Below are 115,343 nucleotides of genomic sequence, written 5' to 3' on the forward strand. Positions count from 1 at the left end.
GAACCAGGCCTCTAGCTGCGGCCGGACTGCCGCCAACCAGTTTGTATTTCTGCGCGAATTGTTTCGCACAGCGGAACCTGTCTCCGGTTCAGCTCATAGACCACCATATTGACCGCAGACGCCAGGTTCAGACATTCAATCGCGGCGTCGGCGGGATACGGTCACTGTAATCAATGTTTAGAAAGTGACGGTCTCAAGGTCGGATCATCGCTCACCCTTACCAGTAACTTGCCACGATTTGCACCTTGCAGAAGTCCCTGAAAGGCACTGATAGCATTGTCGAAACCGTCGATGATGTCTTCCTGGTAGCGGATCTTGCCTTGCTGAATCCACCGGCTCATGTCTCTCCGGAAATCCGGCAGCCGATCATGATGATCTGACTGTATAAAGCCGCGTAGCATCAGGCGTTTGACCAGCACCTTGCCCATAAACGGAATGAGCCGGTCCCGCCCTTCGGGTAGCGATGTCATGTTGTAATGGGCGATGCGGCCACAAACCGGGATGCGGGCGAAGTCGTTGACCAGTTCCATGACCGCATCAAACACCCGACCACCCACGTTTTCGAAATAAACATCGATGCCCTTCGGACAAGCCGCCATCAGCTGGGCCTCGAAGTCGTCGTCTTTATAATTTATACAGGCATCAAAGCCGTATTCTTTGACCACGTACTCGCATTTGTCAGGTGCTCCTGCAACACCAACCACATAGCAGCCTTTCATCTTCGCCAACTGGCCCACCACCTGGCCGACTGCGCCGGCTGCGGCGGAGACCACGACGGTTTCACCCGCTTTCGGCTGGGCCAGATCCAGCAAGCCGACATACGCAGTAAAACCAGGCATTCCCATAATTCCGACGGCAGTGCTGATCGGCATCTCTTCGGGATTGAGCTTGACCAGCCCCTCGGCCGGCGCCACGGCGTAGCGCTGCCAGCCGTTATCGCTGAGGACAATGTCGCCGGGTGCCAATGAGGAACTGTTGCTGGTCATGACCTCGCTGACGGTACGCCCGGTCATCACGTCGCCCAGATTCACGCTGCGGGCATAGGAGGCGCCCGCATTCATCCGGCCCCGCATGTAAGGATCCAACGACAGATAAATGGTTTTCAGCAGTACTTCTCCATAACCCGGGGTCGGTAGAGGCGCTTCAGTAAACACCAGGTGGGTGTCGTCAGGCATACCTTTGGGCCGTTCGGTCAAAATGTACTGTTGGTTCTTATCCATTGTTCGATCCTCTGTGTTTGGTCTTGAGATTAGAGCCAAATAAACTTTTGGGGGCAGATTGTTCCCGTATTGTCTGTCAGGATCTTTATGCCCGATTCAGCTCATACACCGCCATGTTAACGGCCGACGCCAGGTTCAGGGATTCAACCGTCGCAGCGCCTGGGATAGTGAATCGGTGGGCGTTGAGCCTGGCCAGCGCTTCGCCAGGTATGCCACGGGCTTCATTGCCAAACAGGTAGCAGTCGTGGGCCATGAAACCAGGGCTGGTGATCGCTTCACCGCCAATGTCCAGGGAGGCGACCCGAGGGTAGCGTCTGGCTAGTGTTTCAGGACTGATTTCAAATTCCACCGGCACATGGAAAATGCCCCCCATGCTCGCACGCACGACTTTCGGGTTGTAGGGGTCGACACTGCCGGGGCTGAGCAGGCAGCGAAAGCCACCAAACCAGGCTAGCGTGCGCAGGATGGTCCCAAGGTTGCCCGGGTCCTGAACCTCATGCAGGTAGACGGCCTTTTCGACCTCCGCCGGGGCGTTACTGGCCAGAGGCGGAAGGCGCGCGACCGCTAACAGGCCCTGGGGAGTTTTGGTGTCTGTCAGTTGCGCCATTTGCCGTTCGGTAACCAGGTGCCGGGGCCAGGGGCTGGGCCAGTTCTCATAAGTACTGGTGACAAACAGTTCGGCCTGCTGCCAGTGGGCATTGGCCCCTGCCGCTTTCTCCAGTTCCAGCACCAGATGCTCGCCTTCTACCAGGAAGTGTCCGAGAGCCTGACGATATTTCTTCTGGTGCAGTTTCCTGACGTCCCCTAGTTTCACGGTCTGGTTTCCGCCTGGGTTGCTGTTCGGTTTTCTGAGCCGGCTCCAAGGTCCGCCATCATCGCTTTGGCGACGGCTTCCGCCACCTTTATGCCATCCACACCGGCTGAGAGTATGCCGCCTGCGTAGCCCGCGCCCTCACCGGCAGGGTAAAGCCCTCTGGTGTTCAGGCTTTGCAGGCTCTCCCGGTCACGGGTAATACGAACCGGCGACGAGGTGCGGGTTTCAACGCCGGTCAGCAGTGCATCTGCCCGGTCAAAGCCCCGGATCTGCCGGCCGAACGCGGGCAGGGCTTCACGGATGGCTTCGATGGCGTAATGGGGCAGGGAAGGTGCAAGATCACCCAGTCGGATGCCGGGCTTGTAGGAAGGTTCCACTTCGCCCAGTTGCTCTGACGGTCTGCCCGCAATAAAGTCCCCCACCAGCTGGGCGGGGGCGCAATAGTCGCGGCCCCCGAGATCATAGGCCGTGGCTTCCAGCTGTTCCTGAAGCTCTACCCCTGCCAGCGGGTCGCCGGGAAAGTCCTTGGCCGGCTCAATGTTCACCACGATGCCGGAGTTGGCATTACGTTCGTTACGGGAGTACTGGCTCATGCCGTTGGTGACCACCCGCCCGGGCTCGGAGGTCGCAGCCACCACGGTACCGCCCGGGCACATGCAGAAGCTGTACACCGCGCGACCGTTCTTTGCGTGGTACACCAGCTTGTAGTCAGCGGCGCCCAGGGCCGGGTGGCCGGCGTACTTGCCCAGCCGGGCATGGTCGATCAGGCCCTGGGGGTGTTCGATGCGGAAACCGATGGCAAACGGCTTGGCTTCCAGGAAGACATCGCGCCTGTGCAACATGCGAAAGGTTTCCCGGGCGCTGTGGCCCAGCGCCATCACCACATGGCGGCTCTTGATCTGTTCGCCGCTGGCCAGCGCTATGCCCTGGACCTCTCCATTTTCCACCAGCAGGTCGGTGACCTTGTGTTCGAAGCGGATGTCGCCTCCAAGGCTGATGATCTCCTCCCGCATCCGGGACACCACGCCGGTCAGCCGAAAGGTGCCGATATGGGGTTTGCTGACAAACAGGATTTCCTCCGGGGCCCCCGCCTTGACGAACTCGGCCATAACCTTGCGGCCATAGAACTTCGGGTCCTTGATCTGACTGTAGAGCTTGCCGTCCGAGAACAGCCCGGCACCGCCCTCGCCAAACTGGACGTTGGACTCCGGCGACAGCTGTTTTTTGCGCCATAGGGCCCAGGTGTCCTTGGTGCGACGGCGCACATCCTTGCCCCGCTCCAGCACGATTGGCCGGAAGCCCATCTGGGCCAGCAGCAGGGCGGCGAACAGCCCGCAAGGCCCCAGCCCCACCACGACCGGCCGCTCCGTTAATCCGGCAGGAGCCTGAGCGACAGGATAGTAGGCGGTATCCGGCGCCAGGCGAACGTGGGCGTCTTCCGAAAAACGTGCCAGCACCGCCGCTTCGTCCCGCACAGCCAGATCAACGATGTAAACGAACTTGATCTCGCTGTTTTTTTTGCGGGCGTCGTAGCTCCGCTTGAAGACGGTAAAGTGCATCAGATCAGCATCACGAAGCTGCAGGCGCTGCAGAACAGCCGCACGCAGTGCTTCGTCCGGGTGATCAAGGGGTAAAGCCAGTTCGGTAACGCGAATCATGGTATTTCCTGGCCGCCGGCGTGTTGCCGACAGGTTGCGGTTGGAAAAGTGGGCCCATTGTACTGCCGGCCAAGGGGCTTGTCAGGCGCCGGGCCACTTTTGCGGTAGGTGTCGCGGCGGCGTACACTAGCGGCTTTCCCGCAGTGAACAGAAGACACCCCATGGCCCGTTCCAAAAGCAGTAACCGCTGGCTCGAAGAGCACGTCAACGATCCCTTTGTGAAGCAGGCTCAGGTGGACGGCTACCGCTCCCGTGCCAGCTACAAACTCCTTGAGATCAATGACAAGGACCGCCTGATTCAGCCCAACGCGCTGGTGGTGGATCTGGGTTCTGCTCCCGGTGGCTGGTCCCAGGTGGCTGCCACGCTGGTCGGACACAAGGGCCGGGTGGTGGCGTCGGACATCCTGGCCATGGAGGCCATTGCCGGAGTTGAATTCATCCAGGGGGACTTCACCGAACAGGAGGTGTTCGACCAGATCATGGCCACCCTGGAGGGCGCTCTCGCGGATGTGGTTATTTCCGATATGTCGCCCAACATCAGCGGCGTCAATGTAGCCGACCAGGCTGCTTCCATGTATCTGGTGGAGCTTGCGCTGGACATGGCCTGCCAGGTGCTCAAGCCCAAAGGCAGCTTTGTCGCCAAGGTATTCCATGGCGAGGGCTACGATGAGTTTGTCAAAGCCGTGCGTGAGGTCTTTGACAAGGTGTCCATTCGCAAGCCGGATTCCTCAAGGTCGCGCTCTCGGGAAGTGTATCTGGTGGCCAAGGGGTTCAGGAGCAGGTGAGATTACGGAGTTCCTTTCGGTTCTGACAGGCGTTGAGATTACCCGCGATAAAACACTAACGACCTGCCCGGCCCAGAGCCCTTTGTAAACCTGGGCTTATGGAACACCTATGGGTGAGTGCATGTCCTATGCCGAACCTTTATATATTAGCTGTAGCTCGCGCTCATCCTGTGACTCAATGGTATTCACTCGTCAGCAAGCAGATTGAGAGGCTTGTTGGACGTACTGATTTCTTTCGGGTCGAACAACAGTTTGCCCTTCCAGGTTCCCGCACCTACCTGCTCCGCCACCTGCTGCATGATGATCTCTGCCAGTTTCAGTGTAGCCACTGAAGAGGGCAGGTCTGTGGGGGTGACGATGGAAAGTGTTCTTTTCAGTTCAGGGGAAGTGATGGGGATGGCAATGACCTCCTTGCGGGTGGTCATTTCGTGCACCGCAGCGGATGACAAAATGGTGTAGCCCAGCCCCCTGCGAACCATGTCCGTCAGCATCGGCCAGGCACTGACTTCAAGCGCCAGGTTCAGTGATACGTTGCGCTCCGCCGCTTCTTTTTCCATGGCCACCCGAAGCCCATGCTTTTCTTCCGGCATGACCAGGGGAAGTTCAAGCACCTCATCCAGCGTTATCTCTGACCGGTTGGACACTTTCGTATTGGTCGGAGAAATCAGGTAAAGACGCTCCTCGAGCAAGGGGCGGTAGCGCAGATTCTTGTGATTACTCTGGCTGTAGGAAATGGCGAGGTTCAGCCGATGCTGCATAACCATTTGCTGAAGCGTGCCGCTCATGGCTGATTTGACCGCCAGGTTTACCTGCGGAAATCGTTTGCGGTACTCCTCGATGATGGCCCCTGAGAAGGTGTGCGCGACCGTGGGCAGCAGTCCGAGTACCACTTGCCCGGTCACTTCCCCTGCCACTGCGGTGACATCGGCCTGGGTTCGCTCAAGGCTTTGCAGCAGGCTTCGCGCGCGCTCGTATAACAGCTCGCCGGCGGCCGTCAGCACCACTCCCCGACCGTGGCGTACAAACACATCAACGTTCAATGCTTCTTCCAGCATTCTGATCTGACGGCTCAGTGCCGGCTGAGCTACAAAGAGCTTCTCGGAAGCGCGGCTGAAACTGCCGGTGTCTGCGACCGTCAGGAAAGTGTTCAGCTGGCGCAAGTCGACGTTAAGATTGAAGGGCATGGGTTCTCACCTATAACTTCGAAGTATGCAATTTTTTCACTATATACCATTTACGTTATTGGCAAACGGCCGCTTGCTTGCACTTGAGGTATGCCATAAAAAGATGGTTGATATAAAAACTATATAATTGTTGTAGATTTTTCTTGCTGCTACGGTTGGCCCATAACCGGGAGCCAACCGATCCCTCACTCTTCTTCAACGATGTCCTCCAGTGTCAGGAACGACAAGGGTAAACAGCATGCAGAGCAGAGCCATCTATAGCAGCGAACACGAACTCTTCCGCGAGAATGTCCGTCGTTTTTTTCGTACCGAGCTGGAGCCCAAAATAGAGCAGTGGGAAGAGGAAAGTGTGGTGCCTCGGTCATTCTGGAAAAAGGCCGCGGAAAACGGTTTTCTGTGTTGCGGCGTGCCTGAAGAATACGGCGGCCCGGGCGCAGACTTTCTTTACAACATGGTGCTGTCTGAGGAAACCGGCTATGCCATAGGTGGTGCCAGCGTCGGCTTTTCCGTTCAGGCGGACATCGTAGCGTACTACCTGATGAACGCGGGCACTGAGGAACAGAAGCAGTACTGGCTGCCGAAGATGGTGACTGCCGAGAAAATTGCTGCCATAGGCATGACCGAGCCAGGTGCCGGTAGCGACCTCAAGGCCATCCGTACCTCCGCCGTCCGAGATGGAGATGAGTACGTTATTAACGGGCAGAAGACCTACATCACCAACGGCCAGAATGCCGACTTTGTGTTGCTAGCCTGTGTGACGGGACCTGGAAAGGGCGCCCATGGCATCAGCATGATCATAGTGGAAGCGGAGCGTGCCGGTTTCGAGCGCGGCCGAAACCTGGCCAAGATCGGCCAGAAAGCGGCCGATACCTCCGAAATGTTCTTCCAGGACGTGCGCGTGCCAGTTACCAACCTGGTGGGTCAGGAAGGTGAGGGCTTTGCCATGATGATGCGGGAACTTCCGCGCGAACGCATCACCATCGCCTGCCGTGCCCAGGCGGAAGCCCAGCGTGCTTTTGACCTGACCGTGGCGTACACCAAGGAGCGTAAAGCATTTGGCAAGGCGGTGGCTGACTTTCAGAACACCCAGTTTGCGCTGGCCGATATGAAAACCAGTCTGGAAGTCGGCTGGGCCTATCTGGACCAGTGCATCAAGAAATGTGATGCGGGCACCCTGACCGCCGAAGAGGGCGCCATGGCCAAACTCTGGACTACGGAGAACGAGGGCAGGGTCGTAGACCAGTGTCTGCAGCTCTTTGGCGGTTATGGTTACATGTGCGAATACCCCATTTCCCGTATCTATGTTGACGCACGGGTACGCCGGATCTACGGCGGCACATCGGAAATCATGAAGCTGGTGATCAGTCGCTCCCTCTAAGTAACACCGATAAGCAATACAAAAGGAAGGAGTTCACATGTTTGGTATTACCGCATACGGCGCCTACATACCGAGAAGCAGGCTCTCCAGAACCGCCATAGCCGACGCCAACGACTGGTTTGATGCCAGTCTCCGCGGCCTCGCGAAAGGCGAGCGCAGCACCTGCAACTGGGACGAAGATACCATCACCATGGCGGTGGAAGCCGGACAGGACTGTCTCTCCGTTCTCGACGCCGATTCCGTGGATACGCTGTATCTGGCTTCTACCACGCTGCCGTTTCTTGATCGCCAGAATTCAGTCGTGGTCAGCCAGGCGCTGAACCTGGGTGATCGTCTGCGCACCATGGACGTCAGCGCTTCCCAGCGGGCAGCGACCTCGGCCCTGATTGCAATGCTTGAGGCGGGCCACTCCGATAAAAGGACCGCCATGCTGGTGGCATCCGAACACCGGCGCACCAGGTGTGGGTCTCGGGCGGAAATGCTCTGGGGCGACGGGGCAGCCGCCCTGGGTGTCGGCAACGAGAATGTGATTGCGGAATACCTGGGCAGCGAGACCTATGTGAACGACTTTGTCGATCACTACAGGGGTGAGGATTCCACCCTGGATTACGAGTGGGAAGAACGCTGGATCCGTGATGAGGGTTACCTCAAGAGTGTGCCGCAGGCCGCCTCACGGCTGCTGGAGAAGGTCGGCGTGAAAGCTGGTGATATTGCCCACTTCGTGTTGGCGTCTGACCAGGCCAAGACACCTCTGGCCGTTGCGAAGAAGCTGGAAATTCCGGCACAGGCCGTGGTGGACAACCGCATCGCTTCAATGGGTGTCGCCGGGGCTGCCCATCCGATTGTCTTGCTGACCGCAGCGCTCGAAACCGCAAGACCCGGTGAGCTGATCCTGCTGGCGGGTTTTGGCCAGGGCACGGATGTGGTGCTGTTCAAAGCCACTGACCAGATCGGCAAGCGGCGTCCGAAAACCGGGTTTGCCGGAGCGCTCGAGCGCCGGCGGCCGGATGACAACTACAACCGCTTCCTCAGCTTCAACAACCTGGTTGAGCGCGAAACCGGCAAGCGCGGCGAACTGGACAAGCAGAGTTACCTGGCCGCGATGTATCGCAGAAAGGATCTTTTGACCGCTTTTATAGGCGGCAAATGCCGCGAATGCGGCACGGTGCAGATCCCGCGGGACAACTACTGCGTGAATCCGGAGTGCGGCGCCCTCGACAGTCAGGACGATTACCCCATGTCCACCATACCCGGCCGGGTAAAAACCTGGACTGCCGACCGACTGACCTTTGACTGGAACCCACCGGCCTATTTCGGACTCGTGGAGTTTGAAGGGGGTGGTCGACTGATGATGGATTTCACGGAAGTCGAGGAAGGCAGTATTGAAGCCGGTGTCGCCGTCAGTCTGCATTTTCGCATCCGGCAGTTCGATAACCAGCGGGGCTTCCGCAAGTATTTCTGGAAAGCCACGCCCTCCGGGCAATAAATCGCGCAGCTGACAACACAGGTGATTGAATATGGCTAGTGGAATCAAGGACAAGGTAGTGATCCTGGGCATGGGTTGCAGCAAGTTCGGTGAGCGCTGGGATGCAAGCCCTGCCGACCTTATGGTGGAAGCGTTCGAGGAGTGTATTGCTGATGCCGGTATCGAGAAGAAAGACATTGAAATGGGTTGGTTTGGTGCCGGTATTGATGCCTACAACGTAGGCGCCAGCGCGCTGCCTCTTTCCCTTGCCCTGCGGTTGTCGAATATTCCGGTTACCAAAGTCGAGAACATGTGTGCTACCGGTACCGAAGCGTTTCGCGGTGCGGTTTATGCTGTTGCCTCAGGGGCCTGTGACATTGCCCTGGCGCTGGGTGTGGAAAAGCTGAAAGACGTCGGTTACGGCGGCCTGCCCCAGCGTACCCGTGGCGTGGAAAACGATATGTTCTGGCCCAACCTGTCGGCGCCCGGCTCCTTTGCCCAGCTGGCCAGTGGCTATCGGGCCAAGCATGGTCTGGACAAGGCCGAGCTCAAACGTGCCATGGCCCATGTGTCAGTAAAAAGCCACGCCAATGGCGCCAAGAATCCAAAGGCCCATCTTCGCCGGGAAATCACCGAAGAACAGGCCATCAACGCCCCTTATATTGCAGAACCGATTGGTCTGTACGATTGTTGCGGTGTCAGCGATGGCTCTGCCTGCGCCATTGTCACTACGCCTGAAATCGCCCGGCGCCTGGGCAAAACCGATCTGGTGTCGGTCAAGGCCTTGCAACTGGCGGTTTCCAATGGTGATGAGGCCAGCTTCAGTGACTGGGACGGCTCCTACCTGAAGACCACCCGGATTGCTGCCCAACGCGCCTATAACGAAGCGGGTATCAGGAAGCCCCGGGAAGAGATCAGCATGACGGAAGTGCATGACTGTTTCTCCATTACCGAACTGGTGACCATGGAAGACCTGCAGCTCTCTGATGAAGGCCAGGCCGTCCGAGACGTTCTCAACGGCGATTTCGATGCCGATGGCCGGATCCCCTGCCAGATTGATGGCGGACTGAAATGCTTTGGCCATCCCATCGGCGCCTCGGGTCTGCGCATGATCTATGAAAACTATCTGCAGTTTCAGGGGCGCGCGGGCGACCGACAGCTTTCAGACCCCCGCCTGGCGCTGAATCACAACCTGGGGGGCTTCCCGCACCAGAACATCTGTAGCATCTCGATTATCGGACGCTACGAGTGAATGTCGAAGGAACAGGTGACCTGATGAGCCAGACACAGAAAGCTACTGCTATGTCCCCGGCGTCCCCGGCCAGCAACGACGAATCACTGGCCGTGGCCCGGCGCAGTCTCGATAAGGTCCGGCAGCAACTGGACCTGGCCCTTAGGAACCTCAAGAACTTTTGCACCATCGACGGTCGCCTAAATTCGGATTTACTTGATCGTCACCAGCTGAGCTGTTACGAGGTGGCCTTCTGCGCAGCAGAACTGTCGGCGTGTGATGCCGTCTGTCATTACGCAGCAGAGACCTGCGCGCAGGATGAACTTGCCCGGGAGGTGGCGCTGGCGTTCTGCGCGGAAGCGGTGCCCTCGGCCATTCAGCGCATATTGGCCCGGGCTGGAGATACCGGCCTTGATCGTGCCTCGGTCGTGGGTTTGTATAACGACAGGGATATCCAGAAGCTGATTGAAGCGTTTGGATCCAGCGACTTCCTGGCGGCTATCGGAGCAACCGTGGCGGAGCGTGGCAGCACCCGTCTGCCTTCCACTCTTGGTGAAGAGAAGGAAATGGTGCGGGACATGTTTGCCCGCTTCGCGGCCGATGTCGTGGTGCCGCTCGCCGGGGAAATCCACCGCCACGACCTGGATATTCCTGACGAGATTCTGAAGCCTGCTGCGGAGCTGGGCTGTTTCGGTATCAGCATTCCCGAACGTTTTGGCGGCCTGCTACCCGATGATAAACCCGACAGCCTTGGCATGATTGTGGTGACCGAAGAGCTCTCCCGGGCTTCACTGGGGGCAGCGGGCAGTCTGATTACCCGCCCGGAAATAGCTGCCAAGGCCCTGCTGCAAGGTGGCACCGAGCAACAGCAGCAGGAATGGCTACCGCGGATTGCCTCAGGTGAAACCCTGTGTGCCATCGCCATCACCGAGCCCGATTACGGGTCTGACGTGGCCTCGCTCGGTTTGAAGGCGACGCAGGTCGAAGGCGGCTGGCTACTCAATGGCAGCAAGACCTGGTGCACCTTCGCGGGCAAGGCCGGGATGTTGCTGGCCATGGCCCGCAGTGAACCGGACCCGTCCCTGGGCCATCGCGGGCTGAGTCTGTTCCTGGTCGAAAAACCCCCCGCTCCGGGCCATGAGTTCCACCATCAGCAGCCTGGCGGTGGCGTTATTTCCGGCAAGGCGATAGCCACCCTGGGCTACCGGGGCATGCACTCCTACGACGTTTTCTTCGAGGACTATTTTGTTCCTGCCGAGGGTCTGATTGGCGGTGAGAAAGGCAGAGGCCAAGGGTTTTATTTCACCATGGCTGGCTTTGCCGGCGGACGAATCCAGACCGCCGCCCGGGCAACCGGTGTGATGCAGGCAGCCTTCGAAAAGGCACTCAGTTACGCCAAAGACCGCAAAGTTTTCGGTAAGGCGGTGGGTGATTACCAGCTTACCCAGGTAAAGCTGGGCCGGATGATGTCCACCCTGACTGCCTCCCGCCAGTTCAGCTACGCGGTCGCCCGCCTGATGGACGAAGGCGGCGGTCAGGTTGAGGCCAGCCTGGTGAAGCTGTTTACCTGCCGTGCCGCAGAGTGGGTCACCCGGGAGGCCATGCAGATACACGGGGGCATGGGCTATGCCGAAGAAACCGACGTCAGCCGCTACTTTGTTGATGCGCGGGTGCTGCCTATTTTTGAGGGCGCGGAAGAAACCCTCGCTCTGAAAGTCATTGCCAGGAATCTGGTTGCCCAGGCTTGAGACAGGAAACTACACGAGAACTTCTAAGGAGAACGCTGTGAGCGACAAGAAAATGCTTGATGGAAAAGTCATCGTTGTGACCGGTGGTGGTCGTGGTATCGGGCGCGCAACCTGCCTGATGCTCGCGGAGCACGGCGCCAGAGTGGTGGTTAACGATATTGGTGGCGGAGCGGATGGCGCAGGTAACGACCAGGCCCCTGCTGACGAAGTTGTATCCGCGGTCAAGGAAGCCGGCGGCGAGGCGGTGGCGAGCTTTGACAGCGTAACGGAGTGGGAAGGAGGTCAGGCCATCATCCAGACGGCTATTGATACCTTCGGTCAGATTGACTGCGTGGTGAACAATGCCGGTAACCTTCGGGATGGCATTTTCCACAAGATGTCGGAGCAGGACTTCGAGTCTGTTCTGTCCGTGCACCTCAAGGGGACCTTTAATGTATCCCGGGCGGCGGCGCCGCACTTCCGGCAGCAGGGCAGTGGCACTTTTGTAAATATGACGTCCACCTCCGGCCTGATCGGTAACTTTGGCCAGGCTAACTACTCGGCCGCCAAGATGGGCATCGTGGGCCTGTCCAAATCCATGGCGCTGGACATGGAGCGGTTCGGAGTTACCTCGAACTGTATTGCGCCGTTCGCCTGGAGCCGTCTGATCGGCAGTATTCCGACCGATGATGAGGCCCAGAGAGAGCGTGTCGCGAAGATCCAGAAGATGACACCGGACAAGATTTCCAGCCTGGTGGTCTCCCTTTGCAGTGACCAGGCTAAACATGTGACGGGGCAGATCTTTGGCGTACGCAACAACGAGATTTTCCTGTTCAGCCAGCCGCGCCCGATCCGTTCTGCTCACACATCCGATGGCTGGACCCCGGAAACCATTCTGAGCCGGGTCATGCCCGCCTTTGAAGCGGACTTCTACCCGCTGAGCCGTTCCGCTGACATCTTCAGCTGGGACCCGTTCTGATCGATCTGGGCAGCCGCTATCCGGAGTCTCCCGGATAGCGCCATCTGGCACAGGAGGATGCAAGTGGCCATCAGCTACGAGAAGCTGCTGAACCGCAGGTTCGAGCGTATCGACCATCAGTTCACCGAGAAAGACACCATTCTCCACGCACTCGGCGTAGGGATGGGAATCGACCCCCTGGACAGGGACTGCCTGCCCTTCGTTTACGAGAAAGGCCTGAAGGCGCTGCCCAGCATGGCCGTAGTGATGGCCTACCCGGGGTTTTGGACGAAGGAGCCGGACACCGGGATCGATTGGGTGAAGGTGCTCCATGCCGGTCAGGAAGTGATCATGCACAAGCCATTGCCAGCCTCGGGTCACGTGTACGCCACCACCCGGGTCACAGACGTGATCGACAAGGGCGAAGGCAAGGGTGCCCTGATTCTTTCCGAACGTACCGTGAGGGATGCCGCGACCGATGAAGCCCTGTGCACCCTGTCCATGACCACCATGGCCCGGGGCGATGGTGGTTTTGGCGGGGCCGGTACCCAACCTCCAAAGCCGGACCCACTCCCTGAAAGGGCGCCGGACCTGGCGTGCGAGCTGCCTACGCTGCCCCAGCAGGCTCTGATTTACCGGCTTTCCGGGGATTACAATCCGCTTCACGCCGACCCGGACGTAGCAAAAGACGCCGGCTTTGAAGCCCCGATCCTGCACGGTCTGTGTACCTTCGGGGTCGCCTGCCATGCGCTTCTGAAAACCCTGTGTGACTACGACCCGGCCCGCTTCCACCGGATGCGTGTGCGTTTCTCGGCACCGGTCTATCCTGGTGAAACCATCCGTACCGAAATCTGGCGTGAGGGCGATTCGGTGGCTTTTCGTTGTCGCTCGGTGGAACGGGACCTGGTCGTCATCAACAACGGCTATGCCGAGGTGAGCTGAAATGCAGAATATTCTTTCCGGACTCCGGGTGATTGAAGGCAGTGCCTTCGTGGCGGCCCCCTCGGGGGGCATGACTCTGGCACAGTTGGGGGCCGATGTGATCCGGTTCGACCCCATCGGCGGCGGTATCGACTATCGCCGGTGGCCGGTCAACAGTGATAACCAGAGTCTGTACTGGCACAGCCTCAACAAGGGCAAGCGATCCATTGCGGTGGACATACGCCGGCCCGAAGGCCAGGAGATTCTTTCCCGGTTGATCACCTTGCCGGGGGACGACTGCGGTATGTTTCTGACCAATTTTCCGGCCAAAGGCTGGTTGTCCTATGAGCGCCTGAAAGAGCTCCGGGAAGACCTGATCTATATGAACCTCACCGGTGATCGTCACGGTAAAAGTGCGCTGGACTACACCGTCAACTGCAAGGTCGGCTTTCCTTCCATCACCGGTGTCGGCAAGGCAGATGAAATCCCGCCATTGAACAATCCGATGCCCGCCTGGGATGTCATCACCGGACAGCAGATTGCTCTGGGCCTGCTGGCTGCCGAGCGTCATCGCTCCCGTACCGGGGAAGGCCAGCTGGTGAAAATCGCCCTGGCCGACGTAGCCCTCGCCACCCTGGGAAATCTGGGCTACATCGCGGAAGCCATGATCAACGACGCTGACCGGGAGGCCATAGGCAACGATATTTTTGGTACCTATGGTCATGATTTCGAATGCAGCGACGGCGAGCGGGTCATGGTTGTCGGGGTCAGTCCGAACCAGTGGCAGGCCCTGGTGTCGGTAACCGGTACTGAAAGCCAGATCCACGAACTCCAGGAGCGAATGGGCCTGGACTTCCGTAAGGAAGGGGACCGTTACAAGGGGCGTGCGGAAATCAGCGCCATTTTCCAGCCCTGGTTCAATCAGCGCCCTTACAGCCAGGTCAGTGCTGAACTTGATAAAACCGGGGTCTGCTGGGGCAAGTACCAGACCATAAGGGAAACGGTGACGTCAGACATTGACTGCTCCACTGACAACCCCCTGTTCCAGATGGTGGAACAACCGGGCATTGGGGAATACCTGATGCCGGATCACCCCCTTCGGTTCACCGCCATGAACCGTGAACCGGTTCTGCGTGCCCCGAAACTTGGCGAGCACACCGAGGAAATCCTGGCCCAGACACTGGGCTTGTCCAGCGGGGAGATTGGCAAACTGTTTGACGACAAGGTGGTAGCCAGCAGCGAGCAATAAAGCGGCGGGGACCTGTGCAACGAATCCCCGCAGGGCGCCTGAACAACAAATACAAGACGCCGGACCATGGCACCGGTAACAGGAGAGCAGGATGGGACCGTTGAAAGGCATACGGATTATTGAGCTCGCCGGCATTGGCCCGGGGCCATTCTGCGGAATGGTTCTGGCTGACCTTGGAGCCGAAGTGATCAGCGTAGAGCGGGTCGGAGCGCGGGCCCCCAAGCCGAAGCTGGATTGCAGTCGCCGGGGCAAGCGCTCCATTGCCCTGAACCTGAAAAGTGAGGACGGAGTCGAGGCCCTGCTTAAACTGGTGGAAACGGCGGATGCCCTGTTTGAAGGCTTTCGCCCCGGGGTCACGGAAAAACTTGGCATCGGGCCAGAGCCGTGCATGCAGCGCAATCCCCGTCTCGTTTACGGCCGGATGACCGGCTGGGGCCAGCACGGCCCCCTGTCCAGAGTCGCTGGTCACGACATCAACTATATCTCGCTGACCGGGGTCCTCAGCGCCATTGGCCGCGCTGGCGAAAAGCCGGTGCCTCCCCTTAATCTGGTGGGTGATTTCGGTGGCGGTGGCATGTTCCTGGCGCTGGGCATCGTTTCAGCGTTGCTGGAAACCGCAAAGTCCGGGCAGGGACAGGTTATTGATGCCGCCATGACCGACGGCTCCGCCGTGCTCATGTCGATGTTCCATTCGGCCTATGAAATGGGCCTGAACTCTCTGGAACGGGGCACCAATCGCCTGGACACCGGGGCCCACTTTTATAACTGCTACGAGACGAGTGATGGCAAATACGTTTCCATCGGTTCGATAGAGCCTCAGTTCTATGACCAGCTGATGAGCGTGGCAGGCCTTTCCCGGGATGAATTCGGTGATCAGCTGGACAAGAGCCGCTGGCCGGAGCTGAAACAGTCCCTCGAGCAGGTGTTCAGACAGAAAACCCGGGACCAGTGGTGTGAATTAATGGAAGGCACGGATATCTGCTTCGCACCGGTACTGGATATCAAGGAGGCCCAGTCCCACCCCCACAACCAGGCCCGGCACACCTATATAGATGTTGAGGGCATGCAGCAGCCGGCCCCGGCCCCCCGCTTCAGTCGTACCGAGCTTGGTATCCGCTTCGCTGCCCGTCAATACGGTGCGGATACCGACGAGGTTCTGGGTGAGTTGGGTTTCAGGCCGGAACAACTCGCCGCCATGCGCTCCGCAAAAGCCTGCGGCTAAAGACCGCCCGCTATTCAACAGACAGGATCAGACGCCATGAGTGAGTTGAATTTTGAAATTGATGGCCGGGTCGCCTACCTGACCATGAACCGCCCGGAAGCCCGCAATGCGCTGTCACTGGACATGCGCGCCGAGATCCGCGACAGGCTGCAGGAGGCCGAGCTCAACGATGACATCCGGTGCATCGTCTTGCGGGGTGCTGGTGAGCACTTTCTGGCGGGGGGTGACGTCAAGTCCTTCATGGCATTTACCAAGCTGCCACCGGAAGAGCGCCGCCTCACGTTTATCAACCGCATTCACGGTCTCAATACCATCATGTTCGCCATGCGGCGGTTGAACAAACCGGTCATTGCCAGTGTCCGTGGTGCCGCGGCCGGTGCCGGCGTGAGCCTTGCGCTGTGCTGCGACATGGTGGTGGCATCCGAGGATGCCTTCTTTACCCTGGCCTATTCCAAAATTGCCAGCAGTCCGGATGGTGGAGCCTCCTATTATCTACCGCGACTGGTGGGCACCAAGCGGGCCATGGAAATTGCCCTTCTGGGGGATCGTTTCACTGCGCAGGAAGCCCTGGGAATGGGCCTGATCAACCGCGTGGTACCGACAGAAGAGCTTGAGGCCAGCACCAAGGAGTTGGCCGACCGCCTCGCGGCCGGCCCCACCCGGGCCTATGGCAACATCAAGAAACTGATACTGGCCGCTTCCGATAATTCCCTGGAAGAGCAACTGCAGGCCGAGGCTGAAACCTTTGGGGATACCGTCATGGCCGATGACTGGATCGAGGGTGTGGTGGCGTTCAACGAGAAACGCAAGCCGGACTTTAAAGGGCACTGAGTGCTTCAGACCGTGCCCGGTTTCAAGGAGAGGTTGCAGTGACAGAGACCACAATCGACAAGACAACGTTCAAAGGCATTGCTTGCGGTACCCGGCATCTCACCCATGAAGAGTTCCAGCATGATGTAAAACGCGCGGCCAGCGCGTTCAGCAACCTGGGGATAGGCGCCGGCGAGTGTGTGGGCATCTTCATGCGGAATGATATCCACTTCATGACCGCCAATCATGCTGCCAACTATGTCGGAGCCTATGCGGTACCCATCAACTGGCACCTGGCTGGTGAAGAGCTGACCTACATACTGAACGATTCCGGGGCGCAAGTTCTGGTCATTCATGCGGATCTGTTCCGGAAAATAAGAGATGCCATTCCGGCAGGCGTCAGATGTCTTGTGGTGGCAACCCATGAAGACATTCGCAAGCCCTTCGGTGTGCCCGTGGACCAGTGCTCGGTACCGGAAGGGGAAACTGACTGGCAGCAGTTGCTGGACTCGGAACAGCCAATTCAGAACCCGCCCGTGCAGGGTCCGTCTTCCATGCTCTATACCTCAGGCACCACCGGACATCCGAAAGGCGTTCGCCGCATCCCCCTGGATGCCGAAGGCGCCGCCAGTATTCGCGACTTCCGTACCCGGGTATATGGCTGTGGACCGGGGGCTCGCTGTGCCGTGCCGGGGCCGATTTATCACAGCGCCCCCAACGGCTATGCCATGCAGGCGTCGAAAATCAGCGACCTGCTGCTGATCATTCCCAAGTTCGATTCGGAAGAGTTTCTTGCCTTGATTGATGAATACCGACTGACGGCCGCAATCATGGTGCCCATCATGTTTATCCGGCTGCTCAAGTTACCGGAAGACGTCCGCAATAAATTCGATCTGTCGAGCCTGGAATTCATTATTCATGCAGCCGCACCGTGCCCGGCGGATGTCAAACGCCGGATGATCGAATGGTTCGGTCCGGTGATCAACGAGTTCTATGGCTCGACCGAATCCAGCGCCGTCAGTGCCTGCAATTCCGAACAGGCACTGGCCAAGCCCGGCAGCGTTGGCAAAGCGGTGCCGGAGGCTGATATCCGCATACTCGATGAAAACGGGAATATTCTGCCCCCGGGCCAGATCGGCGAAATCTATTCCCGATTTCCGCTGATGGATTTCACCTACAACCGCAAACCGGAAGCCCGTGCTGCCATGGAGAAGGACGGCTACGTCACCTCCGGAGACATGGGTTACCTGGATGAAGACGGCTTTCTCTTTATTGCCGACCGGGTAAAGGACATGGTGATCTCCGGTGGTGTGAACATTTATCCCGCCGAGATCGAAGCGGTGCTGCACAACTATCCCGGCCTCAAGGACTGCGTCATCTTCGGTATCCCGGATGACGAGTTCGGCGAATCGCTGATGGCTGTGGTGGAAGCACAGGACAACGTCGAGCTGGATACCAACCACATAAAAAGCTACCTGCGGGAGCATCTCGCTGGCTTCAAGGTTCCCAGGCAGATAGAGATCGGCATGGACCTGCCCAGGGAGGATTCGGGCAAGATCTTCAAGCGCAAGCTGCGGGACAAATACTGGCAGCAGGCGGGTCGGGCGATCTGACTGTCTGGGTGCCAGCGAACTTCTGACAGATAGGTCTGATGAGCATGGTTCAGGATAGATATATAACGCCTCTATCATACCAACCACGGCTGGTGGACAGCCTGGTCAATTCATTCGGGAAGGCAGGACGATGCCGCAAAACGACAGAAATCTAGACGAGAGCAGCGCCGACAGCGGTAACTTCGAGGCCGAGTCCGGCAACATGGAAGGTTTCCGGGCTGCGCTTGGGTTTACTGTGGCGGAATGGCGAAAGGACGTCTGTGTGCTGACGGTCCCCCTGAGCAAACAGCACCTGAACCGCAATGGTTTTGTCCATGGCGGGGTTTTCATGTCGCTGCTGGATTCCGCCGGTGGCCTCTGCGGCACCTGGTGCCCGGTCCCAGGCCATGTCCGTCGCTGTATTACAGTGTCCATGAATACCCACTTCATGAACCCGGCCCGGGACGGGTTGATACGGGTAGAAGCTCACCTCATCAGCCGGGGCCGCAAGATGTTCTTTGTGGAAGCGCGCGTTACCCGGGAGGATCAGCTGATCGCCACGGGTGCGGGCACCTTCCGGTACGTACTGGGCGGGGAGAATGAAGACGGCGCCCCTCCGGTTTAGGCCAGCGCCCGAGCTTTCCCCGATCATTTCGCCATTACTGCCCATGCCATGTCTTGGCCATGGGAAACACTATTAAATGACGTATAGAAAAGAAGGACGGGGGGCCGAATGTCAGTAACAGGTGGAAGAGCACAGACACCGGAAATATCCGCAATGGCCTGGCTGGAAAAGGCGGCCGATTGCTGGCCTAACAAGCCCTCGGTTTCCTGGCAGGGAACGACCTATTGCTGGCGTGAGACATTTACCCGCTGCAAGGCCGTAGCAGGCGCTCTGGAACACCAGGGCGTTAGCCGTGGCGACCGTGTGGCCTACCTTGGTTATAACACCCACTGGGGGTTTGAGCTGTTTTTTGCAGTGCCCTGGCTGGCGGCCATTATCGTTCCGGTGAATTTCCGCCTGTCGGTGAGAGAAATGGTGGAGTGCATAGAAGATGCAGAGCCGAAAATCCTGGTGGTGGATGAGCATCACATCGATCAGGCCCGCGCCATCCGGCAGGCATGTCCCTGGCTGGAAGCGCTGGTCTACGCCGGCTCCGACGAAGCACCGGAAGGCATGGTTTCCTACGACAGTCTGCTGCAGCAGGAGGCAGTGCCCGAGGCGATTGCCGGGGGCAATGACGATACGCTGATCCTGTTCTACACCGGAGGTACCACTGGCCGGGCCAAGGGCGTGATGCTCTCCCATATCAATCAGTTTGCCAATGCCATGGGCGGCATATCCCTGTACCGGCTGCAGGAAGGGGAGACCCATCTGCTGGCAGGGCCGATGTTTCATACGGCCGCCGGTTCCCGCGTTTATACAGCCACGCTGATGGGCATCCATACCGTAATTCTGTCCCGCTTTGATGTGGTTTCGGTAATGGAGCTGGTGCATAGCTACCGCATCAATACCACTCAGATAGTGCCCACCATGCTGCAGATGCTTCTCGATCACCCCCGCTTTGCGGAGTTCGACCTGTCCAGTCTGCGCCTGATCACTTACGGTGGCGCCCCAATGCCCGTCGCCCTGATGGAACGGGCTTTGCGGGTCTTGCCGGGCACCAGCTTTGGCCAGTCCTATGGCATGACGGAGGCGTCTCCCGTGGTGTCGGTGCTGAATTCCGATGACCACTCCCTGGCGCCTGAGCGCAGGGCACGCCTGGTCTCTGCCGGACGCGCCGCGCCACACGTTAATGTCCGGGTAGTCGGACCGGACCGGCAGCGCCTGGGGCATGGTGAGGTCGGGGAGATCGCCGTTCGTGGTGCCAACATCATGAAGGGTTACTGGCGGGCGCCGGAGTTAACCCGGGCGGTGTTAGTGAATGGCTGGTACTACACTGGAGACAGCGGATTTCTGGATAACGACGGCTATCTGTTTCTGGTGGGCCGGATGAAGGACATGATCGTCAGCGGCGGTGAAAACATCTATCCCATCGAGATCGAGAACGTACTGTCGCGCCATCCGGATATAAAGGAATGCGCCGTCATTGGCGTACCCCATGAAAAGTGGGGTGAGGCGGTGCACGCTGTGGTGAGGGTAGCCGACGATTCCTGCGTGTCGGAACAGGGCATTATTGACTACTGCCGGGAGCGGATCGCCCACTATAAATGCCCGGCGGCTGTCACCTTTATGGATCAGCCGTTGCCGGTATCCACCGTCAACAAAATACTCAAGACAGAACTCAGGAAAATGGTAATCGGGGAGAACGCCTGATGTCGGAAACCATCCGTTTTAACTTTCCTGCGCCGGTAATTGATGACAGCGTAAACCGGCTGCGCCGGGAGGTCAGGGCCTTTCTGCACGAGGAAATCCGCAGGGGTAGCTTCCGCCCTGTCACTGACTGCTGGTGCTCGGGCATTGATCCGGACTTCAGCCGAAAACTGGGCCAGCGGGGCTGGCTGGGAGTGACCTGGCCCAAACAGTATGGCGGTCAGGAACTGAGCGCCTTGCACCGCTATGTGATCACCGAGGAATTGCTGGTGGCCGGGGCACCGGTGCACGCCCACTGGATTGCTGATCGCCAGAGTGGCCCCTTGATCCTGGCTACCGGCACTGAAGAGATGAAACGCACGCTCTTACCCCGCATCGCCGCGGGCGAATGCTTTGTGGCTCTGGGTCTGAGCGAGCCTGAATCGGGTTCGGATCTTGCCTCCGTGCGCACCCGGGCCCACAAGGTGCAGGGTGGCTGGCAGATTACCGGCACCAAGCTCTGGTCGTCCGGCGCCCAGATCTGCCAGTACATGACCGTGCTGGCCCGCACCAGCGAGCGGGATGACAAAAACCGCCATGAGGGCCTGACCCAGTTTCTGGTGCCGCTGGACTCCCCGGGGGTCAGCGTGCGGGGTATCCGGGACATGAGCGGGGTCGAACACTTCAATGAGAGCCACTTCGAAAAAGTCTTCGTGCCGGAGAATGCAGTGCTGGGTTCGGTGGGAGGCGGCTGGAAGCAGATTACCAGCGAACTGGCCCTGGAACGCTCCGGTCCGGAACGTCTGCTGAGCACCTTCGTCGTTCTGGAAAAAGCCTTCCTGCAGGCGGCCGGTTCCATGGCAGGGCATCAGGCGGCGGTGATGGGCGCAATGGTGGCCCGAATCCGGGCCTTGCGGGCCATGTCCCTGGGCGTGGCAGCGCTGCTGGAGCAAGGGCAATACCCGGAAGTGGAAGCTTCCCTGGTGAAGGACCTGGGCACCCGGTTCGAGCAGGATATTGTCGAGCGCCTGCGTGAATTCTGGCCGATTCAGCTCAAGCAGAGCTATGGTGACGAATTCCATTACCTGCTCGCCGACAGCCTGTTGCGGCAACCGTCATTTACCCTGCGCGGAGGCACCAACGAGGTGCTCAAGGGCATCATTGCCCGGGGCATGGGGCTGCGCTAACCAACCATGGGGTTTGAAATGGAACAGACAGATCAGCTCATTATGGACACCGCGCATCGGCTTTTTGCGGATCATTGTTCTGCCGGTGTGGTTAACTCCGCAGAGATGGGCACCGAACCGACGAAACTCATGCAGGCCATTCTTGAGGCGGGTCTGCCACTGGCCTGGGTGCCGGAAGAGGCCGGCGGCGTAGGCGGTTCCCTGGCGCTGGGTTTCAATCTGATTCGCCAGGCGGCGGGTTTTGCCCTGGCAGCGCCCCTGGCAGAAACCCTGGTGGCCAATCGGGTCTTGGCGGACAGTAAGCTTGCGGTCGATGAGTCCTGGGCGGTTCTGGTATCTGATGGAGGCGCCCTGCCTATGCTGACCGATGGCAAAGTCACGGGTCTGGTCGAAAATGCACCGATGCCCCCGGGCGTGGCACGCCTGGTGGCGCCAGTTTCCGATCAGGGGGCCGTACGGATTGCTGTTTTTGCCCCGGACTCCGCAGAGATAGAGCATCGCGAGAGCCTGGCGGGAGAACCGAGAGCGCGAGTTCACTGGAAAGAGGCTTTACCGCTGCAATTGTCATCAGCACTGGATGACATGAGCGAGGACGGGCTCAGGCAGTTCTGCGCCCTGGTGCGTGCCTGTCAGATCGCCGGTGCAATGGAGAAAATGAACGAATTGACAGTCACGTACGTGAAGGAGCGCCAGCAGTTCGGCCGGGCCCTGGGTAAATTCCAGGCCATTCAGCACATGGTGGCGGATATTGCCGGGGAAAGCGCACTGGCCAATGCGGCGGTAGAGCAGGCGGTGCGGGAGTTATCAGCGCACCCCCGGCCCTTCGGCGACAGTGCCGACAGCCTGCTTTCAATAGCCACGGCCAAGGTTGTAGCGTCGGAAGCAGCAGGCACGGTATCGCGACTCGCGCACCAGTGCCATGGCGCCATGGGCTTCAGTTATGAGTACCCTTTACAGCAATACAGCCGGCGGATATGGAGCTGGCGTGAAGAATACGGTTCGGAATTCTACTGGTCAGAGCGTATTGGTCTGGCCGTGGCTGAAGAGCTGCAATCCAGCGCGCCCGGGCAGACGGAAGGCCGTGTCTGGGACATTGTTTCCCGTTAGCAGAGAAGGACAACCGATGAAATCGTTTGATGATATTGGAGTGCAGTGGCACGGGTATGTGGCCGTAGTGGAGATTCGACGTCCGCCGCTCAACTTTTTCGATGTGGCTCTGATCGAGCATATAGCTGACACCTTTGAAGCGCTTGAACAGGATGACCAGTGCCGGGCCATTGTGCTGGCGGCCGAGGGCAAGGCCTTCTGTGCCGGTGCCGATTTTACCTCCAACGGCAGCGATCTGTTCAAGCCGGATTCAGCCAACAATGCCATCAGCCTCTACAAGGCGGCGGCGCGTCTGTATGCCTGTAAAAAACCGATTGTGGGTGCCATTCACGGGGCCGCCATTGGCGGTGGGTTCGGGCTGTCACTGGTGCCGGATTTCAGGGTAGTGAGTCCGGAAGCCCGTTTCGCGGCCAACTTTGTGCAGCTTGGTATTCACCCCGGTTTTGGCATCAGCCTGGTAGTACCAAGACTGATTGGCCAGCAAAAGGCCAATCTGATGCTGTTAACCGGTCGCCGGGTCAAAGGGGAGGAGGCCCTGGAATTCGGCCTGGCAGACAAACTGGTACCGGCGGAAAACGTGCGGGAAGAAGCCATCGCTTTGGCAACCGAAATCGCCCAATGCGCACCCTTCGCAGTGGAGTCCACCCGGGCCACGCTCCGGCAGGGGTTGGTGGCTGAGTTGAAGCAACGGTTGGATCATGAGTTTGCCGAGCAGGTGTGGCTGGCTAAAACCGCTGACCACAAGGAAGGCATGGCTGCCGTAGCTGAAAGACGCCCCGGCAAGTTCAACCGCTCTTGATAATCACCTGATCAGAGCAAACTGCCCGGCACGACTGCACGCAGAATCCTGTGATTGCGCATGCAGTCGCAATTTGCTAGTCGTTCATTTGCTGCCGGGCAGTTTCATACTCCTCCCGTAACTGGGCTACGGCTTTCGCAACCGGCACCAGCTCCGTAATGCCGCCCACACCCTGGCCAGCACCCCAGATATCCTTCCACGCTTTGGGTTTGCTGCCCCCGGCTGAGCCGAACTTCATCTTGCTCTTGTCGGACACCGGCAGGTTCTCAGGATCCAGGCCGACCTTTTCAATACTGCCGCGCAGGTAGTTGCCGTGAACCCCGGTGAACAGGTTGGTGTAGATGATATCGGATGCGGACGACGTCAGAATCATGTCCTTGTAGGCCTGCTCGGCATTGGCTTCCTCGGTGGCAATGAAGCGGGTGCCCATGTAGGCCAGATCGGCGCCCATGGCCCTGGCGGCGAGTACATGGTTCCCTTTGGTAATGGCGCCACCGAGGATAACCGGGCCATCAAAAAAGCTGCGTATTTCCGACAGCAGTGCAAACGGGCTCAACGTACCGGCGTGGCCGCCCGCGCCAGCGGTCACCAGTATCAAGCCGTCGACCCCCATACTCAGGGCCTTTTTGGCGTGGCGGATATTCGTCACGTCATGAAACACCAGCCCGCCATAGCTGTGGGCAGCTTCCACGATCATCGGATTGGCCTGCAGGCTGGTGATGATAATGGGCACCTTGTGCTCCACGCACACCTGCATGTCGTGTTCCAGCCGGTCGTTCGTCGAGTGCGCAATCTGGTTAACCGCGTAGGGTGCGACTACGGCCTCGGGGTTTTCCGTTTTGAAGGTAGCCAGAGCCTCTTCAATTTCGGTCAGCCACTCATCCAGCTTTTCCGCCGGGCGGGCGTTGAGGGCCGGGAAGGATCCGATAACCCCGGCTTTGCACTGTTCGATGACCATCTTCGGGTTGGAAATGATGAACATCGGAGAGCACAGCACCGGGAGTGTCAGTTGGTTCCTGAGGTTGTCTGGAAGGCTCATGGCAGTCTGCTCCTGCTCGAGGGGTGAATAAACCGGGTGTCAAAGCACCAGATAAAGAGTCACATACATAATCGCCAGAACACTGGCGCTGAACCACCCGTTCCACTGGATACCGAAGCGTAGGGGTGAGATGCCGGAAAAGCCGGAAATAAACCGTAGCGACGCGGTGAACGGCGAGGCGCCTGCAAAAACCGCCCAGGTAATCGCGATCACCGAGGCCTGGACCTGTGGCTGGATGTTGAGGTCGGGCAGCTGCTGCAGGGCTCCGAGAATCAGTGTCACGGTTATGATGGCGTTAATGCCGACGAACGCAAACGCCAGCATGACCAGAGAAATGAAAACCATCAGGGTGGCGTTGCTGATGTTGGCCTGAACCAGGAGTTCACTGGCCGCGACCGGGTCGATAAGGGGAATCAGAACCACGCCTATAAATCCTGATGAGGCGAACAACACCACTTCATTGCGCTGGTTGGTGAAGGTTTCCGGGAAAGAACGCCCCATGCGCCTGAGCAGCAGGCCTGTCTTAATCCGGGTGGGTTTGCCCTTGTACTGTACCCAGATCCAGACCAGGCCGATGACCGGGGCGCACATCAGCAGCGCTGAAAACAATGCCAGGCCTGTGATTTCTGAAATTATGAAAGCGAGGCTGGGAATCAGCGCTACCAGCGCCACCAACGGGATAAGATAAACCAGATTGCCACCAGTGACATATTGCACTTTGGGGCGCTTGTAGGCAAAGCGGTCCAATACCGCGCCCCAGGCAATGAACAGAACCGTCCAGAGCAGCCCGAGCGGCGCGTACTGCTCCCAGCTCAGTTCAGGAATGCCCGACAACACCAGTAGCATCGTGACCGACGTCGGGGCCCAGAGCGGAACCCCGCAAAACCCCCGTAGGGTGGCCGTTAACATTCGTTTGCGGCGGATGCCACCAATGCGCTGGGATTCCGGATCAGCGGCGGGTCGGATAGCACGGCGTACCATGGTGCCCAATACATTCAGTGCGCCAATGTTCAGCATCACACCGAATAGGTGTGAACCGAATGACATTAACAGGTAGCGCCGTCCCGGCGGCTGGTTCACCAGGACCTTGCCGCAGCGCTGCACCAGTGGCGAGGTTTTGGCCGACTCCCGAAGAACTGCCAGAGACGTCAGGAACAGGGTAAAAAAAGCGGCACGATCAACTGCGTCTGCCAGTACCTCCGTCGACACGGCGCTGTTCAGCCAGAGCGAAAGCCCGAGGGCAGGGGCAAGAATGGCAAAAATACGGTAGGTCAGGCTGATGCCGGCCCACTGCAGTACGGCAAACAGCACCAGCGCACCACCGGCCAGAGGGCTGAACAGGAGCCAGTCGCTGAACTCCCGGGCAACAGCACAGAAACAGGCAGTCAGCAGACAGAATGTCGACAGGGCACGGGCCACTAAAAGCCCCTACTGGTTCTTGAAGATTACCGTATCGGACAACGGCTCCCGGGTAGTGCGGGTCCGGTTAGCCGGCACCTCGGGGTCTTCATAGCCAAAGCTGATGCCCAGCAGTATCCCGGTCTGCTCATCGAGCCGGAAGGCTTCCCGGACCAGGTCCGGATAGGCGCGCATGCTGCCCATGGCGCACGTACTCACACCGTAGGCGGTCATCGCAAGCATCAGGGTCTGGGCATAGATACCCACGTCCAGGGCGATGGTGGAGCTGAATTTGCGGTCCATACCGAGAAACAGGATATAAGGGGCATCGAAGAACTCGAAATTCCGGCGTACAGCCCTAAGCCGCCCGGCCTTGTCATCCCGGGAAATGCCCATTTCATCGTACAGGGCAACGGCACATTCAACCTGGCGCTTGCGGTATTCTCCTTCAAACTTGGAAACGTAGCCGAAATCCGGAGTACCGGGAACGCCGTCTTCCTGGCGCTGCAGGAACTGATCACGCAGACGGTTTTTCAGATCGCCCGAGGCGACATAGCATGTCCAGGGTTGCGTATTGCAGTTCGACGGCGCTGTTCGGGCCAGCTCGAAAATCTCCTGGAGGACGTCGTCACTTACCGGATCGGGAAGAAAGCCTCGTACTGAGCGGCGTGTCGCTATGGCCTCGACCAGTGTCATTGTTGGCGTTGTCATGGTTTTCCCGAAGTTATCAGATGGTTGGTTGGAAGTTATCAGACATATGGTTGAGAGTGACACGGTAGCAAGTTTAAGGTCAGCGGAGAAAAGCATATTTTCTATAAAAGCCATGCCAATTGGGTATGGGCTTATCAGCTTTCATGACGCTTGTGCTTGAACTTGAACTCAGGTCCGACCCAAAGGCTCTCTTGTTCGCAGTTCTGCGTTGATCCTGTTGGCCGTATTACGCAACTCCTCCAACAAATACTCCAGCACACCCGGCTCTGCGGCCTTGCTCGGAGGCATGGTCAGATTGATTGCCGCAATCACCTTGTGGTGGCGATTGCGAATGGGCACGGAAATACCACACATACCTTCCTCGAGTTCACGGTCTACGATCGACCAGCCTTTGGCCCCGTCGGCCAGTATCACTCGTTTGAGCTCTTCCTTGTCGGTGACGGTAAACCTTGTGTAGCGGATAATCTCCTGGGTGTTCAGGAAGAGATCAAGATCCTCAGGCGGCAGGTCTGCCAGCTGTATGCGCCCCAGGGACACCACATGCGCCGGTAGGGAACTGCCCACGTTTAACGTGCTCTTGAGCAGTCTGCGAGTCGGCACCCGCATCACGTAGTAAATATCGTAACCCTGCAGTACCGCGATGGAGCAGGACTCGTGAACCTTCTGTACCAGCTCTTCCATGTGGCCCTGGGCGAAAGACCAGATCTCCATGGAGGACAGGTACGAAAAGCCCAGATCCAGGATTTTCGGGGTCAGCCAGAAATACTTGCCATCGCTGCTGGCATAGCCGAGTGCCGACAGGGTGTGAAGTAACCGGCGGGCGCTCGCTCGGGAAATGTCTGAACGTCTGGCGACATCTGAAAGAGTCAGTCGCGAAGCCCCTTCACCGAACGCCCTGATTACCTCCAGACCCCGCGCAAACGACGTGACGGTTGCGTTTTCCTCCTTCTCACCGCTGTTAGTCATTTTTTCTATACCTGACAAAGATGCTTTGACAATGGTTAAAAACTGATCTTATCTTAAGCGTGTTCTCAGAAAGAACATAATGTTCGCACAGCGAACAATAAGACATCGTAGCTCTGTGTGCAACCCAGCGATTCGGAGACTAAGACATGCCTAATAACAACAGATCCCTACTGATTCCTGCAGCTCTTGGTTGTGCACTTCTTGCCGGTCTGACTGTTTCATCCGCAGCCTCGGCCCGTGACCTTACCTTTGCAAGCTATCTTCCGCCCCAACATCCGACCAGTGAAGGTATCACCACGTTTATCGATGAAGCACGGGAGCGTTCTGATGGTGAAGTGGATTTCAAATTCTTCCCGTCTGGTGCGGCCGCTTCCGGTAAGGGGATGTTGTCCGCCGTGACCGACGGCATGATCGATGGCGGCTTTCTGGTCACTGTCTATTTCCCGACCTCGGTGCCTGCGAATACCACCATCAGCGACCTGTCATTCTGGGACCAGGATTCCCTGGTGGCCACCGCGGCTTCAGTGGACACCATCCTCAACGACTGCCCCCAGTGTCTGGCCGAATACGAGAGCCATAATGTGAGGTTTCTCGCCAGCTACGCAACTCCGCCCTACCAGGCCATGTGCAAGGACGAGTTTGCCTCCGGCTTTAAGCCTGAAGGCATGAGAATGCGGGTGGCCGGTGAAGAAATCGGCAAGTGGGTCTCCAGTATCGGGGGTGTTCCGGTCAATATCCCCAACAGTGAGTCTTATGAGGCGATGGAGCGCAGCCAGCTGGATTGTGTGATCGGTGCCACCAGCTGGCTCAAGTCCCTGTCCCTGATTGAAGTGGCCAACAGTGTGGTCGAGCTGCCCATGGGGGCCTTCCTGGGCGGTTCGTTGTTGAACGTCCGTGAGTCGGTCTGGCAGGAAATGAGTGAAAAGGAACAGCAAGCTCTGATCGAGGCCGCGCCCATTGGTCTGGCACGCACCATTTATGCCTATCAGGATGAGGAGAACGAGGTCAAGAAGCTGGCCAGTGACAAGGGCGTTAACTTCGTTGAGGTTTCCGATGAGATGAAGCAGGAGCGCGAGGAGTTCATGCAGGCCCAGCTTGAGCGGGCAGCTGAAACAGCCAGTGGTCGGGGTGTCGAGAATGCGGAGCAGATAGTTGAAAGCTTCACTAGGAACCTTGAAAAGTGGGACAAGCTACTGGCCGACAAGTCGTTGTCGGAAGCGCAATACGCCGAGTTACTGAAGACTGAAATTTATGACAAGGCGTTTTAACGTCCCGAAAATGCCGGCCCCTGTGGCCGGCATTTGTTCTATTTCAGGGTGGTGTAGGGATGAGTGAGAGCCTAAAGCAATTCAATCCCTTTCACGGGGTTCGTGTACTGGATATGAGCCAGGGCCTTGCCGGGCCTTACGCCGCGCAAATGCTGGTGATGATGGGCGCTTCGGTGCTGAAGGTGGAGCCGCCCCAGGGTGACTGGGGACGGGTAATGGGGGTGGCACGTGATGGCCACAGCTCCCTCAGCGTATCGGCGAACTGGGGCAAGCGGGCCATCTGTGTGGACGCCAGAAAACCCGAGGGCGTAGAGGTGCTCAGCCAGTTTGTACACAGTTCCGATATCGTGCTTGAGAGCTTTCGTCCAGGTGTGCTGGATAAGATAGGCCTGGGCTACGACGTTCTTGAGAGCCTGCGCCCGGGCATCATTCTGGGCTCTATCTCCGGTTTTGGTCGAACCGGCCCCCACGCCAGGAGACCGGGTTCCGACAGCATTCTGCAGGGAGCCACCGGCATGGCAGTGATGAACGAAACCGAAGACGGCACACCGAAACGGGTGGGCATGCTGGCGGTGGACATGATTGCCGGACTGTACGCGGGCTTTGCCCTGGCTGCGGCGATTCAGGAACAGCGTGTCACCGGGCGGGGACGCCACCTGGACCTGTCACTGTTGGGCTCGGCCTCGGCCTTTCAGGCGATGCCGTTGATAGAGTCGCATTTGCAGGGCGGGGTCAGGAACAAGCATGTCACTGTACCATCCGGCAACTTCGCCACCAGCGATGGAATGATTTCGGTGGTCTGTCTTCGCAATGAGATGTTCGTTGCTCTTGCGAAGGCCGTGGAGCATCCGGAATGGGCAGAGGATGCCCGCTTCGCCGATAACGAATCGCGTCAGATTCACGCCGAGGAAGTGCACCGGTTACTTGCCGGGGTATTCCTTGCTCGAACCCGGGCAGACTGGATCGAGCGCCTGAATGACGCTGGCGTTCTGTGCGGGCCCCTGAACAGTTATCAGGAGTTGCAGCAGGATCCCCAGGTCCGGTTTCTCGACCTGATGCCGATGGTGGGCCATGGCGCATTCGGTGATATCCCCATGCCCCGGTTCCCCGGTGCCGATCTTCAGGCGGCAGACCTCAGCCCCGCTCCGGGGCTGGGAGAGCATACCTGTGAATTGCTGCGGGAATGCGGTTACAGCCAGCGGGAAATCGACTCTTTCCTGGCGTCGGAAGTCTGCATCCAGGCCCGGCAAGCCGGTTAGTTGAACTGAGGAAGTCTTTGATATGCGTGCTGTGATCTGTGAAACCTTTTCGTCCTACCGGGATCTCCGGCTTACGGAGGTTGCCGCCCCTGCCATCAAGCCTGGCTGCGTGCGGATTGACGTCCACTTCGCCAGTGTCAGCTACGCCATCTCACTGATGGTCGCCGGTAAGTACCAGCGCAAGATGTCTTTGCCGTTCATTCCAGGCACTGAGGTGTCCGGATACGTTCGGGAGTGTGGTGAGGGCGTGTCGGAGTTTCAGCCGGGAGACCCGGTCGCGGCAATCGTCGACTCGGGCGCCTTTGGTGAGGAAGTCGTGGTGGACACAGCGACCGTTTACCCGGTTCCGGCAGGCTTTCCTCTGGTAAAAGCCGTCTCGATACCCCTGTCTTTTGGTACTGCCTCCACCGCTCTTGAACGGGGCGGGGTCGGGCCAGGAAAAACCGTGCTGATCACCGGCGCCGGCGGCGCACTCGGGTTGGCGGCCGTGCAGATAGCCCGGCTCGAGGGAGCAACGGTTATTGCGGCAGCCAGCTCTGGACCCAAGCTTGAAGCTGCTGTGGAGGCAGGAGCCTGCCACACCGTGGACTACTCCAGCGAGGATTTCATCAAAAGCATCAAATCGCTGACCGGGGGCAGGGGGGCAGAGCTGGTGTTCGACCCGGTGGGTGGCGACCTGTTTGAGCGACTGATCCGATGCACGGCTATTGAAGGCACCATGCTGTCCCTGGGTTTTGCCAGCGGCGACATCCCCCTCGTGCCGGTCAACCTGCTGCTGGTGAAGAACATCAGTCTGTTGGGGGTGAACTTCTCGGAGTATGTGGGTTGGGGGAAACAGGATCGTCGGCATGAGTTTGCAACCCGGACAAAGGCAATGATGGGTTGGCTGTTTGATGAGGCTGCAAAAGGCAACCTTGCGGTCAGGCAGCCGGAACTCTACGCCCTGCAGGATTTTGAGGCGGCCCTTGACTGTGTGGTTGGCCGCCGCTCGATCGGAAAGGTCGTTATAACAACAAGATGAGAGGTGTCCTGTGGGCAGGTATTTAAAGAAACTCAGCGATTGGACAGCCTTGGTGGTGGGAGGGCTGGTTGTCCTGATGATGCTGCATGTAACCGCAGAGGTACTGCTTCGGGTGGGCTTCGGCATGCACATTCCCGGCACCATGGAAGTGGTGACCTATTACTACATGGTCGCCGCGGTTTTTATGGGTATCTTCGCCTGCACCACAGAAGACGGTCATATCCGGGTTGACGTCCTTGTCCAATTTCTCAAGGGCAGGACGCGTCTGGTGGTCGATATTATCGGACTGATAGTCACCGCAGTGTACTTTGGCCTTTTTTCCTACGGCCTTTATCTGCAGGCGGTGAAGAGCTGGGCCCGGAGTGAGACTGTCGATGCCATTTTTCTTGAGCTGCCGGTCTGGCCGTCGCGGTGGATCGCGGTCTTGGGTATTGTGCTCTCGTTGCTGTCAGTGCTTTATCTGTTCAGCCTTTTGTGGAGCCGGCGCTCTGGTGCCGTCCGGGGGGCCGGACAATGAGTAATATTCAGATCGGACTGACGTGTATCGTCCTGCTGCTGGTGCTGCTTTCGTTGCGCATTCCCATTGGGGTCGCCCTGGGCATGACCGCCTTCACCGGCATTTTTGCCCTGCGGGGTATGGATGCAGCCTTTTCACTCATGGGGTCGACAACCTTCCAGTTCATCGCCCACTGGTCACTGACTGCCATACCTATGTTCATCCTTATGGGGGCAATCGCCTTCCATACCGGTCTGACCCGAACGCTGTTCGATGCCGGTAAAGCCTGGCTGAGCTTCCTGCCTGGCGGGTTGGCCATCGCAACCAACGTGTCCAGCGCGGGTTTTGCTGCAGCCAGCGGCTCCAGTGTGGCAATGGCCGGTGCAATGTCGCGGCTGGCAGTGCCAGAGATGCTCCGGGCAAAGTATGACCCCGGGCTTGCCACCGGCGTGGTGGCGGCCTCCGGTACGCTGGGCGCCTTTATTCCGCCTAGCATTCCATTTGTCCTTTATGCGGTCTTCATGGAGGCCTCAGTCGGACAGCTGCTGATGGCCGGAATCATTCCGGGGCTGTTGACCATGGTGGCCTATTCGTTACTGATTATTATCAGGGTGAAAAACAATCCCGCCCTGGCGCCGGTTACCACTGACACCTATACACGGTATGAGAAATGGATGCTGCTACTGAAGTCCTGGCCCCTGCCGGTCATTGTGGCAGGCGTGGTAGGCGGACTCTACACCGGAACCGTCACGGCGACTGAAGCGGGCGCCTTTGGTGCATTTATAGCCATACTTGCCGCGGTCATGCAAAGAACCTTCAGCTGGATGGCGCTCCAGCAGGCGGTATCAGAAACCGTAAAGAGCACCGCATCCATTTTCCTGATCGCTATTGGGGCTGTGCTGTTCAGCCGAATGCTGACTCTTAGCCAGATTCCGATGAACATTGGTATCTGGGTCGGAGACTATGCTGTGGCGCTATGGGTGTTCCTCATTATCGTTACAGTTTTTTATATAATTCTGGGCATGTTCCTGGATCCTATCGGCTTGATGCTGGTCACCTTGCCGGTGCTGGCACCGTTTGTCATCGCTTTCGATATCAATGTGATCTGGTTCGGTGTGCTGGTGGTCAAGTTCATTGAAATCGGACTCCTGACACCGCCGATAGGGCTCAATCTCTTTGTAGTGAGTGCTGGAGTGGGCGATGCAGTGCCCTTCAGCACCATTGTCAGGGGCACGGCCTGGTTTCTTGCAGCGGAATCCGTGGTGCTTGCCCTGCTGATGTTCTTTCCCCAGATCTCCCTCTTCCTTCCCTCGCTGATGTATTAGGCATTTGTAGCATCTGGCCTTGAGCGGCGTTCGCTAAAGGCCAGTATTTCTTCACTGCTACGGGGCTTATGTCACTGGCACTTCCGGCAGCACCCCTTTTGCCTTCAACTGTTGGATTTGTTGTTGAGTTAACCCTGCTTCAAGAAGGATTGCGTCGGTATGTTCAGCAAACCGAGGTGGCGGCGTATCATAGTGCGAGGGCGTGCGCGCCAGCTTGATGGGTGACCCCGTGCCCCTGTAATGGCCAATGTTGACAATCATATTGCGATGCCTGGTATGCGGATGCGCCAGCGCTTGCGAGGTATCAAGCACGGGGCCACAGGGAACGCCTATGTGCATCAACTGTTTGGCTAGCTTCTCGCCGTCCCAGTTGGCCATGGCGCTTTCCAGAACTGCACGTAAATCGTCGCGATGACCTAGTCGCGCGCCATTGCTCGCAAAGCGCTCATCCTGACTAACGGAGGGACATTCAAGCAACTCGCATAAGCGCGTAAATTGCACATTATTGCCAACTGCCAGAAAAATTGGCTGTGTTGCCGTACGATAAACCTCATAAGGCGCAATATTGGGATGCTCATTGCCCGTGCGGCGTGGCTGCGTCCCGCCATAAAACACATTAGGAAAATGGGGGTGCATCAAGGACAGCCCTGAATCGAATAGCGCCGCCTCAACAAACTGTCCCCGCCCACTGCGCGTGCGTTCATAGAGCGCTAACGTAATACCGATAACGGCGTTGAGACCGGTCACGATATCGACAATGGGCAGCCCCACCCGCAGGGGATCCCCCTCTTTTTCGCCATTGACACTCATAAGCCCGGCCATCGCCTGGATAATAGCGTCATAGCCCGGCAAACCACCCATAGGCCCGTCAGCACCAAAACCACTGATGCGACACTGGATCAGGCGGGGGAACCGTTCGCTTAAAACCTCATAGCTCAGCCCCCACTTTTCGAGCGTCCCCGGCTTGAAGTTTTCCACCAGGACATCCGCCTCTTCCAATAGCTGAAGCAGTAATGCCTTCCCATCGGGATGGCGAAGATCCACAGCCATGCCGCGCTTGCTTCGGTTCAAGCCGTGGAAATAGGACGCTGCATCGCCTTCAAAGGGAGGCCCCCATCCACGGGTTTCATCACCGCCGGGTGGTTCAATCTTAATCACATCTGCACCGTAATCGCCCAACACCTGCGTGCAGTACGGACCTCCCAGAACACGGCTGAGATCTATAATTCTGACGCCACTCAAAGCTCCACTGTGCTTATCCATGGTCGCCCTCCAGTCCCTGATTACGAGCCAGTTCTTCGGTATTGACCAGCGCCATTACCTGTTCGTGACTCATCGGGGTTTCGTCGAGCAGTTTCGCCAGCGTTTCCGGTGACTCTTTGCTGAGCGATAAAGGATCGGGAGGCAATAGTTTATGGCGCACGACCAGCCAGGCTAGTGCCTGTCGCCGCTTATCTCCCGGTATCCGGGAAGCTTCCCATGCCATCAGGATGGCCGAGGTGATGTGATACAGGCCGCTGGCGATCCGTCTGGCGTCGTGCTCGCAAGCAGAGTCCTGCGCCAGCGCTTCCGCACTTTCCACCGCCTTATCAAGCAATGCCTGCAGCAGTCTGGACTCATGAGCCTCAAGTGCTGACTCCTGCAGGCGCTGATGCAAATAGTCAGCAAGCACGGGTAACGTCTTTTCACGCCGGATCGATCGAAACACATCCAGAGCAACAATATTGCTGGTACCTTCCCATATTGAGCCAAGATGCGCATCGCGCAGTACCCGGGCGTCCGACCACTCTTCGATGTAGCCGCAACCACCGCGTACTTCCATGCCATCTCCCGTTACCTTGCGTGCATCCCGGGTGGTGCGGAACTTGATCATGGGGGTCAGGATCCGTAATAACTTGGCGGCCTTGTCGTCACCGGCATCGGCGCGCCGCAGACAGTCGGCAGTATGGAGAACCAGCGTGCGCCCCTGCTCGGCGGTGACCATCATTTTGCTGAGCTGGCGCTGCATAAGGGGCAATTCGATGAGTTGGCTACCGAAGGCATGGCGATGGCGAGCAATAAAGAGTGCTTCATTGACTGAGCGCCTCATGAGTCCCGCCGAACGCACTCCGTTCGAGAGTCGGGACATGTTGATCATGTCCGTCATCTGTTTGAAGCCCTGGCCGGGCTCTCCTACAACATAGGCTTCGGCACCTTCGAGAAGGATTTCACCACTGGCCATCGAGCGTGTACCTAGCTTGTCCTTCAAGCGCACGATGCGATAGTGGTTGAGTTCACCACTCTCTAAATGCCGTGGCAGAAGAAACAGCGTAAGGCCTCGTGTACCGCCTTCCCCTTGTTCGGGGCGCGCCAGCACCATAGCCAGCGAAGCATCAGGGTTTGAGCAGAACCATTTGTCGCCGTAAAGGCGCCAGGTGCCGTCCACCAGTCTGGCTTCAGTAGTAATCGCGCCAACATCGGAACCCGCATCCTGCTCGGTCATGAACATGGCACCCTGGTAAGCCTGGTCCATATCCTGAGAAGTCAGAGCCCCAAGGTAGCGACGAATCAGGGCCTCGTCACCGAACTTGCGAAGAGTGCGGGTCAGTGCATCCGTCATACTCAGTGGGCAGCACAGACCAAACTCTGCCTGCACGAACAGGTAGGTCAGGGCGTATTTGACCACAGGAGGCATGGGCTCCGGCCAGTCAAGCACCCCGCCGCGATGTGACATCGCCGCCAGGCCAAACTGGCCATAGGCATAAGCTTCCAGGCGTAGATAGGCGGGATGCTTCTGAACCTCCTGAAGCGCGGCACCGTTTCTGCTTCGCAAGGCAAGTTCAGGGGGGTTCTTGTCAGCGGCAAGCGCCAGCGTTTCGAGTTCCCCACCGGCCAGAGCCCCCATCTCGGCAAAGTAAGTTTCCAGATGGCGACGTAACGTTTCTGGCAAGTAGATGCCCAGGAGTTGGGAAAGACTCGGGTCATTATGGTAGCTGTTCAGGCCCCAGCCATCAGGAATGTTGCGGTAGATTTTTTTTTCACTCATGGCGGCGTACCTCTGGGCTTATTATAGGCTTTATCGTCACGTTAGGCGGGTAGGGCGCCGGTATCCAATACTGTTTTAGGATCCATTGATACAGTTTTCGGTATGGTTGAAGATTGGTAAAACGATAAGGGGTAACGTTTATGGCGCTTACACTTCGGCAGTTACGATACTTTTTGGTGCTCTCGGAGGAGTTGCACTTTGGTCGGGCATCTCAACGTCTGCATATTTCCCAACCCCCTCTGAGCGCCAGCCTCCGCCTCCTGGAGGCGGAGCTGGGCGTCAAGTTGCTGTTGCGTAATAGCAAGCGCGTGATACTCACGCCGGCAGGGGAAGCGTTTCAGCGCCAGGCGCGCCGGATACTTGAACAGTTGGAAGAGTCACAAAATCTGGTACAGCGGATTGCCTCCAGCGCAACCGGCCTGGTGCGCTTCGGCTTTACTCCGGCAATGCTCTTTCGCGGCCTGCCAGAGCTGTTCAAACTTCTGCAATCCCGCTACCCGGGTATTAAAATCCAGTTAATAGAACGCAACTCGGCAGATCAGGTTGAGGCCGTAATGCAAGAGCAGCTCGACATAGGTTTTATCCACTCTATGCCCTTACCTGAAGGTATCGACTCGGTTACTTTGACGGATGAGCCCTTTCTCTGCTGCGTACCGGCTCATCATCGCCTGGCCGCCCGGCGCAGGCTGGCCGTGAAGGAGCTTGCCAATGAGCCGGTTATCCTGTTTGGCCGCGATCTCGCTCCCCATTACTACGACAGGATTATCAGCCTTTTCCATCATGCCGGTGTCGAGCCACAGATCTGCCATGAAGTATCCCATTGGCTGACCATTCTTGCCTTGGTAGCTAATGGGATGGGCGTTGCCCTGGTGCCCCAGTCGCTGGCTAAATCCGGGTTCTCCAATGTCAGTTTTGTGACGCTGACCGACTCAACCACTCGTCACCAGTCGCACTGTATCTGGCGTCACGATACCGATTCACACAAGGAAATTCGTAACTTGTTGCTGGACTGCCTGAAAGAACAGCATCAAGAGCGAAACCGGGTTTTTGGTCAGGATGAAGCTCCGGATTAACTCGCTGCGATGCAGCCAGGGCAGGGTTTCACGGATATCGGCACAAGCTATACAAAAATAGCATTCCTTATATAAAATAGTTGTTTGTTCGATTATAGAAAACACGTTGACTGGCCGAGATGGCGGGTTTAGTTTGGAGGCGCTGGCGGTTCAGCCCGTTGCAATTTGTTTACAATGCCAGGCTAAAAACCGGCTGTGAGCTAGGCTTAAGTAGTTACTCAAAACAACAATTATCAGGAGAGTCCCTATGACATCCCTTACACCAAAATCATTTTCCCCTCTGGCCAGCTCCGTATGCGCCGCTGCAATGCTGCTGAGCCTCAGTGCACCGGCCGCTGCCGAAAATGAGCTGCCGGATAAGATGACATGGTCTGCCTACGATGTTGGGTCCGCAGGCTACGCCGAGGCCTCTGCCATTGCCGACGCCTTCGGCAAAGCGCATGGCACCCGAGTCCGTATACAGCCCTCCGGTTCCGCCATCGGTCGGCTGCAGCCCCTGATCAGCGGTCAGGCGGACTACGCCTTCCTTGCCACAGAAACTTTTTTTGCTGCTGAAGGTATTCACGATTTTGCCACCCGTCGCTGGGGCCCGCAGGATCTCCGGGCCGTCGCTGGTCGACCCTCTTCGTTCGGTATCTTCACCGCAGAGGACGCGAATATTGAATCACTGGATGATCTGGAGGGTGTCCGCTTTGCCTACGTTGCCGGCAATCCCTCCGTCAACGTGAAATGCGATGCCTTTCTGGCGTTTGCCGGTCTGACCAGGGATGACGTGGATGCCATCATTTTCCCGACTTATGCCAGCGCCATGAGCTCGCTGGCTCGTGGTGAGGCGGATGCCTCCTGCACCACCACAACGCCAAGCCATGTCTATGAACTGGCCGAATCGCCCCGTGACATTCGCTGGCTGGAAGTGCCGAAGGACGACGAGGAGGGCTGGAAACGGATTCGCGAAGTGGCGCCTTTCTTCCAGCCTTACACGGAAACCGTGGGTGCTGGCATCAGTGAAGAAAATCCGGTAGATATCCTGGCCTATCGCTATCCGGTGCTGACGGTCCGTGCCGATATGGACGAGGAAGCGGTCTACAACTACATCAAGGCGCTGGATGAGACCTTCGATATGTACAAGGACGCCACGGCGGTCATGCATCGCTGGGACCTTGAGGAAGCTGGCGTTCCTGCAATTGATGTCCCCTTCCACGCGGGGGCCATCCGCTACCTGGAAGAAAAGGGTATCTGGACCGAGGAGCACCAGTCCTGGAACGATGCACGTACCGAGCGCCTCAATGCGTTGATGGAAGCATGGCCGAAAGCTGTGGAAGAGGGCGAAGGAAAAAGCGATGACGAGTTTGCCGAGATCTGGGAAAAGCACCGTGCCGAGGCACTCAGCTCGCTCTAACCGTTTCTCAATGGCCTGAAGAAGGTGGTGCAGTTGATGCACCACTTTTTACTTCGTCTTCTCCCGGGGTGTGTTATGACTTCTTCTCAGGGTGCCGTTGCCCAGACTCCGCCACCAATTCCAGGTGAACCCGACCCGGGCCGTCTTCAAGGCGCCGGTTATTGGGGCGTTCTGATATTAGGCACCCTGGGTTTGTTGATGGCGATCAATCAGACCTTCAATCTCAAGCTGCTTGGATTTCAGCCGCTGGGAAATTCCTATCTGTACTACCTGATCGGTATTTTTCTGGCGGCGGCGTTTCTGTGCTTTCCCGCCTGGTCCGGCGCCAGACATAAAGTTCCCTGGTACGACTGGGTTTTGGGTCTGTTGGCGCTGGCTTCCTGCGGGTATCTGGGATTTCACGGATTAACCATGATTCAACTGGGCTGGGAGTTCGCGGCCCCGCTGGAAGCAACCATATCGTCAGCTGTTCTGCTGGTATTGATCCTGGAAGGTGTCCGCAGGTGCGGCGGCTGGCCGTTGCTGTTCGTCTCACTGTTCTTTGGCACCTACCCACTTTATGCCGATAGTATGCCGGGATTCCTCTGGGGCAATGAATACACCCTGCCGGAGATTATCCGCGCCCATGTTATTGGTGTTGAAAGCGTTATTGGCATCCCGATGCAGGTGGTGGCGCAACTGGTCATAGGGTTCGTGGTTTTCGGCGCTGCACTGACCATCACCGGTGGTGGTGAGTTCTTCATGAAATTTGCCACCGCTCTGATGGGCCGCAGTCGCGGTGGCCCGGCCAAAGTCTCGGTATTGTCCAGTGGTATTCTGGGCAGTCTGTCCGGCAGTGTGATTTCAAACATTCTCACGACCGGTCCGATCACCATCCCGACCATGAAGAAGTCAGGTTACCCTGCGCATTATGCGGCAGCAGTTGAGGCCTGCGCTTCCACCGGCGGCACCCTGATGCCCCCGGTCATGGGCGCGGTGGCTTTCATAATGGCGTCTTTTCTGGGGGTAGCGTACGCCGAGATCATGATTGCGGCGTTCCTGCCCGCACTGCTGTTTTACCTGGCGCTGCTTTTTCAGGTCGACAACTACGCCGCAAAACGAGGCCTGAAGGGATTACCGGACGACGAAATTCCCAGCCTTAAAGAAACCCTAAAAGAGGGTTGGCCCTACCTGTTCGCCCTGGCCATGTTGATCTACATGCTATTGGTGATGCGGCTTGAGGCCTATGCGCCCTATTACGCCTCTCTGGTATTGTTGGGTGTTTCATTGTTCAAGCGTAAGTACCGCATGAACCTTGCCCGGGCCCAGCTATTTATCCGGGACTTAACGACCAATGTGGCGAACCTGGTGGCAATTCTTGCGGGCATCGGACTGGTGGTGGGTGGACTTTCGTATACGGGTGTTGCCGGGGCGTTTTCCCGTGAGCTCCTGCTTTATGCCGGCGGCAGCATACCCCTCATGCTGGCAGCCGGTGCGGTGACCAGTTTTATTCTGGGCATGGGGATGACCGTCAGTGCCTGCTATATCTTCCTGTCTATCCTGCTTGCGCCTGCTCTGGTCAATGCCGGATTAAACCCGATAGCGAGTCATCTGTTTATCCTGTATTGGGGCATGCTGTCCTACATCACTCCGCCGGTTTCCCTGGCTGCAATAACAGCCGCCGGCGTTGCCGGTTCGAACGCCACAAAAACCGGCCTCTACTCAATGCGCCTGGGAGGCATTCTCTTTATCCTGCCGTTCCTGTTCGTGTTGAACCCCTCCCTCATCCTGCAAGGGGATATCGGTCGGATTCTGATGTCCACAGCGACGGCAATCACCGCTATCTGGCTGGTTGCTTCTGCAATGGAAGGTTATCTCTACCGGGTCGGGATTATTGCCTGGCCCCTGAGAGTGATGGCGTTGATTGCCGGCGGATTGTTGATTTATCCGAACCTGGTCAGTGAGGCCGCGGGCCTGGGGGTTATAGCATTGATGTACGCAGGAAAAGGAATCCTGAACCGGAGCGCCATGCCGGCACTCCCTCGTTGACCCCGGACCCTGACAAGAGGTGATTTCGCTGTGATTGATAAACGGGTTATATCGTTCAAAGAGGCCGTGGCGGACATTCCTGACGACGCAGTGGTCATGATAGGTGGCTTCGGCAGCTCAGGTATACCGCTGAAACTGATCGAAGCACTGCGCCAGCATGGCGCCACGGGGCTCACCATCATTTCCAATAATGCCGGCGTGGCAGAGGAAGGTATTGCTTCCCTGTTGAGGGATGGCCTGGTCCGAAAGATCGTCTGTTCTTTCCCGCGCTCAGCTGGTTCCATCTGGTTCGAGAAACGCTTTGAAGAAGGCTCGGTAGAGCTGGAGCTTGTGCCCCAGGGCACATTGAGTGAGCGTATCCGTATTGCCGGAGCCGGGATAGGCGGTTTCCTGACCCCGACCGGTTATGGCACCAAACTGGCTGAAGGAAAGGAAACCAGAGTGATTGATGGCAAGGGCTACGTACTGGAGTTGCCGCTGCCTGCGGATTTCGCGTTGATACGGGCAGAGAGCGGCGACCCCTGGGGGAATCTGATCTATAACACGGCCGGGCGCAATTTCAATCCGATGATGGCCAGCGCGGCGAGCATAACCATTGCCGAAGTAAATTCTATAGTGGCGGTCGGCGATCTGAACCCTGAGCACATCGTGACCCCCGGGATTTTCGTTGATCGGCTGGTAGCAGAGGAGATGCACCATGCTCAGGCTTAATCCCGAACAGATGGCCGAACGTGTGGCCAAGGATATACCCGACGGCGCCTATGTGAATCTTGGTATCGGTATGCCTACCAAGGTCGCAAACTACGTCTCCGGTGACAAACTGGTGATTTACCACAGTGAAAACGGCATTCTCGCCGTGGGTCCGGCCCCTGCGCCGGGGGAAGAAAATCCCAACCTGATCAATGCCGGCAAACAGTATGTAACCCTGCTTCCGGGAGGCTGCTACTTCGATAATGCGGAATCCTTCGCGATCATGCGCGGAGGGCATCTGGACATTGCCGTCCTGGGGGCCTTCCAGGTATCTGCCCGGGGTGATCTGGCGAACTGGGCGACAAACAACGACAAGTACCCCCCAGCTGTTGGGGGCGCGATGGATCTGGCAGTGGGCGCCCGCAAGCTCTTCGTGGTGATGAAGCACACGGACCGGGAGGGCGAGCCGAAAATTCTCGAACAGTGTACCTATCCCTTGACTGGCACCGGCGTGGTGCAGCGGATCTTTACCGACCTCGCCGTCATCGATGTCACACCGGACGGGCTCCAGGTCGTGGAGCTGTTTGGCAGTAATACATTTGATGAAGTGCAGGCGTTGACCGGCGCACGGTTGCTGCCCCCTGCCTGAGGCCATCGGCCATATCAGTCAGAGGATCAAACAGACGGCTCGGGGCGATACGGAATGTCGGTAGTATGAGAGCGTTATTGCGTCCGGATAACCTGACCGGGCCGAGGTCCCTTCTGACTTATCTTGCCATGGGCGCTGGCATCGCCACGTTTGTGCCAGGTCACACCGTGGCCGCCACCGTGTTTGCCTGCCTGGCCATTGTGCTGGGCTGGGGCAACCTGCGCCTGGTGGGCCGGGTGATATTTTCGCTGATCATCTTGCTGAGCGTGGCTGCACTTGCGTTCGAGCCCTCAGCCCTGCCCAGGGCCGCGGGCAATATGGCGCGTATTGGCGCTCTGATCATCACCGTGATGCTGCTATCTGCCGTGATGGCTCAATCCAGGGATCTCAAGATCATTGCCCGCAGCCTGTTTGCCGGCAAGTCTCTGGTCCGTTACATGGGCATGACCGTGGGCACGGCTCTGCTGTCGATCCCGCTGAACTTCGGGGCTGTAGGCGTGGTGGCTACCATGGTCGGCGTCCAGGTCAAGGAGAAAGGGGACAGTGCACTGGGCCGCAATGCCGCGCGGGCGGTGGTGCGTGGTTTCGGCGCTTCGCCCATGGCTTCCCCCCTGTCGATCGCCATTGTTATGACCGTGACGTTTCTGCCGGGGTTGTCGAGCTGGAAATTGATTGGCGTGGGTTTGCCCGTGGCTGTGCTCTTTCTGGTCGCCGGCGCGTATGCAAGAGAGCAGGAACCCGCCCGGGATGACGTGGCCGTGCTGCCAGAGGATCATCAACCCGCGCTTTTACCCTGGCTTCGCTTTGTTGCCATCATTGCCCTGATCTGTGCGTCTGCGTTTACCCTGAATTCCCAGGCCGGACTGGTTTATGCCCAGGCGGTCACCCTCAGCTGTCTGGCCGCGGTCATACTGGGTCTGGCCTACCGGCGTCTTGTTGACGGTATTGTTGCCCTGCCCACACTGGCGCCGGTAAACAATGAACTGGCCATCATGGGCGGCTCATCCTTTCTGGGCGGCATCATCGGCGTCTTCGCGCTGGCCTTGCTGGGGATGGATTTCAGCTTGCCGGCGTGGGCCTATCCTGTGATGGCCGCTGCGGTACCGTGGCTGTTTTTCGCCGGTGGCGCCGTGGGCGTGAACCCGATTATTTCGGGAACACTTGCCGGCAGTATCCTTGGGCCAATCTGGCCTGAGTATGGATTGCTGGGGCTGGGTCTTGGTATGACGACCGGCTGGGGCATTACCATCGCAGGCACGCCTTATTCCGCCAATTCGCTGCTGCTCGAGCGTTGCACCGGCTACAGCGCCCAACATGCGGCCTGGCAGTGGAATCTGAAGTATTCCCTGAGCGCCCTGGCTTTGAGTAGTCTGCTTTGTGCCGCACTCACTCTGCCGATCTGATTCAGCCAGGCAAACTAGCAGGTCGTATTAGCTGTGACCCGCAATCCGATGCGGCACATAGGCGCCTTCAAGGGCTGCCTTTTCCTCGTCTGAAAGTGCCAGTTCCAAGGCCGCAACAGCGTCGTCAATGTGACCAGGCTTGCTTGCCCCAATGATCGGTGCGGTCACCGCGGGGTTGGACATTACCCAGGCCAGAGCTACCTGGGCCATGCTCGTATCCCGATCCGCGGCAACCTTGCGCAGGGCGTCGATCACGGGCTGATCCATGTCACTGCCCAGGTGCCATTTGCGGGTATTCTCATCGGTCTTTGCCCGTGTACTCTCGCCGCCCTCACCCTGCACTGTCCTGCCTGCGAGTACGCCTCGAGCCAGCGGGCTCCAGGGAATAACCCCCACGCCCTGATCGATACATAGCGGGAGCATTTCGCGCTCTTCTTCCCGGTACACCAGGTTGTACATCGGCTGCATGGTGGCGAAGCGGGTCCACCCATGCATCTGCGCGGTATGCTGGGCTTTGGCAAACTGCCAGGCATACATGGACGAGGCGCCGATATAACGGGCTTTGCCAGCCTTCACGACATCGTGCAGGGCTTCCATGGTTTCTTCGATAGGCGTGTGATAGTCCCAGCGATGAATCTGGTAAAGGTCGACGTGGTCGGTACCGAGGCGCTGCAGCGAGCTATCGATGGCCGCCATGATGTGCTTTCTCGACAGACCCCGGTTGTTGGGTCCGTCCCCCATGGCATTGAAGACTTTGGTGGCAATGACCACATCCTCACGGGGCGCGTAATCCAGCAGTGCTTTGCCCACCACCCGCTCCGATTCGCCCAGTGAGTACATGTCAGCGGAATCGAAAAAGTTGATGCCGGCATCCAGTGCCTGCTTTATGAAGGGCCGGCTAGCCTGTTCGTCCAGTACCCATTCACGCCATTTCGGCGAGCCATAGGTCATGGTGCCGAGGCAGAGTGCGGACACCTTCATGCCAGTGGTTCCGAGGCGGCGGTAGTTCATGGTTCTGCTCCTTTATCTGGGGTTCAGACAAGCGTAGACGAAAGCGCTGTGACAAGGCTCCGATCCATATTCACATTGCCTTAACGGGCCCTTAATAAATGGCGAATTGTGCCCGACTGAATCAGTGCTAGGTTGAGATGGAACAATAACAATACCGAGGATAGCTTATGTTGCGTAAGACACTTTCTGCCATAGCCTTCGCCGCAGGGCTTGTCTCTGCCGCGTCAATCCAGGCGGATGACATCGAAATCGGTGCGGTGTTTCCCCTCAGCGGACCTAATGCCACCTACGGGGACATCTTCATGTCCGGTGCAGACCTGGCCGCCAGGCATATCAACGAAGACGAAATGCTGTCCGGAAACCTCAATATTCTGTATGAGGACAGTCAGGCCCTGCCCCAGCAAGGTGTGGTGGCGATGAACAAGCTGATCAATGTGGAAGGTGTTCCTTATGTGCTTTCTGCCTTTACCGGCGTTTCGAAGGCTATCTCCACGCTGGCTCAGCGCAGCGAAACGGTAGCGGTCAATGGCGGTGGTGTTGGCCCTGATCTGGCGGAACTGGGCGAATATTTCTGGAACGTCATCCCTCTGGCGAACAATGAGGTGGGCGCCCTGGCCCGATATGCCGTGGAAGACCTGGGGCATAAACGCTTCACCCTGGTCTATGTGGATGATCCCCTGGGTGAGTCGATACTTGGGGAACTGGAGAAAACGCTGCCTGAGCTCGGAGCGGAACTCGTGGAGTCTCACTCAATAGCAGCTTCCGCCCAGCAGTTCAGCAGTGTGGCAGCCAGAGTCCGCAGTGATAATCCGGATGTGGTCTACGTGGCTTCCTATGGCTCACAACAGTTGCAGATCGTTAAACAATTGCGGGACAACGGTGTAAAGGCGCAGATAGCCAGCTACTCGGCGTTCTCTGTACCAGAGCTGCAAGAGCAGGCAGAAGCCCAGGGCGCACTGTTCACAACCCAGAGCATCGATTGGGATTCGGATGACCCGGTAACCAAGCGTTTTGTCGACGATTACAAGGCCGAGCATGACAAGAACCCGACCTCTTACATTGCCAACTACTACAACGCCGTAAGAGTCTTCGGGCTGCTGGCCCAGGCTCTGGAAGAGCAGGACAAAGAACTGACCGGCGCCAATTTGCTGGCTCAGCGTAAAGCGACGGAAACCTTCGAACTTGTCGGTGGCGAAGTGTCCTTCCAGGAAAATGGCACTCTCCAGGCACCGATCCAGGTGCTCGAAGTGGACGGCTCCGGCAGCGGCAAGGTGGTCTCCGTCAAAGCAGCTGAGTAAGGGCTTGTCATGCTGTTTCTGCAACTCCTTGCCAATGGTTTGCAGGTGGGGGCGATCTACGCCCTCACCGCAGCCGGCTTCTCGCTGATCTTCGGCTCGACCAAGATATTCCACTTCGCCCACGGCGCGACGTTCGCGATTGCGGCTTACCTGTTTCACTTCGCGCTGGCCGGTCTCGGTCTGCACTGGACCTTTGCGGTCGCAGTGGCTGCTCTCAGTGCGGTGGTGTTCGGCGTGTTACTGGACAGACTCATGTACGCGCCGATCCAGCGTCACGAAGGCTCGTTCTTCACCGTATTCGTGGCGTCCTTCGGGATCGGGATCGTGGTACAGAATCTTCTCGGCAGTGTGTTTGGCAGGGGTTTCATGTCGGTGTCCACGCCCCTGAGCAACTCAATTGAGGTCATGCCCGGGCTTTACCTGTCGCCCCTGAACGGGCTCGCTGTGGTGGTTGCGATCGTCTGCTTTGTAGCCCTGCATTTCTTCATGACCCACACCTTTATTGGCAAGGGATTGAGGGCATTGAGCGAAAACCCGGAACTGGTGCGCACGTTCGGACTCAGCCCGCGTCGTCTGTCTACCTACGCTTTTGCCCTTGGGTCACTGCTGGTGGTGCCGGGTGCGATCTTTACTGCCGCAGGCACCGGTATTAATCCGGCGGTGGGTCATCACGTCATGCTGATCAGTCTGGCGGCAACCATAGTCGGCGGTATTGGCAGCCTCCGTGGCGCAGCCTGTGCCGGTTTGCTGATTGGTGTGGCGGAGAACCTGGCCATGTGGAAGTTGGGCACCCAGTGGAGCGAGGCCATTACTTTCGCGATCCTGTTCTTCTTCATCATCTTCAAACCGTCCGGATTCTTTGGCCGGGCGACGGTTTCGTGAGGCGCTGACATGACAGCTTATATATTGAACCTGCTGGTCCTGATCTCGGTGTACGCGATCCTCGCGACCACGCTGAATTTCATTATCGGCTATGCCGGCATTTTCTCTCTCGCACATGCCGTGTTTTTCGGCATCGGTGGCTACACGGCAGCCCTGGTGGCGATGAATGTGAGCCCGGAGTTCTTCGTGGCGGTGCCTGCCGCCATGGCGGCTGCCGCGGTAACCTCCCTGCTGCTGGCCTTACCTGCCTTGCGGGTTCGAGGAGAATACTTTGTGGCGGCCTCACTGGGCCTGCAGGTGTTGGCTGTCACCCTGTTCTCGGAGTGGAAGAGTTTTACCGGGGGTATAGGTGGGGTGATCGGGATTCCCGCTGTGGAGCTGTTCGGTTTTCCGGTTTACAAACCGTGGCAGTTCCTGGTGATGGCGCTGATTTGTCTGGCGATCATCATTGCGATTACCCGGACGCTGGTACACACCAGTTTCGGTCGCAGCCTGAAGGCAATCCGCGACAGTGAATCGGCCGCGCTGGCCTCAGGCAAGAACATAACGGTGATCAAGACGTTCTCCGTTGTACTTTCTTCTGCGCTGGCAGCCGTTGCCGGCGCGCTCTATGCCTTCTATATGAGCTTCATCAACGTCGAGAGCTTCATGCTCGACACTTCGGTGATGGTGATGGCGATGGTCATTATCGGAGGCACGGCGACGATTGTGGGGCCCCTGTTAGGGGCTGCACTGCTGATGCTGATGCCGAGTGCGCTGACGTATCTGACCTTTCTGCCTCAGACCGAAATTGGCTCCATTCAGCAGATCGTCTACGGCCTGGCCATGGTGTTGCTGATGATTTTCCGTCCCGGCGGCATCGTGAGTTCGCACCCGGGAGGTGGTAAATGAGCGCAGAACCAGTGACAGCCCGCGAAACCGCAAATCCGGCCCCCGGCTCTGGGTTTACCGGCTCTACCGACGACCAGGAAGTGTTGCTGGAGATCAACAGTCTCAGCAAGAACTTCGGGGGTCTTCAGGCAATCAGTGACGTGTCCCTGAATCTGCGGGCGGGCATCATTACGACTCTGGTCGGCCCCAATGGAGCCGGCAAAACCACCTTGTTCAATATGATTACCGGTCACATTCAGCCCTCTCAGGGCGACGTACGCTGGCAGGGTGAGTCACTGATTGGCAAGGCTCCGTGGCGCATTGCCAGGAAAGGGATAGCCAGAACCTTCCAGGATCTGCGGCTGTTTACCCATATGACGGTGGAAGAAAATATCCTGACCATGATGGAGCCCGGCTCCTGGCTCTGGCAGCCCGGCGGTAAATCCCGTAAGGCCAGGCGATACAGCAAGGTCAGCCAGATTATGGACAGAACAGGGCTTACGGCGAAGCGCCATACCCGTGCGCTTGATCTGGCCTACGCCGAGCGCAAGTTCCTGAGCCTGGCCCGCATCATGGCGACTGACTCGCGCCTGTGGCTGCTGGATGAACCGGCATCCGGGCTGGATCCCAATTCCTACAATCTCTTCCTGCAGCTGCTCCGGGAGGAAGTAAAAGAGGGGATTACCGTCTGCATCATTGAACACAATCTGGACATTGTGGTGAATATCTCTGACCGGATTGCGTTCCTCGACCAGGGCAGATTGCTGGCTGACGGCGAGCCGGAAACCATCCTGAACGACCCGGCGCTGGCCGCCATTTACTTCGGGGAGAGGTAGCCATGACAGACAGAACGGTCCAGGTTGAGAACCTGGTGGTCGGTTACGGCGGCCGGCCCGTGCTTACCGACATCAGTTTGCACATAAACAGCAACGAAGTGCTGTGCCTTATCGGCCATAACGGGGCGGGCAAATCCACCCTGCTCAAAGCCATTTTTGGCCTGGTGCCCCACGAGGGCGGCCGGATTCTGTTCAATGGCAAACCCGCCGTTACCGAGCCCCGGGCCATGACCATGGCCGGCATGTCCATGGTCCCGGAAGGCCGTGGCGTGTTCCCTGGTATGACGGTTGAGGAAACCATGAGCCTCGGCATGTGGGCAGCGGGTGTTCCGGAAAAAGCGCGGCCGGAACGCATCGAGTGGGTGATGTCGATTCTGCCGATGATGAAAAAGTTCTACCGGACCCGAGCCGGCGATCTGTCGGGCGGGCAGCAGCAGATGGTTTCCATTGGCCGGGCACTGCTCAGCCGGCCCCGCTGTTTGCTGATGGACGAGCCATCCATCGGGCTGGCGCCAAAACTGTTCCAGGATCTGTGTGGCCCGATACGTGAGCTGCAACAGAAAACCGGCATGTCGATCCTGCTGGTGGAGCAGAACGTCAAGGAAGCCCTGAAAATATCGGACCGGGTGGTGGTAATGAAATCGGGCCGGATGACGTGGGAAGGTCAGCCCTCCGAGCTGAGCGATAACAAGAAGCTGATGGAGCTTTACTGATGTCGAAGAAGCTGACCCTGGCTGCACTGGTGACACGGCATCTGGAACAGGCGCCGGAGTCGTGCGCCCTGATAGTGGGCGGGCGCCGTATCAGCTATGGCGAACTTGACCAGATGGGGCGCGCAGCCGCAGCCTGGCTCCATGAGCAGGGCATTGGCCACGGTGACAGGGCCGCTGTGTGGCTTGTGAACCGGCCCGAATGGCTGGCGCTGATGTTGGGTCTGTCCCGCCTGGGTGCGGTCCTGGTGGCGGTCAATACCCGCTATCGCACCGCAGAGCTGCAGCATATTCTGTCCGCTTCCAGTGCCCGTATGCTGATCATGCAGCCGGGCTTTCGCAAGATCGATTTCCAGCTTCTGCTGGAAGAACTTGAACCAGCTACAGTACCGGATCTCGAGAAGATCGCTGTGCTTGACGCAGCCCTTGACCATGACGCGCAAATGCCGCAGCTAGCCGGGTGTTCAACACGGCCGTTTCCGGATCTCGAAGCCTTCGATGCGCCGGACCTGGAGGACAACTCCAGCGAGCAGGATCTGGCGATGCTGTTCACGACCTCGGGCACCACCAAACTACCGAAGCTGGTCATGCACACCCAGCGATCACTCGCCACCCATGCGGACTCAGTGGCCCGAGCCTTCCGGTTCGATCAGCCCGGTGCCGGCCTGCTCGCGCCTTTGCCCTTCTGCGGAACTTTTGGGCTGGTGCCGGTGATGACGGCCCTGGCGGCAGGCATACCCATCGCGGTGATGGAAACCTTTGACGGCGAGCCTGCGGTAGAGCTTATTCAGAAGCATAGACTGACGCACATCTTTGGCAGTGATGAAATGTATTGGAAGATTCTTGCGGCCATGCCTGAAGAAGCCAGGTTCGACAGTCTCCGCATGTGTGGATTCGCCTCCTTCCAGACCGGCGCGGAAGAGCTTGCCAGGGCAGCAGACGCCAGAGGTATGCCACTGGCGGGTGTCTACGGATCCAGCGAGGTGCAGGCTCTTTTCTCGGTTCAGGCGGTAGACGGAGACAGACAGGAGCGATGCAAAGGGGGCGGCTTTCGGGCTGACCCGGAAGCACAACTCAGGGTCCGCGATGTCGAATCCGGCGAATTACTGGAGCCGGAGCAGAGCGGTGTTCTGGAAATCCAGGCGGCGGGTAACTTTGCGGGCTATTTCAATAATCCGGAAGCGACCGCCGAGGCAGTTGATAACGAGGGCTATTTCACCACCGGCGATATTGGATACCTGCGCCGGGATAGCTCTTTTGTGTATCAGACCCGTGCCGGCGATGCCATACGCCTCGGCGGCTTTCTGGTAAACCCCGCGGAAATTGAAGACATGCTGAGAGACTGCCCCGGCATTGCAGAAGCTCAGGTAATCGGCGCCGATGTGGATGGAAAATCTGCCTGTGTAGCCTTTGTCATTTCGGGACCGGGGATCGATATTGATGCCGAGGGCGTCCGTGCCTGGCTCAGGAACGTCATAGCGCCGTTCAAGGTACCGGCCCGGGTCTGGTTCCTGGACGCCTTCCCGGTGACAGAAAGCGCAAACGGCACCAAGATTCAGCGTGCAAAGCTGAGGGCCATGGCTCTGGAGCGCGACTCAAACACAAACCCCTGAGGTGACATCATGAAACAGCGACGAGCAGCCATAGTGACGCCTGTACGCACCGGAGTCGGCGCGTTTGGCAAAGCGTTAAGACCGGTAGCGGTTGAAGATCTGATTGCGACGGTGGTCAGGGAAACCATCAGGCGAGCCGGGATTGATCCGGCCCTGATTGAAGACGTGGTAGTGGCGCAGTCCTACGCCAACAGCGAAGTTCCCTGTGTGGGCCGCTGGGCCGCCTTGCAGGCGGGGTTACCGAACCATGTGCCGGGCATGCAGCTGGACCGTCGCTGCGGCGGTGGCCTACAGGCCGTTATTAACGCGGTGATGATGGTCGAGTCCGGAGCCTGCGATGTGGTCGTGGCAGGTGGCGTCGAGAGCATGAGCAACATTGAGTACTACTCCACCGACATGCGCTGGGGCAAGAAGGCTGGCTCTTCCACCCTGCATGACCGATTGGATCGTGGCCGCGAACGCTCCCAGCCCGAGGGCCGTTTCGGCTACATCTCCGGCATGATCGAGACAGCGGAGAATCTGGCAAAAAAATACAGCATTTCCCGCGACGAGGCGGATGCCTATGCCATGCGCAGTCATCAGCGGGCAGCGACAGCTTGGGATGAGGGGCGCTTTGATGACGAAGTCGTTCAGCTCGACATTCCCCAGCGCAAGGCGGAGCCACTCCCGTTCCTGCGGGATGAGGGTATCCGTCCCGAAACGACCATGGAATCACTCGCAAAACTGAACCCCATTATCAAAGGCGGCACCGTAACAGCGGGTAATGCCAGCCAGCAAAGCGATGCGGCGGCGGCCTGTCTGGTGGTTTCAGAAGACAAACTGGCGGAACTGAATCTTGATCCGATGGCCTTCATGGTGGGTTGGGCCTCGGTAGGCTGTCATCCCGGGATCATGGGTATTGGTCCGGTGCCGGCCGTCGAGAAGCTTTTCCGCAACACCGGGCTCGGTTTCAACGATATGGATCTGGTGGAGCTGAACGAAGCGTTTGCCTGCCAGGTGCTGTCAGTGCTCAAAGAGTGGGGCTGGGATGACCATGACCGCCTCAACGTTAACGGTTCGGGGATTTCTCTTGGCCATCCCATTGGCGCAACCGGTGTCCGCATCATGACCAGTCTTCTGCATGAGATGAAAAGAAGGGACTGCCGTTACGGGCTGGAAACCATGTGCGTCGGTGGCGGGCAGGGTGTCGCTGCAATTTTTGAACGCGCTTGATGCGCCGGGGACCTTATGGATAACTCGTTATATTTTGAAGACCTGAAAACAGGCGAAGTGTTCGAGAGCACCGGCAGAACCGTTACGGAAACGGACATGACCATGTTTTCCATGCTGTCCGGGGACTGGAACCCGGTTCACTGTGATCAGGAATTTGCCAGCAAAACCCGCTACGGGGAGCGTCTGGTCCACGGCGCGTACGGAATTGCCATTGCGACCGGCATGATGCATACCCTGGGGGTTTTCGAGAAGTCCGCGGTGGCTATGATGTCCATCAGCGACTGGAAGTTCGTCAAACCCATTACGATCGGCATGACCCTGCGGTTGAAGCTGTCGATCCTCGATTTCGAGGCGGGAACCAGCAAGCGCGTGGGGCGGGTCAACCGGCGGTTGCAGCTGGTCAACCAGCATGACGAGGTGGTTCAGGACGGTGTTTCGGACATGCTCATTCTCAAGCGAAGTGGAATCGTCGAGAGTTAGGCTGAGCCGGACAGGCCCAGACAGAACCCCAGGGTTCCGGCGTTAGCCAGCGCTCACTGGGGCTTTGGTCAGGCAGGCCTCGGCGCGGATTTCCTCCACCAGCTCCTTGCCACAGGTCGGTAAAGCGTCCAGTTCCCTGACGATCAGGCTACGTTCCCGTTCGGCCCAGCTATCTTCAAGCTCAATAATCGCAATATCCATGAACTTCGCGTAGCGGTGCGCGATGGAGCGGGGCAGAATGCCGATCCCCACGCCACGGCTCACCATCCGGCAGGCCGACTCAAACCCGAAAACCTGTATTCGCATCTGCAGTTGTGCATTGATTTCGCTAGCCTGCCCCCGCAGGAAATTGAACAGGGTACTGCCTTCGCGCAGGCCGATGTGTGGGTAACCAAGGGTTTCCTGGAAGCTGATGCTTTTACGCCCGGCCAGAACATGGTCGATCGGTGTGACAACCACCAGCCGGTCAACGTTGAACGGAATGATTTCCAGCTTCTTCGCCGTCACCGGCCCGGCGACCACGCCAAGGTCGGTGGAGCCGTCTATCACGCCCCGCACGATGTCGTTGGTGAGTCGCTCCTGAAGGTCAACGGTCACACCCGGTCGCGACACAAGAAACCGTGCCAACACATCCGGCATGAAATCGCTCACGGCGGTGGTGTTGGCGAAAATGCGGATGTGGCCGGATTGGCCCTGAGCGTATTGGGAGAACTCATCCTTGATGTAGTCCACCTGACGCATGATGGCCCGGGCATGCACCAATAGGTCGTGGCCTGCGGGCGTCAACTCGACTCCCTGGCTGTCCCGGTAGAACAGGCGGCTACCAAGCTGGCCTTCAAGAGCTTTGATGCGCATGCTGGCAGCAGCGGTTGACAGGCTGGCCCTACGGGCGCCGGCGGTCAGACTGCTGGCTTCAGCTACATGGATAAAAAGACGTAGATCGGGAAGATCAAAATGCATAGTGGGGTATCGGCAGCATGCTAACCAGGGGACTGTCAGTCTAAACCACGGGGGTGTTCATGGAAACCAAACGCACCCTTGAGGAAAATCGAATTCCCTCGTCTCTGATATACCTGCATTCTCATAAAAATTAAAAACCTAGAATACCTATTGATAGAGGCAGCGTCATGGCGAAACCAGCTGAGGACTGGATTGGCAAACAGGAGTCCTGCACGGACGCCCTTGATAGCGCTCTTGCCAACCGGATTGCCGCCATGCTGGCACGGCCTTTTGCTCATCATGGGGAGCCGCTGGCCCCGCTCTGGCACTGGGCCTTTTTCCAGATACCGGTGCCTCCCTCCGGAACCGGGCCGGATGGCCACATAGCACCCGGTGATTTCCTGCCGGAGTCTGACGGCAACACACGTATGTGGGCTGGTGGCCGGGTTGAGTTTCATAAGCCACTGGTAACCGGTCGGGACGCCGAGCGGCAGTCCCGGATCAAATCCGTTACTGAAAAAACCGGTCGTGCCGGCAAACTGCTGTTCGTGACCGTAGAGCACCTTTATCGCCAGGGCGGCGAGCTCTGCCTGAGTGAAGAGCAGGATATCGTCTATAAAACGCCGTCGGCCCCCAAACTGTCACTGGACAAGCCAGTGGAGGAAGCCCAATGGAGTGTCAGCATCACACCTTCGCCACTGCTCCTGTTCCGCTATTCCGCCGTAACCTTTAACGGCCACCGCATTCATTACGATCATCCCTATGCCACGGAGGTGGAAGGTTACCCGGACCTGGTAGTTCAGGGCCCGCTGATCGCGACGCTTATGGTGCAGGCCTTTATGGAGGCAAATCCGGACCGCACACTGGTGCGCCTGTCATATAGAGGCTTGAGGCCCCTGACGGTGAATAAGCTGTTCAGGGTGGAGGGACGGATCAGCGGCGAGGGCAAAGCCCTGCTCTGGGCTGCCAATGCAGGTGGCCCGGCCCATGAGGCAGAAATTGAATTCGAGGAGAACCGATAGATGACCAGTCCATCCATGAAGAAGTATGAGGACATCCGCGAGGGCGTACGTGGCCTCTGTGCAGAGTTTGATGCGGCCTATTGGCGGGGGGTGGACGAACGGAAAGCCTTTCCGGAAGAATTCGTTGAAGCCATGACCCGTGCAGGCTGGCTGGCCGCGATGATCCCCGAGGAATATGGCGGTTCGGGGCTGGGCGTCTCGGAAGCCTCGGTTATTCTGGAGGAGGTCAACCTTGCCGGCGGTAACTCGGGAACGGTGCATGGCCAGATGTACAACATGTTTACCCTGCTGCGACATGGCAGCGAAGAACAGAAGCAGAATTACCTGCCCCGAATTGCCGCCGGAGATCTGCGATTGCAGTCGATGGCAGTGACTGAACCGACAACCGGAACCGATACCACCAAGATAAAAACGACCGCTGAGCGCCGAGGCGACAAGTATGTGGTCAACGGTCAGAAAGTGTGGATCTCCCGGGTTCAGCACTCGGACCTGATGATCCTGCTGGCCCGAACCACGCCGCTGGCGGAGGTAAAGCGTAAAGCAGAGGGCATGTCGATTTTTATCGTTGACCTGCACCAGGCCATCGGTAACGGTCTAACGGTTCAGCCCATTGCCAACATGGTAAATCACGAAACCAACGAGCTGTTCTTCGACAACCTCGAAATTCCTGCCGACAGCCTGATCGGTGAGGAAGGTAAGGGTTTCCGTTACATTCTTGATGGTCTGAATGCCGAGCGTGCCCTGATTGCCGCTGAGTGCATTGGCGACGGCCGCTGGTTTATCGACAAGGCCCGCAAATACGCCTGCGATAGGGAAGTGTTTGGCCGACCGATCGGTAAGAACCAGGGCATCCAGTTCCCCATCGCCAAGGCGCACATCAACGTGGAAGCGGCCGATCTGATGCGCTGGCGTGCCTGCGAGGAATACGACAGCGGCCAGAACGCCGGTGCCAGCGCCAATATGGCGAAGTACCTGGCGGCGGAAGCTTCCTGGGAGGCCGCTAACGTCTGCCTGCAGACCCACGGTGGCTTCGGGTTTGCCACCGAATACGATGTCGAGCGCAAGTTTCGTGAAACCCGGTTGTATCAGGTGGCGCCGATATCCACCAACCTGATTCTGTCCTATGTGGCTGAGCATCTACTGGAATTGCCACGCTCGTTTTAAGCCTCTTATAGCCACACCAGAAAAGCTGAGGAACGTTCGTGAACCACAGCAAGAACAGCCCCCTGCCGCTGGCGGGCATAACGGTTATCGCCCTGGAGCAGGCCGTGGCCGCCCCCCTGTGTACCCGTAACCTCGCCGAGCAGGGCGCCCGCGTGATCAAGATTGAGCGGCCCGGGCAAGGCGATTTTGCGCGCCTGTACGATGAGCGTGTGAATGGTCTGTCTTCGCATTTCGTCTGGGTCAACCGTTCCAAGGAGAGCCTGACACTGGATCTGAAAACGGGCGAGGGCATGGCCATTCTGCACCAATTGCTCGCAGAGGCCGATGTTCTGGTGCAGAACCTGGCACCGGGAGCGACAGCCCGGATGAGCCTTTCGTTTGCAGACCTGCATCCGCGATATCCGCGGCTCACGGTCTGTGATATCTCGGGCTACGGTCAGGGCGGTCCGTATCAGGACAAGAAGGCCTACGATCTGATGATTCAGAGCGAAAGCGGCTTTCTTTCGGTTACGGGTACGCCCGAGCCGGACGGCATGGCAAAGGCGGGCTGTTCGGTGGCTGACATCGCCGCCGGTACCTATGCCCAGAGCAATATCCTCTCGGCTTTGCTGTTGCGTGGCCAGACCGGGGAGGGCAGCCATATCGATATTTCCATGTTGGAATCTCTGGTCGAGTGGATGGGCTATCCCATGTACTACAGCTATAAAGAAGCGCCATCACCGGAGCGGGCCGGTGCCTCCCATTCCACGATCTACCCGTACGGACCCTTTCCCGTCGGGGACGGAAACACCGTCATGCTGGGGCTGCAGAATGACAGGGAGTGGCGGGGATTTTGTGAGCTGGTGATGGCAATGCCCGAGCTGGTGGAGGACCCTCGATTTGCGACCAATCCCCTGCGGTCGGCCAACCGTGTTGAGCTTGATGGTCTGATCCGGGATGTGTTTTCGCGACTCGCCCTGGCGGAGGTCACCCGCCGCCTTGATGCCGCCGGCATTGCCAATGCCGCCGTGAATGAGATGGGGCAGGTCTGGGCCCATCCCCAGTTGAGCGCACGGGACCGATGGTTTGACGTGCTGACACCCGCAGGCGAGGTGCCAGCGCTGAAGTCCCCCGGGCTCTGGTTCCCACAGGCGGCATCGGCGGTACCTGCGGTGGGGGAACACACCCGCCCGATACTGCAGACCCTGGGTTACAGCGGAGAACAGATTGAGCAGTTTGAGCATGCTGGTGTGATATGACCAGCCAAATGTCCATAGCGGGTGACTGACAATGACCAGGGATAATCTTAAAACCATGTTATTTGTGCCGGCTTTGAGACCGGAACGGATAGCAAAAGCTCTGGCCAGCGGCGCTGGCGCAGTCATTGTGGATCTGGAGGATTCGGTGCACGAAAGTGCCAAGGAAGCGGCACGGCAAGCCCTGGAAGATTTTCTAAATCTGCACGAGGGCGCCGGCATTTACGTTCGGATCAATGCCCGTGGCACGGCATTTTTTGATGAAGATCTGGCGCTTTGCAACCGGCACGATAAGGTCATCGGCATCATGTTGCCCAGAGCGGAGTCGGCAGAAGACATTTCAATCGTCGCAGAAACAGGAAAGCCTGTTATGCCACTGATCGAGACGGCCAGAGGTCTGGTCGCCATCCACGACATCGCGGCCTCACCCGCAGTATACCGGTTGAGCTACGGAGGGCTCGATCTCAGCGAGGACCTGGGCATTGAAGGCAACACCGCCGGCGCCGAGACTATACTGGATCAGTGCCGGTATCAGATACTGGTAAGCTCGCGGGTCGCCGCGCTATTGCCCCCCATTGATACGGTGTTCCCGGTTTTTGACGATTATCAGGCGGTTCTCGCTCGCGCCCGCAGGGCACGTAATATGGGGTTCTCCGGAATGTTGTGCATACACCCCAAGCAGCTCAGCCCGGTTCAGTCCGGCTTTGCACCCGACGCGGAGCAGGTGGAGTGGGCACTGAAGGTTCTCGCGGCAGCGGAATCCGGCGAGGGGGCGTTCAAGGTTGACGGCCAGATGGTGGATGCCCCGGTGATCGCGATGGCAAGAACCATTATCGAACGGTCTGAGGATCACCATTAGCATTCCATGAATGGCTGACAGGAGCACTGATATGACTTCCGGATCCGGCAAGTACTGGCCCAAAGGGCTGCCTGAGACGCTCGACGTACCGAAAACCAGTCTCTATTACAATCTCGAAGTTGCGGCCAAACGGTATCCGTCCAAGCCTGCCATCGTGTTTTACGGGTTCACGCTGACCTACGGTGAATTTCTTGAACAGGTCGAGTCGATGGCGGGCTACCTGCAACAGGCATGCGGCGTCAAACCCGGCGACCGGGTAGCGCTCTATTCCCAGAATTGCCCCCAGTTCATGATCGGTTACTACGCAATCCTGCGGGCCCAGGCGGTGGTGGTGCCGGTCAATCCAATGAACCTGGAAGACGAACTACGGTACTGCGTAGCTGACAGCGGCGCCAGAACACTGCTTGCAGCCCAGGAGCTGAACGAGTACGCCTGCCCGCTGCTGAACGCAGGGGATATTGATCATCTCATTCTGCATGCCTATTCGGACTATCTGCCCACCCGATTGGATATGCAGGTGCCTGCTGCGGTGAGTGCGCCGAGGCTGGCCCTTGGTGATACGAAGCTCACCCTCTGGCAGGATGCGCTGGCGCGTGAGCTGGCTCCGGCAGCCTTCGATGGCAAATGCGATGACCTCAGCGTAATTGCCTACACCTCTGGGACCACGGGCCAGCCGAAAGGCTGCGTGCATAGCCATGTCACCGTGATGGCCTCGGTTGCTGCATCCACCGTATGGCGAGGTGGTTCGCCTGCCTTCTCGTGCCTCGCAATTGCGCCCCTGTTTCATTTTCTTGGCATGCAGGGCGGCATGAATGTCCCGATCTATAACGGCTCCACTGTGATCGTCATGCAACGCTGGGACCGTGAAGCAGCCCTGCTGCTGGTCGAGCGCTACCGGGTGAATATGTGGAGCGCGCCGCCGTCGATGATTGTCGATTTCTTCTCCAATCCCGCCCTGGGCGATCATGACATTTCCAGTCTGTTCCGGCTAATGGGCGGTGGTGCCGCCATGCCCGAAGCGATTTCGCGCAAGCTCAAGGAGGAGTTCGGCATCTCCTACAACGAAGCTTACGGGCTGACTGAAACCGCGGCCTTTATCCTCGGCAATCCCGTTGAGCGTGGTAAGCGGCAATGCCTAGGCATCGCCAGTTTCGGTGTCGATGCGCGGATCGTTGATCCGGCAATCCTGGAGGAGATGCCTGAAGGCGAAACGGGGGAAATTATCCTCCACGGTCCGCAGGTGATGCTGGAGTACTGGGGTAACCCGGAGGCTAACGCCAAGACTTTTCTGGAACGGGATGGCAAGCGTTTCCTCAGGACGGGTGATCTCGGCTACATGGATGTGGAAGGCTATATTTTCATGGTCGACCGCCTCAAACGGATGATCAACGCTTCGGGCTTCAAGGTCTGGCCGGCGGAAGTAGAAAGCATCATGTACGGGCACCCTGACATTCAGGAAGCCTGCGTGATTGGCGTGCCTGATGAGAAAAGAGGAGAAACGGCCAATGCGCTGGTGGTATTGAAAGCAGACGCCAGCAGCGCCGTGAGCGGCGAAGACATCCTGGCCTGGTGTAAGCAGAAGATGGCCGCTTACAAGGTACCGACCGCGGTCGAACTCGTGGACCAACTGCCCAAATCCGCGTCGGGTAAAATCATGTGGCTGGAACTGCAACAACAGGCGCGGAAGCGTTTCCGAGAGTAGTGTTCAAGTCAGGTGAGCAACCAGAATCTCATTGAATCTGTTAGGACACTCCACCGCGGGGACATGGCCGGTCTGGGGAAGAATGAGGGGTGCGGAGGCTCCGCAGAGCCGTGCCAGCTCTTCCAGCAGGACGGGCGGCGTAGCGATATCGTCCGTGCCCCCTATGAGCAGCAGCGGGGTGCTGAGGTTTCCCAGCGTTGCCCGGAAGTCGCACGTCGCCAGCATTTCGCATAGCAGCGCATAACTCCGGGCGTCGCCGCGCCCCATGCTAGTGCGCCAGCCCTCCACCAGAGCCGGCTGCTGATCGCAAATGCCAGGACCGAACCAGCGTGGCACGATCTCAGCCGCCATGGTGGCCAGGCCAAGCGTCATTACTCTCTCCGAGCGGGTATTCCAGGCCTCTGCTGTGCCAATAACGGCACCGGTGTTGGTGAGCGTGGCGGAGATCAGTCTGGTTGGATGCTGGCTGACAAGTTGCTGGCCAATCACACCGCCAATCGATGTGCCGACAAAATGAAAGGCCTCCTCCCCAGCGATCGCTGCCAGTGCAAGGGCCTCCGTGGCCAGATCCTCCGCGGTGATCTGGCAGGAGTCATCTGTCCAGGCTGAGCTGGCGCCGTGCCCTGGCAGGTCCCAGGTCAGCACCCGGAACTTCCCCAGCAGAGCCGGCAACATGTCGTCCCATACGCCCTGGGTCATGCCCAGGGGATGGGCCATGACCAGCAGTGGCCTAGTGTTGATTCCAAGCAGCCGGTAGCAGACTGTACGACCGCAGTGTTTCAGAAATGCCACGTACTCTCCTCACCTCGGATTCCCTACCTATAGTAGGTTACATTGCAGAGATGTTTCTGCAGATTGAGACTTCGGCTTGCTAAAAGCCATGTTTAACTTCGTAGAGATTGCAGGATGGACTGGCATTTTAGGATGTCTGAGAAGTGCCTTGCCCGGATTTCGAGGATTTGCGTTGAAAATGAGTTATCGTTGGAAATAAATTGATCAAGCAGTTGCCTCCCATGCCCTCGCTCTCAGAGACAGCCTACAAAGCCATTTTCGAAACCGCGCCGATAGGCGACGTCGTGCTGTCCATGGACTTCATCATTCTCGATGTCAACAGAACGTTTCTGAAGTCTGCGGGCCGGCAATGGAGAGACCTGGTCGGGCGGTCAATATTCGATGTTTTTCCGGAAAATCCAGGTGATCCCGAGGATACGGGTGTGGCGGCTCTGCGTAAGTCTCTGGCCCGGGTGGTTGCCACGGGCGAGCCCGACACCCTGGCGTTGCAGCGGTACCCTATCCCTATAAAGAATCCGGACGGCACGGAATATTTTGAAGAGAGGTTCTGGAGCGTCGTCAACACTCCCTTCTATGACCGGGCGGGCAACTTAGCCGGCATCTCCCACAGCAGTATGGATGTGACTGATCTGGTCAGGATGGAGGGCTTGCCGGAGTCAACCGAACCTGAAAAGCAGCTGGCCGAAGCCAATATGTTTACCCGGACCCAGGCGCTGCAGCAGGTGAAGGAGGCACTGGAGGAGGAGCGCGAACGGTTGCGTCATCTGTTTGAGCGCGCCCCTGGTTTCGTGTACTTCACCGAGGGTGAGCAGCACGTTGTCGTTCAGGCGAACGAGGCCTTTCATGAACTGACGGGCTGGCGGGAAGTGATCGGCAAATCTGTAGAGGAAGCCTTTCCGGATATTGCCGGCCAGGGTTTTTACGAACTTCATAATGAGGTGTACCGCACTGGCCAGCCTTACGTCGGCAGCGCCATACCGGTGGTGTTCCGACAACTGCCGTTCCAGCCGCCTTCCGAGCGCATCGTCGACATTGTTTACCAGCCTATTGTCGACGCCAGTGGCACCGTGGTCGGGATCTGCGGGCAGGGCAACGATATTACCGAAAAGCGACTCATGGAAGCTGAACTGCGGGCCAGCGAGGAACGCTGGAAGCTTGCCCTGGAAGCTTCCGGCGGCGGCATGTGGGAGTGGAACCCGCAAACCCGTGACGTCAGGTTTTCCCATACCTGGAGGGATATGCTGGGTTACTCGAAAGATGAAGTTGAAGAGTCGTTCGATGCTTGGCAGCGTATGGTCTACCCGAAAGATCTGAAAAGGGTGCTCAAGGATCTGGATCAGCTGATTCGGGCTGAGAGCCAGACGTTCTCCAGCGAGTACCGTATACGACGCCAGGACGGAGGCTGGATGTGGGTTCTGGCCCGTGGAGCGGTTGTAGGGCGCGACCTTGCCGGCAGGCCAACCCGGGTCATCGGCACCAATATCGATATTTCAGAGAGCAAACAGTCGGAGCGGAAAATCTGGCTCCAGGCAAACTTTGATGCCCTGACCGGCCTGCCCAACCGGCGGCTGTTCCGGGACCGGCTTGAACAGGCGACCAAAAAAGCGCGCCGTGGCGGCCATTCCCTGGCTTTACTGTTTATCGATCTCGACCGCTTCAAGGAGGTGAATGACCTGTTGGGTCACGATGCCGGTGATCTCCTGCTGGCGGATGCTTCCCGGCGTATCAGTGCCTGCATGCGGGAATCGGATACGGTCGCACGTCTGGGTGGCGACGAATTTACCACCATCCTGACGCCAATTGGTGAACACGCCCATATAGAAGAGATCGCCTGCAAGATCATAGAGGCACTTTCGGCGCCGTTCCGGGTGGGGCAGGATGTCGTGCACATTTCGGCCAGTATCGGCATCACGCTCTTTCCCCAGGACGCCTCCGAGCCTTCTGAACTCATCCGCAATGCCGACCAGGCCATGTATTTTGCTAAGAAGGCTGGCCGCGACCAGTTCAGGTACTTCACCCGATCCATGCAGGAGCAGGCCCAGGCACGCCTGGGCCTAGGGCGGGACCTGCGCCGGGCGCTGGCTGAAAACGAGTTCAGGGTTGTCTACCAGCCTGTCATCGACCTTTCCAGCGGCCGTATCGTGAAGGCTGAAGCGCTTATACGCTGGCATCATCCCTCGTTGGGACTGGTGGCGCCGGCAGATTTTATCCCTCTGGCCGAGGAGTTGGGCCTGATCCAGGAAATCGGAGACTGGGTATTCAAGCAGGCGGTAGCCTGCTCAAAGGCCTGGAGCAGGATGGCGCAGGAAACCTTCGAAATCAGCGTCAACCGCTCACCGGTGCAGTTCATGTCGAAGTCCAGCAACGTCAACTGGCCGCGCTACCTGATGGATTCGGGACTCTCGGGCGATAATATCTCTGTGGAGATTACCGAGAGCATGTTGATTGATGCCTCTCCCGACATGTTCCAGACCCTTCTGGAATACCGTGACGCCGGAATCCAGGTTGCCCTTGACGACTTCGGCACAGGTTATTCATCGCTGGCCTATCTCAAGAAATTCGATATCGACTATCTCAAGATCGACCGGTCCTTCGTGCGTGACATGGTAACCAACGACACCAGCAGGGCCATAGCCAGATCGACCATTGTCATGGCCCACGAACTGGGTCTGAAAGTGATCGCTGAAGGCATCGAAACCCAGGACCAGATGGAATTACTGGCCGCCGATGGCTGTGATTATGGCCAGGGTTTTCTGTTCTCGGAACCCGTCCCGCCCGAGAAGTTTGAGCGCCTTTTAGTAACGGATTGGGCCACACTGGTAATCTAGAAGTGCTTTGAGCATGCCCTGGCTCACTTTCTTCAGCTGATCAATAAGCCTGCAGCATTTCCGAACAACCCAATGGCGGCGGCCACGTCGGAGACCGAGCTTTATTTTAAGCTGTGGCAGCCTTTCCAGGGCGAAAATCAGCTCAGTACATTTCTTGTCCACTTCCATACCCTCTGCTAGCTTTAAGTAAGTCAGCCACAACTGATAACAACAGAACGGCTCGACCTTCCAGCCAGGAAACGGAGAGCCTCCGAATAGGTTTATCTGACAAAGGAAAGCGCCATGCAGGATCTGAAAGGGAAAACCGCCATTGTCACTGGTGCTTCAAGGGGAATTGGACGAGAAATTGCCCTTCTGCTTGCCAAACGCGGTGCTGACGTCGCGATCAATTATGTGTCACGTGAAGCTGACGCCAACGCTGTTGCCAAGGAAATCGAAAACCTGGGCTCGCGGGCCTTGACTATCAAGGCCGATCTTTCGCAGATGGAGGCAGGACGTGAATTGATACGCAAGGTGCAAAGTGAATGGGGTCATATAGACATCTTGGTCAATAATGCTGGCATTACCCGCGACAAAGCCATGAAGAATCTCACCGACGCCGACTGGACCGAAGTCCTCGACACCAACCTGGGGAGTGTTTACGCCACCTGTTCAGAGGTGCTGCCGATCATGATGGGCCAGAAGTATGGCCGCATCGTTAACATCACGTCCTTCGTCGGACAGGCCGGCAACTTTGGCCAGGCGAATTATGCGGCCAGCAAAGGCGGCATAATAGCATTCACTAAAACGCTGGCGCTGGAGATGGCCCGCCACAACATCACCGTCAATGCGATAGCGCCCGGCTTTACCGAGACTGAAATGCTTGCCCAGGTTCCGGAAGAGATCCGCCAGAAGATAATGTCACGTGTTCCCATGGGGCGCTTTGGCCTGCCTGAGGAAATTGCGAAAGCGGTGGTATTCATAGCGGCTGAGGGCGACTACATCACCGGTCAGCAGATCAACGTCAACGGTGGCGTTTACATGTAGTTTCAGGAGGAGGTCTCTTCCTGTGGCGGATCAGATGGCGGCAGGGAGGGACGGTCTCGACCCTCTGATTTCCCTCGGGCGCTGCTGCTATCTGACCGATAGCGCCCCTGATCGACCCGAAGTCCCGGTGAACATATACCTGCAGCACGGTTTGCTGGTCAGCCTGGTTCGCGATGTCTGGCGCGGAATAACTCAGGCCGGGCCAACGCAAAGCCAATCTCAATGGAGGGATGGTTATGCAGCAGGAGATTCAGAAATATCCCGCGAGCTGGCGGATACTGCACTGGGTCATGGCGGTTATGGTCCTGACGCTGATACCCATTGGGCTCTGGATGGCTTCAAGGGCAGAGGCTGATATATGGGGGGACCTGACTGATACCCTTTACAGCTGGCATAAGGCTATTGGCTTTAGTGTTCTGTTGTTGATGATTCTGCGGATCCTGGTGAAAATCCGGATGAAGAGCCCTCCGTACCCGGATCACCTGCCGCGACAGCTGCAAATCGCGGCCAAGAGCCTTCATTTCGTAATGTACATATTTCTGGTGGTGACACCCTTGTTCGGCTGGGCCGGCGTGACAGCGTATCCTGCTCTGGTCACACTGGGCGGTTATCATCTGCCGGCAATGCCGTTCGTGCCAGAAGACAAGGAGCTGGCCAACCTCCTGTTCAACATACACGGGTGGCTTGCCATAACCCTGGCTGTACTGATCGTCGGCCATATCGGGGCAGCTTTCCGCCATATGCTCCGTAAAGACGGTATCGTCCGCCGGATGGTTTAGACCAAACCAGTCAGGCTGCAATCAGAAGGACTTCATTTATGGCAGCATGCGGGCCAGGTTGCGATCGCATTGGAGAACGTCGGCTTGGTACAGAAACAAGGGAGACGACATGTTTGCTGCCATTAATGACCGAATGAACAGCAGTCTGGGCCTGCTCCGGTCCTTTGTTATCTATCGGCGCCCGGGGCGCCAGACGGCTTTACGCCGGCTCTACAGTGAATTTGTCCGGCCCGGGGATCTGGTCTTCGATATCGGGGCTCATCTGGGCGACCGAAGCTCTGCCTTTGCTGCGCTTGGAGCCCGGGTGATTGCCGTGGAGCCGCAGCCCGTTCTGCTGCGCTGGCTGCAGCGGCTGACCCGCCATCGGGCCGGAATTCTTTGTCTGCCATTGGCGGTGGGACGGGCCCCGGGCACCGCGGAACTGGCGCTGAGCCTGCGCAACCCCACGGTGGCCTCGCTGGACAGTAGCTGGCGCGAACACCAGCGCACCACCAATCCCGGTTTCCGGCATGTGCGCTGGCAGGATTCGGTCACAGTGACGGTCACTACCCTGGACGAGCTGATACGAGAATACGGCCGGCCCAGCTTCTGCAAAATAGATGTGGAGGGCTTTGAGGTGGAAGTGCTTGCAGGGCTCAGCCAACCGCTGCCGGCCCTGTCCTTCGAATTTGTGAATGGCAGCCTGGATCAGGCGGAGACTTGCCTTGACGAACTGGCACGGCTGGGCCATTACCAGTTCAACGTTATAGCCGGCGAGCAACGGCGTTTCATCTGGCCCGCCTGGCGGGATTCAGACTCACTCAGGCAATGGCTGGAGGCGGGAGCTGACGGTATAGCATCGGGCGATATCTATTGCCGGTTCGCCAACTCTCTCGCAGGCAACTCTGCACCAGCCAACTAAAAGTCGTCCTGTCGCCGGCGCCAAAGTTCGTCAGAATAATCCTGCACACAGCTGACGCGTTCTAGGCTTCCATTTCTTCCGCCAGCGGCTCGAACTCAAACCGCAACGCTTCAAGACACTGACGATACCGTTCCTTGATCTCCTGGTGTGTGTCTGCCCCAAGATAAACCGTACCGATGTGATAGGAGTAGCTATCCTGATTCGGCAGATCACTCAGGCGGTCCCCGGGCGCGATATCAAGCATGACGGCCATGCCGGGAAAACGCTCCCGCAATTCGTCCAGTTCCTTCTGGCTGGGTACGCGTTTGACGATCGCATCTTCATGGGTATGGGGAATCATACATTTGGCGGCAACCGGGAATTGGCCCTGCCGGTTAGCCATGGATGGCCGCTGACCCAGGGCAATATCGATGGCCACCTCATGATTGGACATGCCGTCGACCATAATGAACATCTCGCTGTGTGACTGGGAGATGCGGGTATTGAACTCCAGCAGCCAGAGCTGATCGCGGTCTTCATCCCACATGAATTCAGCATTGAAACAGCCGTTGTCATACCCGATATGTTCAAGGAACCGTTTACAGGCGTCGATCATACGACGCTGCACCCGTTCGGGCAGGCCTGAGGGATATTCCAGCCGGTCGTACAACACGGAACCGTTGTCTGCGGGCTGGTCGAATATGCCATGCACGTTGAATTCGCCCTGGAATACCGTGCCCTCGGGGGCGCCCTGAACGCCCTTGATAATCTGCTCGGCGATACAGGTGTTGCCATGGGCATCACAGATTTCAGGCGGCAGGTCGGCGTGTTCAAGTGCTTCATTGAAGGGATCACCAAAGTGGTGGATTGCCGCGCGTATCTCCTTTATCGCCTCATAGAACTGCTCTGCACTCTCGATTTTGAAACCAAGCTGGGACGAGAATGCCTTGACGGGCTTGAGCCAAAAAGGGTAATCGAGAGTGACCTGGCCCAGGGGGTCGGCAGCGAACGGATCCACCGAGCAGAACTCTGGAACGAACTCCGGGATCACTTTCCGCTGCTCCAGCCGGCTCCAATACTTGTGCTCGCACTTGAGTACGCTTTCGAGGGACGGCGACGGAATCCGATGCTCTTTGCAGAGAATCGGTACCAGTACACTGGTCGGAAAATCCCAATGGGCGATGATAGCGTCCACGCAGCCGTTGGCGCCCACCTTCTGATTCAGCTCCTGCCTGGCCTCGTCCAGTAGCTGGTTGAAAGAGAACGAATCCGGCTCAACCAGTGACTTCACATCCAGCAGATTATGGAAGGACAGCGCATCAGTATGGCGTAGCGTATTCAGTTCCTCACGTTGCTGCTCTAGTAGCGCGGGTATGAAGATGTTCTTGCTCATAGTGACTCCGTGTCATTTGAATATTGCCCAGACGCGCTGATCAGAAGGCCACGTACTTCCCAAGCTCGATATGTTCTTCGCCGTTAATCCTAGAGCTCGCGACCTTACGCCCCCCTTTCTGCCGGGTTATTAAGTGGCAATGACCCGGCACCTCCTCTGGCCATGACCCCTAGGCGTATACACTGCTCGCCACCTGGGCCAGAACCGGCCGCTTGAAATAGCGGTCCCCCTAACCACGGAGAACACGCTTCAGGTCATAAGTCAGCAACTGGAGCCGGATTCATCTATACTCTGGACCAAGTTATCGTCCAAAAAAGGCCGTACCTCTCTTCTTGCTTGATTCTGCGACACCTAGCAGCGTTCCGTGAGCCTACCCGCAGTAGCACCATCGTCACCGTGCTGCTTACTGGTGTGATTGTTCATGAAAACTAGCCTCCGTACTGACCGACCCGCCACCGGCTCGGCGCACAAAGCCATCACCGAATCACAGCGTCGAATCGCCCGAATCAAGACGGGCGCCTTGCAGGACGCCATCTTCAACAGTGCCTATTTCTCCAGCATTGCGACCGACGAAAAAGGTGTGATCCAGATTTTCAACGTGGGGGCGGAGCACATGCTGGGCTTTGCCACTGCCGAAGTTGTAAACCGAATCACGCCGGCCGATATTTCGGACCCCCAGGAACTCATCGCCCGCGCCGATGCTCTGAGCCGGGAATTGGGGGAGCGGATTTCACCCGGGTTCGAGGCGCTCGTATTCAAGGCCTCCCGTGGCATCGAAGACATTTACGAGCTGACTTATGTGCGCAAGGACGGCAGCCGCTTTCCCGCGATGGTGTCGGTAACAGCCCTGCGAGATCCTGATGAAAACATCATCGGCTATCTGTTGATCGGTACGGATAACACCGCGCGCCAGCATTGGGAGCGCACCCTGCAGGAAAAAACGCCGAACTGGAACAAGCCAGCACGACGAAATCCGAATTCCTGGCAACCATGTCCCACGAGCTGCGCACGCCCCTTAACGCCATCATCGGTTTTTCTGAGGCGCTCAAGGACGGACTGGTGGGCGATATTTCAGAAAATCAGCTCGAGTACATCAGTGATATTTTTACCAGCGGCCAGCACCTGCTGTCGCTGATCAATGACATTCTGGATCTGTCGAAAGTTGAGGCCGGCATGATGGCGCTCGAACTCGAGCCGGTTGATATTGATTCGCTGCTGTCGAACAGTCTGTCGATCGTCAAGGAAAAGGCCGCGGCCCGGAATATCAGCCTTGAACTCGACATCGGTAAAGACCTGGGTGTGCCACATCTCGACATGCGCAAGACCAAGCAGATCGTCTACAACCTGCTGTCGAACGCCGTCAAGTTCAGCCCCGGTAACGGAAGGGTGGTTCTGGGTGCCAAAAGGGTGGGGCGTGCCAGCGTTGGTAAGTTGGCGGGCTTGTGGCCCACTCAGGACTTTGATCTGGCCAACAGCGACTATCAGGATTTCCTCGAAATCTGCGTCAGCGATAGCGGAATCGGTATTTCCGTCGCCAACATGGGCAAGCTGTTTCAGGCTTTCAGCCAGATTGATACCCGCCTGGCACGCGAGTTCGAAGGTACCGGCCTGGGCCTTGCCATGGTCAAGCAGCTCGCCGAACTGCACGGTGGTACGGTGGCAGTGGCCAGTGCTGAGGGGCAGGGTGCACATTTTGCCGCATGGCTGCCGCTTCGCGTCAACGCAACCGATGACACCAGGGATGAACTTGAGAGTATTGCCGGCGCGCCATCAGGCCAAGCCACAAAGCGTGTGGCTCTGGTGGTGGAGTCGGATAAACGGGCCGCCGCCCTGCTGCGCATGTTGCTGGAAAACGAGGGCTTTTCCGTGTTGCACGCCGCGACTGCCGAAGCTGCGCTGGAACTGGCGCCGAAACAACTACTGAGCCTGATTACACTGGATCTGGTTCTCCCCGGCATGGACGGTTGGGAGTTCCTGCTGCGTATCAGCGAAAGCAAGGATCTGGCGCGGGTGCCGGTGGTGGTCATCGCGGGGGAGGCCGACACAAACATGGCGCTGGCCGGCGGCGCCTCCGTGATCATGCAAAAGCCCATCAGTCGGACTCACCTGCAAACCTCCCTGTACGGTCTGGGTCTGCAGCCCAGTGAACAGAAAACCCACACCATCCTGGTGGTGGACGATGATCCCAAGGCCGTCGAAGTGATTGCGGCCTTCCTGCCCACTCCAGCTTACGCGGTTGTGCGTGCCTATGGTGGGGCAGAAGCCATCACGCTAGCACAGCGGCTGCAGCCGGATCTGATCCTGCTCGACCTGATGATGCCGCGGGTCAGTGGCTTCGATGTGGTCGAGGCACTCCAGCACAATCCGGCAACGTCAAAGATAGCCATTCTTGTGGTAACCGCCAAGTCGATTACGGCGATGGACCGTTCGGCGTTGAGCAACAACCCGGATCAGGTCATCAATATCGTGGAAAAATCAGTCTTCAGTCAGGTACGTTTTATCGCCGAAGTCCGGCGCGCCCTGCAGCCTCCTCATTAAAGGAACCCCCATGGCCAGAATACTTCTCGTGGAAGATAACTCGGCTAACACAAAGCTGGCCCTGCTGCTCTTGCACCGAGTGGGTCACGAGGTGCAGTGCGCCGTCGATGCCGAAACCGGCATTGCTATGGTACGCGCGGATAAACCGGACCTGATACTGATGGATATCCAGCTGCCCGGAATGGATGGGCTTTCCGCGACCGCACTACTCAAGGGGGACCCCGACACCGCCCACATCCCGATTATCGCGCTGACGGCAATGGCGATGAAATCGGACAAGGATAAAAGCGAACTTGCCGGCTGCGACGGCTATATCGCCAAGCCCCTGCGCTACCAGGAGTTGTACGAACTTATCGATACGCTGCTGGCCAGACCCAATGGGCGCAGTCGATGAAACGGTTGTGCATTAATCGGAGATCACCGTGACCAGTACTGTTGCCGCCGCTGCCACTGCAGAACGCGCCACCGCTGGCGCCACCATCCTCATTGTTGATGATGAACCACAGAACCGCAGACTGTTGAATGCACTGCTCCTGCCGGAGGGTTACCGAACAGTCATGGCCGCCAGTGGTGAGGAGGCCCTGGGCGTAGTCGCACAGAATGAACCTGACCTGATTCTACTGGATATCATGATGCCGGGCATGGACGGCTATGCGGTTGCCAAGACGCTCAAGGCCAATGAGCTGACCTGGAATATCCCGATCATCATGCTGACCGCGCAGATTGACCGGCAGGCCCGTTTGGCGGGCTTGAGCGCCGGCGCAGAAGAGTTCCTGACCAAACCAGTGGACCGCGCCGAACTCTGGTTGCGTGTGCGGAACCTGTTGCGGCTGAAGACGATCGGCGACTTTTTGATTCACCACAGCTTGATGCTGGAGCAACAGGTGCAGGCGCGCACCGCAACCCTGCAGCGATTCCAGAGCGCCATGGATGCGACTGCTGATGCGATTTTCCTGATCGATCATGCCAGCCGGCGCTTTATCGAAGTCAACGCGACAGCGTGCAAGCTGTTCGGCTACTCACGGGAAGAGTTTTTCAAGCTCAACCCCGCCGAACTCAGTTCCATTACACAGCATCAGTTGGCGTGTGAACTGGATGCAATCGTTGCCAGAGGTGCGGCAGGCTCTCACAAAGAGCTGTTCGCTACGCGCAGGGATGGCTCCCGGGTACTGGTGGAAATGCACCGGCACGCCATACGTTCGGGCGATACTGTGGTCGTTGTCGGGGTGTTGCGTGATATCACCGAACGCAGGCAGGTCGAGCAGCGCATGTACCAACTGGCCCACTACGATACAGTGACCGGCCTGCCCAACCGCATGCTGTTCTATGAAACGCTTACGCGGACGCTGGTAGTGGCAGCCGATAAAGCCATCACCGTGGCCATCATGTTTATTGATCTGGATCATTTCAAGAACATAAACGACACCATCGGTCATGCAGCGGGCGATGAGTTGCTAAGCCAGTTCAGTGCACGGCTGGTGCAATGCGTGCGCGTGCGGGATACGGTCGGGCGTCTGGGCGGCGATGAATTTGCCGTGATTCTCCTGCTGCCGAACGGACCGCAGGGCGCCCCCCTGGTCGCCGCCAAGATTCGTGATACCTTGTTCGCCCCTTTCAGCCTTCAGGGGCACGAGATGACCGTGACGGCGAGCATCGGCATTACGCTTTATCCCGATGATGCCGAGAATGCCGAAACGCTTATCAAGTACGCTGATACGGCGATGTACCAGGCCAAGCATGCGGGGCGCGATACGTTCCGGTTTTTTACCGCCCAGATGAATGCCGAAATGATGGCCCGGCTCGAACTCGAGAAAGCCCTGCGCCAAGCCCTGCAGAATGAGGAGTTTGTGCTGTACTACCAGCCCAAAGTCCAGTTCAGTAGTGGTCGTATAGTAGGCTTGGAGGCCTTGCTGCGCTGGCAGAGGCCAGGCCATGGACTGGTGTCGCCGAGCGAGTTCATCCCGATACTGGAAGAAACCGGCATGATCGTCAGGGTCGGTAACTGGGTGATTGCCAGCGCCTGCAGGCAGCTCGGAACCTGGCTGCGCGCCGGTGTCGACCCGGTGCAGATGGCGGTGAACGTGGCCGGTCGCCAGTTCGTGGAAGGCGATCTGGAGGCAGAGGTACGCGCGGGTTTGAGCAACAACGGCATCACCGGCGAGCTGCTCGAGCTGGAACTGACTGAAAGCTCGCTTATGGCAGATACCGAATGTACCGTTAATACGCTCAAAAACATCAAGCAGTTGGGCGTGCAGATTTCCATTGACGATTTCGGTACCGGCTATTCAAGCCTGACCTATTTGCGCCGCTTTCCCATCGATAAACTGAAGATCGATATCGCCTTTATTCGCAACATTACCAGCGTTCCCGATGACGCCGCCATCGCGTTGGCGATCATTTCCATGGCCCATAGTCTGAAAATGGAAGTGGTTGCGGAGGGCGTCGAAACGGTCGCCCAGCTGGATTATCTTCGGGTCCATCACTGCGATCAGTTTCAGGGCTTTTATTTTGGCCCGCCACTGCCCGCGGCAGAAATAGAGACAATACTGCGCGAACAGAAATACTCTCCTGTTTCATTGAGTGTGAGGACCCCTGAGACTAATTGTCTATGACGATCATCCTGTCAGCAGCAGGCAAGATGGTAACGTGACCTCGGTCAGGCGAGCCATCCTGGCCAATGGCTGCGCTGCAAAAGCCAAATCAAAAATAATGTCTGACTGCATGGTTCGGCCACAGATTCAACCTATATATGACGTATACTCCCTGCCAAATTTCAAGGGAGTTGGGCAATGGCATTTCTAGTTTTCGTGACCGTGCTCTGGGCATTTTCCTTCAGCCTGATCGGTGAGTTCCTGGCGGGGCAGGTCGATAGCGACTTCGCAGTCCTCAGCCGCGTGGTGCTGGCCGGGCTGGCGTTTCTGCCGCTCACGCGCTGGCGCGGCGTGCGCAACGAGCTCAAGTTGGGCGTGACGGTCGTCGGTGCTCTCCAGTTCGGTATAACCTATTTGTGCCTCTACAGATCCTTCAGTTACCTGAGCGTACCGGAAGTCCTGCTGTTCACTATTTTCACGCCGCTCTACATCACCCTGATTGATGACCTGCTCAAGGGCCGGTTCTCGCCTGTTGCCCTGGCAGCCGCAGCGCTCGCAACACTGGGGGCGGGCATCATCCGCTACGATGGCCTGAGCGCCGATTTCCTCACCGGCTTTTTGCTGCTGCAGGTGGCGAACCTGACGTTTGCGGCGGGCCAGATTGGTTACAAGCACCTGATACAGCGCTACCCGACGGAGATGCCCCTGTACCGGTTCTTCGGCTACTTTTACGCCGGCGCTTTGATGATCGCCCTACCGTCCTTCCTGATCTTTGGCGATATTGGCCGGCTGCCTGCCACGGGGGTCCAGTGGGGCGTGCTGGCCTGGCTGGGGCTGGCGGCGTCGGGGCTGGGACTGTTTCTGTGGAACCGCGGTGCATGCCTGGTCGATGCCGGCACCCTGGCGGTGATGAACAATGCCCTGGTACCGGCCGGCTTGCTGGTTAACCTGCTGATCTGGAACCAGGACGCCGATCTCCTGCGTTTGCTCATCGGTGGGGCCGTCATTCTGTTGTCGCTCTGGCTCAATGCCCGTTTCTCCCGCTACGCGGTCTGGGCTCGGGCACCGGGGCTATAGGTTTTAACGACGGGGTAAGAGCCACGGTGTCTCGTCCAGACGCCCTGCGGTGCCAGCCAAGCGATTGCCCGCCGTGTTCAAGGGCCATGACAAGAATAACGAGCCAAACTGCCACCCGCCCTGAAAGGCCCTTGGCTGCGCATCAGGCTGGTAGACGGAACCTTACCAATCGCGCAGCCATCGTCGTTTCAGGGTGCCCGGCCTGAGATATGTTGGTGCTTAGGCTGCCAGCCGTTACAAAATCGCACTGAAGTTCCCGGGATTCATGCCGATAACCTGTATAACTTATTCTGTAAATAGATATCTCCTTCACTAGAGGTCAGACCCAATGCCGGCATGGTTATCCTGGGGACGTTCAAAAGCAGCACCAGCGGAAGTTGGTAACTCGGGCCAAGACAGTGTCGACACACAATCGCCAGCGTCCATCGCAGCCCGCCTTTCAGAACTGCTCACCGATGTGTCAGAACCATTTGTCACAATGGACGACCGGCACAACCTGTTGTTGATGAATGAGTCTATGCGCAAGCGATTCGACATCGGCTACAAATTGGTTGCGGGTCAGGCTGCGGCTTCAGTGCTCGGGGCTGATTTTGCGGAAAAGCTGGCCGTGGGGGGAGACCATAGCCTGACGGACGGTCGTGGCCGTGAATGGCGGTGTCGGGTTACCAGGCTTGGGAGCGTGCTCGATGGCCAGCGCTACCAGACCCTGATTCTTAACGATCTTTCCGACTTGCCCCAGCCGGATCCGGAAGACCAGTTGCTGGCCGCGGCTGCGAGGGTAACTGAAAACGCCGTGGTGATCACTGACCCTGATGGCAAGGTTGTTTTTGTGAACCAGGGGTTCGAAAAACTGGCCGGATATCGGCTTGAAGAAGTCAAGGGGACCAAGCCGGGGGAGCGGCTCCAGGGCCCTGACACCAGCGAGGAAACCCGGCGCCGGATCCGCCAGCATCTGGATGCCCGTAAACCGTTCTATGATGAAATCCTGAACTATCACAAAAACGGCGAACCCTACTGGATTTCGCTCGCCATCAACCCCATTTTCGATAAGACCGGCAAACTGACGAACTTTGTTGCGCTGGAAGCCGACGTTACTACGACAAAGGAAAACGGGCTTGCCAATGCCCGTCGTTTTGAGGCGATCGGCCGTGCCGCCGCGATAGTTGAATGGAGCCGCGACGGCCAGCTGATTGCAGCCAATGACTACCTGGTTGAAAAGCTGGGGTTCGGCAGTGAGCAGGAGCTGCTGTCACGCCGGTGGACGCTCCCACAGTTAGCCGGTAGCGACAACTTCAAGCAGATTCTTGCGGGGCACGACCAGAAAAACATTGTGCAAGTGGATACCAGGACAGGCGAGCCGGTCTGGCTGGAAATGTCGTCCTGTGCCATCCGGAACGTCGCGAACGAAGTCCGCCTGGTTGTTTCCTACGGAATCGACATCACTGATAAGCGCCTTGCGGCTCAGGTGACCAACAAGGAAATGGGTGAGGTGCTGGAATCCAGTAAGGAGATCAGCAACATTATCAAAGTCATCAACGCAATTGCTGACCAGACCAATCTGCTTGCGCTGAATGCCGCCATCGAGGCAGCTCGAGCCGGAGAGTCCGGCCGGGGCTTCGCGGTGGTTGCCGACGAGGTGCGTAAACTGGCGAAGCGCTCGAGTGATTCGGCCGGCGAAATAAGCGACCTAGTGGCTGCCTCCAACCAGCGCATTGAGCGTTTATCGGAATCCCTCAGCAATCTGAATGAGTAATAGCAACCCGTGGGTTTCAGGGCGGCCGGCTGGGATGGCAGCCGCCTTGCGAACCTGGATTCCCTACTTGTGAGTGCTTTTCAGAACGAGATGTTAGCGCCTGAAAAGTCGGTCTGCTTCTTAGACGAGATCGCTTTTTTCCACTCTTCTTCCTGTCCAGGGGTTGGCAGAAATCGGCCAAACTCGATCATCTGGGCGGGAGGAATTTCCTGCAGGTAAATCCAGATGTCTTCGGGGGTTATCCCGGCAATTTTACTGAGCTGTTCGAGTACGTCATTCATCAGGTCCTGTTTGGTATCCGTACTGCGTCCACTCCGGATAAAACCTGAAACGAAAATATAAGGACTGCTATTCGCGGCACCGCCGATGAAGTGATCACCTTCATCAACTGAAGAAAAGAAGACCTGGGCGAGGAAGCCGGGCGCTCCAGTTTGGGCGCTATGGGCCGTTGTTATGGCTCTCGCTATTTGTAATTTCTGCTCTTGCGACAGTGTCAGGTTGGCGCTCGTGACTCTATAAGTCGGCATAAAAGCCTCCTTCATGACAAACGGATGCGGTAACGCAGGACCCCGGCATCCTCTTCCCGAATCCATTCAATCCTGTGACCGGTCAGCTCGCACAATAACTGCAGGTCCCGGCGGCCGCTGGGGTCATCGGCCAGAAACTCGACCTGTGTACCGCTGGGCAGATTCTGAATGCGTTTTTTCAACCGCAAAATGGGAAGAGGGCACACCAGACCGACGGCGTCGATCTGATGCACCTCTTGGTCCACCTCTTGATGTGCCTCGGTCTGATCAGTCAAGCCGCACGTTCTCGCTGCTGTATTGCTCGGCGGAAGACCACCCAAACTGGTCGAGCACTATCGGGGCGCAGAAAGCGATCACTAAGGCTGCAGCAAATGCAGCAATCATAGCCTTCACGATGATTCTCCTTTGCGCTGTTTGGCCTGAACCTCGTCCACCCAAAGATCATGGTGCTGGCGGGCCCATTCCAGATCAACCTGCCCGTTACCCATGGCATCGTAAGCACCTTCCATACCGACCGTACCGATATAAATGTGTGCGATGATGGCCACCATCATCAGGAACGCCACGATCGAGTGCCAGATATTGGCATACTGCATCTCCTCGTGAGGCGCCAGGGCTGTCGGTAAATCCGTGCCAAGAATGCTGTTGATGAAGCCAAAGGTGTCAGCAAACATGGGCATCTGAAACGGAAACAGCAGTGACAGGCCCGACAATGAGACTGAAAAGCCCAGTATCATTACCGTCCAGAAAACAATTTTCTGGCCGGCGTTGAACTTCTTGGCCGAAGGATGGGCATTGCCAATGATGCCGCCTCCCGACTTGATCCAATGCCAATCCAGTTTGTTGGGAATGTTGTGTGCCACCCACATGACGAACGTCATCACCAGACCCAGCATGAAGGCCCACGCCACGTTGTTGTGAAGCCACTTGGAGCCGATAGCCAGAGGCGAAAAGGCTTCTTGCCCGATAACAGGGATCAGGAAACTGCGGCCCATAAGAGTGAGCAGTCCCGTCAGGGCCAATACAATGAACGAACCGGCCAACAGCCAGTGACCAAATCGCTCGACGGCCTTGAACCGTTCAATCTTGGTACCTGCAGGGCCGCCGTCGATCCTGATCTTGCCGCGAATAAAGTAGAACACCGCGAGCAGTATGATTATGGCCAGGATTGCACCACCGCCATAGGTGATGACCGGTCCCTCCCGCAGCTTATACCAGGGCATGCCCCCGTCCTGGATCAGTACGTCGACCGCAGGTCCCCGCACCTGAGTGCTGGGATCAATCTCGTTGTAGCGAACGGCTCGCCAGATGTCAGGATCAGAGCGCCCTCCAAGGGTGCCCAGTGGCTCACTGATCCCAGCCGCATTGGCGGGATCACCCAGGTTTTCAGAGCGGAAGGAGTCGTCAACTTCCAACTGCTTCTGACGAGCCATGATGTCTTCCAGGGTCTGGGCGCCCCCGGTTCTTGCCCGATCAACCTCGGGGGCATCCTGTGCCCACCCCGGGTTGAAAAGCAGTGTCGCCAGTACAAAGACGGCGGCACCGAATGTTTTACAGTTCATGAGAGCACTCCAGCGGAATGAACAAAGAGAATCCGTTGCTCAAAGAATTCCGGGGCACCAAGGCCCCGGATCCATCAAGTGGGCTTAAGCGCCCTTCTTCTCGTAAGCTGTGCCCCATCCCCAGGCGCCTGAACCGAAACCACGGTTCACGACACGCTGGCGATAGATGTCTGCCACGTCATTGCCATCACCGGCCAACAGCGCTTTAGTCGAGCACATTTCCGCACAGATCGGCAGCTTGCCCTCCGCAATACGGTTGCGACCGTATTTGTTGAACTCGGCCGTCGAATTGTCTTCTTCAGGACCACCTGCACAGAACGTGCATTTGTCCATCTTGCCACGGCTGCCGAAGTTGCCCGCCTGGGGGAACTGGGGCGCGCCGAAGGGGCAGGCGTAAAAACAATACCCACAACCGATACAAAGATCCTTGGAGTGCAGAACTATGCCGTCTTCGGTCTGATAGAAGCAGTCTGTCGGACAGACGGCCATACAGGGCGCATCCGAACAGTGCATGCAAGCTACCGAGATCGACCGCTCGCCAGGTTTACCATCTTCGATGGTCACCACTCGCCGACGGTTGATGCCCCAGGGGACCTCATGCTCATTCTTACAGGCCGTAACGCAGGCATTACATTCAATGCAGCGCTCGGCATCGCAAAGAAACTTTGCTCGTGCTTGTCCTTCAAGTGCCATGTCGTACACCTCTTATTGTTATGCCGGCGCGATCGAACACAGGGTGCATTTGGTCTCTTGCATCTGCGTGACCGAGTCATACCCGTATGTCTGAACCGTGTTGGTGGATTCACCCAGGACAATCGGATCAGCGCCCTTGGGATACTTGTCTCTCAGGTCCTTGCCCTCCAGGTGCCCGCCGAAATGGAAAGGCATGAAAGCCACGCCTTCGCCAACACGCTCGGTTACCATCGCTTTCACCTTGATGCGTCCGCCCTCCGGGCCGGAAACCCAGACGTCGTTGCCATCGCGGAGATTCAGGTTATTGGCATCGCGCGGATTCACCTCGATGAACATGTCCTGCTGCAGCTCTGCAAGCCAGGGGTTTGACCGGGTCTCATCACCGCCACCCTCGTATTCCACCAGGCGCCCTGAGGTCAGGATGATGGGGAATTCCTTGCTGAAGTCCTTCTTCTGAATGGACTCGTACAGGGTCGGCACACGCCAGAAGTGCTTGTCTTCATAGGTGGGGTAATCTTCCACCAGATCACGGCGGCTGGTGTACAGCGGTTCGCGGTGCAGCGGAACGGGGTCCGGGAAGTTCCAGACAACGCAACGAGCCTTGGCGTTACCGAAGGGCGCACACTCGTGCTTGATGGCAACACGCTGGATACCGCCTGAAAGGTCGGTCTTCCAGTTGGTCTCGGGGCCTGCAACTGCTTCAATACTGGCACGCTCGTCGGCCGTAAGGTCGCCATCCCAGCCCAGGTCCATCAGCATCTGCATGGTGAACTCGGGGTAGCCGTCCTTGATGTCCGAGTTTTTCGAATAGACGCCTTCGGCCAGCAGGTTTTCGCCGTCCCGCTCGACACCAAAACGGGCCCGGAAGGTGAGACCCCCCTCGGAAACCGGTAGGGACATATCGTACAGGTTCGGTGTTCCCGGATGGTTCATTTCGGCGGTGCCCCAACTCGGCCAGGGCAGGCCGTAGATATCGCCATCGCAGGGGCCGCCAACGGCACGCAGGGTGGTCTTGTCAAAGTGGTGCTGGTTCGCCATGTGTTTTTTCAGGCGTTCAGGAGACTGGCCGGTATAGCCGATGGTCCACATGCCACGGTTGAATTCGCGAGTGATGTCCTCAATCACCGGCTCGTCGCCTTCAATCCCAATGTTGCGGAACATGCGATCGGTAAAACCGAATTTGTCTGCAAACAGCTTCATGATTTCATGATCGACTTTTGAGTCGAACATGGGCTCGATGACTTTCTCTCGCCACTGGAGTGACCGGTTGGATGCGGTGACTGACCCGGACGTTTCGAACTGGGTGGTCGCGGGCAACAGGTAGGCGCCGTCCTTGCGGTCGTGCAACACGGCTGAGACAGTCGGGAATGGGTCGACGACCACCAGAATGTCCAGCTTTTCCATGGCTTCTTTCATTTCAAGCATACGGGTCTGCGAGTTAGGCGCGTGGCCCCACAGAACCATAGCTCGGGTGTTGTCAGGCTGGTCGAGGTTTTCCTTGGCTTCCAGAACGCCATCAATCCAGCGTGATACGGGGATGCCCTTCTCGTTCATCATGGCTTTGGACTTGCCATTTTTGTCCATGGTGACAAAGCGTCCCTTCAGGTAATCCAGGTCCTCTTCCCAGACTCGTGCCCAGTGGGCCCAAGAGCCAGCTGCAAGGCCATAGTAGCCAGGCAGGGTATCGGCAAGGACGCCCAGGTCGGTGGCACCCTGAACGTTATCGTGGCCTCGGAAGATGTTGGTGCCGCCGCCGGGTACGCCCATGTTGCCCAGCGCCAGCTGCAACACGCAGTATGCCCGGGTATTGTTATTACCATTGGTGTGCTGGGTGCCGCCCATGCACCAGATGACGGTACCCGGGCGGTTGTTGGCCAGGGTACGGGCGACGCGTTCGAGTTGCTTACCGGGAACACCGGTAACACGCTCAACCTCTTCAGGGTCCCAGCGTTTCACCTCTTCGCGAATCTCGTCCATGCCGTACACGCGGGTACGGATGAATTCTTTGTCTTCCCAGCCGTTTTCAAAGATGTGCCACAGCAGGCCCCACATGAGCGCAACGTCGGAACCCGGACGCAAACGCACAAACTCATCAGCATGAGCCGCGGTGCGCGTGAAACGTGGATCACAAACGATGAGTGGGGCGTTGTTCTGTTCTTTGGCTTTCAGAATGTGCAGCAGCGACACCGGATGCGCTTCCGCGGGGTTGCCGCCGATCAGGAAGATCGCCTTGGAATTATGGATGTCGTTATACGAGTTGGTCATTGCGCCGTAGCCCCAGGTGTTGGCTACGCCGGCGACCGTCGTTGAGTGACAGATCCTGGCCTGGTGATCGACGTTGTTGGTGCCCCAATAAGCGGCAAACTTCCGGAACAGGTAAGCACCCTCATTGGAAAACTTCGCGCTTCCCAGCCAGTAGACCGAGTCAGGGCCGCTTTCTTCGCGGATCTGCAGCATTTTGTCGCCGATCTCGTTGATCGCCTGTTCCCAAGAGATCTTTTCCCACTGGCCGCCAACCATTTTCATCGGGTACTTCAGCCGGCGTTCACCGTGCCCATGCTCTCGCACTGAGGCGCCCTTGGCGCAGTGAGCACCCATATTGAAGGGGCTGTCCCAGCCAGGTTCCTGACCAGTCCATACACCATTCTGAACTTCAGCCTCGACCGTGCAGCCGACTGAGCAGTGCGTACACACTGACTTTTTAGTAACGACTTCGCCACCCTCTTTTGAGGGGGTCGCAGCCTGGATGCGTGTAGATGGCAGCGATAAAGCCGCCAGGCCGCCCACCGCAACGCCAGAGGCCGACAGAAAGCCCCGTCGGTTCATGGTCGTTGTCGCGAGGGATGAAAGTAAAGATCCAGCACGGGAGCCTTTCGCTACCCCGTTGGTTTTCTTCCTCAACATGTCTCGTACCTCTCTCTTGTTGTTATTCTCGTCTTGCTGAACCTGTGGTCATCCAAGAGCCTTTCGCAACCTTGGATGACTCACGCTTGTTCAGAAGCGAGCCGATTCCAGATACTTGCGAGTGTGCTCAGTGTCACGTAGGCCACTGCTCTTAGGTACATCTTTAACAACGACCTCAGCAGCAACGTTCGGAGCAACGGCCACCGCAACGGCAGCGGGAACTGCTGTTGCTGCCATCTGCAAGAAACGACGACGGCCGTTATCGCGCTGTTGGTTGTCCATGGGACATCTCCACCTGGGTTAAGGGATCACGCAGATCCCGTTTATTGAAGTGCAAACGCCTCGGCCTCTACAGCCATGAAAGCCCGACCCAACGAGCCCACAGGGGCGTAGAAAATCGCGGTTTGCGCTTGTTCCAAATCGGTAAAAAACAGCACCGCCCACTTTGCCAGGTGCGCGTCAAAAAAAGCTTTCTGCGACTCCAGATCACTGTCGCACTCGAACTCACCGGTAATGAGGCCCGCCATGACTTCACAGAGCGTGCCGATATGATCCTCAGGCTCCTTGACGTCATCACTGACTTTAATGCCCCTGCCGATGAGATCGCCCCGCAAATTCGCCAGGGGCTTCTCGTTCAGAAAGCCGGTCAGGTAATAGCTGGCGTAGGGAAGCAGTTCGCCGCGGCCAACTCCGATAAAGAGGTTGTTGTATTCCCGTTTGGCATCGACAGGTGAGGTGCGTTCGGCCACAGCGGCCAGGGTCTGAGAGGCAGATCCCATAGGAGTGTCGCTACCCTGCAGGGACGCCAGGCCGTGAAGCAGTTCCTTCGACGGCGGGCTGCCGAGCAAGGCGCCTAGCAACTGGTACATTTGGGCACGGGCGCGATCTTCGTCGGTGATCGAGCGAGGGCACTGAATTTCAGCGGTGTTGGCCAAATCTTTGTCCTTTGTGTTGTTGTCTGTAAATCTCGACATTAATTCTTGCACACCTGTTCAATATTTATACGCCTAATCAGGTGAGGGAGCAATGAGACTTCCAACCATCGCTGATAGCGAAAAACTAATGATCAAAACGCATCCGGGGACGATAGCGTGGCACTGATTCCGGCTCAGCTTCAGCCTGTGCCACCACCCGATCCGCGGGATGAGCTGGAGCTGTCGGCTCAACAGCGGTTTCCGGCTCTGGTTTCCCGGCGACTGTTTCTGGAGCAGCAGATTCTGCATCTTCGGCCTGCTCCTGAATCTGATCCACGCCCTGCTCATCAGCTGTCTCAGCAATTTTCGGGGTTCTGTCAAAACCCTGGCCTACCTTATATAGAGTCTGTACGCCGTCGGCCATCGTCGCAGCGTTGGTGAAATCCTCATCGTAGTCATTGAGGCCATCCAGCACCGCCAGCACCGGATTGGATTTCCAGAGCGAGCGCAGGGCCCTGCGACGAAGGAGTTCAGGGATTTCTTTTCGCAGGAAACCGGTGATGTCGGTGCCCAATTCGATGGCATCCGGGTCAGGCAGACCATACTTTTCCAGCACCTCCCGATCAGGCAGGGCTTCATTGATGGCGAGCGCCTGCTCTTCGGGGGAGGGCTCGGCCTCGATGGGCGGAGCGGGGGGAAGCTCCGATTCTTTGCTGGCGCCCATTTTCTTGCGCGACCAGCGCTGTAAGCGGGACTCAGCCATCAGTGCACTCCCGGCTTTTTAATGTTGGAGGGTGCCCGGTAGACGTCGCTCTGCTGACGGATACGGGCATCGCCTTTGCCCTCCTCGGAGCCATCAACGCTGATTTCGTCACGACGGCGTTTCTTGAAGGGCTCTTCGATGTAGTGCATGTCGACAAATTCCTTTATCCAGGCCGCCAGGGACTCGGGAATTGGAACAGCTTCGACGATACTTTCACCGCTGTCGAGAGAATCCAGCGCCTCATGGGCATTGGCGGTAATGGCGCTGACAACCCAGCCGGAAGGAGACCGGCGGGTCTGATCTTTATCCATTACAACCCAGACGGAGGGAACGGTCATATTCAGGGAAACGAGATACCCTTCTACATCGGAGCGAAATAATTCCATTGCGACGGTGCCGGCGTGATAATCAACCACCTCACCTTCGCGGACCAGTTCTTTCCAGAACGCCTCCGGTGCCCCCGCGATAACAGCAACCGGCTTCCAGATGTCTCTCGCCCATTGGGTCACGCCGGGTGACCGGCGAACGACGGCACCGATTTGTAGCTCGCGTTTCCAACTTTCTATACGACGACTCATGGCATCTCTCTTTTCCTATAAAGCTAGCAGAGCACGGACACTTATCCAATTATCCAATTGTAGAGGGACAAACCGATGTGGCATTCTGAACTCTCGGCGTTCAAACACGTATACGTATAAAAATAACGACAAGAGTAAAACATCTGATGACGGCACACAGAACCTTACTGCTCTGCACCTGCGATAAAACCCAGTCTCTTAATTCCAAGGCACTGCAGACGGCCGCGGCAGCTGAGCAGGTGATCGTGGTGGATCAGTTGTGCGGCAAACAGATGAAGACGGCCGCAGAGCATTTGGGCGGCAACAATGAATTGCTCATCGCCTGTGGCCAACAGGCCGCCTTGTTCGAGCGCTTGGGCGAGGACGTGCAAGCTGAAATTCAGCAATGCGCGCCGCTGAGTACCATCGACATCCGGGATCGCGCTGGCTGGAGCGCATCGGACGCAAGGCCCGAGCGCCTATACGCCAAGCAAGCGGCTCTGATCGCCGCAGCCCAGCTACCGGCTCCGGCGGCGCCGGTAAAAACCATCCAGTCTAACGGGGTGTGTTGTATTGTCGGTCCAACCGAGCAGGCCATCAGGATGGCTGAGCTGGTTCAGGACGAGCTGGGCGTTACCTGTATTGTGAATGATGCCGGCCCCATACAGTTACCTTCCGCCAATTACGACATCGCCAAAGGTCGGCTGGCCGGCGCCCGTGGCGCGCTGGGCAACTTCGAACTGGACTTTGCCCAATTGCAGACCCTGAATCCCGCTGGCCGTGGCACTCTCGGTTATGGTCAGCTTAAAGACACCGCCCGCAGTGAATGCGACGTGTTTATCGACCTGCGGGGTGTTGCGCCAGCGTTTCCCAGTCACCAGAAACGCAACGGCTACTTCTGGGCTGATCCGGCCAAAACCGGTGAGTTAGAGCGTATTGCTCTGACGGCCAGGGAGCGGGTCGGTGAGTTTGAGAAAACCGTGTATTTCAACCTGGAAGCCTCCCTGTGCGCGCACTCGCGGGCTAACCAGAGCGGTTGTACCCGCTGTCTGGACGTCTGTCCTACCGAGGCGATTTTTTCCGCCGGAGACCACATTCAGATCAATTCGGATATCTGCGCCGGCTGCGGATCCTGTGCGGCGGTTTGCCCGACGTCCGCAGTGACCATGAACGAAACCCCATTCGAGGCCCTGACGCAGGCGATGGTGGTTATGGCCAGGGTCTATCGCGAGCAGACCAGCGAATCCCCGCGCCTGGTTATTCACTCCCTCGGCGCAGGTGCTGACGCCATGGCCTTCCTGGCACGATACTACGATGGCCTGGCGGACGATCTTATACCGCTGGGGCTGGAACACATCGACCGTATCGGCCACGCAGAGATCATGGCCGCGTTTGGCGCCGGCTACGCTGAAGTCCTGATTCTGGCCGACAACAACACCGATCGGCAGGCCGTTGCCTCTGAAGTTGAGCTGGCGCAGGCCATGCTTGTCGGCACCCGGCATTCCCCCAGCCGGGTCCGGGTGATCGCAGCCGATGAACTCAGTGCGGCTGGGGACAATGCCGGGCGAGTGAGCGAACCGGTCCTACTGGTAGGTGGCCGCCGTGATATCACGCGGGTCACCCTCAGCGCGATGTCGGACAGTATCGAGGCGCCGATCCCCCTGCCTGCGGGCGCTCCCTATGGCGCGATTGAGATCAATGCAGACAAATGCACGCTCTGCCTGGCCTGTGTATCGCTATGTCCCACCGGTGCCCTTGGCGACCATCCGGACCGGCCAGAGGTTCAGTTCACGGAAAACGCCTGTGTTCAGTGCGGCGTTTGCGAGAGTACCTGCCCTGAGACCGCCATCACGCTCAAGCCCCAGCTGGATTTGTCGAAAGACGCCCTGAGTCCCCGGGCATTGCATGGCGAAGACCCGTTCGAGTGCATCAAGTGCGGTACTCCCTTTGGCGTCGCCAGCACCATCAACCGAATTGTCGAAAAACTGGAAAACCGCCACTGGATGTATACCAAGTCTGACAATGTTCAGCTCATCAAGATGTGCGACAACTGTCGGGTCAACGCCCAGTTCCATGGCGATAAAGCGCCGATGGCGGCAGGCGAGCGTCCTCGGGTTCGCACCAGTGACGATTACCTGGACAGCTAAGGTGTCTGCGGGCAGCCCCGGAACCCCTCTGGCTTACAGATAAATCACGATCCAGGCGGAACTTTGCAGGGATGCCAGCGGCCTTCAGGAAGTAGCAACGCGGAGTCTGCAGCCTTCAGTGCGCGCAGAGGCGAATCAGGAATCATTCAGCGGCTCCCCAAACCAAGCAGGACAGACTATGGTTCAATTTACTGAGGTTGGAAAATCCAATCTGATCGGTACCGACGCGCCCCGGCCACAGGACAAGAACCCAAAGGGGATCGATCGCATCATCGCCATCGCCTCGGGAAAAGGCGGCGTAGGCAAGTCGACCGTGGCGTCCAATCTTGCTGTCGCCCTGGCCTCGAAAGGCCTGAAAGTGGGCCTGTTGGATGCCGACGTCTACGGACCCAGCCAGCCGCGCATGCTGGGTGTTTCAGGACGCCCATCCAGCCCTGACGGGCATACCATCCTGCCCCTTCGCAACCATGGTGTGACCCTGATGTCACTGGGTCTGATGACTCCGGATGACGAAGCCATCGTCTGGCGAGGGCCCATGCTGATGGGGGCCCTGGAGCAGATGATGAACCAGGTGGACTGGGGCCGGCTGGACGTGCTGCTGGTGGATCTTCCCCCGGGCACCGGTGACGTGCAGATGACTCTGAGCCAGAAATTCTTTGTGGCGGGCGCCGTTGTGGTTTCGACCCCTCAGGACATTGCCCTGATGGACGCCCGCAAAGGCATCGACATGTTCAACCGGATGGATGTACCGCTGTTTGGCATCATAGAGAACATGGCATCCTTTGTTTGTGACGGTTGCGGTAAAGAGCACCATCCCTTTGGATCCGGTGGTGCCCGGGCTGAGGCAGAAAAGCTCGGAGCGCCTTTTCTGGGTGAAATCCCGCTGGATCTGGATATTCGCATCGGTTCGGACGGCGGTGTTCCGATTGTGGTGTCAAAACCGGATAGCCCCCAGTCTCGGTCTTTCCAGCGTATCGCCGATGAGCTGATCGCCTCTGACGTCTACGCACAGGCCATTCAATGATCGAGTCACCTCACTTCCCGCCGCTAATGTCAGGGCGAGCCGTGCCCAAGCACATGGACCCTTTTGACAAGGCGGTTAGCCAGGCCATTGCAGGGGTGGACTCCGGTACGATTTTTTACTCTGAAACGGGAGACATCCTGCGCGCGGCCCTGGTGCTGGCGCCGGAAACGCCTCTTGAAGAAGCCATTCAGGCGGTCTACGTTGCCCAGATAGGCCTGGCGGAGAGTCTCGGAGCACTGGCCCCACCCGAAGTGCCCGTGCATTTCCAATGGCCCGATCGCATCAAGGTCAATGGCGCGGTCTGCGGTGGCGTTCGCTATGCAGCGGATGTGTCAGATCCCGCGGCGTACCCGAGCTGGCTGGTGATTGGTATCAACGTACCTTTTATACCGGTGAGCGACGAGCCGGGTAAAAACCCCAATGAAACCTGCCTGCTGGAAGAGGGTTGCAGCGAGATCGAGCCCATGGCGCTACTGGAAAGCTGGTCCAAGCACACGCTTCTGTGGCTGACCTACTTCATGGACAGCGGGTTCGAGCGGGTACACAATGAATGGCGGCCACGCTGCGACACCCTTGGCAAGATGATCGACCAGCCCAGGTCCGGCGTCTTTGTCGGGCTGGACGAAAAAGGCCGGATGCTGTTGCGTAAGGATGGCATGACCGAAACAGTGAGTCTGATTGAATTCGCGGAGCACACATGAAACTGGCCCGAACCCTGCGACTGGATATATCTGATGAGAACGTGTACGAAAGGCCGGCCCCCAGTGGGGAATGGGCCATTTCGGGCGGGTTCGAATTCTCCAACTGGACCGAAGCGGACCTGAAGGGCAAGGCGCGTCAGGCCTTTACCAATGGCTGGTACAGCATTGAATCCGGGGGCCGTGCCAGTTTCGCTGGCGTGTGCAACATCACCGAAACCGAGCTGGAGCAGCTGCGGCAGACGCTGGCGCGAACCTTTGTCGAGGTTTATGGCGCGCCGGATATCGATGCTGCCTATCCGGTCGCCTGTGAAGAAATTGACCAGATGCGCCGGATGTGTGAGGACTTCGAGGAAAACACCCTGCTGATGGTCAGCCGTACGCTGACCGAGCTGGGTGTTGAGGAAACCTACCGCTCCCGGGCGCCTCAGGACGCCTCATTGGAAGCCTTTGCCGTACACGGCGGCTATGAATGAGTAATCTCTAAAGGCGTCAGAGCCCGAAGCTGCCGTAGGGGATAAACCGCACGGGCGTCCCTGGCTCTATCTGCTGGGCGCTCTCGTCCAGCTCCACCATACCCTCGGACCAGGCCAGACCGGTGACCCGGCCCGAGCCTTCAGAGCCGAACACCTCAGCCTGCCCATCGCGGACCCGCGCGCGCAACATCTCGCTACGCCCGGGTTTCTTATTCTTGGAAAAGTTGGCCGGCAGGACATAGCCCTGGGGTTCGAACCATTCACCCCCTGCCAGTAGTGCCATCGCCGGAGCGCCAAAACGCAGTGCGCAGACCCAGGCGGCAACCGGATTTCCCGGTAAACCAACCACGGGCGTACCCTGGAACATGGCGAGAGCGAGGGGGCGGCCCGGCTTGATCGCAATGCGCCAGTTGCTGATGTCACCATGGGCTTTCAGGGTTTTCGACACATGATCCTCGTCCCCTGCGGAAACGCCACCACTGGTCAGTATCAGGTCGCACTGCTCAGCCCCACGCCCCAACGCCGCCTGCACATCCTCGGCCCGGTCGAGTACATGCCCCAGGTCAACCAACTCGTAGCCAAGTTGCGTGACCATCGCACTCAGCATCGGGCGGTTGGCGTCGTAAATCTGCCAGTCGGTGACCGCTGAACCAACAGGCTTAACTTCATCGCCCGTGGACAGGACGCCGACCCGGAGCCGCTGATAGACATCGACCGATTCGACGCCAACACTGGCGAGCACGGAAATCTGGGTAGGCGTCAGGCGGGTTGCTGCCGTGAGGATCCGGTCCTGGGCCTGGATGTCCTCACCGGCTTTACGGGCGTTGGCGCCCACTTTCAGCGTGCCGTTGAGATGTAGCTGCCCGCCTTTAACCTCACAATCCTCTTCCAGGACCACCGTATCGGTGCCGGACGGTATGACCGCACCGGTCAGAATCCGTATAGCGTAGCCTTTGGGGACCTCACCGGTGTAGGGCCCCCCGGCGGCACTGCGGCCATCAACCAGGGGCAGGGCGCAGGGCACCTCGGTTATGGGTCCGGCAAGAGCATAACCATCGACCGCCGAGTTGTTGCTGGGGGGGTGGGCGCGAGGTGCAAGTACGTCGCTTGCCAGTATCCGGCCATTCACCTTTGACAGCGGTACGGCGCGATCCACGCCCACCACCGGATGCAGGCGTGAACGTAAGCGCTCAAGGGCCTCGTCCACCGGCGTCCAGTTCACGCCGGGGGGCAGGGCAAAACAGTCGTTACGAAGCTCGTTCATGGCTCTCCCGTCACTCGTTTTCGTGGGCTGATGGCTTTCCTGCGTCCAGAATAAAGTCCGCTATCCCGGGTATATCGTTCAAATCAAAACCGGGGCCCGCGAAATCCGGAGCATAGTCCGCCGCCACAGCAAGGATGCTGGCATCGTTCGGGTACAGAGGCTTTTTCGGGCACGCCCGCCTGTGCACTTCTATCTTGGGGTGTGAGTGTGACTTGAAGCCCTCTACCACAACCCAGTCGCATGGGCCCAGGCGGGCCAGCAATTCGTCGAGTGTTGGCTCTTTGGCACCGCGCAGCTCGTGCATAATGGCAAATCGCTGTCCGCCCGCCAGTATGACTTCCCGGGCGCCGGCCTCACGGTGACGGTAGCTATCGGTGCCGGGCTGGTCCACATCCACCGCATGATGGGCATGTTTGATGGAGTTGACCGTTAAACCTCTGCTGGACAACTCACGGATCAGGGCGCTGGCCAGGGTGGTTTTGCCGCAGTTTTTCCAGCCAACAATACCGATGACGTTCACTTCAGGTGCTGCTCCGCCCAGGCCAGGTCTTCCGGTGTGTTGATGTTGAAAAAGTCATCCTCGCCGAACACCACCAGGGTCTCGCCCTGAGCCTGTGTCCACTGGCGAATCTTGCGCACTCCGTCGTTCAGGGAGGCTCGCAGCTCATGCCGCAACGATACCTGCCATCGGCCAAAGGTGGGTTGGGGCAGTCTCCCGCGTTCCGGGTCGGGCGTGGCGGCCAGTATTACCGGGGTATCACCTTGGGCCAACCGGACGGCCAGATCCCGAGGGAAACAGGGGGTATCCGCAGCGACGCTGATCAGCCATTCATGCCCCTGTTCGGCGGCCCAGTCCATACCGGCGAGCACCCCGGCCAACGGGCCCGGAAATTCTCCAATCGAGTCGGCTACCAGGGGCAAGCCCAGGTCCTCAAACCGGCTCAAATCTCCGTTGGCGTTGAGCACCACGGCGTCGACCTGCGGCGTTATCCGCTCGATGACACGCTCGATCAGTGACTGGTCGCCCAGCATCAGTCGCCCTTTATCACCACCGCCCATGCGGTTGGCCTGGCCGCCGGCCAGAATCACAGCGCACTCAGTCATGCCCGGCCCCTTTCCGACGCATTTTCTTCTCTTCATCCGGAATTTTTGAAAGGTCCTGGTCGAACACCAGGCGGTGTTGGCCACTGAGGCAGGTGAATTTCTTCCCTCGCATCCGTCCGATCAGTGTCAGCCCGACCTGCTGGGCAATATCGACTCCCCAGGCGGTAAAGCCTGACCGGCTGATCAGGGTCGGAATGCCCATCAGGGCCGTTTTGATGACCATTTCGGAGGTCAGGCGGCCCGTGGTGTAGAGGACTTTGTCCGCAGCCGGAATGTCGTTCAAGTGCATCCAGCCGGCGATCTTGTCGACCGCGTTGTGGCGCCCTACATCCTCCACGTAGGCCAGAACTTGCAATCCCTGGCATAGAGCGCTGCCATGAATGGCACCGGTCTCCATATACAGGCTGGGGGTGTGGTTAATCTGATATGAGAGGTCGTAAAAAGTGCTGGTGTGCACCGGTGTATCCGGCAGTCTCAAGCCGTCCAGCCCAGCCATCATGTCGCCAAATACGGTCCCCACGGCGCAGCCCGAGGTGCGGGTTTTCTTTTCCAGCTTGTCTTCTACATTCGTGATGCCCGCGGTGCGCACGACAGCGACTTCCAGTTCCTCGTCATAATCGATTCCGGTGACCTGGTCGGTCGCACTCAGCATGCCCTGATTCAGGAGAAAACCAAGCGCCAGATAGGTGGGATGATCGCCGATGGTCATTGCCGTGACGATCTCCTGGCTGTTCAAGTAGATGGTCAGAGGGCGCTCTTCGATCACGCTGATCGACTTCGACTGGCCGTGCTCATCTACGCCTTCAACGGTTCGGGATAGTCGCGGGTCGGTCGGATTGGGTAGCAGGGTAGTCATCATCATTTCAACTCGATTGAACTGTTTAGCCTGACATTGGCGTTCGGGAAAAATAGCTGTTTACCTTCCACCTGATAAGCGGCAATTGCGGCTTGTCCGGTTTCGGACAACAACCACTGTGCGAACTTCTCCGCTGCCTCGTGATTCACGTTGGGGCACCTCTTCTCACTGACAGGAATCACCCCGTACTGGTTGAACAGCGGCGGAGCTCCCTCAAATAAAATGGTGCTGTCCTGTTTGTTGGCAAACGCGATCCAGGTGGCTCTGTCGGTCAATACATAGGCTCCGAGGCTGACGCCGGTATTGAGGGTTGCGCCCATGCCACTGCCTGTTTCGAGGTACCATTGACCGGATCCGGCGTCAGGATCGATAGCGGCCGCCTGCCACAGTAAGCGCTCTTTCTTGTGGGTTCCCGAATCATCTCCGCGTGAGGCGAACTTGACGCCGGCCTGCATGATGCGCTGCAGAACTTCATTGACGTTGAGGGCGCCCGCCACCTTTGCCGGATCGTCTTTGGGTCCAATGATGACCAGGTCGTTGTACATCAGATCGCGTCGATATTTGCCGTAGCCGCCCGCAATGAATGTTTCCTCGTCAGGCCTGGCGTGAACCAGGAGCACATCGCCATCGCAGCGCATGGCATTATTGATGGCCTGTCCCGTGCCCACAGCGACTATATTGACCTGAACTCCGGTATCCTTTTTCAGCATCGGTAACAGATAGTCGTACAGGCCACTATTCTGGGTCGAGGTGGTGGACTGAACGATGATGGTGTCTGCCAGTGTGGGAGTACTGAAAGCTAAAGCCACGAAAAGGATAAAGTGCTTCATAGCCGTCCTCTACAACAGGATCTCACCGGCTAAATATGCTTTAGCCACGGGGGTTTTGGGTGCGGCAAAAAAGTCGTTCGCCGGACTTTGCTCGACGACCTGCCCATCCGACATAAATACGACATCATCAGCCAAACGTCGAGCCTGACCTTGGTCGTGACTGACGAGAATGACTTTGGTTCCCTGGGCGATCTGCGTTTTGACCAGAGCTTCGATCATCTGGACCGAAGCAGGGTCCAAGCTAGCCGTTGCCTCATCCAATAGCAATAAAGCAGGCTTGATCAACAGGGCGCGTGCCAGAGCCAGTCGCTGTTGCTCTCCACCTGACAGCATCCGGGCCGGTTGGTGTGCCCGCTCCGCCAGCTGGACGGACTCCAGCGCTTTAATCAGTTGCTGTGGCTCGGATCTAGCAACACCGGGGGCTGCAAAGGCCAGATTCTGGAGCGCTGTCCGGCGCAGCAGCACCGGATGCTGGAAGACCATGGCCTGCTGATCGCGACTTTCAGCGACGCTCAGGTGGCCCAGCGTAATCTGCCCCTGATCCGGTTCGATCAGTCCGTGCAAACAGCGAAGCAGCAAGGTCTTGCCTGCACCGTTCGGGCCCATGATCACGGTGATGCCGGGTTCCTCAGTCACCAGATTTACTCCGTCCAGTACGGCTCGACCGCCCTTGATAAGCCGCAGATTGCTGATACGGATGGGCAGGATGGGACTAGGCATATTGGCGCTTCACAGCGTATTCACGGACGCCTATAACCAGCGAATTGACTAGCAGCGACAGCGCCAGTAACACCGTCCCCAGCGCCAGAGCCAGAGTCAGGTTGCCTTTTGAGGTTTCCAGCGCGATGGCGGTGGTCATGACACGTGTCAGGTGATCAATATTACCGCCGACGATAATGACGGCGCCAACCTCGGCAATGGCCCGACCGAAGCCCGCCAGAATGCAGGTGGTCAGCGCATAGCGGGCATCGACCAGGTAGGCCACCACCGCACGGCGTCCGGTGACACCCATTGATTGGAAGGTATCGCTGTACTCCTGATGAAGATGCTCGATTACCTGATTCGACAGAGCCGCGATAATCGGGGTAATCAGCACCACCTGAGCGATGATCATGGCAGTGGGTGTGTAGAGCAGGCCCATCCAGCCGAGCGGACCGGACCGTGACAGCAGCAGATACACCATCAGTCCCACGACCACCGGGGGCATACCCATCAGGGCGTTCATCAAAAGAATACAGAATTTCCGTCCCGGAAATCGGGTGATTGCCAGCCAGGTCCCCAGCGGTAAACCGATAATGGCCGCAATGATCAGGGCCACCAGGCTGACGCGAATGGACAACCGGAGAATCTCAAATAAGTCTGCATCCAACGTAATAATAAGTCGAAAGGCTTCGGCCAAAGCGTTCATTTATTGTTGTAATCCTGCAGTGGTGCGTCGGAGATTGAACGCCCTTTGGGTCAGATTCGCAAGGGTTGCGGGCGGAGTCAACCCGGGCACGAACCAAATCGGAGCGCTTCGGCGACTCTGAGGGTGGAGCTGAGCAAGGACTTCTCCCGGCCTTTGTCCCTTCAGGCAAGAAGGTAAGAGCGAAAGGCCTGGCAGCAATATCGGGGGCCGCCTCTTTTCAGCGCTCTGCGGAATCAGCACTTAGAACTGAACGGGCCAGAGCTGGATAGCTCTGGCCCGTACCTCCACAGCAGCCGGTTTGACTGCTACTTCTTCATAATTTCCTGCATTTTCATTTTGTTTTCGAGTTGAGTCGTTAAGGCTTCTTTGCGTAAGTCAGCAACTTCGTCGTAGGCCTGGCCGATTGCATCGATGTCGGGTTCATCAGCGCTCATCAACTCCTGCAGGCGCTGGCGAGGTTCCTGCATCTTTTGCATGAGCGTAAACTGCCGTTTTGCCTGCTCCCCATGAAGCTCAGCGAGCTGCTCTTGCTGTTCATCAGTGAGGTCAGCGCCCTTCATGCCCATCATCGGGCCCATCCCGTGACCCATACCGTGACCCATGCCCCCCATCATCGGGCAAGCGCCCATCATTGAGCCCATGCCCCCCATCATTCCGGAGCTCATGCCCTCCATCTTCATATCGCCGTGCTTGCCTTGCGTCATCATGCCGGAATGGTGACCATCCTTGTCTTTCTGCTCCTTCATTTGATCCTGAGCTGTGACCGATGCGCCACCAAAGGTAAGCGATGCAACTATGACAAACTTGAGAATTCCGTTCCTGACCATGGTCGGTCTCCTTTTTCTAGAAAGTGAGTAATCCCTGGGCCCAGCCGGTAACCGTCGCCAACTATCCATACCGTTATATCTACGTGTAACGATTGCCGTCGCTGCGCGGGCCATTGACTAACACTACGAGGTCTCACGGATTATCTGCAAGGGAATATTCAAACATCAATCTGTTATAGGACGCGCGGCTTGAGGCGGGACGTCAGACTATCCGGGACTGTGCGGAGGGTCCGGACACCACCCGGGCATCAGATCGGCCACCAGTTTCTTCAGACGCTGGTTCTTCCTCCTCCAACTGCTTGAGAGGTTTCAGTTCTGATGGACCCAAGCCTCCATATTTCTTGCGCCATGTGTTCTCGCATCACTGCTAGCCCTTGTGCTGCAAGCGATTCACAGTTTCGGCTACGGTGGTATCAGCAGGATGGAGGTTACTCCGTCGTTTGCTGACAAAACTGCAGCAACTAAACATAGTTTGTCGTCCTCCACGGGTACGCAATGATAAAACCGTACCCCTTAATCGAAGTTTCGCAGCTGTCTTGCTGGTCTTCTCCACAGGGCGATCACGTAGTGCTTCTGCACATCCTTCATTCAAATGCTAAGCTCTTGAATAGTAACCTACCGTTTGCACGGTTCAGTTTTCGGCCCACTGCTAGAACGCCGAGATATGCGACATAATTGGTAGCCAGCTATGACATCTTTTCAACGCATTTCCAGGCGTTCCAAACTCGTAATGGGGGATCTACTGCTAGGTCATCACCCTGGCTCAACCGAGGGTAAGTTTTCTCCCCCTTCTCTTATCCGGCCAGATTCCAGTCCAGGCTCCCTCGTTATGCTGTCCTCGCTTGGGTTGATCCTTTCTCTGGGATTGGCTGTGTGCTTCCTCGTGTACTCAACCGGGGGAATTAAATACGTCTACAGCCACACCATGTATCTGGTTATTCTATCGGGAGGGTTTTTCTTCGGGGTAAGTGGGGGAGTCTGCATAGGTTTATTCGCCGGCTTGTTATTGGGGCCTCTCATGCCCATCGACGTCGCAACTGGTGAAATGCAGTCGACAGACAACTGGCTCTACAGAACAGGTGCATTTGTGCTGGTTGGCGCCCTCTCCGGTTATTTCAGAAGCGTATCGTTGAGTTACATAAACAGGATTACCTGGGTCCGAAGCCATGACGCTTCCACGTCACTGCCCAACAGGGTAGCGCTAGCCGAACAGATTGAGCATATGGCTAAGCATCGTGACTGTGGAGGCATCAAGGTTCTGCTAATTGTCTATATCAATAATCTGGACGAGGTTGAGCAAGCCTATGGCCCAGCCTCATCTGAAGGTCTGTTAAGAACGCTAGCTGTAACGATGCTGTCGCACTATCCGGAGGCCTCTCCCCACAGAATCGATAACAACCAGCTCGCATTCTTTCTCTGCATGAAACACCAGGTAGAAGTGGAGAGTCTCCTGAGTGAGGCGAGACGGAGAGTTCAGATGCCAACCAGTCATAACGGCTTTTCTGTTTACCTGGATGTCTCTATTGGCTACACCTTTCTGGAATGGGGCGCCGGGTCACCGGCGCAACAGCTTAGCAGGACATTGTCACTAGCAAGATTGTCTTCCAGGGGCAGTTCAAGGGAGAAGGTCTTCTTTTTCGCGGATTCGCGGGATCGTGAGAATGCGACCAAAGAAAACCTGGAAATGTTGACGTCGTTCAAGCAGGCAATAGAAAACGATGAATTAAGGCTGTACTTCCAACCCAAAGTTGAACTTGGAACGGGTCGTATATCCGGAGCTGAGGCTTTGGTCCGCTGGTTACATCCAAAGAAGGGCTTCATTCTTCCGTATCTGTTTATTCCCCTAGTGGAGAACAGCACCCTCATCAATGACTTGACGACCTGGGTTCTGCAGGAAGCGGCAAGGCAGCAGAGAGCCTGGGCCGAGCAAGGCGTCCACATTTCCATAGCGATCAATGTCTCGTCAACGAACCTTGTTCAGGCCGGGTTTGCGGAGGCGGCAAAAAAGGTGATGAAGGAGGCAGGGGTCGACCCACGGTATATCGAATTTGAGATAACTGAAAGCGCGATAATGGATAACTTCCAGGAAGCTCGAAATACACTTGTAGAGTTAGTGAATTTCGGTTTCACCATCGCTATTGACGACTTTGGTACGGGCCATTCTTCTCTAAAGTATCTGGCTCAGCTCCCTGCCCAGGTGGTCAAAATTGATCGGTCTTTTGTGCAGGACTTGAGCCAGGTGAGCGAGGGCTGGCACATCGTGAAGGCAATTATTGAGTTAGGCCAAAGTCTGGGTAAAACGATCGTCGCTGAGGGTATTGAAGACCAGGGAATGCTATGTCGCTTGACTGATTACGGCTGTGACTATGGACAGGGCTATTTTATCGCCAAGCCTTTGCCGGCAGATGAATTTTACCGTTGGTACCAGACCTGCGATGGCCAGTGGCTGCCTCAAGATAAGGCGTTTGACAGGAGCCGAAAAATTACTTAACGCAGATAGCGTGGTCTAGACGCATAAATTTTATCATCGTAGAGGCTTACACCTTAAGCTCTATCAGCGACAGGTTGGTAGTAACCTTTTCCACAAGCGCATCTATTAACTGACCCTGGGGCACTAATTATAAAATTCGTAGCTATCCTCTCCCCGACGTTTAACCCGATACATAGCCACATCCGCACACTCAACGAGCGCATCGGCGGTCTCACCTGCATCCGGAAAGAGGGCAATACCGATGCTGATGCCTAGAGAAATTGAGACCTCAGGGCTTCCAATAACAAATGGCTCCTTGAGGGTCTGTATCAGTTTATCGCCGATCGCTTTGGCGCTCTCGGCGGTCGCGGTTGCTGGTAATAACAGCGTGAATTCGTCGCCGCCAAAACGCGAGAGAGTGTCGCCTTCACGAAGACAGGCCTTCAAGCGAAACGTCACGCTCTGTAGAAGCTGGTCACCGACCCGGTGGCCATACCTGTCGTTAACGGTCTTGAAACGGTTCAAGTCCAGAAACATGACAGCAAGCTTTTGGTTGCTCCGTCTGGCGTGAGCGATGCTGAGGATCAGCCGGTCTTTGAACAAAGTCCGGTTGGGCAGCCCAGTCAGCGCGTCGTGGGAGGCTCGATAACTGACCTCTACCTCCGCCCTTTTACGTTCGGTGATATCCCGTGCAATACCCACAAACTCAACCTCACCGGGCATCGGTATAAGCTCGATAGGACCCGATATCGGCTCCACGGTGAACGGATGGACGGCGACCTCGTAATCGCGGTTGGCTCTTTCACTACCGCGGGTTTTCAGACGCAACTCCTGTATGAACGGTGCCGGAGGGGAGCTGTCGTGCCAATGATTTACCGAAGCCTTGAGTGCGTCGCGCTCATCCATCAGGTAGCGAAAGTCTTGCCCGATTAAATCCTCCCGCCTATAGCCAAGGAGCTCTTCGATCCTATAAGTCAGGAAAAGGAAGCGCCCATGCCGATCCAGCATGAAAGCAAGGTCCGGCAACGTCTCCATTGCACGTCGATAAAAATCCTCAGACGACGTCAGGTAAAGCTGCTCTGCAGCTCGGGCTCGCGCATATCCATGATGCTGCAACGCCTGACGAATGGTTGTAATCAGATGGTCCACGTCATACGGTTTTCTGATGTAGTCAAAAGCGCCCTGGCGCAGTGCCTGCCGGACTGTTTTAAAAGCAGACTTTCCACTAATGACCACTACCGGCACTTCAGGATTTGCGTCACGGAGCCAGGACAGCACCTGCAGGCCACTCATCCCAGGCATAACTATATCCAGCACCACAAGATCGTAATATCTGGCCTGAGTCTTGTAACAAGCCTCCAGACCATCCTGCACCGTATCTACCTGGAAGCCCTTATCTTCCAATAGAGGTGAAAGGCTAGCCAGCATTCCAGGATCATCATCCACGATCAGCAAGTGAGCTTGGTGACCGTGTGTACTCTTTCTATTGTCTAGACCGAATGCTTCCGTCATAGAGTCCAAGCTCCAAACGTCATCTTGCGTAAGAGAAGTATTGTTTCGGATCTAATTACAGAACTTCTCCAGATGTAGACGTTCATGCTAACTGGACATCTGTATTTGAGGCGACTTTCAGCGTCATTCCCCGGCGAAATTCGTTAACCCTATGAGACAGCGACAATTGTAGCCTTTGGCAGACACTGTGCAATTTGGAAGTTCGTTCGCGCAAGCTTAATCACGCTTGGAGCGTCTCACTTAACGCCGCTGCTGAGGCACTCGCGGCAGGAGAGCTGCATCAAGCCACAGTTGATACTCTGGCGCAACTTGTCATTGTCGGCGGCGGTTCTCTGCTGTCGAAGGTCTGCTTCGACAGCGTGGGGAAGCACCCAACCTCCGCAAGCCTTACCTGAAGTGAGTGAGTTTTTCCGAATACCAAAGCCTTCAGCTCGCAGAACGACCTCATTTGGCAAACGCACGGACATTGCTTCACCTCATCCCGCCCAGGAAGGCCGTAAGTCTCAACTAAGCCAGCAGCTTAAAACAACAATGAGCCTATACAAATCGGCAGCGTTGCGGAAGAATCTCTGATTACTATGGTAGAGCTTGAGCCTGAGTAAGAGACTGAAAAATAGGGCTTTTTAATTAATAGACGGTAATTGGCGAAGTGTCGAGGTCGTTGCTACGTTGGAACTGTCGGGTACAAGGAAGCGTAGCCTGGAAGAAGTTTAGGTTCTGTCCAAGGAAGGGGGCGGCTCGGCACTAAACGTCATTTTGACGAACGAGAAAAGGAGAGCTCATATGGCTAATGACCGGACTGACAATCGCGGATTTGCCTCAATGGACAAGGACAAGCAGGAAGAGATAGCTCGAAAAGGCGGAAAAGCAGCTCATGATAGTGGCAACGCCCACGAGTTTGATTCCGAGGAAGCGCGGAAGGCCGGTAAAGCCGCTCACGAGAGTGGAAATGCGCACGAGTTCGACTCCAAAGAGGCTAGCAAAGCAGGGAAGGCTGCTCATGAGAGTGGCAATGCCCACGAGTTCAACTCAGAAGAGGCTCGCAAAGCCGGTAAGGCTGCCCATGAAAGCGGCAACGCCCACGAGTTTGACTCGGAAGAGGCCCGTAAGGCTGGCAAGAAAGGCGGACAGAATAGCCACAGTGGTGGCCGTTAACGCCTGACCGTCAGGCTGACCTACACCCATCCGGGTCAGTCAGAGATGCGATGCGGAGCTCAATTCCAATCGGCTTCGCGTCGTATTTTATATCACGTCTTTGATCCCTTACCGTTACGGGACTTTTGGTTCAGACGCTCCAATAACTCATGGATGAAGTTATGGATAGGCACCAGCAAGACCCTTTGACACCCGCGCATGATCTACCGATAACAGCACCCCGTTCACGTCACCTCGTCTTGCCCGCTCTGTTTCTACTGCTTTGTTTTGGCCTGCTTCAGGGCTGCCGCTACCCGCAGGATGTTGAGGGCACGCTCGACACGGTCCGTGGGGGCGTGCTCGACGTCGGTGTAACAGAAAATCCGCCCTGGGTTATCCGATCTGGTGATAATGCGCAAGGGCTTGAGCCTGAGATCGTTCGTAGCCTTGCGGACCAGCTCAATGCCGACGTGCGATGGCATTGGGGGTCAGAGAGCCAGCTTTTGCGGGCACTGAAGCGATTCCAGCTCGACCTTGTGATTGGGGGTATTGCCAAGAACAAATGGATCAGTATGGCCGCGGCTCCCACCAAACCCTATGTAAAGGTCAGGTCTACCGTGGGTTTTCCCGAGGGGCAGGCTGTGCCTGAATCGCTTGACGGTATGACCGTCGGGGTGAGCGCCGTCAACCACCTGGCGAAAGCGCTTTCGGATCAGGGCGCTGTCCCTGAGATACGTGATGAGCCTCAGCAACCGAACGGCGCTTTCGCGGGGCCTGGTTGGTGGCTAAGGGCTCATGGCTATGAGCCCGGTCCCTTCAAGCTGACGACAGATAAGCATGTGATGCTCTTACCCAAGGGTGAAAACGCCTGGATGATGGCGGTCGAAGAGCATCTGAACAGCCTCTCCGGCCTTGAGCGGCGTCTGCAACAACTGGAGGCGGAGCTATGAAAGTAAGAGCACCGTACGCCCTTCCTTCAGAGAAGGAGTCGGACCTGGGCTACCTCATCCGCCTGGAGTGGTGGAACCTGGGGTTCCGACTCTCCATTGTGTTCGTGCTATTCCTTGTGCTCGGAGGCAGCCAGGCCATGAAGGCCGCCTGGTTTGAAGACATCCTCTCCCTGCTGCCACCGATCGCTTTCCTTATTGCAATGAAGGTCCGAAAGCGCGCTCCTGATAGCGAGTTTCCCTACGGCTATCAGCGTGTAACCGTTATCGCCTTCCTGTGCTCGGCTGTCGCTCTGGCACTGCTCGGGGGCTACCTGCTGGTTGACTCCGGGATAAAGCTCATCAAAGCGGAGCATCCGACTATAGGTTCGATTGAGCTTTTCGGGTACACCTTCTGGATGGGCTGGCTGATGGTGGCCGCGCTGACCTACAGCATTATTCCGCCCGTTATTATTGGCCATTTGCAGCAGCCAGCCGCCAAGAAGGTCCATGAAAAAACCGTCTTCGTTGATGCCAAGATGAGCAAGGCCGACTGGATGACAGGCGCGGCAGGTATTGTCGGCATATTGGGTGTGGGGCTGGGTTTCTGGTGGGCGGACGCCGCTGCAGGCGCGGTCATCGGGCTCGATGTTGCCAAAGATGGGGTGCGTAATGTGAGAGAAGCGGTAGGTGATCTACTGGATCGACGCCCGCGTTTCACGTCCAAAAGTGAACCCGAGCAACTGGAAGATAACCTGGAAGAAAAACTGCGCGCTATGGCCTGGGTGTCAGAGGCTGCTGTACGGCTTCGGGAAGAAGGCCATGTCTTCAGTGGCGAAGCGTTTGTCGTGCCGAAGGGTGAGGAAGACCTGCCGAGACTGTTACGGCAGACCATGGATTCCCTTACCGAATCGGATTGGCGGATTTATGAGGTAGTTGTCGTCATCGTACCGGAGATTTCACGTGGTGCTGCCGAGACAGAACGGTAACAGCACTCTGTGATCAGAGCCTGGGGGGCAGGATGCCTATTTTCAGTCCCGATGAGTGGTCATTGCTGCAGAGTATTGGTGTGTTTGCTGCCTGCGCCATCACAATCGCAGTGGTGGGAACACGCCTGACGCGGGTGGTGGACCAGCTCGCTGACAAGACCGGGCTGGGCGAGGCCATAGCCGGCGCCGTTCTTTTAGGCGCCGCCACATCCCTTTCAGGGATCGTTCTCTCGGTCACCGCCGCCTGGAAAGGGAACCCCGAGCTGGCCATCAGCAATGCCCTTGGGGGAATTGCCGTGCAGACGCTGTTCCTGGCGGTAGCGGATCTTTTTTACAGAAGAGCCAACCTTGAACACGCCGCCGCCTCCGCACCAAACCTGCTGCAGAATGCCCTGCTTATTTCTCTGCTCGCACTCATCCTTCTGGCGCCGTCCCTCCCCGAGTTCACTGTCTGGGGTGTTAGCCCGGTCACGCCTGTGCTCTTCGGGCTCTATATCTACGGGATCTTCCTGGTAAAGGGTGCGCGGCAAACACCGATGTGGACACCCTCTATCACAGACGAGACCCGCAGCGATGTTCCAGAGGACGACGGTGACACTCCTGCCCTGCCGAGGCTTGTGATTGAGTTTGTAGTACTGATGGCCGTTATGGGGCTGGCCGGCTGGACCCTGGAGCCTGCTGCGACCAACATTGCCGCTCAGACCGGCCTGGGGCAAACCGCGGTCGGCGTATTGTTGACTGCTACCAGCACCTCCCTGCCCGAACTGGTGACATCGGTCGCGGCCGTTCGACGGGGCGCTCTGACCCTGGCCGTTGGCGGCATTATCGGTGGTAATGCATTTGATACGCTTTTTACGGCCGCGTCTGACATCGCCTATCGCGAGGGCTCTATCTACCACGCGGTATCCGAGGCGACCATTATATGGATCACCCTGTCATTGTTAATGACCAGCACCCTGATGATGGGACTGATCCGGCGCCAGGAGCAGGGAGTCGCCCGGATCGGCACGGAAAGTGCCGCAGTTATTGTGCTGTATGGGCTTGGTGTTGCGCTGGTGCTGGTCCGTACGTGAAATTCAGTTTATTACACAGTCGCAGCCAAAGCAGACATAAGCCCCACGCCTGCAGGCTCCCGACGAACCGAGCTAGGCCGTGTCGAAGACGAGACCGTGGAAACTGACGACGACTTCGGGTTCAGGGTACAGGACTGGATGGCGCAGCCATCAAACAGAAACGGTCACACTATCGAAATGCGCTTTTTCCCGCCGCCGGGCATTTGCTCAGCCCCAATTTCATGCCACGTCTTCAACTGCGTGAGATGAACGGAACACGTCCGCCCCAGAGAGAGTTTTTTGACGACTCCGCCAACTTTGTCGGAGCCGTAAATCCGGCGTCCTCTTCGAGCTGGCTGGATGGGTGGACAGACTTTCCTGAATCCTAGGAGCAACGCCCTAAGAACGTTGGAGAGCGCATTCTTGACCTGCTCCGCTCTAGCTTTGCCGTTTTCAGGTTAGTAATGTTCGTAACAGCAGAGAAACAATGGGCAAAAGATGGATTCTCTGTCGAACAAGCACGAGGCCGTGCGGGGGGGCAGGAGCAAGGGACCCCGATGGCACAACGCACGGCCTGTCTTCTCGTCGGGTTATCCCGCGCTTCGTTTGACTGTCGCTCCTGTTGCTCGGGGACAGCGCGGTGAGTTTCTTTCGGAACTGGGCCGCTTCACTTCCCCGACTGAGTGGTGTTACCGCCTAAACCGCATAGCGAGTCTGCAAGAGGTCTGAAAACGCAACCAACAGCGAACGGTCTGAAGGCTTCATCCGGAGAAAATTGGTGTTCAGGGAGGTCTGGATCTCGTCTGAGTGTCGGTTCTCGGCGAGCTGGAAGAGCTCGGTGAGCGATACATCAAGGCTGTCCGCCAGCCGATACAGGAGATCCATGCTGGGGTTGGAGGTATTCCGCTCTATGCGGGACAGGTTGCCCTCATATGAGTTTGCCAGTCTTGCCAGCTCAACGAGGGTGAGCCTTTTCGCTTTACGGAAGCATTTGAGCGCTTCGCCTAATGTCATCTAAAAACCACTCTCTTGGTAGAAGCGCAGTATCGTCCGAAAAGACCTCGGGATATCTGCGTTAAATATGCACATAGCATACCTATTATAGGTATGCTATTCGAGCATTAATTGAGCAGCTATTGTGCTTAATTTGACAAAAGCCCAGGGTCAAGGGCTTATGGGCCTTCCTGCCTCAGAAGCTGTTCGAAGGCGTCCTGGGGTAGCGGTGTGGAAAATAGATAGCCTTGGGCGTAGTCGCAGCCGGCACATTCAAGGAAGTGCAATTGCTCTTCCTTTTCGACGCCTTCAGCAACCACTTCAATGTTCAGGGCGTGGGCCATCGTTATGATCGCCTCCAGTATACGGTCCGCTTCGCTATCTGATCCGACATTCTTGACCAGTTCTTTGTCCACCTTGATGCTATTCACCCCGAACACATGAAGAGCAACGAGGGAGAAAGGCTCGATACCGAAATCGCCGATCGCCAAGCGCAGTCGCAAACCTTCCAGTTTAAAACTCTTGACCGGGTTGAAGCCTGACGCACGGACGCTGGCCAGGGAGCCAGGGGAAAGTTCCATGGTAATCTGTCCCTTGCCAAGGTTGCTCTCCGTCAGTCGCGTTCGCCATTGTTCCACAAGGGTCCGGGTGAAAAAGGAGGACGGTGATTCGTTGATGTTTATCGGAAAGGGATCTTTGTTATCGCTGCCCCACCGAATCGAGCAGGTTACTGCCTGCTCCAGTACGTAATTGTTGATACTGTCCGCCATGCCGCTCTGCTCGGCGATGTGAAGAAACGCGGCAGGCCCCAACAGGCCCCTGTCAGGGTGATTCCATCGGAGCAGGGCTTCTGCCCTGCAAATGGCTCCGGTACGGATGTCGATTATAGGCTGGTAGTACACCTCCAGCTGATTCGCATAGAAGGCATCATTCAGCTCCCTGTTCAGCCGCATATGCTCTGATTCGCTGCGGGTCATCGAAGGTTGGTAGTGCTGGAACTGATGGCCTCCGCGCTGCTTGGCGGCGTACATGGCCTGGTCGGCGTTGTGCAGCAGCTGCTCTACACCAAAGCCATCTTCCGGAAACATCGTCAGGCCTATGCTGCCCGAGATATGGACGCGGTGGGAGTCAATATCAAAAGCCTGTTCAAGACTGGCGAGCAGTCCTTTGGCAGCTCTCAGCGCATCTTTCTTGCAGGTGTCTTTCAGGATCACGGTGAATTCGTCTCCACCGAGACGGGCCACCGTATCCATTGCCCGAACGTTGGCACTTATCCGCTCGCCCACCTGCGCCAATAGGCGGTCGCCGGTTTTGTGACCGAGACGATCATTGGCTTGCTTGAAGAGGTCCAGGTCGATGAACAGCAGCGCAAGAGTGCTTCCTTTCCGCTCGGCCTCCAGCAGACTTTGTTCAAGGCGGTCGAGGAATAGCCGGCGGTTGGGAATACCAGTGAGCGCATCCAGATTGGCGCTTCTCCAAATCTGCTGCTCGACCAGTTTACGCTCAGTGATGTCTCGGGAGATCTTGGCGATGGCTTCAATCTGATGGCGGTCGTCATAAACCGGAGCGATCTGGCACTCAAAGTAACGTTTACGGCCGGACGGTAACCGGCAATATAGCTCACGGCATTGACGGTTGCCAGTCGTGACGGCGGCGGAAATTATCTCGGAGAGCTCGGTAGCAAAGCCGAGGCCCAACTCACGCGGGGTCTTATCTTTGATGTCCTGTGCAGGCGTGCCGACCAGATCAGCCATGGCATTGTTAAGAAATAGCAGTCTGCCATCAGGTGCAAATATGGCCGAGGGATCGGGTGATACCTCCTGCATGGCTTCCAGCAGGCGCGTTTCACGCTCCTTACGGTCCGAGTAGCTCTGCACAGAGATGGTGATCAACTGATCGATGGCTTCGTTAAAGCGCACGAGCTCATCAATGTCTCTTGTGGTCAATCCCCGCTGTTCTGAGCCCCAGAGCCCGGTTACTGCTGCCCGTAGAGCGCGTAATTCCTGTACCACCTGCTGCAAAGAGACTCCCATTTCCATACGGCCAACGCCATGCTTTCCTGCGGCGGTGGTGTGGGCCTCCGCCTTACCGATGGCCTTACGCGCCGTTTCGTGGGTGGTCTGGGGTTTGAGAATGTCTTGTGCGACAAACTCCAGCATCTCCCGAGCATGGTCCCTGAGGGCGTTGGAGTCTTCACCTTTCAGCTCAGGAGCAATTTGCAGTGCGGCGTCTTCCCAGTTCTCAAGTAATTTCTCCATCTCCGTCTGGATAAATCGGGAAAGATTCATAGCCTATGAACTCCTCCTTGGTTGGCCAGGGGCCCGCCTGGCCCTTTCAGGATGGCCTAAAAAGATTACTGGGCTTGTACCTTGGAAGGCAATGGAAACCGATATTTAAATAACTCATTAAATCGTGAGCCATAGAGCCAGGTGATGGGGCCACAGAAAACCAGTTTGAAAGGAACGGCTACCGACTATAGAAGCTTCAGGTTGGGTATTGTCCAGAGAAGCTTTCGTTTGTAGATGTTCTGTAAACTGTCAGATTGTCGTGAGTCTGACTCCTACAAATCTGAGTAAATGTTTTAGATACGGATTCCACAAGAAAACGGCGAACATGCACAAAGCCTCTTTTAGAAGCCTAGACCTTCAGCACTCTGATCGCGGTATCTTCTGTAATTTGGGTATGTGTTATTCCACTTCATTTACATTGTGCTATTTCGAACACCACTGACGAGAAACTCCATGAATCCAATTATCCAGCTTTTAATGTCCCACCGGTCCATTCGCAAGTTCACTGATCAGAAAATCCCAAGTAGCCAGCTTCATGAGCTGGTCCGTGCCGGCCAGTGTGCAGCTACGTCGAGCCACGTTCAGGCCTATTCAGTGATTCACGTGATCAACCCGGAGAGCCGTCGGCAGATCTCTGAACTGGCCGGTGGTCAGAATTACATTGTGGAGTGCTCAGACTTTCTTGTGTTCTGCGCTGACATGAAGCGTCCGACAGAGGCGGCCGAGCGGGCTGGAGCCGAGGTGATCCGGGGTATGACAGAGCAGCTGCTGGTCGCCAGTATCGACACTGCCTTGATGGCCCAGAACGTGGCTATTGCAGCTGAATCCGTGGGCTTGGGGCTGTGTTATATAGGCGGAATTCGCAACAATCCAGCCGCGATCAGTGAAATTCTCAAGCTGCCCGAGCACGTTTACCCAGTTTTCGGAATGTGTCTGGGTTATCCGAACCAAAATCCGGAGGTGAAACCCCGTCTCCCACTGGAAGCGATTCTCAGGGAAGATATTTATGATGATGGCCGGGACCAGGAGCTGGTGTCCAAGTTCGACCGTACCATGGGCGATTATTACCAGCAGCGCACAGCCGGCAATAAAGACACCACCTGGTCCGAACAGCTCAAGCCTTTGTTCACAACCAAACTGCGGCCGCACATGCGCGAGTTCCTGAGCAAGTGCGGTTTCAAGATGAAGTAATCGTAGGATGAGGTTCCGGTCAGTTCAGTATTGTCGTGCAAAGACAAGAGATGGGGAGTTGCCGTAATGATCGAGCCAAGCTGGATGACCTTTAGTGAGAGCGCACTCCAGCAATCTTCTTTATTGACAGACAAGGACATGCAAGTAGTCGGCAAGACCGTTCCTCCGCAGCTGAAGAGTGCCGTCGGTATTTTCGGGCCATCCAGCACCTAGCCGGTATGGGCGACTCCAAGGTGTTTTTTGTAGCCACTAAGGATGAAGAAGCGCCTATCTTCCAGGTCGCGGGCTACGGTCTGATAGCGGATTTGTTCGAAGCCATTGCCCAGTTAGCAGAGTCGTTGAAGTAATTGCGTAATTTTCTAATTTGCGCTGTTTGTTGTGCCCCTTTACCCCCATTTATATGGGGGCTTTTTTTCAAGAGCCCTACACTCCGCGGCCACGCAATGGACCGCCTGCCGGGCAGGGCAGGTGGCCCTGGTAATCACCTGTCGAAATGGATGACGCTGCGGATACTCTTGCCTTCATGCATCAGCTCGAAAGCGTGATTGATGTCATCCAGCCCCATGGTGTGGGTGATGAAGTCGTTAAGCTTGAACTCGCCCTGCAGATAGCGCTCGACAAGACCGGGCAACTCAGACCGGCCCTTTACGCCACCAAAGGCGGAGCCTTTCCAGACCCGCCCGGTGACGAGCTGGAAGGGGCGTGTAGAGATCTCCTGGCCAGCGCCAGCAACGCCAATCACGACTGACTCACCCCAGCCCTTGTGGCAGCATTCCAGTGCTGAACGCATAACGTCGACATTTCCGATGCATTCGAAGGAATAGTCCACGCCGCCTTCAGTAAGCTCGACAATCACTTCCTGAATGGGTTTGTTGTAGTCCTTCGGATTGATGCAATCGGTCGCGCCCAACTGGCGGGCCAGGTCAAACTTGCTCTCGTTGATGTCGATACCGATGATGCGGCTGGCCTTGGCCATGGTAGCACCGATAATGGCAGAGAGGCCGATGCCTCCGAGCCCGAAGATCGCTAGAGTAGCGCCTTCTTCCACTTTGGCAGTGTTCATAACCGCACCCATACCTGTGGTCACACCACAGCCCAGCAGGCAGACTTCTTCCAGCGGTGCTTCCTTGTTGACCTTGGCCAGGGAAATCTCCGGCAGTACGGTGTACTCGGAGAAAGTGGAGCAGCCCATGTAGTGATAAATGGGCTGGCCGTCCTTATAGAAGCGGCTGGTGCCGTCTGGCATCAACCCCTTGCCCTGGGTTTCGCGTATTTTTCCGCAGAGGTTGGTTTTTCCTGACAGGCAGAATTTGCACTCGCCACACTCTGGCGTGTATAGGGGAATAACGTGGTCGCCGATCTCAAGGCTGGTGACGCCTTCACCGACGGCTTCCACAACACCGCCGCCTTCGTGGCCAAGAATCGTTGGGAAATTGCCCTCGGGATCTTCACCGGAGAGGGTGAACATGTCGGTGTGGCAGACGCCGGTCGCGATTATGCGCACTCGTACTTCCCCAGCTTGCGGGGGCATAACGTCCACCTCTTCAATGGACAGTGGTTTGCCCGGGCCCCAGGCAATCGCCGCTTTCGATTTGATCATCTCAGCCATGACTTTCTCCGTTGGTGATACAGGGGAGGACCGGATGCCGCCCTAACTGTCGCGCCATTATATTTATAATCGAATGGATGATAATGGTGGTATTCATCAAATCACTTTTACTGATGTGCAATAATGGCTGCGAAAAGAAGCGACGTAGGAATAAAAATGTATTGCTGGGAAGGTGTGAATGAGTTCGTTGCAGTGGCGGAAACCGAGAGTTTTACTCGTGCCGCGCGCCGACTGGGTGTATCGACCGCGCAGGTGAGTCGGCAGGTCAGTTCACTTGAAGCCCGATTGTCTACGCGACTTTTCTATAGAACCACCCGGCGCGTCTCCGTGACCGAGGCGGGGCAAGTCTACTACCAGCATTGTCGGCAGGTGCTTGATGCGCTGGAGCAAGCGGACCGATCTATAACCAATATGCAGTTGGTACCCCGAGGCAGGCTTCGGCTGACAGCGCCGGTGACGTACGGTGAGAAGTCGATAGCGCCGCTGGTCAATGACTTTGTAGCGCGCTACCCCGAACTTGAGGTGGAGATGAACCTCACGAATCAGACGCTGGACCTGGTGGCCGAGGGCTACGATCTCGCGGTGCGCCTTGGCACGTTACCCGACTCAAGCCTGATGGCGAGGCGCCTCGCGTCCCGAACACTCTACGTGTGCGCCTCGCCTGCTTATCTATCCGCCAACGGTACTCCTCACTCACTGTCCGAGTTGGCGCATCATAACTGCCTCCAGGGCAACCTGGATTTTTGGCGCTTCCAGGAAGCCGGCAAGCCCCGCAATGTGCGGGTACATGGGAATATCCGTTGTGATAGTGGCAGAGCTCTGCTGGATGCCGCTCTCAAGGGGATTGGTATCGTCCAGTTGCCGGATTACTACGTTCAGCCAGCACTGTCTTCAAATGCGTTGACACCGCTGCTGACCCATTATCAGGAAGACGATGACGGTATCTGGGCGGTGTATCCCCACAACCGTCATCTGTCCACAAAGGTGCGCATGCTGCTGGATTACATTGCAGAGTCGTTAGCAGCTGATTTGACTTAAATCTGGTAGATAAGCACGCAGATGCGCGTAACCGAGTGTCTACTTTCTTGGGGCCGACCATTCTACTATCTGCCTGTTAAGGCGATCTTGAGCCAACCGCAACATAGAGCCGGCTGCCATCGGGGCTGGCATCAGGTTCTTGGCCCAGTGCCGGTTGTTGGGCCGGCAGGCAGGTCCGCCACCTTCTCGCCTTCAGCGGTAATGCTTACCTGCCCGCTCTGGTATGGAAAGCGCATGACCGCATCGGTGTTGGCGACATAGAGTGGCGGGGCGCTAGTCCGCCACCAGCACATCGCCGTTGGGGAGCACATAGAGCCAGCGTGGATGATCGAGATTGCCCGCGAAGGCCACCACCTCCAGGCCGTCGGCCGGGTTGGGGCCTTCCCCCTCGGGTGCCGGGGCTCAGGGCAGCAATACCGTGGAGCCGGTGGTCCGGCGGGCCGCCAGTGCCTCATGGGCATCACCGGCCTGGGCCAGGGGGCAGCGCTGGGCCACATCAATGTTGATCTTACCGCTTTCCAGCATGCCGAACAGCTCACCGCACATCTGCTCGAAACGCTCCCGGGTGTCGGCATAGCCGGCGAGACTGGGGCGGTTTACATAGAGGGAGCCTTTCTGGTTGAGGATGCCGATATTGACTCCTTCCACCGGCCCCGAGGCGTTGCCGAAGCTGACCATGAGCCCCCGCTTCTGCAGGCAGTCCAGGGACATCTCCCAGGTATCCTTGCCCACGGAGTCATAGACCACCGGAACCATGGCGCCGTCTGTCAGCTCCCGTACCCGTTCCACCAGATTCTCCCGGGTATAGTCGATGGTGGCCCAGGCACCGTTGTCCATGGCCAGTTGGGCTTTTTCCGGGGAGCTGACGGTACCGATCAGCTTCACGCCCAGGGCTTTCGCCCACTGACAGGCGATGGAGCCGACACCACCGGCGGCGGCGTGGAAAAGTATCGTCTCACCGCCCTGCAAGGGCAGGGTCTGGCGCAGCAGGTACTGCACGGTCAGGCCCTTGAGCATGGCAGCCGCGGCGGTCTCGAAATCTATCCCCGCGGGCAGGGCAATCAGCTTCTGCGCCGGCACCAGGTGATACTCGCCGTAGGCGCCCAGGGGACTCTGGGCATAGGCAACCCGATCACCCACGGCGAAGCCGCTGACGTCGGGGCCCACGGCATCCACAACGCCGGCGCCTTCGTTGCCCAGGCCTGAAGGCAGTGCCGGTACCGGGTAGACACCGGTGCGGAAATAGATGTCGATGAAGTTCACGCCCACGGCGTGGTTGCGGACTCGTACCTCACCGCTTCCGGGTTCTGCCGGAGCGGTGTCAATAATGTTCAGGACCTCGGGTCCGCCCGTGCGATCAATGCGTATGCTCTTGGCCATGGCTATTTATTACCTTGGTATGGGTTGTTGGTTTGCCTCAGCATAGCGGATATCCCTGTATTTACTCATGGGGAGCCGGGACAGGGACGGTCACTGTGATGCCTACCTGGAGCAGGCCCGCACCTATATGACCCGGATCGGTCACCGATGAAGACCTCGACCAGTTGCTGCCCTGGAATCAGGGCGAAACCATTCCGGTGTAGTTCGTGGAGCGGTTACCTGGCTACTGCTTGAGCATGTGGGTGGTTGTTTACCTAAAACGCTGAGGCACTGGCAAGGCACCATTTGGGCACAGCCAAAAAAAAGGACCTGCGTTCTCACGCAAGTCCTTGATATATATGGCGCGCCCGAGAGGATTCGAACCTCTGACCTCTGACCTCTGACCTCTGACCTCTGACCTCTGACCTCTGACCTCTGACCTCTGCCTCCGGAGGGCACTATCCTAGAGGGTTATAGGTAGGGGCTAATCGACTTAAAGTGAAGTACTTCAAATATTTAGGCGACAAAATGACCTCGCGATAAAACCCAATTAAAACCTAAAGTTATACTATTCTAAGCATTTTCGGGCACATACATGTCGGGTTGAACCTGCCGCTAAAACGCACAAAATGATCGGTGCCTGTACCCGTTAAGTTAAAGCTTACCCTCCACGAATCTCTTGGACAACCTGCTTCATATTGTCCGGTTAGGGCTGTCCGAATTTAGTCTAATTAGCAAGCTAACTATAAGGCTAACTCAATAGACTGCCCGTTACCAAATCGAAGACGACCTGTTTTTTTAATTAGAATCTAGCGCTGTACCGAGACGGTTGCGTATTAGGACGCCCCACTACTCTGTAGCGAAGGCCGCCTGACAAAGGTAACTGCCACGCGGTGTCTCTGGAGATCTGGTTAATGAGGTTGAGGCGGATTTATCGCCGTGGCGTCTTACCAGCGTGGTCTCTTAAGATGCTAAGAGACGAGTCGCCTGTTCCGAAGTCGTCCAGTGAAGTGCGTATGCCAGCAATTTGCACTTCCCGCAGGATAAGCTGGACCCTTTCAAGATCGGGTTCTACCCCTGCTCGCCAATGGCCTTGATCAGATCGCGGGAACGACGCTCGGTTTCTTCAAGGTTAGTTAAGGCATCGGACAGCGAGGCCGAGACTACCTTGGAGATCGTTGCTTTGAGATCAGTCGCTAAAGAGACCGGTTAATAGGTCTTTTTATTGCAAACAGCCAGCTTTTGGCTCATTATGAGACCTGTTTAAAGGTCTTTTATGGGGCAATCAAATGACCAACCAAATATACTCTGAAGTGACCGCGAGTATTTCAGAACTCAAAAAGAATCCTATGGCAGCTGTTGATTCTGGAGAAGGGTTTCCGATCGCAGTTTTAAACAGGAATAAACCCGCTTTTTACTGCGTTCCTGCCGAAATCTACGAAGCAATGCTCGACAGAATTGACGACCAAGAGCTGGTGGCCATTGTGAAAGAGCGAAGTGCAGAACCAAGTATTCGAGTCGATTTGAATGAGCTTTAAGTATTCGCTCGCATTTAAACGATCAGCCCTAAAGGAATGGAAGAAGCTCGCACCGGCCATTCGTGACCAGTTCAAAAAAAAACTCACGAAACGACTTGATGACCCTCACGTTACATCTGACTGCCTTTCCGGCCTCCCAGGTTGCTACAAGATCAAGCTGAGAAGTGTCGGATACCGCTTAGTTTATCAGGTCGAGGACGGTGAGGTTTTAGTAACTGTAGTGGCCGTGGGGAGACGCGAGCGCGGCGATGTATACAGCAAAGCTAAAGACCGCGTGTAAATTTGAGGCGCACATGGGAAATCGGAGATGTGAATGATCGTCGGCGCTTGTTGCGGCTTAACGAAGAAACAGTACAGCAATTTCTTACACCAACGCTTGCTGGACGTGTCGGGTTTGGGACTACTGATGACATCGGAACCAGAATCTTACCAGGCGTGCTGCACAGTTTGCGCGGTCCCATCCAGCAGTAAAGCCTGGATCAAGGGGAGCTAGACATGGTTCTCGTGACGCAGGCAACGGTCGGAGGAGGCTTTCGAACTGACGTGGTCCATACCGAACCACTGGTGTGGGAAGGGCGCGAGGGCGGTATTGCATCTCGACGCTCCCCTCTACCAGTGGCCTTCGACAATCAAGGCTGCGCTTGGCGCTCGGCGGCGCTAAATGCCTTGGACCACGCAGTCTTGTTCGACCCCCTCTTCGCAAGTTAGAGGTGGACGGTTTACCATCGCTGCCCAAATACGAAATTGCGTTTGTCCGGAATAGTTCCAATCCAGCAACCGACGCAGTAGCCGGCCATGTCAAAGAGGCATTCTTGGATATTCGCTAGTAAACCAACAATGCTTGCCGGGGGATGCTGGTAAAGGTGCCTTTTTTGGCAGCCCTGGGTCTTACTGCTGGAAAAACTAGCTTCTAGAGTTTTACCTAACCACTTGAGAACTCGGAAAACGCCAGCTGTGATTGATGCATTGGTGCTCTCGGCCGTTTCGCTCCAATTTGTTTTCTATTGCTAGAGCGCAGACGCTCTGAGTGTGAGAAACGAACTTGCAGACTCCGTCCAAAAGGCTTTCTACAGTTCCTCTCACTTCACGCCTCCTGGCCACGTGTGGTTTTTGGTCCGAAGGGGCACCAGGCAATACAGGATAAAGTGCCGGTCACTCATCCGGAAGGGTGACCCGGGTATCGAACTTGTCTCGTTTACGTGAAATCAATGTGCGGAACTTGCGCATGTTCGGGTCGGCATATAGGACTCGGTCGCAAAAAAGTTCGTAACGCTCCATATCGGCAACAATCACGATTAGCACAAAGTCGACCTCTCCGGTGACCTGATAGCACTGCTTCACTTCCGGAGCCGCCTGCGCCTGTTTGAGGAACCGCTGGTACAGCGCCTTATGGTCGCGCTCCATAATGACCTCTACGACCATATGTAAGGTGGGCCCGAGCTTTTCGGGGGCCAACAAAACCACCTCCCGCTCGATAATCCCGCTCTCGCGTAAACGCCTGACCCGTTTCAGGGAAGCGGAGGGAGACAGCCCGACCTTGCTCGCCAACGCTTGGTTGGTGATGCTACCGTCATTTTGCAAGCAGTCGAGTATACGGAGGTCGAGCCGATCGAGGTGCATAATATTTCCAACGCGGCGATATAAACGCATTAAATAGGTTGAAGCGCCGCTTTTAAACGAAATGTTTCGTGCGGCCCATCGTAGAATATCGCTTCCGTCACCTCAAGCGAGCAACTGTCATGTTGACCCGGCTTTTGACGCGGGCAAAAATGCCCGTTTTTGAAATCTTTAAAGAATCCGGCCGAGTTTATCTCACGTTGCTGAAGATACTGGTCCCGGCACTGGTCATTGTGAAGTCGCTGGAGATGTTGGGTTTTACGCTCTGGCTGGGGGCCGTGTTGGCGCCACTGATGGGGTGGCTAGGGCTCCCGGAAACGGTCAGTATCGTATGGGCCGCCACGCTGCTGACCAATATCTACACCGGAATGGTACTGTTTTTTGAAGTGGCTCGGACCGAGGCGCTGACAGTCGCCCAGGTCAGTGTTCTGGGCACGCTGCAGATCAACTTTGGCTTGAATGCGATCCACGATTCCCCATGCAGACCGACGCCGATCAATAGTTCCCGCCGGACCCAACAACGTGATGTGTTAGGCCGGCTGCTTTCACTTCGCGATAGCCCGCATTAACGCACGATTCCGAGCAATGGCCAGGAATTCGCCAATATTAAGATTACTGCCGAGATTGCCGTTGGCAAGTGAATTGCCGTAAAGCCCTTTTTAGCAGATGGTGTTATTCGTTAACTGCTGTGCCTACGGCCCCGCTTTTGAAAAAGGGTGTCGCTCCAAGCAATCACTTCAAGCGTTTGAATTTCATTAGTTGCAGTGAAGAGCATTCGTTTGCCAGTCCCATCCCACGAAAGTGCCAAAGTCAGGAATGCCATAGGCTGGAATGTTGAATTTCGTCGCCAAACCTTCGCCTGTTATCCGCAGTGGGAGCTCACCTGGTCGGCGGAGCCCAGCTTTTATTGACCAGAAGAGTGAATTAATAAAGTTTTATTAAACAGTAAGTTAGATTTGTTATAGGGAAACCTTTTTGGGATACGATTAAAAACGCTCAAACAACCAAGTAAAAACCATTGATCGGGAGAGTGTTACTGCTTAGTATTCGTTCGGGGGCATAGCCCCAGTTGTCGCATTCCCAAATTTCGTTGGATGGAGAACAAAAATAATGTCCCTAAAAAAGAGGCCAACAGGCGGTGAGCAACCGTCGGCTTTGGGTGCGCTGAAACTGCGCGTACCCTTCGTGCATTACAAGATAGAGATACCGGACATTTTGCAGGGTGCGATCCTGTGTGTTGTGCCCTTGAGTATTACAGCACTGATGACATCGGTTCTCGGCATCCCATTCGAGATTGCCGTTGCCTTTGTACTGCTTAACAACATGCTGTACCTGGTGCATTCGCACTTTGGTGATCCTACCGTTGCCGGCTGGATCACCGCAGGGATTCCCTTATACATCGCCTTCCTGATGGGCTACCCAGAGGGGGAGGCCAGAATACTGGCCTTGATTGCATTACAGATAACCGTGGCGGTGATATTCCTCGGGCTCGGGGTATTCAAGGGTGCCGATGCCTTGGTGCGGAAAATGCCCGCATCACTGAAGTCGGGGATTCTGATTGGTGCCGGTATTTCTGCCATTATGGGTGAGTTCGGCGCCGATGGTCGGGTGTGGTCGATGCCGATCACTATCCTGACTGGTGCCGTGCTGGGGTTCTTCATGTTGTTTTCTGAAACAGCCGGTCCCCTGCGTGCTCGCTACGGTTTCTTCCGATTCGTCGCTCAGTATGGCATTGCGGTGCCCTTCCTGATTGCCTATGTGTTGGGCATCATCATCGGTGAGGTCGATAAGCCAGTGATTGAGTGGGGTTTTTCCACGATTCCGATGGGTACCATCCTGCGAGACTATAGCGTGTTCGGGCTGGGCATGCCGCCACTGCAATATTTCATTGATGCCATACCACTGGCGTTCGCTGCTTACATTATTGCCTTTGGCGATATCTTGGTTATGGACTCCCTTTTCAAGAATGCCGACGCCGTCCGCAAGGATGAAAAGCTGGTGTTCAGCCCCCGTCGCAACAGCATTATCGTGGGTATTCGCAACTTCGTACATGCTATCTTCGCTCCATTCATCAGCCTGTCAGGCCCTGCCTGGACGGGTGGTCAGGCGTTGATAATCAATCGATACATGAACAACCCGCGTTCCGTTATGGATAGCTATTGGGGCGGTGCGACCAGCCTGTACTGGGGTATGACATTTGCGATTGTATTGGTGCCGGTGGTGACCTTGTTCA

At 57.2% G+C, this 115,343-nt stretch carries 101 protein-coding genes and 5 pseudogenes (1 of these 106 only partly in view); 66 read left to right on the forward strand and 40 right to left on the reverse strand.

Annotation, left to right across the window (positions count from 1 at the left end):
* Window positions 1–170 precede the first annotated feature (170 nt).
* From G7W63_RS18655 to G7W63_RS18665, 3 genes are all read right to left on the reverse strand, one after another.
* Window positions 171–1,220, reverse strand: a complete 1,050-nt coding sequence (locus G7W63_RS18655; protein ID WP_166261952.1) for an NADP-dependent oxidoreductase — start codon at window positions 1,218–1,220, stop codon at window positions 171–173.
* Between the two features lie 85 nt (window positions 1,221–1,305).
* A complete protein-coding gene (locus tag G7W63_RS18660) occupies window positions 1,306–2,034 on the reverse strand; it encodes a TrmH family RNA methyltransferase (protein WP_166261954.1) in 729 nt (242 codons plus the stop codon).
* Window positions 2,031–3,692 carry an NAD(P)/FAD-dependent oxidoreductase gene (locus tag G7W63_RS18665; protein WP_166261956.1) on the reverse strand — a complete coding sequence of 554 codons (1,662 nt, stop codon included), beginning with the start codon at window positions 3,690–3,692 and terminating at the stop codon, window positions 2,031–2,033. The genes G7W63_RS18660 and G7W63_RS18665 overlap by 4 nt, the downstream gene beginning before the upstream one ends.
* Window positions 3,693–3,853: 161 nt before the next feature.
* Between G7W63_RS18665 and rlmE the strand changes: the two genes are divergently transcribed.
* Window positions 3,854–4,477, forward strand: a complete 624-nt coding sequence (rlmE, locus tag G7W63_RS18670) for a 23S rRNA (uridine(2552)-2'-O)-methyltransferase RlmE (protein ID WP_166261958.1) — start codon at window positions 3,854–3,856, stop codon at window positions 4,475–4,477.
* Window positions 4,478–4,662: 185 nt separating this feature from the next.
* On the opposite strand, the gene G7W63_RS18675 is transcribed toward rlmE, so the two are convergent.
* A complete protein-coding gene (locus G7W63_RS18675) occupies window positions 4,663–5,661 on the reverse strand; it encodes a LysR family transcriptional regulator (RefSeq protein WP_166261960.1) in 999 nt (332 codons plus the stop codon).
* 238 nt (window positions 5,662–5,899) lie between these two features.
* On the opposite strand from G7W63_RS18675, the gene G7W63_RS18680 reads away from it, so the two are divergent.
* The 15 genes from G7W63_RS18680 to G7W63_RS18750 all read left to right on the forward strand — a co-directional run bounded on the left by G7W63_RS18680 (window position 5,900) and on the right by G7W63_RS18750 (window position 23,600).
* Window positions 5,900–7,039, forward strand: a complete 1,140-nt coding sequence (locus G7W63_RS18680) for an acyl-CoA dehydrogenase family protein (RefSeq protein WP_166261962.1) — start codon at window positions 5,900–5,902, stop codon at window positions 7,037–7,039.
* A 37-nt stretch (window positions 7,040–7,076) separates the two neighbouring features.
* Window positions 7,077–8,525: a hydroxymethylglutaryl-CoA synthase family protein gene (locus G7W63_RS18685; protein ID WP_166261964.1), complete on the forward strand. Its 1,449-nt coding sequence runs from the start codon at window positions 7,077–7,079 to the stop codon at window positions 8,523–8,525.
* 31 nt (window positions 8,526–8,556) lie between these two features.
* Window positions 8,557–9,756, forward strand: a complete 1,200-nt coding sequence (locus G7W63_RS18690) for an acetyl-CoA acetyltransferase (RefSeq protein ID WP_166261966.1) — start codon at window positions 8,557–8,559, stop codon at window positions 9,754–9,756.
* Between the two features lie 23 nt (window positions 9,757–9,779).
* The gene (locus G7W63_RS18695) at window positions 9,780–11,483 is read left to right on the forward strand and encodes an acyl-CoA dehydrogenase family protein (protein ID WP_207309000.1); all 1,704 of its coding nucleotides are present in this window, start codon (window positions 9,780–9,782) and stop codon (window positions 11,481–11,483) included.
* Window positions 11,484–11,535: 52 nt separating this feature from the next.
* Window positions 11,536–12,441, forward strand: a complete 906-nt coding sequence (locus G7W63_RS18700; protein ID WP_166262413.1) for an SDR family NAD(P)-dependent oxidoreductase — start codon at window positions 11,536–11,538, stop codon at window positions 12,439–12,441.
* A 63-nt stretch (window positions 12,442–12,504) separates the two neighbouring features.
* Window positions 12,505–13,362 (forward strand): MaoC family dehydratase, encoded by an 858-nt coding sequence (locus G7W63_RS18705; RefSeq protein ID WP_166261968.1) that lies wholly within the window; start codon window positions 12,505–12,507, stop codon window positions 13,360–13,362.
* A 1-nt stretch (window position 13,363) separates the two neighbouring features.
* Window positions 13,364–14,590, forward strand: a complete 1,227-nt coding sequence (locus G7W63_RS18710; RefSeq protein ID WP_166261970.1) for a CoA transferase — start codon at window positions 13,364–13,366, stop codon at window positions 14,588–14,590.
* Window positions 14,591–14,681: 91 nt separating this feature from the next.
* Entirely contained in the window at window positions 14,682–15,812 is a 1,131-nt protein-coding gene (locus tag G7W63_RS18715; RefSeq protein WP_166261972.1) for a CaiB/BaiF CoA transferase family protein, read from the forward strand.
* A 36-nt stretch (window positions 15,813–15,848) separates the two neighbouring features.
* Window positions 15,849–16,643, forward strand: coding sequence for an enoyl-CoA hydratase/isomerase family protein (locus tag G7W63_RS18720; protein ID WP_166261974.1), 795 nt, complete (start codon window positions 15,849–15,851; stop codon window positions 16,641–16,643).
* Window positions 16,644–16,681: 38 nt separating this feature from the next.
* Window positions 16,682–18,235: an acyl-CoA synthetase gene (locus G7W63_RS18725; protein WP_166261976.1), complete on the forward strand. Its 1,554-nt coding sequence runs from the start codon at window positions 16,682–16,684 to the stop codon at window positions 18,233–18,235.
* Window positions 18,236–18,365: 130 nt separating this feature from the next.
* Window positions 18,366–18,839: a PaaI family thioesterase gene (locus G7W63_RS18730; protein ID WP_166261978.1), complete on the forward strand. Its 474-nt coding sequence runs from the start codon at window positions 18,366–18,368 to the stop codon at window positions 18,837–18,839.
* A gap of 108 nt (window positions 18,840–18,947) precedes the next feature.
* On the forward strand, window positions 18,948–20,531 hold the full coding sequence (locus G7W63_RS18735) for a class I adenylate-forming enzyme family protein (protein ID WP_166261980.1): 1,584 nt from the start codon (window positions 18,948–18,950) through the stop codon (window positions 20,529–20,531).
* Window positions 20,531–21,694 (forward strand): acyl-CoA dehydrogenase family protein, encoded by a 1,164-nt coding sequence (locus G7W63_RS18740; RefSeq protein WP_166261982.1) that lies wholly within the window; start codon window positions 20,531–20,533, stop codon window positions 21,692–21,694. Before G7W63_RS18735 ends, G7W63_RS18740 begins: the two co-directional genes overlap by 1 nt.
* Window positions 21,695–21,712: 18 nt before the next feature.
* Window positions 21,713–22,801, forward strand: a complete 1,089-nt coding sequence (locus G7W63_RS18745) for an acyl-CoA dehydrogenase family protein (protein WP_166261984.1) — start codon at window positions 21,713–21,715, stop codon at window positions 22,799–22,801.
* A 16-nt stretch (window positions 22,802–22,817) separates the two neighbouring features.
* On the forward strand, window positions 22,818–23,600 hold the full coding sequence (locus tag G7W63_RS18750; protein WP_166261985.1) for an enoyl-CoA hydratase/isomerase family protein: 783 nt from the start codon (window positions 22,818–22,820) through the stop codon (window positions 23,598–23,600).
* A 76-nt stretch (window positions 23,601–23,676) separates the two neighbouring features.
* Here the strand turns inward: G7W63_RS18750 and G7W63_RS18755 are convergent, their stop codons facing one another.
* From G7W63_RS18755 to G7W63_RS18770, 4 genes are all read right to left on the reverse strand, one after another.
* On the reverse strand, window positions 23,677–24,639 hold the full coding sequence (locus G7W63_RS18755; RefSeq protein WP_166261987.1) for an NAD(P)H-dependent flavin oxidoreductase: 963 nt from the start codon (window positions 24,637–24,639) through the stop codon (window positions 23,677–23,679).
* 39 nt (window positions 24,640–24,678) lie between these two features.
* Complete coding sequence (locus G7W63_RS18760; RefSeq protein WP_166261989.1) at window positions 24,679–26,058, reverse strand: hypothetical protein; 1,380 nt, start codon at window positions 26,056–26,058, stop codon at window positions 24,679–24,681.
* Between the two features lie 9 nt (window positions 26,059–26,067).
* Entirely contained in the window at window positions 26,068–26,748 is a 681-nt protein-coding gene (locus G7W63_RS18765) for a nitroreductase (RefSeq protein ID WP_166261991.1), read from the reverse strand.
* A 168-nt stretch (window positions 26,749–26,916) separates the two neighbouring features.
* Window positions 26,917–27,714, reverse strand: coding sequence for an IclR family transcriptional regulator domain-containing protein (locus G7W63_RS18770; RefSeq protein ID WP_166261993.1), 798 nt, complete (start codon window positions 27,712–27,714; stop codon window positions 26,917–26,919).
* A gap of 146 nt (window positions 27,715–27,860) precedes the next feature.
* Here G7W63_RS18770 and G7W63_RS18775 point away from each other — a divergent pair, with 146 nt between their 5' ends.
* Genes G7W63_RS18775 through G7W63_RS18795 form a run of 5 tightly spaced genes read left to right on the forward strand, consistent with a single transcriptional unit; the run spans window position 27,861 to window position 33,083 of the window.
* Window positions 27,861–28,982, forward strand: coding sequence for a C4-dicarboxylate TRAP transporter substrate-binding protein (locus tag G7W63_RS18775; RefSeq protein WP_166261996.1), 1,122 nt, complete (start codon window positions 27,861–27,863; stop codon window positions 28,980–28,982).
* Between the two features lie 59 nt (window positions 28,983–29,041).
* A complete protein-coding gene (locus tag G7W63_RS18780) occupies window positions 29,042–30,241 on the forward strand; it encodes a CaiB/BaiF CoA transferase family protein (RefSeq protein ID WP_166261998.1) in 1,200 nt (399 codons plus the stop codon).
* Between the two features lie 22 nt (window positions 30,242–30,263).
* Window positions 30,264–31,262: an NADPH:quinone oxidoreductase family protein gene (locus tag G7W63_RS18785; protein WP_166262000.1), complete on the forward strand. Its 999-nt coding sequence runs from the start codon at window positions 30,264–30,266 to the stop codon at window positions 31,260–31,262.
* A 10-nt stretch (window positions 31,263–31,272) separates the two neighbouring features.
* On the forward strand, window positions 31,273–31,779 hold the full coding sequence (locus G7W63_RS18790) for a TRAP transporter small permease subunit (RefSeq protein WP_166262002.1): 507 nt from the start codon (window positions 31,273–31,275) through the stop codon (window positions 31,777–31,779).
* Entirely contained in the window at window positions 31,776–33,083 is a 1,308-nt protein-coding gene (locus G7W63_RS18795) for a TRAP transporter large permease (protein ID WP_166262004.1), read from the forward strand. Before G7W63_RS18790 ends, G7W63_RS18795 begins: the two co-directional genes overlap by 4 nt.
* Before the next feature lie 66 nt (window positions 33,084–33,149).
* Here G7W63_RS18795 and G7W63_RS18800 read toward each other — a convergent pair whose 3' ends face one another.
* Window positions 33,150–34,346, reverse strand: coding sequence for a CaiB/BaiF CoA transferase family protein (locus G7W63_RS18800; RefSeq protein WP_166262006.1), 1,197 nt, complete (start codon window positions 34,344–34,346; stop codon window positions 33,150–33,152).
* On the reverse strand, window positions 34,339–36,108 hold the full coding sequence (locus G7W63_RS18805) for an acyl-CoA dehydrogenase family protein (RefSeq protein ID WP_166262008.1): 1,770 nt from the start codon (window positions 36,106–36,108) through the stop codon (window positions 34,339–34,341). Before G7W63_RS18805 ends, G7W63_RS18800 begins: the two co-directional genes overlap by 8 nt.
* A gap of 140 nt (window positions 36,109–36,248) precedes the next feature.
* Here G7W63_RS18805 and G7W63_RS18810 point away from each other — a divergent pair, with 140 nt between their 5' ends.
* The 6 genes from G7W63_RS18810 (at window position 36,249) to G7W63_RS18835 (ending at window position 43,350) form a co-directional block, all read left to right on the forward strand.
* Window positions 36,249–37,181 (forward strand): LysR family transcriptional regulator, encoded by a 933-nt coding sequence (locus tag G7W63_RS18810; protein ID WP_166262010.1) that lies wholly within the window; start codon window positions 36,249–36,251, stop codon window positions 37,179–37,181.
* A gap of 247 nt (window positions 37,182–37,428) precedes the next feature.
* A complete protein-coding gene (locus tag G7W63_RS18815) occupies window positions 37,429–38,580 on the forward strand; it encodes a TAXI family TRAP transporter solute-binding subunit (RefSeq protein ID WP_166262012.1) in 1,152 nt (383 codons plus the stop codon).
* Between the two features lie 75 nt (window positions 38,581–38,655).
* Complete coding sequence (locus G7W63_RS18820) at window positions 38,656–40,608, forward strand: TRAP transporter permease (RefSeq protein ID WP_166262014.1); 1,953 nt, start codon at window positions 38,656–38,658, stop codon at window positions 40,606–40,608.
* Between the two features lie 30 nt (window positions 40,609–40,638).
* Complete coding sequence (locus G7W63_RS18825; RefSeq protein ID WP_166262016.1) at window positions 40,639–41,319, forward strand: 3-oxoacid CoA-transferase subunit A; 681 nt, start codon at window positions 40,639–40,641, stop codon at window positions 41,317–41,319.
* A complete protein-coding gene (locus tag G7W63_RS18830) occupies window positions 41,306–41,947 on the forward strand; it encodes a 3-oxoacid CoA-transferase subunit B (RefSeq protein WP_166262018.1) in 642 nt (213 codons plus the stop codon). The genes G7W63_RS18825 and G7W63_RS18830 overlap by 14 nt, the downstream gene beginning before the upstream one ends.
* Before the next feature lie 65 nt (window positions 41,948–42,012).
* Entirely contained in the window at window positions 42,013–43,350 is a 1,338-nt protein-coding gene (locus tag G7W63_RS18835; protein WP_166262020.1) for a hypothetical protein, read from the forward strand.
* 27 nt (window positions 43,351–43,377) lie between these two features.
* Here the strand turns inward: G7W63_RS18835 and G7W63_RS18840 are convergent, their stop codons facing one another.
* Complete coding sequence (locus G7W63_RS18840) at window positions 43,378–44,361, reverse strand: aldo/keto reductase (RefSeq protein WP_166262022.1); 984 nt, start codon at window positions 44,359–44,361, stop codon at window positions 43,378–43,380.
* A 167-nt stretch (window positions 44,362–44,528) separates the two neighbouring features.
* Between G7W63_RS18840 and G7W63_RS18845 the strand changes: the two genes are divergently transcribed.
* From G7W63_RS18845 to G7W63_RS18880, 8 genes are read left to right on the forward strand one after another with little or no spacing between them, the layout of a single operon-like run.
* Complete coding sequence (locus tag G7W63_RS18845) at window positions 44,529–45,659, forward strand: ABC transporter substrate-binding protein (protein ID WP_166262024.1); 1,131 nt, start codon at window positions 44,529–44,531, stop codon at window positions 45,657–45,659.
* A 9-nt stretch (window positions 45,660–45,668) separates the two neighbouring features.
* Window positions 45,669–46,541, forward strand: coding sequence for a branched-chain amino acid ABC transporter permease (locus G7W63_RS18850; RefSeq protein ID WP_166262026.1), 873 nt, complete (start codon window positions 45,669–45,671; stop codon window positions 46,539–46,541).
* Between the two features lie 24 nt (window positions 46,542–46,565).
* Entirely contained in the window at window positions 46,566–47,432 is an 867-nt protein-coding gene (locus G7W63_RS18855; protein ID WP_207309002.1) for a branched-chain amino acid ABC transporter permease, read from the forward strand.
* Window positions 47,429–48,247 (forward strand): ABC transporter ATP-binding protein, encoded by an 819-nt coding sequence (locus G7W63_RS18860; RefSeq protein ID WP_166262030.1) that lies wholly within the window; start codon window positions 47,429–47,431, stop codon window positions 48,245–48,247. Before G7W63_RS18855 ends, G7W63_RS18860 begins: the two co-directional genes overlap by 4 nt.
* Window positions 48,248–48,249: 2 nt before the next feature.
* On the forward strand, window positions 48,250–48,960 hold the full coding sequence (locus G7W63_RS18865; protein WP_166262032.1) for an ABC transporter ATP-binding protein: 711 nt from the start codon (window positions 48,250–48,252) through the stop codon (window positions 48,958–48,960).
* On the forward strand, window positions 48,960–50,570 hold the full coding sequence (locus G7W63_RS18870; protein WP_166262034.1) for an AMP-binding protein: 1,611 nt from the start codon (window positions 48,960–48,962) through the stop codon (window positions 50,568–50,570). The genes G7W63_RS18865 and G7W63_RS18870 overlap by 1 nt, the downstream gene beginning before the upstream one ends.
* Window positions 50,571–50,579: 9 nt before the next feature.
* Window positions 50,580–51,782 (forward strand): acetyl-CoA C-acetyltransferase, encoded by a 1,203-nt coding sequence (locus G7W63_RS18875; RefSeq protein ID WP_166262036.1) that lies wholly within the window; start codon window positions 50,580–50,582, stop codon window positions 51,780–51,782.
* Between the two features lie 15 nt (window positions 51,783–51,797).
* Window positions 51,798–52,262: a MaoC/PaaZ C-terminal domain-containing protein gene (locus tag G7W63_RS18880; protein ID WP_166262038.1), complete on the forward strand. Its 465-nt coding sequence runs from the start codon at window positions 51,798–51,800 to the stop codon at window positions 52,260–52,262.
* 42 nt (window positions 52,263–52,304) lie between these two features.
* On the opposite strand, the gene G7W63_RS18885 is transcribed toward G7W63_RS18880, so the two are convergent.
* Window positions 52,305–53,222 (reverse strand): LysR family transcriptional regulator, encoded by a 918-nt coding sequence (locus tag G7W63_RS18885; protein ID WP_166262040.1) that lies wholly within the window; start codon window positions 53,220–53,222, stop codon window positions 52,305–52,307.
* A gap of 167 nt (window positions 53,223–53,389) precedes the next feature.
* Between G7W63_RS18885 and G7W63_RS18890 the strand changes: the two genes are divergently transcribed.
* Genes G7W63_RS18890 through G7W63_RS18910 form a run of 5 tightly spaced genes read left to right on the forward strand, consistent with a single transcriptional unit; the run spans window position 53,390 to window position 59,183 of the window.
* Window positions 53,390–54,223 carry an HTD2 family dehydratase gene (locus G7W63_RS18890; protein ID WP_166262042.1) on the forward strand — a complete coding sequence of 278 codons (834 nt, stop codon included), beginning with the start codon at window positions 53,390–53,392 and terminating at the stop codon, window positions 54,221–54,223.
* A 15-nt stretch (window positions 54,224–54,238) separates the two neighbouring features.
* Window positions 54,239–55,387: an acyl-CoA dehydrogenase family protein gene (locus tag G7W63_RS18895; RefSeq protein ID WP_207309014.1), complete on the forward strand. Its 1,149-nt coding sequence runs from the start codon at window positions 54,239–54,241 to the stop codon at window positions 55,385–55,387.
* 38 nt (window positions 55,388–55,425) lie between these two features.
* Window positions 55,426–56,625, forward strand: coding sequence for a CaiB/BaiF CoA transferase family protein (locus tag G7W63_RS18900; protein WP_166262046.1), 1,200 nt, complete (start codon window positions 55,426–55,428; stop codon window positions 56,623–56,625).
* Window positions 56,626–56,656: 31 nt separating this feature from the next.
* Window positions 56,657–57,481 carry an HpcH/HpaI aldolase/citrate lyase family protein gene (locus G7W63_RS18905; protein WP_166262048.1) on the forward strand — a complete coding sequence of 275 codons (825 nt, stop codon included), beginning with the start codon at window positions 56,657–56,659 and terminating at the stop codon, window positions 57,479–57,481.
* Window positions 57,482–57,512: 31 nt separating this feature from the next.
* Window positions 57,513–59,183: a long-chain-fatty-acid--CoA ligase gene (locus tag G7W63_RS18910; RefSeq protein WP_166262050.1), complete on the forward strand. Its 1,671-nt coding sequence runs from the start codon at window positions 57,513–57,515 to the stop codon at window positions 59,181–59,183.
* A 3-nt stretch (window positions 59,184–59,186) separates the two neighbouring features.
* On the opposite strand, the gene G7W63_RS18915 is transcribed toward G7W63_RS18910, so the two are convergent.
* Window positions 59,187–59,975 (reverse strand): alpha/beta fold hydrolase, encoded by a 789-nt coding sequence (locus G7W63_RS18915; RefSeq protein ID WP_166262052.1) that lies wholly within the window; start codon window positions 59,973–59,975, stop codon window positions 59,187–59,189.
* A gap of 200 nt (window positions 59,976–60,175) precedes the next feature.
* On the opposite strand from G7W63_RS18915, the gene G7W63_RS18920 reads away from it, so the two are divergent.
* The 4 genes from G7W63_RS18920 (at window position 60,176) to G7W63_RS18935 (ending at window position 65,509) form a co-directional block, all read left to right on the forward strand.
* A complete protein-coding gene (locus tag G7W63_RS18920; protein ID WP_166262054.1) occupies window positions 60,176–62,803 on the forward strand; it encodes a sensor domain-containing protein in 2,628 nt (875 codons plus the stop codon).
* 282 nt (window positions 62,804–63,085) lie between these two features.
* Window positions 63,086–63,829, forward strand: coding sequence for a 3-oxoacyl-[acyl-carrier-protein] reductase (gene fabG / locus G7W63_RS18925; protein ID WP_166262056.1), 744 nt, complete (start codon window positions 63,086–63,088; stop codon window positions 63,827–63,829).
* A 236-nt stretch (window positions 63,830–64,065) separates the two neighbouring features.
* Window positions 64,066–64,608, forward strand: a complete 543-nt coding sequence (locus G7W63_RS18930; protein WP_166262058.1) for a cytochrome b — start codon at window positions 64,066–64,068, stop codon at window positions 64,606–64,608.
* A 109-nt stretch (window positions 64,609–64,717) separates the two neighbouring features.
* On the forward strand, window positions 64,718–65,509 hold the full coding sequence (locus tag G7W63_RS18935) for an FkbM family methyltransferase (protein WP_166262060.1): 792 nt from the start codon (window positions 64,718–64,720) through the stop codon (window positions 65,507–65,509).
* Window positions 65,510–65,570: 61 nt separating this feature from the next.
* Here the strand turns inward: G7W63_RS18935 and G7W63_RS18940 are convergent, their stop codons facing one another.
* Entirely contained in the window at window positions 65,571–66,881 is a 1,311-nt protein-coding gene (locus G7W63_RS18940) for an ATP-grasp domain-containing protein (protein ID WP_166262062.1), read from the reverse strand.
* A 421-nt stretch (window positions 66,882–67,302) separates the two neighbouring features.
* Here G7W63_RS18940 and G7W63_RS20070 point away from each other — a divergent pair.
* The 6 genes and pseudogenes from G7W63_RS20070 to G7W63_RS20080 form a co-directional block, all read left to right on the forward strand.
* Window positions 67,303–68,621: pseudogene (locus G7W63_RS20070) on the forward strand (sensor histidine kinase); the annotation flags it as partial.
* Between the two features lie 69 nt (window positions 68,622–68,690).
* Window positions 68,691–69,419: pseudogene (locus tag G7W63_RS20075) on the forward strand (response regulator); the annotation flags it as partial.
* A 10-nt stretch (window positions 69,420–69,429) separates the two neighbouring features.
* A complete protein-coding gene (locus G7W63_RS18955) occupies window positions 69,430–69,813 on the forward strand; it encodes a response regulator (RefSeq protein WP_166262064.1) in 384 nt (127 codons plus the stop codon).
* Between the two features lie 28 nt (window positions 69,814–69,841).
* The gene (locus G7W63_RS18960) at window positions 69,842–72,031 is read left to right on the forward strand and encodes a putative bifunctional diguanylate cyclase/phosphodiesterase (protein WP_207309004.1); all 2,190 of its coding nucleotides are present in this window, start codon (window positions 69,842–69,844) and stop codon (window positions 72,029–72,031) included.
* Between the two features lie 177 nt (window positions 72,032–72,208).
* Window positions 72,209–73,087 (forward strand): carboxylate/amino acid/amine transporter, encoded by an 879-nt coding sequence (locus G7W63_RS18965; protein ID WP_166262066.1) that lies wholly within the window; start codon window positions 72,209–72,211, stop codon window positions 73,085–73,087.
* Between the two features lie 328 nt (window positions 73,088–73,415).
* A complete protein-coding gene (locus tag G7W63_RS20080) occupies window positions 73,416–74,840 on the forward strand; it encodes a methyl-accepting chemotaxis protein (protein ID WP_166262068.1) in 1,425 nt (474 codons plus the stop codon).
* Between the two features lie 80 nt (window positions 74,841–74,920).
* On the opposite strand, the gene G7W63_RS18975 is transcribed toward G7W63_RS20080, so the two are convergent.
* The 10 genes from G7W63_RS18975 to G7W63_RS19015 all read right to left on the reverse strand — a co-directional run bounded on the left by G7W63_RS18975 (window position 74,921) and on the right by G7W63_RS19015 (window position 82,781).
* Window positions 74,921–75,367, reverse strand: a complete 447-nt coding sequence (locus G7W63_RS18975; protein ID WP_166262070.1) for a tautomerase family protein — start codon at window positions 75,365–75,367, stop codon at window positions 74,921–74,923.
* Between the two features lie 11 nt (window positions 75,368–75,378).
* Entirely contained in the window at window positions 75,379–75,642 is a 264-nt protein-coding gene (locus G7W63_RS18980) for a sulfurtransferase TusA family protein (RefSeq protein WP_166262072.1), read from the reverse strand.
* Window positions 75,635–75,760 (reverse strand): hypothetical protein, encoded by a 126-nt coding sequence (locus G7W63_RS20150; protein ID WP_278185439.1) that lies wholly within the window; start codon window positions 75,758–75,760, stop codon window positions 75,635–75,637. The genes G7W63_RS18980 and G7W63_RS20150 overlap by 8 nt, the downstream gene beginning before the upstream one ends.
* On the reverse strand, window positions 75,757–76,929 hold the full coding sequence (locus G7W63_RS18985) for a formate dehydrogenase subunit gamma (RefSeq protein WP_166262074.1): 1,173 nt from the start codon (window positions 76,927–76,929) through the stop codon (window positions 75,757–75,759). The genes G7W63_RS20150 and G7W63_RS18985 overlap by 4 nt, the downstream gene beginning before the upstream one ends.
* An 84-nt stretch (window positions 76,930–77,013) precedes the next feature.
* Window positions 77,014–77,622: a formate dehydrogenase FDH3 subunit beta gene (gene fdh3B / locus G7W63_RS18990; RefSeq protein WP_150994113.1), complete on the reverse strand. Its 609-nt coding sequence runs from the start codon at window positions 77,620–77,622 to the stop codon at window positions 77,014–77,016.
* Window positions 77,623–77,640: 18 nt separating this feature from the next.
* Window positions 77,641–80,526: a formate dehydrogenase subunit alpha gene (locus G7W63_RS18995; protein ID WP_166262076.1), complete on the reverse strand. Its 2,886-nt coding sequence runs from the start codon at window positions 80,524–80,526 to the stop codon at window positions 77,641–77,643.
* A gap of 90 nt (window positions 80,527–80,616) precedes the next feature.
* Window positions 80,617–80,808, reverse strand: a complete 192-nt coding sequence (locus G7W63_RS19000; protein ID WP_166262078.1) for a hypothetical protein — start codon at window positions 80,806–80,808, stop codon at window positions 80,617–80,619.
* A 41-nt stretch (window positions 80,809–80,849) separates the two neighbouring features.
* Window positions 80,850–81,461: a TorD/DmsD family molecular chaperone gene (locus G7W63_RS19005; protein WP_166262080.1), complete on the reverse strand. Its 612-nt coding sequence runs from the start codon at window positions 81,459–81,461 to the stop codon at window positions 80,850–80,852.
* Between the two features lie 124 nt (window positions 81,462–81,585).
* Entirely contained in the window at window positions 81,586–82,203 is a 618-nt protein-coding gene (locus G7W63_RS19010; protein WP_166262082.1) for a DUF3306 domain-containing protein, read from the reverse strand.
* The gene (locus tag G7W63_RS19015; protein ID WP_166262084.1) at window positions 82,203–82,781 is read right to left on the reverse strand and encodes a DUF3305 domain-containing protein; all 579 of its coding nucleotides are present in this window, start codon (window positions 82,779–82,781) and stop codon (window positions 82,203–82,205) included. The genes G7W63_RS19010 and G7W63_RS19015 overlap by 1 nt, the downstream gene beginning before the upstream one ends.
* Window positions 82,782–82,927: 146 nt before the next feature.
* Here G7W63_RS19015 and G7W63_RS19020 point away from each other — a divergent pair, with 146 nt between their 5' ends.
* The 4 genes from G7W63_RS19020 to G7W63_RS19035 all read left to right on the forward strand — a co-directional run bounded on the left by G7W63_RS19020 (window position 82,928) and on the right by G7W63_RS19035 (window position 87,105).
* The gene (locus tag G7W63_RS19020; RefSeq protein ID WP_166262086.1) at window positions 82,928–84,907 is read left to right on the forward strand and encodes a 4Fe-4S binding protein; all 1,980 of its coding nucleotides are present in this window, start codon (window positions 82,928–82,930) and stop codon (window positions 84,905–84,907) included.
* Window positions 84,908–85,085: 178 nt separating this feature from the next.
* On the forward strand, window positions 85,086–85,931 hold the full coding sequence (locus tag G7W63_RS19025; protein WP_166262088.1) for an Mrp/NBP35 family ATP-binding protein: 846 nt from the start codon (window positions 85,086–85,088) through the stop codon (window positions 85,929–85,931).
* Window positions 85,928–86,632: a biotin/lipoate--protein ligase family protein gene (locus tag G7W63_RS19030; RefSeq protein WP_166262090.1), complete on the forward strand. Its 705-nt coding sequence runs from the start codon at window positions 85,928–85,930 to the stop codon at window positions 86,630–86,632. The genes G7W63_RS19025 and G7W63_RS19030 overlap by 4 nt, the downstream gene beginning before the upstream one ends.
* A complete protein-coding gene (locus G7W63_RS19035) occupies window positions 86,629–87,105 on the forward strand; it encodes a DUF6505 family protein (RefSeq protein ID WP_166262092.1) in 477 nt (158 codons plus the stop codon). Before G7W63_RS19030 ends, G7W63_RS19035 begins: the two co-directional genes overlap by 4 nt.
* A 16-nt stretch (window positions 87,106–87,121) precedes the next feature.
* Here G7W63_RS19035 and G7W63_RS19040 read toward each other — a convergent pair whose 3' ends face one another.
* The 9 genes and pseudogenes from G7W63_RS19040 to G7W63_RS19080 form a co-directional block, all read right to left on the reverse strand.
* Window positions 87,122–88,369, reverse strand: coding sequence for a molybdopterin-binding protein (locus G7W63_RS19040; RefSeq protein ID WP_166262094.1), 1,248 nt, complete (start codon window positions 88,367–88,369; stop codon window positions 87,122–87,124).
* 10 nt (window positions 88,370–88,379) lie between these two features.
* Window positions 88,380–88,889: a molybdopterin-guanine dinucleotide biosynthesis protein B gene (mobB, locus tag G7W63_RS19045; protein ID WP_166262096.1), complete on the reverse strand. Its 510-nt coding sequence runs from the start codon at window positions 88,887–88,889 to the stop codon at window positions 88,380–88,382.
* Window positions 88,886–89,473 (reverse strand): molybdenum cofactor guanylyltransferase MobA, encoded by a 588-nt coding sequence (mobA, locus tag G7W63_RS19050; RefSeq protein WP_166262098.1) that lies wholly within the window; start codon window positions 89,471–89,473, stop codon window positions 88,886–88,888. The genes mobB and mobA overlap by 4 nt, the downstream gene beginning before the upstream one ends.
* Window positions 89,466–90,335 (reverse strand): formate dehydrogenase accessory sulfurtransferase FdhD, encoded by an 870-nt coding sequence (locus G7W63_RS19055; protein WP_166262100.1) that lies wholly within the window; start codon window positions 90,333–90,335, stop codon window positions 89,466–89,468. Before G7W63_RS19055 ends, mobA begins: the two co-directional genes overlap by 8 nt.
* Window positions 90,332–91,159: an ABC transporter substrate-binding protein gene (locus tag G7W63_RS19060; protein ID WP_166262102.1), complete on the reverse strand. Its 828-nt coding sequence runs from the start codon at window positions 91,157–91,159 to the stop codon at window positions 90,332–90,334. Before G7W63_RS19060 ends, G7W63_RS19055 begins: the two co-directional genes overlap by 4 nt.
* A gap of 9 nt (window positions 91,160–91,168) precedes the next feature.
* Window positions 91,169–91,879: an ATP-binding cassette domain-containing protein gene (locus tag G7W63_RS19065; protein ID WP_166262104.1), complete on the reverse strand. Its 711-nt coding sequence runs from the start codon at window positions 91,877–91,879 to the stop codon at window positions 91,169–91,171.
* A complete protein-coding gene (locus G7W63_RS19070; protein WP_166262106.1) occupies window positions 91,872–92,567 on the reverse strand; it encodes an ABC transporter permease in 696 nt (231 codons plus the stop codon). The genes G7W63_RS19065 and G7W63_RS19070 overlap by 8 nt, the downstream gene beginning before the upstream one ends.
* Before the next feature lie 305 nt (window positions 92,568–92,872).
* Window positions 92,873–93,394 (reverse strand): Spy/CpxP family protein refolding chaperone, encoded by a 522-nt coding sequence (locus G7W63_RS19075; protein ID WP_166262108.1) that lies wholly within the window; start codon window positions 93,392–93,394, stop codon window positions 92,873–92,875.
* Between the two features lie 246 nt (window positions 93,395–93,640).
* A pseudogene (locus tag G7W63_RS19080) lies at window positions 93,641–93,746 on the reverse strand (transposase); the annotation flags it as partial.
* A gap of 666 nt (window positions 93,747–94,412) precedes the next feature.
* Between G7W63_RS19080 and G7W63_RS19085 the strand changes: the two are divergent.
* Window positions 94,413–95,885, forward strand: coding sequence for a putative bifunctional diguanylate cyclase/phosphodiesterase (locus tag G7W63_RS19085; protein ID WP_166262110.1), 1,473 nt, complete (start codon window positions 94,413–94,415; stop codon window positions 95,883–95,885).
* Between the two features lie 123 nt (window positions 95,886–96,008).
* Here the strand turns inward: G7W63_RS19085 and G7W63_RS19090 are convergent, their stop codons facing one another.
* Window positions 96,009–97,376, reverse strand: a complete 1,368-nt coding sequence (locus G7W63_RS19090; RefSeq protein ID WP_166262121.1) for a GGDEF domain-containing response regulator — start codon at window positions 97,374–97,376, stop codon at window positions 96,009–96,011.
* A gap of 783 nt (window positions 97,377–98,159) precedes the next feature.
* Here G7W63_RS19090 and G7W63_RS19095 point away from each other — a divergent pair.
* The 4 genes from G7W63_RS19095 to G7W63_RS19110 all read left to right on the forward strand — a co-directional run bounded on the left by G7W63_RS19095 (window position 98,160) and on the right by G7W63_RS19110 (window position 101,498).
* Complete coding sequence (locus G7W63_RS19095; protein WP_166262123.1) at window positions 98,160–98,531, forward strand: KGG domain-containing protein; 372 nt, start codon at window positions 98,160–98,162, stop codon at window positions 98,529–98,531.
* A 239-nt stretch (window positions 98,532–98,770) separates the two neighbouring features.
* A complete protein-coding gene (locus G7W63_RS19100; protein WP_166262125.1) occupies window positions 98,771–99,460 on the forward strand; it encodes a substrate-binding periplasmic protein in 690 nt (229 codons plus the stop codon).
* On the forward strand, window positions 99,457–100,425 hold the full coding sequence (locus tag G7W63_RS19105) for a cation efflux transmembrane domain-containing protein (protein ID WP_166262127.1): 969 nt from the start codon (window positions 99,457–99,459) through the stop codon (window positions 100,423–100,425). Before G7W63_RS19100 ends, G7W63_RS19105 begins: the two co-directional genes overlap by 4 nt.
* 32 nt (window positions 100,426–100,457) lie before the next feature.
* Window positions 100,458–101,498, forward strand: coding sequence for a sodium:calcium antiporter (locus G7W63_RS19110; protein ID WP_166262129.1), 1,041 nt, complete (start codon window positions 100,458–100,460; stop codon window positions 101,496–101,498).
* A 675-nt stretch (window positions 101,499–102,173) separates the two neighbouring features.
* On the opposite strand, the gene G7W63_RS19115 is transcribed toward G7W63_RS19110, so the two are convergent.
* Together G7W63_RS19115 and G7W63_RS19120 are read right to left on the reverse strand one after the other, a co-directional pair.
* Complete coding sequence (locus G7W63_RS19115) at window positions 102,174–102,491, reverse strand: helix-turn-helix domain-containing protein (protein ID WP_166262132.1); 318 nt, start codon at window positions 102,489–102,491, stop codon at window positions 102,174–102,176.
* 158 nt (window positions 102,492–102,649) lie between these two features.
* Window positions 102,650–104,758 carry a putative bifunctional diguanylate cyclase/phosphodiesterase gene (locus G7W63_RS19120; RefSeq protein WP_166262134.1) on the reverse strand — a complete coding sequence of 703 codons (2,109 nt, stop codon included), beginning with the start codon at window positions 104,756–104,758 and terminating at the stop codon, window positions 102,650–102,652.
* A gap of 453 nt (window positions 104,759–105,211) precedes the next feature.
* On the opposite strand from G7W63_RS19120, the gene nfsA reads away from it, so the two are divergent.
* Window positions 105,212–105,949, forward strand: a complete 738-nt coding sequence (nfsA, locus tag G7W63_RS19125) for an oxygen-insensitive NADPH nitroreductase (RefSeq protein WP_166262136.1) — start codon at window positions 105,212–105,214, stop codon at window positions 105,947–105,949.
* A 135-nt stretch (window positions 105,950–106,084) separates the two neighbouring features.
* Window positions 106,085–106,296: pseudogene (locus tag G7W63_RS19130) on the forward strand (electron transfer flavoprotein subunit alpha/FixB family protein); the annotation flags it as partial.
* Between the two features lie 134 nt (window positions 106,297–106,430).
* Here G7W63_RS19130 and G7W63_RS19135 read toward each other — a convergent pair.
* Window positions 106,431–107,549 (reverse strand): S-(hydroxymethyl)glutathione dehydrogenase/class III alcohol dehydrogenase, encoded by a 1,119-nt coding sequence (locus G7W63_RS19135; RefSeq protein ID WP_242634504.1) that lies wholly within the window; start codon window positions 107,547–107,549, stop codon window positions 106,431–106,433.
* 165 nt (window positions 107,550–107,714) lie between these two features.
* Between G7W63_RS19135 and G7W63_RS19140 the strand changes: the two genes are divergently transcribed.
* Window positions 107,715–108,596 (forward strand): LysR substrate-binding domain-containing protein, encoded by an 882-nt coding sequence (locus G7W63_RS19140; protein ID WP_166262138.1) that lies wholly within the window; start codon window positions 107,715–107,717, stop codon window positions 108,594–108,596.
* 82 nt (window positions 108,597–108,678) lie between these two features.
* On the opposite strand, the pseudogene G7W63_RS20090 reads toward G7W63_RS19140, so the two are convergent.
* Both G7W63_RS20090 and G7W63_RS19150 read right to left on the reverse strand, forming a co-directional pair.
* Window positions 108,679–108,998 (reverse strand): annotated as a pseudogene (locus G7W63_RS20090) (hypothetical protein); the annotation flags it as partial.
* Window positions 108,999–109,976: an NADPH:quinone reductase gene (locus tag G7W63_RS19150; RefSeq protein ID WP_166262140.1), complete on the reverse strand. Its 978-nt coding sequence runs from the start codon at window positions 109,974–109,976 to the stop codon at window positions 108,999–109,001.
* Between the two features lie 1,268 nt (window positions 109,977–111,244).
* Between G7W63_RS19150 and G7W63_RS19155 the strand changes: the two genes are divergently transcribed.
* Entirely contained in the window at window positions 111,245–111,493 is a 249-nt protein-coding gene (locus G7W63_RS19155; RefSeq protein ID WP_166262142.1) for a type II toxin-antitoxin system Phd/YefM family antitoxin, read from the forward strand.
* On the forward strand, window positions 111,483–111,773 hold the full coding sequence (locus G7W63_RS19160) for a type II toxin-antitoxin system RelE family toxin (RefSeq protein WP_166262144.1): 291 nt from the start codon (window positions 111,483–111,485) through the stop codon (window positions 111,771–111,773). Before G7W63_RS19155 ends, G7W63_RS19160 begins: the two co-directional genes overlap by 11 nt.
* A gap of 872 nt (window positions 111,774–112,645) precedes the next feature.
* On the opposite strand, the gene G7W63_RS19165 is transcribed toward G7W63_RS19160, so the two are convergent.
* Entirely contained in the window at window positions 112,646–113,113 is a 468-nt protein-coding gene (locus tag G7W63_RS19165; protein ID WP_166262146.1) for an Lrp/AsnC family transcriptional regulator, read from the reverse strand.
* A 119-nt stretch (window positions 113,114–113,232) separates the two neighbouring features.
* On the opposite strand from G7W63_RS19165, the gene G7W63_RS19915 reads away from it, so the two are divergent.
* Window positions 113,233–113,679: a hypothetical protein gene (locus tag G7W63_RS19915; protein ID WP_207309005.1), complete on the forward strand. Its 447-nt coding sequence runs from the start codon at window positions 113,233–113,235 to the stop codon at window positions 113,677–113,679.
* A 541-nt stretch (window positions 113,680–114,220) separates the two neighbouring features.
* On the forward strand, window positions 114,221–115,343 hold the 5' portion of the coding sequence (locus G7W63_RS19175; protein ID WP_166262148.1) for a hypothetical protein. It continues 278 nt past the right edge of the window; the window shows 1,123 of its 1,401 coding nt (coding positions 1–1,123); its start codon is at window positions 114,221–114,223; its stop codon lies beyond the right edge, outside the window.

The sequence above is a fragment of the Marinobacter salicampi genome (assembly GCF_011074795.1).
GTDB lineage: Bacteria > Pseudomonadota > Gammaproteobacteria > Pseudomonadales > Oleiphilaceae > Marinobacter > Marinobacter salicampi.

What these genes read in the sequence shown, in the direction of transcription:
- G7W63_RS19140 (WP_166262138.1), top strand. Translation starts at nt 107,715, where the DNA reads ATGTATTGCTGGGAAGGTGTGAATGAGTTCGTTGCAGTGGCGGAAACC.
- G7W63_RS18785 (WP_166262000.1), top strand. Translation starts at nt 30,264, where the DNA reads ATGCGTGCTGTGATCTGTGAAACCTTTTCGTCCTACCGGGATCTCCGG.
- G7W63_RS18740 (WP_166261982.1), top strand. Translation starts at nt 20,531, where the DNA reads ATGTCGGAAACCATCCGTTTTAACTTTCCTGCGCCGGTAATTGATGAC.
- G7W63_RS18835 (WP_166262020.1), top strand. Translation starts at nt 42,013, where the DNA reads ATGAGAGCGTTATTGCGTCCGGATAACCTGACCGGGCCGAGGTCCCTT.
- G7W63_RS18675 (WP_166261960.1), bottom strand. Translation starts at nt 5,661, where the DNA reads ATGCCCTTCAATCTTAACGTCGACTTGCGCCAGCTGAACACTTTCCTG.
- G7W63_RS18895 (WP_207309014.1), top strand. Translation starts at nt 54,239, where the DNA reads ATGAAGAAGTATGAGGACATCCGCGAGGGCGTACGTGGCCTCTGTGCA.
- G7W63_RS18905 (WP_166262048.1), top strand. Translation starts at nt 56,657, where the DNA reads ATGACCAGGGATAATCTTAAAACCATGTTATTTGTGCCGGCTTTGAGA.
- G7W63_RS18715 (WP_166261972.1), top strand. Translation starts at nt 14,682, where the DNA reads ATGGGACCGTTGAAAGGCATACGGATTATTGAGCTCGCCGGCATTGGC.
- rlmE (WP_166261958.1), top strand. Translation starts at nt 3,854, where the DNA reads ATGGCCCGTTCCAAAAGCAGTAACCGCTGGCTCGAAGAGCACGTCAAC.
- G7W63_RS19025 (WP_166262088.1), top strand. Translation starts at nt 85,086, where the DNA reads ATGGTTCAATTTACTGAGGTTGGAAAATCCAATCTGATCGGTACCGAC.
- G7W63_RS18770 (WP_166261993.1), bottom strand. Translation starts at nt 27,714, where the DNA reads ATGACTAACAGCGGTGAGAAGGAGGAAAACGCAACCGTCACGTCGTTT.
- G7W63_RS19030 (WP_166262090.1), top strand. Translation starts at nt 85,928, where the DNA reads ATGATCGAGTCACCTCACTTCCCGCCGCTAATGTCAGGGCGAGCCGTG.
- G7W63_RS19105 (WP_166262127.1), top strand. Translation starts at nt 99,457, where the DNA reads ATGAAAGTAAGAGCACCGTACGCCCTTCCTTCAGAGAAGGAGTCGGAC.
- G7W63_RS18845 (WP_166262024.1), top strand. Translation starts at nt 44,529, where the DNA reads ATGTTGCGTAAGACACTTTCTGCCATAGCCTTCGCCGCAGGGCTTGTC.
- G7W63_RS18805 (WP_166262008.1), bottom strand. Translation starts at nt 36,108, where the DNA reads ATGAGTGAAAAAAAAATCTACCGCAACATTCCTGATGGCTGGGGCCTG.
- fdh3B (WP_150994113.1), bottom strand. Translation starts at nt 77,622, where the DNA reads ATGGCACTTGAAGGACAAGCACGAGCAAAGTTTCTTTGCGATGCCGAG.
- G7W63_RS18755 (WP_166261987.1), bottom strand. Translation starts at nt 24,639, where the DNA reads ATGAGCCTTCCAGACAACCTCAGGAACCAACTGACACTCCCGGTGCTG.
- G7W63_RS18720 (WP_166261974.1), top strand. Translation starts at nt 15,849, where the DNA reads ATGAGTGAGTTGAATTTTGAAATTGATGGCCGGGTCGCCTACCTGACC.
- G7W63_RS18850 (WP_166262026.1), top strand. Translation starts at nt 45,669, where the DNA reads ATGCTGTTTCTGCAACTCCTTGCCAATGGTTTGCAGGTGGGGGCGATC.
- G7W63_RS19115 (WP_166262132.1), bottom strand. Translation starts at nt 102,491, where the DNA reads ATGACATTAGGCGAAGCGCTCAAATGCTTCCGTAAAGCGAAAAGGCTC.
- G7W63_RS18800 (WP_166262006.1), bottom strand. Translation starts at nt 34,346, where the DNA reads ATGGATAAGCACAGTGGAGCTTTGAGTGGCGTCAGAATTATAGATCTC.
- G7W63_RS18710 (WP_166261970.1), top strand. Translation starts at nt 13,364, where the DNA reads ATGCAGAATATTCTTTCCGGACTCCGGGTGATTGAAGGCAGTGCCTTC.
- G7W63_RS19090 (WP_166262121.1), bottom strand. Translation starts at nt 97,376, where the DNA reads ATGACGGAAGCATTCGGTCTAGACAATAGAAAGAGTACACACGGTCAC.
- G7W63_RS19020 (WP_166262086.1), top strand. Translation starts at nt 82,928, where the DNA reads ATGACGGCACACAGAACCTTACTGCTCTGCACCTGCGATAAAACCCAG.
- G7W63_RS19915 (WP_207309005.1), top strand. Translation starts at nt 113,233, where the DNA reads ATGTTGACCCGGCTTTTGACGCGGGCAAAAATGCCCGTTTTTGAAATC.
- G7W63_RS18815 (WP_166262012.1), top strand. Translation starts at nt 37,429, where the DNA reads ATGACATCCCTTACACCAAAATCATTTTCCCCTCTGGCCAGCTCCGTA.
- G7W63_RS18840 (WP_166262022.1), bottom strand. Translation starts at nt 44,361, where the DNA reads ATGAACTACCGCCGCCTCGGAACCACTGGCATGAAGGTGTCCGCACTC.
- G7W63_RS18680 (WP_166261962.1), top strand. Translation starts at nt 5,900, where the DNA reads ATGCAGAGCAGAGCCATCTATAGCAGCGAACACGAACTCTTCCGCGAG.
- G7W63_RS19150 (WP_166262140.1), bottom strand. Translation starts at nt 109,976, where the DNA reads ATGGCCAAGAGCATACGCATTGATCGCACGGGCGGACCCGAGGTCCTG.
- G7W63_RS20080 (WP_166262068.1), top strand. Translation starts at nt 73,416, where the DNA reads ATGCCGGCATGGTTATCCTGGGGACGTTCAAAAGCAGCACCAGCGGAA.
- G7W63_RS18735 (WP_166261980.1), top strand. Translation starts at nt 18,948, where the DNA reads ATGTCAGTAACAGGTGGAAGAGCACAGACACCGGAAATATCCGCAATG.
- G7W63_RS19120 (WP_166262134.1), bottom strand. Translation starts at nt 104,758, where the DNA reads ATGAATCTTTCCCGATTTATCCAGACGGAGATGGAGAAATTACTTGAG.
- G7W63_RS18890 (WP_166262042.1), top strand. Translation starts at nt 53,390, where the DNA reads ATGGCGAAACCAGCTGAGGACTGGATTGGCAAACAGGAGTCCTGCACG.
- G7W63_RS19135 (WP_242634504.1), bottom strand. Translation starts at nt 107,549, where the DNA reads ATGATCAAATCGAAAGCGGCGATTGCCTGGGGCCCGGGCAAACCACTG.
- G7W63_RS18930 (WP_166262058.1), top strand. Translation starts at nt 64,066, where the DNA reads ATGCAGCAGGAGATTCAGAAATATCCCGCGAGCTGGCGGATACTGCAC.
- G7W63_RS18655 (WP_166261952.1), bottom strand. Translation starts at nt 1,220, where the DNA reads ATGGATAAGAACCAACAGTACATTTTGACCGAACGGCCCAAAGGTATG.
- G7W63_RS18695 (WP_207309000.1), top strand. Translation starts at nt 9,780, where the DNA reads ATGAGCCAGACACAGAAAGCTACTGCTATGTCCCCGGCGTCCCCGGCC.
- G7W63_RS19095 (WP_166262123.1), top strand. Translation starts at nt 98,160, where the DNA reads ATGGCTAATGACCGGACTGACAATCGCGGATTTGCCTCAATGGACAAG.
- fabG (WP_166262056.1), top strand. Translation starts at nt 63,086, where the DNA reads ATGCAGGATCTGAAAGGGAAAACCGCCATTGTCACTGGTGCTTCAAGG.
- G7W63_RS19000 (WP_166262078.1), bottom strand. Translation starts at nt 80,808, where the DNA reads ATGGACAACCAACAGCGCGATAACGGCCGTCGTCGTTTCTTGCAGATG.
- G7W63_RS18795 (WP_166262004.1), top strand. Translation starts at nt 31,776, where the DNA reads ATGAGTAATATTCAGATCGGACTGACGTGTATCGTCCTGCTGCTGGTG.
- G7W63_RS18700 (WP_166262413.1), top strand. Translation starts at nt 11,536, where the DNA reads ATGCTTGATGGAAAAGTCATCGTTGTGACCGGTGGTGGTCGTGGTATC.
- G7W63_RS19065 (WP_166262104.1), bottom strand. Translation starts at nt 91,879, where the DNA reads ATGCCTAGTCCCATCCTGCCCATCCGTATCAGCAATCTGCGGCTTATC.
- mobA (WP_166262098.1), bottom strand. Translation starts at nt 89,473, where the DNA reads ATGACTGAGTGCGCTGTGATTCTGGCCGGCGGCCAGGCCAACCGCATG.
- G7W63_RS19070 (WP_166262106.1), bottom strand. Translation starts at nt 92,567, where the DNA reads ATGAACGCTTTGGCCGAAGCCTTTCGACTTATTATTACGTTGGATGCA.
- G7W63_RS19040 (WP_166262094.1), bottom strand. Translation starts at nt 88,369, where the DNA reads ATGAACGAGCTTCGTAACGACTGTTTTGCCCTGCCCCCCGGCGTGAAC.
- G7W63_RS19160 (WP_166262144.1), top strand. Translation starts at nt 111,483, where the DNA reads ATGAGCTTTAAGTATTCGCTCGCATTTAAACGATCAGCCCTAAAGGAA.
- G7W63_RS18885 (WP_166262040.1), bottom strand. Translation starts at nt 53,222, where the DNA reads ATGCATTTTGATCTTCCCGATCTACGTCTTTTTATCCATGTAGCTGAA.
- G7W63_RS18820 (WP_166262014.1), top strand. Translation starts at nt 38,656, where the DNA reads ATGACTTCTTCTCAGGGTGCCGTTGCCCAGACTCCGCCACCAATTCCA.
- G7W63_RS19010 (WP_166262082.1), bottom strand. Translation starts at nt 82,203, where the DNA reads ATGGCTGAGTCCCGCTTACAGCGCTGGTCGCGCAAGAAAATGGGCGCC.
- G7W63_RS18745 (WP_166261984.1), top strand. Translation starts at nt 21,713, where the DNA reads ATGGAACAGACAGATCAGCTCATTATGGACACCGCGCATCGGCTTTTT.
- G7W63_RS18690 (WP_166261966.1), top strand. Translation starts at nt 8,557, where the DNA reads ATGGCTAGTGGAATCAAGGACAAGGTAGTGATCCTGGGCATGGGTTGC.
- G7W63_RS18865 (WP_166262032.1), top strand. Translation starts at nt 48,250, where the DNA reads ATGACAGACAGAACGGTCCAGGTTGAGAACCTGGTGGTCGGTTACGGC.
- G7W63_RS18875 (WP_166262036.1), top strand. Translation starts at nt 50,580, where the DNA reads ATGAAACAGCGACGAGCAGCCATAGTGACGCCTGTACGCACCGGAGTC.
- G7W63_RS18940 (WP_166262062.1), bottom strand. Translation starts at nt 66,881, where the DNA reads ATGAGCAAGAACATCTTCATACCCGCGCTACTAGAGCAGCAACGTGAG.
- G7W63_RS18780 (WP_166261998.1), top strand. Translation starts at nt 29,042, where the DNA reads ATGAGTGAGAGCCTAAAGCAATTCAATCCCTTTCACGGGGTTCGTGTA.
- G7W63_RS18955 (WP_166262064.1), top strand. Translation starts at nt 69,430, where the DNA reads ATGGCCAGAATACTTCTCGTGGAAGATAACTCGGCTAACACAAAGCTG.
- G7W63_RS19015 (WP_166262084.1), bottom strand. Translation starts at nt 82,781, where the DNA reads ATGAGTCGTCGTATAGAAAGTTGGAAACGCGAGCTACAAATCGGTGCC.
- G7W63_RS18870 (WP_166262034.1), top strand. Translation starts at nt 48,960, where the DNA reads ATGTCGAAGAAGCTGACCCTGGCTGCACTGGTGACACGGCATCTGGAA.
- G7W63_RS18880 (WP_166262038.1), top strand. Translation starts at nt 51,798, where the DNA reads ATGGATAACTCGTTATATTTTGAAGACCTGAAAACAGGCGAAGTGTTC.
- G7W63_RS18965 (WP_166262066.1), top strand. Translation starts at nt 72,209, where the DNA reads ATGGCATTTCTAGTTTTCGTGACCGTGCTCTGGGCATTTTCCTTCAGC.
- G7W63_RS18775 (WP_166261996.1), top strand. Translation starts at nt 27,861, where the DNA reads ATGCCTAATAACAACAGATCCCTACTGATTCCTGCAGCTCTTGGTTGT.
- G7W63_RS19165 (WP_166262146.1), bottom strand. Translation starts at nt 113,113, where the DNA reads ATGCACCTCGATCGGCTCGACCTCCGTATACTCGACTGCTTGCAAAAT.
- G7W63_RS18765 (WP_166261991.1), bottom strand. Translation starts at nt 26,748, where the DNA reads ATGACAACGCCAACAATGACACTGGTCGAGGCCATAGCGACACGCCGC.
- G7W63_RS18935 (WP_166262060.1), top strand. Translation starts at nt 64,718, where the DNA reads ATGTTTGCTGCCATTAATGACCGAATGAACAGCAGTCTGGGCCTGCTC.
- G7W63_RS18810 (WP_166262010.1), top strand. Translation starts at nt 36,249, where the DNA reads ATGGCGCTTACACTTCGGCAGTTACGATACTTTTTGGTGCTCTCGGAG.
- G7W63_RS19085 (WP_166262110.1), top strand. Translation starts at nt 94,413, where the DNA reads ATGCCCATCGACGTCGCAACTGGTGAAATGCAGTCGACAGACAACTGG.
- G7W63_RS18985 (WP_166262074.1), bottom strand. Translation starts at nt 76,929, where the DNA reads ATGAACTGTAAAACATTCGGTGCCGCCGTCTTTGTACTGGCGACACTG.
- G7W63_RS18730 (WP_166261978.1), top strand. Translation starts at nt 18,366, where the DNA reads ATGCCGCAAAACGACAGAAATCTAGACGAGAGCAGCGCCGACAGCGGT.
- G7W63_RS18665 (WP_166261956.1), bottom strand. Translation starts at nt 3,692, where the DNA reads ATGATTCGCGTTACCGAACTGGCTTTACCCCTTGATCACCCGGACGAA.
- G7W63_RS18685 (WP_166261964.1), top strand. Translation starts at nt 7,077, where the DNA reads ATGTTTGGTATTACCGCATACGGCGCCTACATACCGAGAAGCAGGCTC.
- G7W63_RS18750 (WP_166261985.1), top strand. Translation starts at nt 22,818, where the DNA reads ATGAAATCGTTTGATGATATTGGAGTGCAGTGGCACGGGTATGTGGCC.
- G7W63_RS18860 (WP_166262030.1), top strand. Translation starts at nt 47,429, where the DNA reads ATGAGCGCAGAACCAGTGACAGCCCGCGAAACCGCAAATCCGGCCCCC.
- G7W63_RS19110 (WP_166262129.1), top strand. Translation starts at nt 100,458, where the DNA reads ATGCCTATTTTCAGTCCCGATGAGTGGTCATTGCTGCAGAGTATTGGT.
- G7W63_RS19075 (WP_166262108.1), bottom strand. Translation starts at nt 93,394, where the DNA reads ATGGTCAGGAACGGAATTCTCAAGTTTGTCATAGTTGCATCGCTTACC.
- G7W63_RS19155 (WP_166262142.1), top strand. Translation starts at nt 111,245, where the DNA reads ATGACCAACCAAATATACTCTGAAGTGACCGCGAGTATTTCAGAACTC.
- G7W63_RS18910 (WP_166262050.1), top strand. Translation starts at nt 57,513, where the DNA reads ATGACTTCCGGATCCGGCAAGTACTGGCCCAAAGGGCTGCCTGAGACG.
- G7W63_RS19055 (WP_166262100.1), bottom strand. Translation starts at nt 90,335, where the DNA reads ATGATGATGACTACCCTGCTACCCAATCCGACCGACCCGCGACTATCC.
- G7W63_RS19060 (WP_166262102.1), bottom strand. Translation starts at nt 91,159, where the DNA reads ATGAAGCACTTTATCCTTTTCGTGGCTTTAGCTTTCAGTACTCCCACA.
- G7W63_RS18995 (WP_166262076.1), bottom strand. Translation starts at nt 80,526, where the DNA reads ATGTTGAGGAAGAAAACCAACGGGGTAGCGAAAGGCTCCCGTGCTGGA.
- G7W63_RS18830 (WP_166262018.1), top strand. Translation starts at nt 41,306, where the DNA reads ATGCTCAGGCTTAATCCCGAACAGATGGCCGAACGTGTGGCCAAGGAT.
- G7W63_RS18975 (WP_166262070.1), bottom strand. Translation starts at nt 75,367, where the DNA reads ATGCCGACTTATAGAGTCACGAGCGCCAACCTGACACTGTCGCAAGAG.
- G7W63_RS19035 (WP_166262092.1), top strand. Translation starts at nt 86,629, where the DNA reads ATGAAACTGGCCCGAACCCTGCGACTGGATATATCTGATGAGAACGTG.
- nfsA (WP_166262136.1), top strand. Translation starts at nt 105,212, where the DNA reads ATGAATCCAATTATCCAGCTTTTAATGTCCCACCGGTCCATTCGCAAG.